Genomic DNA, 115,056 nt, shown 5'->3' on the forward strand with positions numbered 1-115,056 from the left:
GCACCCGGCACCAGCGCCCGGCCGTCGATGGTCCGGTTGGCGAACACCGATCCCGCGGTCTGGCCGCCGGTGGGGGCCGGGGCGTCCTCCGGATCGGCGACGGCGAGTGCGCCGGTGACGCCGCCGACCGTCAGCGCGGCTGCCGCGGCGGTCACGACGAGGGTGCGGGCGAGCCGCTTCCGGGCGGTGATCATTATTCGGTCCTTTACGACGGGCCGCCGGGCTGCGGCGGAGTGAGAGAGTGCCGGTGCGGCCGGCACAGTAGGGATCGGCGTCAGTCCTGAACTGGTCAGTTCTGGACTGTGCCGAGCGCGGGCAGGAAGAAGCAGGTGCGGCCGGCGGTGGTCGTGGTGCCGAAGACCGCCGAGAGGATGTGGCCCTTACCGGTGTCGACGCGGGCCAGACGGACGCCGTGGAAGTTCTCGGTGTCGGTGAGCAACTGCTTGAGCGGTCCGGCGGACGCCGCCTCCGACAGCGGCTTCAGATCGGCCAGGCCGCCCTTCATCGTGGTGGTGTTGAACCACGCGACGCGGAACTGGTCCGAGTCGGGCTTGCCGGGCGGCACCAGTGCGAAGGCCGTCTGATCCTCACCGATCGCCGTCAGCAGTTCCTTGCTGTCGGCGGGCAACAGCGAGGTGAGCGCAGTGAGCACCCCGGTGCGGTCGGCGGCGACGGTGGGCCACGGGCCGGGTGCCGCCAGAACCGGGGCGGTGGTGAGTCCGAGCGGGTTGTCGGGGGTGGGCTCGGCGCACAGCGGAGCCACGGCGGGGGACAGCAGGGACGTTCCGGTGACCTTCTGCAGCACGGTCAGCACGTCGGCGGCGGGAGCCGGTGCGGGCGCCGCGGGGACGGTGGCGGTGGGGACGGTGGCTGCGACCGGGGCGGGCGTCTGCGGGTCGCTCTGTCCGAGCCTGCCCAGACCGAGCTTCTCGAGGCCGGCGCCGTCGAGACCGATGCCGTTGAGAACACTCGCGCTGTCCAGGTACTTCGACAGATCCAGCCGGCCGTCGGAGGAGAGGATGGCGGTGATCGCCTCGACGGCCTTCTCGTCGCCGCCGGTGGCCTTGAGCTTGCGCAAGAGATCGGCGAGCGCGGCGTCGCCCGGAATCGTCGGCAGGGTGCGCACCTGATCGGCCTGCGGTGCGGCCGTCTGCGGTGCGGTGGAGTCGGGTGCCGACGGTGCCGTGGAGTCGGGGACTGTGCTCTGCGGGGCGCTCGTCTCGGGGACGGCGGTGCCCGGAGTGCTCGCCTCGGGCGACGGTGCCGCCGGATCGGCCCCGGCGGCGGCCGGCACAGCGAGTGCTGCGGCGGCGACTGCGAGCCCGGCGATGCCGAACCGCATCGATCGGTACGTGCGTGGACTCACTGGCCTACCTCCACAACTGCGCAACGGCCACGGCGGCCGTGACCGCTGTGGCTGATGTGACTAAAGTTTCTTAAGTTAATAATGAGAATCAACCGCTGGATTTCTCAAGGAGCGAGTCCGAGTCGTTACCTGGATGCGACCCTTTGGAGATGTCGGAGCTGTTGCGCCACAAAGCTTTTCGTTGCCATAGCGATGTCCGTCACAAGGTGCGGCGGCGCCCCCGAAACCGATCAGAGCCCCGGACCTCCGATGGTCCAGGGCTCTGATCGAACTCGGGTCGAGGGGCTCAGATGATCGCGGTGCCGATCGTCGGAGCGATCATGCATGAGACGTTCTTGCCCTTGATCTTCGTCGTCACGGTTCCGTAGATCGTCGACACGATCCGGCCGCGGCCGGTGTTGGCGATGCCGGTGAACGTGCCGGGGCCCTTGGTGGCGTTGATCTTCGGATTGGGCAGCAGCGCCTGCTGTCCGGTGCGGCCGTTGTCGATGTTGAGCCAGGTGACGAAGAGCTTCTGTGCCGACTTCACCGCGGGCCCGGTGCCGAGGCTGGTGTAGACGTAGCCGGCCTGGCCGCGCTTCGGGCCGGGTGCCGGTGCGGCCTGCGGTCCGGCCGTCACCAGGGCCATGCCGACCGAATTGCCGCCGCCGGGCATGCAGCCGAAGCCCAGGGTCGGATACAGGAACTGCTGGATCCGCGGCTTGCCGGGGCCGGTGGGGATGTCGGGCGCGTCGCTCTTCTTCTTCTCGGCCGCGGGGGTCGCCTCGAGCGACAGGGTCTTCGCGGCCTCCTTGGCCCCGGGCTCGCCCAGGAAATCAATCAGCGAGCGCCAGACGTCCTGCGCCTCGGCGGGTACGGCCGGGTTGTCGGCCAGCTTGCGGACCTGGGCCAGGAGCTCGGTGTTGACCTTGCCGTCGGAGTCGCGGGTGGCGGCGGAGCCGATCAGGGCCGGAGTCAGTGCCCCGAGGGATTCGAGGACCTTGGGCTCCACGGTGGGCGCGTGAGCGGCGTCCGGGATCGGAAGCTCCTGCTGCGCGGCCGGAGCGTCCTTCGCGGGCTCGGCCGATGCGGTCGACGGGACGAGCAGAGCGGGGGCGATGACTGCTGCCGCAGCGACGGCTGCGGCGGTGCGGCGGGAGCGCGCGAGTCGCACGGCTGAATCCTCTTCGGTCGACGAACAGTTGTCTAGTGAGGCGAGTGTAGCCACAATCCCATGAAACTACTGAGACGTGTGTGAAAATTGTTACACAAGAGGTTGGAGGGGTTTTGGCTGCGGATGCCCTCCGAATGCGGATACGGACCGTCAACTGGTTAGATTCGCCTCAGGTGACCAACAACTGGCCCGCAGGCGAAATCTGTGGGCTTCTCTATCGAGGGGACGTGGGTTAGCAGATGGCCTTCTTCGGCAACGCGCGCTTCGGCAGCGCGCGGCGCAACCGCGCCGTCGTGGCGGCGGCACTGGCAGCCGTGCTGGTGGCGACGTCGGCGTGTACCTCCGGATCGGGTGGTGCCGACGAGGTGACGTTGTTGACGCACGACTCGTTCGAACTGCCGCAGAACCTGATCGACCGGTTCGAGAAGCAGACCGGTACCGAACTCAAGATCGTGCGTTCGGGCGATGCCGGGCAGCTCTCCTCAGTGGTGTCGCTGACCCCGGGATCGCCCAAGGGCGACGCCGTGTTCGGTATCGACAACACCTTCGCGGCCCGGCCGATCGAAGCCAAGGCGCTCGACCCCTACACCTCGCCCGCCGCGGTCGACGGCTCGGCGAAGTACGACATTCAGGGCGCGCCGGGGCAACTCACCGCCGTCGACCGGGGAGACGTGTGCCTGAACGTCGACGATGCCTGGTTCGACAAGCACGGCATCGAGGCGCCCACGTCTCTCGAGCAGCTCACGCAGCCCCGGTACCGGGACATGGCGGCTCTCCTCGACCCGTCGACGTCGTCGCCAGGGATGGGCTTCCTGCTCACCACGATCGGGCGGTTCAAGGGCGGAGTGGACGACTACTGGCGCGGCTTGGTCGACAACGGTGCCCAGATCGTCTCCGGGTGGGAAGTGGCCTACAACCAGTTGTTCAGCGCCGGCGCCGGGCACGGCGACAAGCCGATCGTGGTGTCGTACGCGTCGAGTCCGGCCGCCACGCCGGGCACCAGCGCACTGCTGAACGCGTGCTTCGCGCAGGTGGAGTACATCGGCGTCCTGCGCGGTGCGGCGAACACCGCGGGTGCGCGCAAGCTCGTGGACTTCATGCTGACCCCGGAGGTGCAGGCCGCGCTGCCCACGGCCATGTACGTCTATCCGGTGCAGAAAGACATCCCGCTGCCCGCCGACTGGCGGCAGCGTGCGCCGATGCCCGCGTGGACCGTCACGATGTCGCCGGAGTACATCGACGCACACCGTGAACAGTGGCTGAACGAGTGGCGCGCCACGGTCAAGCGCTGACCGTGTCCGCGCCGGCGCGCCGGACCCCGGCGCCGATTCGCCGCACGTCGACGGCCGCTCGGGTCGCGACGGTCGTGCCCGCGGCGTTCATCGTGGTCATGTTCGTATGGCCGCTGGTCACCCTGGCCCGGCGGGCGGTGGCCGATGACGACGGTGCGGGCTTCTGGCAGTTGATCGACCGTACGGCTGGCTGGCATCTGCTGGCGGTCACCCTCGCCCAGGCGGCGGCGTCGGCGGTCCTGACAGTGCTGATCGCGGCGCCGATCGTGTGGCTCGTGGCCACCGTGGACCTGCCGGGCACGGCGATCCTCCGGGTGATCGTGACGGTCCCGTTCGTCCTGCCGACCGTGGTGGTGGGGGTGGCCTTCCGGGCGCTGCTGACCGGGCCGCTCGGCTTCCTCGGCGTCACCGACGGGTGGGCGGCGATCCTGCCCGCCCACATCTTCCTCAACGTGGCGGTCGTCGTCCGTGTCGTCAGCGCCGCCTGGCAGCAGATCGACCCGAGGACCGTCGAGGCCGCGCGAACCCTGGGCGCGACCGCGCCGCGGGCCTTCTGGGACGTGGTGGTTCCGTGGATCGCGCCCGCGCTGGCCTCGGCCGCGGCGCTGGTCTTCCTGTTCTGCTCCACCAGCTTCGGCGTCGTGGTGGTCCTCGGCGGCGGCACCGCCCGGACACTGGAGACGGAGATCTACCAGCAGGCGATCGGGTACTTCCGCATCCCGGAGGCGGTGGCGCTCTCCCTCCTGCAGATCGTGGTGGTCGCCTGCGCGCTGCTGCTGACCCGAGCGGTCGGCGGATCGTCCACCGTCGGCGCCGGTACGGCTCCGGCCGCAGGCCACCGGCGACGGCCCCGCGGGATCCGCCTGCCGGCGGCCCTCCTCGCACTCGCGTGGACCGCCCTGTGGCTTCTGCTGCCCCTGGCGGCGCTGGTGCTCTCGTCGCTGCGCCCCGCGGGTGCCTGGACCCTCGACGGCTACCGCGGCCTAACCGATGGGTCCTACGGCGACTCGGCGTTGTCGGCGATGCGCTACTCCGTCACGAGCGCCGGGGGAGCGACCCTGTTGGCGGTGGTGGGCGGGCTGCTGATCGCGGTCCCGGTGACCCGCGGAGGGGGCCTGCCCGCCCGCTTCACGGCGCTGCTGGCCGTACTGCCGCTCGGTGTGAGCGCGGTGACCCTCGGATTCGGCTATCTGCTGGTGATCGGCACCCTGCCCGTTCAGGTGGTGCAGTCGCCGCTGGTGATCCCGGCCGTGCAGGCGCTGCTGGCGGTGCCGGTGGTGGCGGGGATCATGATTCCCGCGCTCTCCCAGGTGCCCGAACGGCTCCGCGACGCCGCGCGCACGCTCGGAGCACGGCCGTGGCGGGTGCTCCTGTCGGTGGATCTGCGTCTCACGGCGCGGTCGCTGTGCGCCGCGGCCGGTTTCGCCTTCGTGATGGCGATCGGCGAGTTCGGTGCCACCACCTTCCTCGCCCGCGCCGACACCACCACCCTGCCGGTGCTCATCGGATCGCTCATGAGCCGCCCCGGAACCGCGAACCTCGCCACGGCGATGGCCGCATCGGTGCTGCTGGTGGCGGTCAGTGCCGCGGTGATCGCGGCGATAGAGGCCATCGTCGGGACGCGCTCACGCACGGACGGAGAGGGATAGATGCTGACCGTGGAGGGAGCGACCGTCCGGTACGGGCGATTCGAGGCGCTGGCCGGTGTGCAGTGGTCCGTGGGCACCGGAGAGTCCACGGTGACCGCTCTCCTCGGTCCCTCGGGCTGCGGCAAGTCGACGTTGTTGCGCGCGGTGGCCGGCCTCGAACCGCTGGCAGCCGGATCGATCTGCTGGGACGGTGTCGATCTGGCGACGACGGCACCGCATCGCCGCGACTTCGGCGTCGTCTTTCAGGACGGTCAACTGTTCCCCGGCCGTACGGTGGCGCAGAACATCGCCTACGGTCTCGCTCGGCGCCGTGTCCGCGGCCGCGCCGCGGCCGATCGGGTCGCGGAGATGCTGAGGCTGGTGCAACTCGACGGATTCGGCGATCGGCCGGTGTCGGCGCTCTCCGGCGGTCAGGCGCAGCGGGTGGCGCTGGCGCGGGCGCTGGCCCCGCGACCGCGGCTGCTGCTGCTCGACGAGCCGCTGGCCGCGCTCGACTCGCAACTCCGCGAATCCCTCGCCGAAGCGATCGGCGACATCGTGCGCCGCGCGGGCACACCGACGGTCCTCGTGACACACGACCACCGCGAGGCGGCGCTGGTGGCCGACAGCGTGTCGGTGATGCGCGACGGCGACATCGTCCAGACCGACACGGCGTCGCGGCTGTGGCGCCGGCCGGTGGACGAAGAGACCGCACGGTTCCTCGGCGCCCGGGCCAGTGTCCCGGGCACCGTCCGGGACGGTGTTCTGACGACCGCGCTCGGCGACGCGAGGCTGACCGGCAGCGCGGACTTCGGCGAACTGCGAGACGGCCCCTGCACGGTGGCTCTGCGTCCGGAGGCCGTCAGCGTCCGACCGGATCCGGAGGGCGATGCGGTGGTGGAGCACGCGGCGGCGCTGGTCGCCGGATGGCGCGTCCGCATCCGGATGGGCGACGAGGTCTTCGAATGCGTCTGCGATCGGCCGGTGCGCCCGGGAGCGCGGGTACGGCCGACCCTGGAGCCCGGCGCGGTGGCGGTGATCGGACGATGACCGGCGATGTCCTGGTGGTCGCGGGCGCGGTCCTCCACCGATCGCGGGTGCTCCTGGCGCAGCGCGACTATCCGGCCGAGGTGGCCGGTCTCTGGGAGCTGCCGGGCGGCAAGGTGGAATCGGGCGAGACGCCCACGCAGGCGCTCATTCGTGAACTGTGTGAGGAACTCGACGTTCGGGTTTCTGTCGGGGCGCCGCTGGTCGACGTCGTGACACCGCGCGAGGGGCTGAAGTTGGTCGCGCACCGTGCCCGGATCGTCTCCGGGACACCGCGCGCGGTGGAGCATCGCGCCATCGCGTGGGTCGACGCGCACCGGCTGGCGGAGCTGGACCGCAGTGGTCAGATCGTGCCCAATGACATCGGCTGGATCCGGGAACTCACCGCAGAACTGCAGGTCAGGCCGCTCTAGCCTTCTTGAGTGCCTTGTTGGCCTGCTTCTTCGACAGGTGATCGCAGTCGATCTTCTTCATCCGATGGATGACGACCGGGCAACGGAGGCAGCGCGTCGATTTCTTGCAGCACTTCTTCTTCGGCTTGAGCTGCGCCACCTTCGCCGGCGAGGTCTTTCCCATAGCAAGACTTTAGCGCAGCCTAACCATATTCACGCAAGCTCTCGTCGCGACCTCGGCTGAGGTTGCCGTACCCTTAACGGGTTGATCTGGCGCGGCCGAACAGGAGTCGCTCCGCAGATCGAGTGACCGGCTCCGCCATCGGCCGCCGGATACCGCACCTGAACAGATACGAAAGAGACCTTAGTGAGCGCAGTCACCAACTTCCGCAACGTCGCGATCGTGGCGCACGTCGACCACGGCAAGACCACACTGGTCGACGCGATGCTGCGTCAGTCCGGAGTGTTCGGCGAACGTGCCGAACTGGTGGACCGCGTCATGGACTCCGGCGACCTGGAGCGCGAGAAGGGCATCACCATTCTCGCCAAGAACACCGCCGTGCACCGTCGTCAGCCCGACGGCAGCGAGTACGTCATCAACGTCATCGACACCCCCGGTCACGCCGACTTCGGCGGCGAGGTGGAACGCGCGCTCTCGATGGTCGACGGCGTGGTGCTGCTGGTGGACGCCTCCGAGGGGCCGCTGCCGCAGACGCGTTTCGTCCTGCGCAAGGCGCTCGCGGCGTCGCTGCCGGTGATCCTGGTGGTCAACAAGACCGACCGACCCGACGCCCGGATCGGTGAGATCGTCAGCGAATCGCAGGACCTGCTCCTCGACCTCGCCTCCGACCTCGACGACGAGGCCGCTGAGGCCGCGGAGCTGGCGCTGGACCTGCCGGTGCTGTTCGCATCGGGCCGCGCGGGTGTGGCGAGCACCGACATGCCGGAGAACGGCACCGTTCCGGCGGGAGACAACCTCGACCCGCTGTTCGACGTCCTGATCAACAACGTCCCGGCGCCGAAGGGCGACCAGGACGCTCCGCTGCAGGCGCATGTCACCAACCTCGACGCATCGCCGTTCCTCGGTCGTCTCGGCCTGGTCCGCATCCACAACGGCACCCTCCGCAAGGGTCAGCAGGTGGCCTGGATGCGTGAGGTCGACGGCGAGCAGGTCGTCGAGCGCGCCAAGATCACCGAGCTGCTGGTGACTCTCGGCGTCGACCGCGCACCGGCCGAGGAAGCCGTGGCCGGCGACATCGTCGCCGTCGCGGGCATGTCGGAGATCATGATCGGCGACACTCTCGCCGACCCCGAGAACCCGGTCGCACTGCCGCGCATCACCGTCGACGAGCCCGCCATCTCGGCGATCGTCGGCACCAACACCTCGCCGCTCGCCGGCCGCGTCAAGGGGCACAAGCTGACCGCCCGCATGGTCAAGGACCGCCTCGACTCGGAGCTGATCGGCAACGTCTCGCTGCGCGTGCAGGACATCGGCCGCCCCGACGCCTGGGAGGTCCAGGGCCGTGGTGAGCTGGCGCTCGCGATCCTCGTCGAGCAGATGCGCCGTGAGGGTTTCGAGCTGACCGTCGGCAAGCCGCAGGTGGTCACCCGCAAGGTCGACGGCAAGACATACGAGCCCTTCGAGCACCTCACGATCGACGTCCCCGAGGAGTACCTCGGCGCGGTTACGCAGCTGCTCGCCGCACGCAAGGGCCGGATGGACCAGATGAACAACCACGGCAGCGGCTGGGTCCGCATGGAGTTCGTGGTCCCGTCTCGCGGTCTGATCGGGTTCCGCACCGACTTCCTGACCGAGACCCGCGGTACCGGCATCGCCAATGCCGTCTTCCACGAGTACGCACCGTGGGCCGGCGAGATCCGCGCCCGCCACACGGGTTCGCTGGTCTCCGACCGTGCGGGCACCGTGACCCCGTTCGCGATGATTCAGCTCGCCGACCGCGGCACCTTCTTCGTCGATCCCGGCGACGACACCTACGAAGGCCACGTCGTGGGAATCAACCCGCGACTGGAGGATCTCGACATCAACGTCACCCGCGAGAAGAAGCTCACCAACATGCGGCAGTCGTCGGCCGATGTCATGGAGACCCTGGCCAAGCCGATGCAGCTCGACCTCGAAGGCGCCATGGAGTTCTGTGCGGCCGACGAGTGCGTCGAGGTGACGCCCGAGGTGTGCCGGGTGCGTAAGGTCAACCTCGATGCGTCGACCCGCGCGCGTGAGCGTTCGCGTGCCAAGGCGCGCGACGCGAACGCCTGAGGGGCCTGACGCCGGACCGTCGACTGGAGGAGCGAGAGGGAGTGCGGATGAGGACCGTGCGGACGCGCATCACCGCGATCGCAGTGACGGGGCTGATCGGCCTCTCAGCGACCGCGTGCATGGCGGATCCGCCGCCGCCGGTGCGGGAGACGCTGCCGACGCACACTCCGAACGAGTACCCCGACGAACGCACCGTCACGGTCGCGACCGACAGCATCGGTTCGGGTTTCAATCCGCATCTCGGAGCCGACCAGGGAACGGTCACCACGGCGATCGCCGCGATGACCCTCCCGAGTCCGTTCGTTCCGGTGAACACCCAGGACGGCGTCCAGTGGCGGATGAACGACGCACTGCTGACCTCCGCCGAGGTCACCTCGTACGACCCGTTCACCGTCGAGTACAAGATCGTCAACGACGCCCAGTGGTCCGACGGGCTGCCGGTGACGGGCGACGACTTCCACTATCTGTGGGAGCAGATGTCCCGGCAGCCCAACGTGATCGGCCCGGCGGGCTACCGCGCTATCTCGGATGTGCAGACCTCCGGCGGCGGCAAAGTCGTCACCGTGACCTTCAACAACGCCTACCCCGCGTGGCGCGAGCTCTTCGACAACCTGCTGCCGAGCCACACGCTGCGGTCGGACCCGACCGGCTTCCAGGTCGGCATGGACAAGGGAAAGCCGGTCACGGCGGGCCCGTTCCAGATCTATTCGATCGACCGGGCCCGCGACGAGGTCCGGCTGATCCGCAACGACCGCTACTGGCGCAAGCCGCCGGAGGTGGACCAGGTGGTCCTCCGCAAGGCGGGCACGCCGCAGCAGATGGCGCAGACCATCCGCAACGGCGACTCCACTCTCGCGGCGCTGCCGAGCGGAGCGGCGTCGGCGGCCGAGCTGGGCGCCATCCCCGGGGTGGTCAGCAGCCGGCTGCCGACCACGAGGGCGCTCGCGGTGAATGCGAATTCGCGGTCGGAGACCATGCGCTCGCAGCAGGTGCGCAAGGCGGTCCTCGGGATGCTCGACGGACGGCTGATCACCGCCGCGGCGGCGGGGGAGACGGTGGTGACACCGTTCGCGAACACCGTGTACGCGCCGTCCGATCCCGGGTACACCCCGGTGGAGAGGCCACGGCCGACGCAGGATGAGGTCCTCGCCCTGCTCGCATCGGCCGGCTACCGACCGGGCGTGCCCACGCCGCGTCCGGCACCCGCCGATCCGTCGGCGTCGAGCACCGCGTCGCCGACCACCCCGGCTGCTCCCGCACCCGCCGACGTCCCGGGACTGCCCTACGGTGTCTCGCCGATTCAATCGAACGGAACCGACCTCGTGGTGCGGATCGGCGCCACCAACACCGACCAGCGCACGATGTCGGCGGCGGAGACGATGGCCGATCAGCTTCGGTCCCGGGGAGTGCGGGCCAGCGTGATCGGGATGTCGAACACCGAGCTGTACGGGCAGGCGCTCACGTCCGGCCGCGTCGATCTCGTCGTCGGATGGACCGGTGTCGGCGGCAGTCCGGCCACCGAGCTCGCCTCGCAGGTGGCCTGCCAGGCTCCGCCCAAGGGCACCGAGGCCGGTGCGCACACGGTGGAGCCCGAGCACGATCAAGCGGCCGACGAGACGGTGCTGCCGACGGTGCCCTCCGGTGCGCCGAGCAGCACTGCGAAGCCGGAGGCCAACGTCTCCGCCGACGAGAGCTACACCGGGAACATCTCCGGGCTGTGCGATCCGACGTTGATCGCGCTGGCCGACGCCGCGATGAGCTCCGAGGACCCGGCACCTCAGCTTCAGGAGGCCGAGGGGCTGCTCGCCGATCAGGCGGTGTACCTGCCGATCTTCCAGGACACGATGTTCTCCGCCGTCACCGACCGCATCTCGGGCGTCTCGCTGGACGGCCCGATGCAACTCGGTGTCTTCGGCGGAGCCGACGGATGGGTGATTCAGTGACCGAACGGGCTCGTCTGCTGCTGCTGCACGCACATCCGGACGACGAGACCATCATGACCGGGGGAGTGATCGCGACGTATCTGGCGCGCGGCGTCGACGTCCGGGTGCTCACCTTCACCCTCGGCGAGGAGGGCGAGGTGATCGGTTCGCAGTGGGCCCAACTGGTCGCTGACGGCGGCGCCGATCAGCTCGGCGGCTACCGGATCGGCGAGTTGCGAGCAGCACTGGCCGAACTCACCCCGCCCGGCGTCGTGGCGCCCGCACCGCGGTTCCTCGGCGGCGCGGGGCGCTGGCGCGACTCCGGCATGGCCGGGACGCCCTCCGCGGAGCATCCGCGGGCGCTGTTCCAGGCCTCCCTCGACGAACTCGCCGGCCAGCTGGCCGACGAACTAGTCGCGTTCGCACCGCAGGTGATCGTCACGTACGACGCCGCGGGGACGTACGGGCACCCCGACCACAAGCGGGTGCACGAGGTGGCCGCGGCCGCGATCCCCGTCGCGGAGTCGAGGCCGGGACGGCCGTTCAAGGTCTACGAGTCAGTGACGCAGCGGTCGGAGCTGGAACGCGGTCTGGCCGCCGTCAGCGAGGTCCCGGCCGGCTGGCGGATGCCCGAGCCCGGCGAATTGCCGAGCTACCCGGACGATCAGGTGACCGCCGCCGTCGACGTCCGCGAGGTGCTCCCGCGCAAGGTGCGTGCCCTCGCGGCTCATGCGACGCAGGTGAGTGTGGCGCGCTCGCGCACCGAGTACGCGCTCAGCAACAACATCGTGTCGCCGGTGCTGCCGACGGAGCACTTCATCCGCGTCGACGCGGGCCGAGTGGCTGGACGGATCGAGACCGACCTCTTCGAGGGAGTGGCGCTGTGACCATCGGAGATCGCCTGGAACTGGCCGTGCTCACGGTCAGCGGCTTCCTGCTCGGCATCCTCACCGCGGCCTTTCTGCTGATCCGGATCGGCGCCTGGCCCTTCCCGGTCACCGCGCTGATCGCCGGCGTCGCGAATGTGCTGATCCTTCGCCTCGCCGAGTCGTACACCAAGTCGGCGTGGCAGTACGCACCGCTGATCGTGTGGACCTTCGTCACCGCGATGGCGATGCTCCCGGTGTTCGGCAACGGCTCGTTGATCGGCGACTGGCGCCTGCTGCTGCTCCTGGCGTGCGGGCTGGCGGTGCCTGCCTTCTACGCCTCGACGTCGCGGGTCCGGAATCTATCCCAGTCCTGATCCGCTCCGGAGCCGAGCCGGTGCCCCGTTGGACGGCGGCCGCCGGGGCCGTCGAATGCGACGTGGTTAACATCGGAGAAGTGACCACATCTTCCAGCGGATCCACGGGCGCCGGACAGACGCCCCCGGCGTCGGCCATGCGTCGTGCCCTGCGCCGCGCACGTGACGGCTCGGTGCTCAACGTCGATGAGGCCGCGGTCCTGCTGGCGGCCAGGGGCGCCGACCTCGACGCACTCTGCGAGGCGGCCGGCCGCGTGCGGGACGCGGGTCTGGACGCCGACGGCCGCAGCGGCCAGATCAGCTACTCGCGCAAGGTCTTCATCCCGGTGACGCACCTGTGCCGCGATCGCTGCCATTACTGCACCTTCGTCACCGTGCCGGGAAAGCTGGCCCGCGAGGGCCGCGGCGCCTACATGGAGATCGACGAGATCGTCGAGGTGGCGCGCCGCGGCGCCGAGCTCGGCTGCAAAGAGGCGCTGTTCACCCTCGGCGACCGGCCGGAGGATCGATGGCCGGAGGCCGCCGCCTGGCTGGACGAACGCGGTTACGACTCCACTCTCGACTACGTCCGCGCGGCGGCGATCCGGGTGCTCGAGGAGACCGGGCTGCTGCCTCATCTGAATCCCGGCGTGATGAGCTGGGAGGAGATCAACCGGCTCAAGCCGGTGGCGCCGTCGATGGGCATGATGCTCGAGACCACTGCGCGCCGACTGTTCACCGACAAGGGCGAATGCCACTACGGCAGCCCGGACAAGGATCCCGAGGTCCGGCTGCGGGTCCTGACCGACGCGGGCCGCCTCTCGGTCCCGTTCACCACCGGCATCCTGGTCGGGATCGGTGAGAACCTCACCGAGCGCGCCGAGTCGATCTTCGCGATCCGGAAATCGCACAAGGCATTCGGACACATCCAGGAAGTGATCGTCCAGAACTTCCGCGCCAAGGCCGATACGGCGATGCGCGGGGTACCGGACGCGGAGATGTCGGAGTTCCTGGCCGCCGTGGCCGTCGCCCGTCTCGTTCTCGGGCCGGGAATGCGGATTCAGGCGCCGCCCAACCTGGTGTCGGCCGACGAGTGCCGGGCACTCGTGGCCGCCGGTGTGGACGATTGGGGCGGCGTCTCGCCGCTCACCCCCGATCACGTGAATCCGGAGCGACCGTGGCCGAACTTGGACACCCTCGCCGAGATCACGGCGTCCACCGGATACCGGTTGGTGGAGCGGATCGCCGCGCAACCGAAGTACGTCAAGGCCTCGAACCCCTGGATCGATCCCCGGATCGGACGGCATGTCGCCGCCCTCGCGGATCCGGTCACCGGTCTCGCGGCCGATGTGAAACCGGTCGGGCTGCCGTGGCAGGAGCCGGACGACGACTGGGACTCGTCGGGTCGCATCGACCTCAACTCGGCGATCGACGTCGACGGCCGCAACACCGACACCCGCAGCGACATCGACAACGCGTTCGGCGACTGGGACACCATTCGCGAGCAGGTGCTGGCGCTGGGCGGAGGGACCGGGGCGCCCGAGCACTTGGCGTCCGACGTGGCGGCGGCGCTGCGCCGGGCCGAGAACGATCCTGCCGGACTGTCGGACGACGACTACCTCGCGCTCGCCGAAGCCGACGGTCCGGGACTCGACGCGCTGACCGCTCTGGCCGACGCCATCCGCGCGGACGTGGTCGGAGACGATGTCACCTACGTCGTGAACCGGAACATCAACTTCACCAACATCTGCTACACCGGCTGCCGGTTCTGCGCTTTCGCCCAGCGTAAGGGCGACGCGGACGCCTTCACCCTCTCGACCGCAGAGGTGGCCGACCGCGCCTGGGAGGCGCACGTGGAGGGGGCCACCGAGATCTGCATGCAGGGCGGCATCGATCCGGAGCTGCCGGTCAGCGGGTATGCCGACCTGGTGCGCGCGATCAAGGACCGCGTGCCCGGGATGCACGTACACGCGTTCAGTCCCATGGAGATCGTCAACGGCGCCTCGCGCGGCGGCGAGTCGATCCGCGACTGGCTCTCGGCGCTCAAAGAGGCCGGTCTCGGCTCGATCCCCGGCACCGCGGCCGAGATCCTCGACGACGAGGTCCGCTGGGTGCTGACCAAGGGCAAGCTCCCGACCGCATCCTGGATCGAAGTGATCACCACCGCGCACGAGCTCGGCATCCCGTCGAGTTCGACGATGATGTACGGCCACGTCGACTCTCCGCGCCACTGGGTCGGCCACCTCAACACCTTGCGCGGTATCCAGGACCGCACCGGCGGATTCACCGAGTTCGTCCCGCTGCCGTTCGTGCACCAGTCGTCGCCGCTGTATCTCGCGGGCGCGTCGCGTCCGGGGCCGACGCGGCGGGAGAACCGTGCGGTCCATGCCCTCGCGCGGCTGATGCTGCACGGCCGGATCGACCACGTGCAGACCAGTTGGGTCAAACTCGGTATCGAGGGGACCCGCGTGATGCTCCGCGGCGGTGCCGACGATCTCGGCGGCACGTTGATGGAGGAGACCATCTCGCGTATGGCGGGCAGCCAGCACGGTTCGGCGAAGACGGTCGCCGAACTCCACGAGATCGTCACCGGGATCGGTCGCCGCCCGCGGCAGCGGACGACGGAGTACGGACAGGTGTCCGCGCCGCTGCTGGGAGTCGGACTGGCCTGAGCCGTCCCCGGATCGTCAGCGACGCCCGAACAGTCGTGCCAGCAGTCCCGGCTCGTCCGGGTGGCCCGGACAGCGCTGAGATGCGGGCACACCGCGCATGACGTGGTCGACATGGCGGCCGCAGCCCTTCCACGTCGTCTTTCCGCAGGTCTTGCAGGTCGCGCGCTGGCACATGGTGATACTCCTGGGTTCGGTTCGGTTCGGTTCGGTTCGGTGTGGATGTGGTGGGTGTCTCGTGAGGCCGGTCAGGCGCTCTGGCTCGCCCGCAGGGTGAGCAGGCCGCCCGACAGGTTCGCGGCCGGCAGGCCCGCGGCGCGCAGCACGCGGTACGCGAGATACGACCGCATGCCGCTGGCACAGAGCACCCTGATCGGCCGTCCGGCAGCGGTCGCACGGATCTCGTCGAGACGCTCTCGGACTTGCGTGTGCGGGATGCACAGTGCGCCCGGAACGGGATCCTCGGACTGCTCGTCGGCTCCGCGGACATCGAGCAGCAGGTGGCCCGGTTCGTCGATCTGGTCGGCGTACCACAGCTCCAGGGAGCCGTTCACGACGTTCTCGGCGATCATTCCCGCGAGGTTCACCGGATCCTTCGCCGAGCCGAAGGGCGGCGCGTACGCGAGGTCGAGGTCGATCAGGTCGGGACCGGTGAGCCGGGTGCGGATGGCGGTCGCGAGCACGTCGATGCGCTTGTCGACGCCGTCGGCACCCACCGCCTGAGCGCCCAGGATGAGGCCGTCGTCGGACCGGATGTGCATCAGCAGGTGAATCTGTTCGGCGCCGGGGAAGTAGCCGGCGTGGCTTCCCGGATGGAGGTGGACCGTGCGGTAGTCGATGCCCGACCGGTCGAGTGCCGCGCGATTGGCCCCTGTCATCGCGGCGGTGAGCCGGCCGACGCGGACGATCGCGGTGCCCACCGGCTGGGGAATCGCACGTGCTCGATCGGGGTCGAGGATGTGGTCGGCGACCAGGCGACCCGCACGGTTGGCGGGGCCGGCGAGGGCGACCGGCCGGCGCAGTCCGGTGACGGCGTCGGTGCTCACCGTCGCGTCGCCCACGGCCCAGATGCGGTCCAGATTGGTCCGGCCGTGCTCGTCGACGATGATCGCGCCGCGGTCGCAGGCCACTCCCGCGGTCTCGAAGACCTCGGTGTCGGGGCGGACGCCGACGGACAGCACCACGATGTCGGCGTCGAGCCGGGATCCGTCCGCGAGGACCACGGTGTCGGCCTCGTCGCCGTGTTCGATCGCGGTGGCGCCGATCCCCGCGTGCACGGTGACGCCCATCGCACGGAGTTCGTCGTGCACCCCAGCGGCCAGTTCGCTCTCGAGCGGAGGAAGAACGTGCGATGCCAGTTCCACGACGTCCACGCGCAGCCCGCGCATCCGCAGGCCTTCGGCGGCTTCGAGTCCGATGAACCCGGCGCCGAGGACCACGGCGCGGGCGGCCCCGGACTCCACCTCGTCGCGCATCCGCGCGGCGTCGCCGACGGTACGCAGCGTTTGAACGCGGGGCGAGTCGAGACCCGGCAGCGGAGGCCGCAGGGCTTTCGCGCCGGGGGAGAGGATCAGCGCGTCGTAGTTCCAGACGGTGGTCGTGCCGTTGTGGCGAACCTGCACCGTCCGTTCCCGAGGGTCGAGGCCGATCACCTCGTGCCGGACGCGCACGTCGATGTCCAGGGCACTCTTGAGAGACTCGGGCGTCTGGACCAGGAGGGAGTCCTCGTCCTCGATCTCCCCGCTGACGTAGTACGGGAGGCCGCAGTTGGCGAACGACGGATGATCGCCGCGCTCGAAGACGACGATCTCGGCGTCCTCGTCGCGGCGCCGGGCCCGTGCCGCTGCGCTCATCCCTCCGGCGACGCCGCCGACGATCAGAATTCTCACCGTGCACTCCTTCGTGTCCTGGTACCCCCTGGGGTATGCGGACGATCATACCCCAGGGGGTATGTAATCGGCGGTGGCGACGGTCACGATGGGGCGGTCCTGCGGCGCAAGGGCGGTGGGGTCGCGCTGCAGGTCGCCGGTTTTCATCAGCGTGCGCAAAATTCTGTGCAGGTGACGCGGATGCGGGTGCCGAGTGCCGGGGTCGACGATCGGAGGTGAAGTGCGACAGTGGATACTCTTAGAGTCGACACGATTCCTCTGCGCTCATCAGCCCTGAGTGCGGGGTGGGAAACGTGCAGTGAAGGAGAAGCGTAGTGACGTACATCATCGCTGAGCCCTGCGTCGATGTCCTCGACCGGGCCTGTGTTGAAGAGTGCCCGGTGGATTGCATCTACGAGGGCGGGCGCATGCTCTACATCCAGCCCGACGAGTGCGTCGACTGCGGTGCGTGTGAGCCCGTCTGCCCGGTGGAGGCCATCTTCTACGAAGACGACGTGCCCGACGAATGGGAGCCGTACGTGAGCGCCAACGTCGACTTCTTCGAAGAGCTCGGATCGCCCGGCGGTGCCAGCAAGGTCGGTAAGACCGCGTTCGACCCGGCATTCGTCAAGGCACTGCCGCCGATGGGCGAAGAGGGCTGATCGACCGGTGAGTGCCGCGCCCGGTTCCAGCAGCCTGCCGACCAGTCGTCTGCGGCCGGTGAGTTCCGGTCTGCCCGACTTCCCGTGGGACACCATCGCCGACGCCAAGGCGCTGGCCGGCGCGCACCCCGGGGGCGTCGTCGACCTGTCGGTCGGCACCCCCGTCGATCCCGTCGACCCGGTGATCCGGGAGGCTCTCGCGGCGTCGTCGGAGTTCCCGGGCTATCCGGCGACGGTCGGCACTCGCCGACTCCGCGATGCGGCAGTCGGGGCGCTGAGCCGCCGGTTCGGGATCGCCGGACTCGACGAGTCGTCGATCCTGCCGGTCGTCGGCACCAAAGAGGTGATCGCCGGGCTGCCGTCCCAGATCGGTGTCCCCGCCGGTGAACTGGTGGTGATCCCCGAGGTCGCGTACCCGACTTACGAAGTGGGTGCGCTGCTGGCCGGCGCCGAGGTGCTGCGGGCCGACACGGTGGAGGCGATCGGCGATCGCGAACCCGCGCTGATCTACCTGAACAGTCCGTCGAACCCGACCGGGCGCGTGCAGAGCGCACCGGAGCTGCGAGCCGTGGTCGACTGGGCGCGCGAGCACGGCGCGGTGGTGGTGTCCGACGAGTGCTACCTCGGTCTCACGTGGGAGGGCTCGGCGTATTCGGTGCTGCATCCCGAGGTGTGCGGCGGCGACCACCGCGGGCTCCTCGCGGTGCACTCACTGTCGAAGGTCTCCAACCTGGCGTCGTACCGGGCGGGCTTCCTCGCCGGTGATCGCGACCTGATCGCCGAACTCCTCGCGGTGCGCAAGCATGCCGGCATGATCGTGCCGTTCCCGATCCAGGGAGCCACGGTCGCGGCGCTGAACGACGATACGCACGTCGAGGCCCAGCGTGAGCGCTACCGGCTGCGCCGCGACAAGCTGCGTACGGCGCTGCTCGGCGCGGGATTCACGATCGATCACTCGGAGGCGGGCCTGTACCTGTGGGCGACCCGCGGTGAGGACTCCCGCGCCTCTCAACTCTGGCTCGCCGAACGCGGCATCCTGGTCGCCCCCGGCGACTTCTACGGTCCCGCCGGCGCTCGACACATCCGCATGGCTCTGACCGGCACCGACGAGCGCATCGACGCCGCCGTGGAGCGCCTCTCGTAGGATTCGCCGCGGCCGGCATGGATCAGCCGCCTTGCCAGGCCAGTCGGGCATGGGTCGGCAACTTCTCCCACGCTAGTCGAGTAGCCGCGGCGCCCAGCGCCGCGGCGTATCGAGACAACCACCCACGATCACCGCAGACCCTTCGAGAACGCGCTCTCGAATTCCCCGACCCGACATGAACAGCATTGCCGCAGGCGAGCCGACAGTCACTTCTCTCCCCGTCGGCCGCAGTCTCCAGGGACTGAGCTCGCATGCGAATCCCCGATACGCGCAGACTGCTTGCACAACTGTCTGGGCTGTATCGGGGATTCGCACGCGGTGGCCGGGTTCGGATCAGTTGTGCGCGTGCAGCGCCTCGTTGAGTGCGATGCCGTCGCCCTGCTTCGCGGTCACCTCGACCGCACCGGTGGTGCTGTTGCGGCGGAACAGCAGGTTCGACTGTCCGGCCAGATCGCGGGCCTTGACGACGGAACCGTCCGGGCCGGTGACCTTGGTGCCCGCGGTGATGTAGAGGCCCGCCTCGATGACGCAGTCGTCGCCGAGCGGGATCCCGCAGCCGGCATTGGCGCCGAGGAGACAGCGCTTGCCGATGGTGATGATCTCCTTGCCGCCGCCGGACAGCGTGCCCATCGTGGAGGCCCCGCCGCCGATGTCCGAGCCGTCGCCGATGACGACGCCTGCGGAGATGCGGCCCTCGACCATCGAGGTGCCGAGGGTTCCGGCATTGAAGTTGACGAAGCCTTCGTGCATCACGGTGGTGCCGGGCGAGAGGTGGGCGCCGAGACGGACGCGGTCGGCGTCACCGATGCGCACACCCTTGGGCGTCACGTAGTCGACCATGCGGGGGAACTTGTCGATCGAGTACACGGTCACCTGGCCGCGGGCGCGCAGCCGGGCGCGGGTGGCCTCGAAACCGTCGACGGCACACGGGCCGAAGTTGGTCCACACCACGTTGCTCAGCAGACCGAACTGGCCGTCGAGGCTGGCCCCGTGCGGTTGGATCAGGCAGTGGGAGAGCAGATGCAGTCGCAGGTATACGTCGTGGGCGTCGACGGGAGCGACCGACAGGTCGGCGATGACCGTCCGGACCGCGACGGTGCGGACGCCGCGCGCCTCATCCGTTCCGACCAGCGGGCGCAGGTCGGCGGGCACGTCGTCGCCGGTCAACTCGGTGGATCCGGTGGTTCCGGGGTCCTGGGTCAGTTCGGGGGACGGGTACCACGTGTCGAGGACGACGGCCGATCCGTCGTTGTCCCACACGGTGGCGATTCCGATGGCAGCAGCACCTTGAGTAGTCACGGCCATGAGTCTATCGAGCGTGGCGTCGCCGCCATGCACGCGCAGTAGACGCGACGCCCGGCGACGCAACCCCCGTCCCGGACCGGGGTTCTGTCGCCGAAGGTCGCGTCTGCGGTGCTCGGGCGGCGCCCGGCCTACGATGGACAACCGTGAGCACTTCGAGGCTGGACCTGACCGCCGATCCCATCGAACTGACCGCCGCGTTGGTCGACGTCCCCAGTGTGAGCCGCGACGAGTCGGAGATCGCCGACGCGGTGGAGGCCGCCCTCCGCGCACAGACCGACGGCTTCGAGGTGATCCGCCACGGCAACTGCGTCCTCGCGCGGACCGATCGCGGCAAGCCCACGCGGGTGATCCTCGCCGGTCATCTCGACACCGTGCCGATCGTCGACAACGTCCCCTCGCGCCGGACCGTCACCGACGAGGAGGGCGACGTGCTGCACGGCTGCGGCACGGTGGACATGAAGTCGGGCGACGCGGTCTTCCTCCACCTGGCCGCGACCCTCGACGACCCCGCACACGATCTGACGCTCATCTTCTACGACTGCGAGGAGATCGCGGCGGAGTTCAACGGGCTCGGCGCCATCGAGCGCGAGCTGCCGGAGTGGCTGACGGGCGACGTCGCGATTCTCGGGGAGCCGACCGCCGGGCAGATCGAAGCCGGTTGTCAGGGCACCCTGCGGGTGCGGTTCACCGCCACCGGAATCCGCGCACACTCCGCGCGGGCGTGGATGGGCGACAACGCGATTCACAAACTCGGTGCGATGCTGACCACGCTCGGCGGGTATGAGCCGCGGCGCGTCGACATCGACGGCTGCGAGTATCGGGAAGGACTGTCCGCGGTCGGGATCCACGGGGGTGTCGCGGGCAATGTGATCCCCGACGAGGTGTACGTCGACGTGAACTTCCGCTTCGCGCCCGACCGCACACCGGAGCAGGCCTTCGACCACGTCCGAGAGGTCTTCGCCGCCGACCTCGCAGACGGGACGCTGACCGCGGAGGTCACCGATTCCGCGGCGGGAGCGCTTCCGGGGCTGGCTCATCCGGCAGCCGCCAAGCTGGTTGACGCCGCGTGCGGGCGGTTCCGGGCCAAGTACGGCTGGACCGACGTGTCACGGTTCGCGGCGCTGGGCATCCCCGCCGTGAATCTCGGTCCCGGCGATCCGAGCCTGGCGCACCGGGTGGACGAGCGCGTCCCGGTGGAGCAGATCACCGAGGTCACCGACATTCTGCGCACGTATCTGACGTCCGGCGCGGACTCACCCGAACAGTAGGGCCGCGCCCAGATCGACCACTCCCGCGAACCGCGCCTCGGGGTCGTCGGTGACCGGCCCGAGTTGCTCGAACAGCTCGCTCGAGATGGACCCGAGCAGCAGATTCCACACGGTCAGCGTCCGCGCGAGGACCGCCGGATCGGTGTTCGGCGGAACCGCGGGGTCGTCGGCGAGCCTGCGGAGAGCCCGCACCGACGCCGACTGGACGCGGTCGTCGGTGCCCGCCACCGCAGGGATCGAGCCGAGACCGGCGACGATGCCGGCGAGCGCCCGCAGAGGTCGTTCGCCGGCGGGATTGGTCCGGTGCGCCGGCGCCCGATAGCCCGGCACCGGGGAGCCGTAGAGGAGCGCGTACTCACTCCGATTGCGCAGGGCCCATCCGCGCAGCGCTGTGGCGAATGCTCCGAACCGACTTCGGGGGCTTCGCTTGTCGACGAGGGCGGCGTCGATCTCGTCGGCGAGGTCGGTGTAGGCGTCGACGATGAGCAGGGTCAGCAGGTCGTCGCGGTCCCTGACATACCGATAGAGCGCCGAAGGGGTGATCTCCAGGTCCCGCGCGACGGCGCGCAACGACAGGCCCGCCGCGCCGTGTTCGGCGAGATGGCGGCGGCCCACGATGCGGAGGCCGCTCTCGATCGCCGCGCGGCGACGTGCGCGCCGTCCGTTCTGCTCTTCGTCGTCACTCATGACGTGACATCGTCGCATGCCCACCTCGCCCGGATTAGAGAACAGTGTTCTTGATTCTAGGGCCGGACAGGGTTATCGTGACTGAACGGCCGAGAACAGTGTTCTCGAATGAACTCGATGACGGAGGTTCCGATGTCCCAGCGAGAAACTACTGACCCGGCGGCGTCGGGAGGCCGCCTGCGCTCGGCCTTCAACGCGGCCATCGGTGGTCTGGTGCGGCTCGGGGCGGCCCCGCGGGACTGCTGCGAACTGCTCGTGCCCGGGCGAGTATCGGGGCGGGTGACGGCCCGGCCGGTCAACGTGCTCGACGTCGGGGGTGAGCGCTACCTGGTCGCACCACGCGGTGTCACGCAGTGGGTTCGGAACGTGCGCGCAGGCGGCGCGGCGACACTCCGGCGCGGGCGTCGGCGGGAGGCGGTGCTCCTGTCCGAGGTCGACGACGCACTCAAGCCGCCCTTGCTTCGCGAATACCTGCGGCGGTGGGGATGGCAGGTGAAGGGATTCGTCGACGGGCTCTCGGCCGAGTCTTCCGACGCGGAACTCGCCGCCGCCGCTCCGCGGTTTCCGGTCTTCGAATGCCGACCGGCGCACACTCCGTGAGCGCCGCGTCCTGACCGGGTGGCCGTCGGAGGTGGTTGCTAGGGTCGCGACATGACCGACCGACCCGCACCCGATGCGCAGGGCGCCGACGCGCCCGTTCCGACGTGGAGGTCCGACACTCCGGACCCGGCCGACGGGAGCCTCCGAAACGTCGGCGCCGCGCAGGTGCGCGTCGAAGAGGGCGTCGAGGTGGTCCCCTCCGACCGATTGCTGCTGGAGTGGATCGATCCGCGCGACCCCCGCCGTGCCGAACAGCGGATGATCCGCGACTCCTGGCGGGTGCAGCGCATCCAATCGGAGTTCGTCGCAGGCTTCGACGCGCTCGAGAACGTGGCCGAGGCGGTCACCGTCTTCGGTTCGGCACGCGTCAAGGAGCGGACACCCGAATACGAGTTGGCGCGCGAGCTCGGCCGCCGGCTGGGGCACGAGGGCTTCGCGGTGATCACCGGAGGCGGTCCCGGCGCGATGGAGGCCACCAACCGCGGGGCGTACGAGGCGGGTGCGCAGTCGATCGGTCTCAACATCGAACTGCCCTTCGAGCAGCACACGAATCCGTGGCTGACGTTGACGATGAACTTCCGCTACTTCTTCGTCCGCAAGACGATGTTCGTCAAGTACGCCCAGGCCTTCGTCTGTCTGCCCGGCGGATTCGGCACGCTCGACGAGCTCTTCGAAGCCCTCACGCTGGTCCAGACCAAGAAGGTGCTGCGGTTCCCGATCGTCCTGATAGGCCGGGAGTTCTGGGGCCCACTGGTGGACTGGCTCCGCGGAACGCTCGAGGCGGGCGGCAAGATCTCGCCGGGTGACGTGGATCTGCTGCATGTGGTCGATACCGCGGCCGAGGCGGTCGAGATCGTCGTGCGGGCGGCGCGGTCATGAGCGCGATCTGCGTGTACTGCGCCTCCGGCCCGGTCGATTCCGCGTATCTGGCTCTCGCCGCCCGTACCGGTGAGGCCATCGCCGCCGCCGGGCACACCCTCGTCTCCGGCGGCGGCAACGTCTCGATGATGGGTGCGCTGGCACGCGGCGCGCGCGAGGCCGGCGGTCGTACCATCGGCATCATTCCGGAGCATCTGATGGCCAAGGAGGTGGCCGACCTCGACGCCGACGAGTTGATCGTCACCGACACCATGCGCGAGCGCAAACGCCTGATGGATGAGCTCTCGGACGGATTCATCACCCTGCCGGGCGGAATCGGCACGTTCGAGGAACTCTTCGAGACATGGACGGGAGCCTATCTGGGCGTGCACGACAAACCGATCGTGCTGCTGAACCACGAGGGCTTCTACGACCCGCTCATCGGCTGGCTCGACGATCTGGCGGCTCGCGGTTTCGTCGCCGACCAGGCACTCGGCAAACTGAAAGTATGTGCAACCGTGGGTGACAGTATCGCGTATCTGACCACCCGGTAGGGTTGCGGCGTTCACCTGAAGGGCGAGGAGTGAGGCAGTCGATGAGCACGAGCGTTCCGAACAAGGTCGGTATCACCGATATCGTGCGGGGAGTCGCGAGAATGGTGCCCGACCTGCCGTCGATGGCCACCCACGTGCCGGGCATGGTGGTCCGGCCGCCGACCGCCAAGCGGACCATCGGACAGATCTTCGCCAAGCGCGCCGCGGCTCACCCCGATCGGCCGTTCATCCGCTGGCAGGGCGAGTCGATGACCTACGGCGAAGTGAACCGCCAGGTCAATCGGTACGCCGCCGTGCTGAGCGAGCGAGGCGTCCGAACCGGCGACGTGGTCGGGATCCTAGCGAAGAACAGCCCGACCGACCTGATGGTGATCCTCGCGGCGCTCAAACTCGGCGCCGTCGCCGGAATGCTCAACTACAACCAGCACGGCGAGGTGATCGATCACAGCATGAAGCTGCTCGACGCCGCCGCTCTGATCTACGACCCCGAGTGCGCTGATGCCTTCGCCTCGATCAGCCCCGAGCGGCTGCCCGAGCACGTTCTGGACTTCGCGGCGCTCGACGCGGCGGCCGCCGACAAGCCGGACACCGACCCGGCCGTCACCCGAGACCTGCCGGCGTCCACCACCGCCTTCTACATCTTCACCTCGGGTACCACGGGGTTGCCCAAGGCCAGCGTGATGAGTCACAACCGCTGGCTGGCGAACTACGACGGCATCGGCGGTCTGGCCGTTCGCCTGCGCCCGTCGGACACCATGTACGTCTCGCTGCCGCTCTATCACAACAATGCGCTGTCGGTGTCGCTCGGCGCGGTGCTCGCCGCCGGCGCGTGCATCGCGATCAGCAAGCAGTTCTCGGCGTCGCGGTTCTGGGACGACGTGGTCACGAACCGGGCGACGGCGTTCTGCTACATCGGCGAACTGTGCCGCTACCTGCTCGCGCAGCCGAGCAAACCCACCGACCGCCGGCACTCGGTGCGGGTGATGGTGGGCAACGGCCTGCGGCCGGAGATCTGGGATGAGTTCACCGAGCGCTTCGGAATCGACCGCGTCGTCGAGTTCTACGGAGCCAGCGAGCTCAACCTCGCGTTCGTGAACGCCTTCGACGTCAAGCGGACCGCCGGATTCTGCCCGCTGCCGTTCCGGGTCGTCGAATACAACGACGACGGCACCGCCAAGCGTGACGCGGACGGGCGCCTGCGCAAGGTCCCGAAGGGGGAGCCGGGACTGTTGATCGCCGAGATCAGCGACCGGGTGCCCGTCGACGGCTACACCGATTCCGGCGACACCGAGAAGAAGATCATCCGCGACGCCTTCAAGAAGGGCGATGCCTACTTCAATTCCGGCGATCTGGTGCGTGAACTGGGGTTCGCGCACATCGCGTTCGTCGACCGCCTGGGCGACACCTTCCGGTGGAAGGGCGAGAACGTCGCGACCACCGAGGTGGAGGGTGCCGCCGACGGAGTCGACGCGGTGGCGCAGTCGGTCGCCTACGGCGTGGAGGTGCCTGGATGCGACGGCCGCGCCGGGATGGTGGCGGTCCAATTGCGCGACGGTGCCGAATTGGATCCGAAAGCCTTCGCCGACGAACTCTACGAGGCGCTGCCGGGGTACGCGGTGCCGTTGTTCGTCCGCTTCGTCCCCGAGATCGAGACCACCTCCACCTTCAAGAACCGCAAGGTGGAGTTGCGGAAAGAGGCGTACACCGACACCGGTGACGACGAGGTGTGGGTGCTCTGCGGCAAGGCCGACGGCTATGTTCCGTACTACGACAGTTACGCCGCCGACGTCGCGGCTGCGAAGGTCCCGCGCTGAGGCGCGAGCGTCGGGTCCGGCGCGCGAGGCGCGTGAGACGCACCGTAGGCTGACATCGTGAGCACTGCCCGTCCGGCCGCGACCCTCTGCGGCCGGCCCGTCGCCACCGACCGTGCGCTCGTGATGGCGATCGTCAACCGCACTCCCGACTCGTTCTACGACAGGGGCGCGACCTTCGCCGACGATGCCGCCAAAGCGCGGATCGACGAGGTCGTCGCGCAGGGCGCGGACGTGATCGACGTCGGGGGAGTGAAGGCCGGTCCCGGCGAAGAGGTCGACGCGGCCACCGAGGCCGAGCGCGTGGTGCCGATGATCGCGTGGATCCGCCGCACCCATCCCGACATCCTCATCAGCGTCGACACCTGGCGTGCCGAGGTGGCCGAACGGGCCTGTGAGGCCGGTGCCGACCTGATCAACGACACGTGGGCGGGCGTCGATCCGGCGCTGGCCGCGGTGGCCGCCCGGGCCGGTGCGGGACTGGTGTGTTCGCACACCGGCGGTGCGCGCGTGCGCACCCGACCGCACCGAGTGGCCTACCGGGACGTGGTGGCCGACGTCGTCGCCGAGGTCACCTCGGCGGCCGAGCGCGCCCGGCGGGCCGGGGTGCGAGAAGACGGCATCGTGATCGACCCCACGCACGATTTCGGCAAGAACACTCACCACGGTCTCGCGCTGCTGCGGAACCTGGACCGACTCATCGACACCGGATGGCCGGTGCTGATGGCGTTGAGCAACAAGGACTTCATCGGCGAGACGCTCGACGCCGAACTCGGCGATCGAGTGGCGGGAACCCTGGCCGCCACCGCACTCGCGGCGGCCCAGGGCGCGCGGATGTTCCGAGTCCACGAAGTGGCCGACACTCGCCGTGTGGTCGACATGGTGGCCTCGATCGTCGGTACTCGGCCACCGGCCCGGACGGTGCGAGGACTGGCGTGAACCCGGGACATGAGAGCGCGCCGTGGGTCGACCGCGGCGAGGGCGAGGCGCGCTGGTCGCACACGCACACCTGGGACCATCCGGAGTGGGACGTCGACGAGTTGGTGGCCGCGAAGAACGGCCGGACGGTCTCGGTGGTGCTGCCGGCGCTGAACGAGGAGGAGACGGTCGGCGGAGTCATCGCCTCCATCGCGCCCCTGCTGGACTCGCTGGTGGATGAACTGATAGTGCTCGACTCCGGCAGCACCGATCGGACGGCCGAACTCGCCGGTGCGGCGGGCGCGCGAGTGGTGAGCCGCGAGGAGGCGATCCCGGGCGTGCCCCCGGTAGCCGGCAAGGGCGAGGCGCTCTGGCGCTCGATCGCAGTCACCACCGGCGACATCATCGCCTTCGTCGACTCAGATCTGATCGATCCGGACCCGATGTTCGTGCCCAAGATGATCGGGCCGCTTCTGGCCGACCCGGAGATCCACCTCGTCAAGGGCTATTACCGGCGTCCGCTGCGCACCGGTGACACCCAGGAACCGGGGGGCGGCGGCCGGGTCACCGAACTGCTGGCCCGACCGCTGCTGACCGCGCTCAAACCCGAGCTCGGGGAGGTGTGCCAGCCGCTCGGCGGCGAGTACGCCGGCACCCGGGAGCTTCTGGCCTCGGTTCCGTTCGCCCCGGGCTACGGCGTGGAGATCGGGTTGCTGATCGACACATACGACCGGTACGGGCTGGCGGGCATCGGCCAGGTGAACCTCGGGGTACGCAGTCACCGCAACCGGCCGCTCCACGAGTTGTCGGTGATGAGTCGACAGATCGTGGCCACACTCCTCGACCGCTGCGGCGTCGCCGACTCCGGAGTCGGTCTCACCCAGTTCGTCCCGGAGCCGGACGGCGGGTTCACTCCGCACACGACGCAGCTTCAACGCGGGGAGCGGCCACCGATCCGAGACCTCGATCTCTCGCTACCCTGAACATCGTGGTGACTATCGGGCTCTATGTGATGGGCGTGGCCGTACTGGTCGCGCTGATCTTCGCCGTGGTGTGGTTCGTCTTCGGCCGAGGCGAGGATCTGCCGCCGGTGGAGAAGGGGACGACGCTCACCCGCCTGCCCCGAGCGGGCATCACCGGCGACGACGTGCGTGCCGTGCTGTTCCAGCAGACCTTCCGCGGTTACAAGGTCTCCGAGGTCGACTGGGCGCTGGAGAAGCTGGCCCGCGAGATCGACGAGCTGCGAGCCGTGGTCCACGACCTGCAGGCCCGCGATGCGGTGGATTCGGCGGCGACCGACACCGGGCCGATACCGGTCGCCGATCCGCCGGACGGTCCGGGCCGCGGACGGTGACCGCACTGCCTCGCCGGACTGCCCGGAGTGCACAGGTGTGCGCCAAGTATCATGAGCGTGACATCGTGAAATCCACGTGAAGGGAGCACGACACATGGCGGCGATGAAGCCACGTATGGGGGACGGTCCGCTTGAGGCGGTCAAGGAAGGGCGTGGGATCGTCGTCCGGATCCCGATCGACGGAGGCGGCCGTCTCGTCGTCGAACTGAACGACGAAGAGGCTTCGGCGCTGGGCGAGGCGCTGCGCGAGGTCACCGCCTGATCGAGGCCCGAGGTCCGCGGTGGGAGACCGCGGCCGAACTCCTGGCCTGTCCGATCTGTTCGGACGGCCTGTTCCCGGCGGGCGCATCGTTGCGATGCGCCGCCGGGCATTCCTTCGACATCGCCCGGCAGGGCTATGTGTCTCTTCTGACCGGCAAGGGTAGTGCCCACCGCTCCGACACCGCCGACATGGTCGCGGCGCGCAACCGGGTCTTCGAGGCGGGACTGTACGCGCCGATCGTCGCGGCCGTGGCCGAGCGCTGCGCGCACTCGCGAGTGATCGTCGACGCCGGCGGCGGACCGGGACAGTACCTCGAAGCGGGGCTGACCGCCGCCGGCGACCACGCCGTCGGCATCGGCGTCGATCTCTCGAAGTTCTGCGCGCGAAGCGCCGCGCGGCGTCATCCCGCCGCCCTCTCGGTGGTGGCCGACCTGTGGGCCGGGCTGCCGCTGCGCGACGGCGTCGCCGACACGGTGCTCTCGGTGTTCGCACCGCGCAACGCATCCGAGACCGCACGTGTCCTCGGCAGCGGTGGTCGTTGGGTGGTCGTGACACCCGGCACGGGCCACCTGGCCGAGATCGTGCGGCCCATGCAGATGCTCTCGGTGGGTCAGGACAAGACTCGCCGGCTGGCCGAGGAATTCGGCGACCGCTTCGGTGAGGTCGTCGAGCAGCGGGTCCAGTCGCAGGTGCGCCTGAGCGAATCGGCCCTCACCGACATCGCGGCGATGGGCCCGGCGGCGTTCCACCGGACACCCGAACAACTCGCGGCCGCGGCCGCGGAACTGGCCTCGGGCGGTCCGGTGACCGCCACCCTGGACGTGACCGTCACCGTGGCCCGTCGCCGGTGATCCGGCCCGTGCGCGTCTGTGCCGAACAGCCGATCTGCGAGGCCGGGTGGTCGGGTGAGCGGCGGCCGGATATGTTTGATCGGTGAGATCACAACCGCATGTTCTCGGAATCGTCCTCGCCGGCGGTGAGGGAAAGCGGCTCTATCCGCTGACCGTGGACCGGGCCAAACCCGCCGTCCCGTTCGGCGGCTCCTACCGGCTGATCGACTTCGTGCTGTCGAATCTGGTCAACGGCGGGTACGAACGGATCTGCGTGCTGACGCAGTACAAGTCGCATTCCCTCGACCGGCACATCTCGCAGACCTGGTGGTCGTCGGGATTCCACGGAGAGTTCATCACACCGGTTCCAGCTCAGCAGCGGCTCGGACCCCGCTGGTACACCGGCAGCGCGGACGCGATCTACCAGTCGATGAACCTCATCTACGACGAGGAACCCGACTACATCGTCGTCTTCGGCGCCGACCACGTCTACCGCATGGATCCGGCGCAGATGGTCCAGTCGCACATCGAGACCGGCGCCTCGGTGACGGTCGCGGGCATCCGCGTTCCGCGCAGTGAGGCCCACGCCCTCGGCTGCATCGACGCCGACGGTGACGGCAAGATCACCGCGTTCGTGGAGAAGCCCGCCGATCCGCCGGGCACGGCGGACGACCCGGACGTCACCTTCGCCTCGATGGGCAACTACGTATTCACCGCCGAAGCGCTGGTGGAGATGCTGAAAACCGATGCCGCCGACGGAGATTCCGATCACGACATGGGCGGCGACATCATCCCCGCCTTCGTGGCGCGGGGCGAGGCGTACGTCTACGACTTCGACGACAACGTCGTGCCCGGCCAGACCGAGCGCGACCGCGGTTATTGGCGCGACGTCGGCACCCTCGACTCGTTCTACGACGCGCACATGGACCTGGTCTCGGAGAACCCGGTGTTCAACCTCTACAACAAGAGGTGGCCGATCCGGGGGGAGACGAGCCACCTGCCGCCCGCCAAGTTCGTCCGCGGCGGCACCGCCAACGATTCGGTGGTCGGCGCCGGGACCGTGATCGCCGGCGCGACCGTCCACGGCTCGGTTCTGTCGACCAACGTCTACGTCGGCGAGGGCGCGGTGGTCCAGGGCAGCGTCCTGATGCCGGGAGTCCGTATCGGCAAGAACGCCGTGGTGCGCAACGCCATTCTCGACAAGAACGTCAGGATCGTCGACGACGGTCAGCTCGGCGTCGACCTCGACCACGACCGGGAACGATTCGTCGTCTCGCCCGGCGGCGTGGTCACAGTCGGCAAGAACACCGTCGTCGACTAGGCCGCGGCGGCCCGATCAGGCGGTGGTCGCCAGCGCTGCGGCGCCGAGTTCCACCAGCCCGGGCACCGACTCGGCGTCCACCTCGGAGGGCAGGTCGCCCACCGGCCACCACGCGAGGTCGACCGACTCGTCACTGCGCACGATCGGCGGAAGCGAACCGTCCGCCTCACGGTCCGCGACGGCGGCGAACCGGACGTCGAGATGTCTGGTGGGTACGCCCAGCGAGCACGTGATCGGATGGGCGTGCAACTGCACCGGCCGGTCGGACAACGTCAGCGAGAACAGTCCCGACTCCTCGAGCCCTTCGCGCAGAGCCGCCTCGGCGAGCGTCGCGTCCTGCGGCTCGCAGTGTCCGCCGAGCTGAATCCATTTGCCGACCCGCGGGTGCAGGGTCAGCAGGACGTGCGTCAGATCGGCGTCGAAGACGATCACCGAAGCGGTGAGATGTCCTGCGGCGCAAGCTCTTCGGCAGGCATCGTCGGTGGCGGCCAGAAACGCGAGGTACGCGTGCCGGATGGAGTCCTGATGGGGATCGGGCGCGGTCCACGCGGTCAGCGACTCGACCGCGGACGCGTGCAGCGCGCTCACAGCTCGACGACCATCGAGTCGACGTCGGCGGGCTCGCGCAGACCGGCCTCCTCGGCGGGGTGGCCGATGGCCACGGCACCGAGGGGCTGCCAGTGCGACGGCAGGTCGAGCTCGCGTCGCACCACCTCTGCGGCGAAGATCGTCGACCCCACCCAACAGCTGCCGATGTCGCGGACCGACAGGGCCACCAGCAGTCCCGCCACGGCGGCCCCGCCGGCGACGGTGAACATGGTCTTCTCGCACGCATTGCGCCGTGCGTCCGGGTACTCGTGCATACCGTCGCCGGTGACGACGGGAATCACGAGTTCGGGTGCGTCGTACAGGATCTGGCCGCGCCGAATGCGCTTGGCCGTCGATTCCGGCGTCTTTCGGTCCGCCGTCAGATCGGCGCGCCAGGCTTCGGCCATCGCATCGAGCAGGCGACGCCGGCGATCGTCGTCGCGGATCCACAGGAAGCGGATCGGATGCGTGTGATGAGGGGCGGGCGCCGTCAGCGCCTCGGCGAACGCGGCCCGCATCGACTCCTCGGCGACTTCCCGTTCGGCGAACCGCCGGATCGACCGGCGGGTCAGCAGAGCCTGCCGGCGCCCGAGGGCGACCGCCTCTTCGACACCGAGCCGGAACATGTCGTCGTCGAGATCCCGGACCAGGTCGCGCGCGCCGGTGCCGTCGTCGACCGGCGTCATGCCGCGCACCACCGCCACCGGCACTCCGTCGAGTTTGCCCTTGACCAGGTCGGCGGCCGCCGCGAGTTCGTCGGCGACGGCGATGTCGGTCACCTGAAGGATGTTGCCGTAGGGGTCGACGACCCCGTCGTAGCCGTGGCTGACGGCGATGCCCGAGGCGCCGATCGCGACGTCGGTCTGACCGGTCCGCCAGGCACGGCCCATCGTGTCGGTGACGATGACGGCGACCCGGAGTCCGAATTCGTCGGCCAGACGCGCCCGCAGCCGGGCGGCACTGGCGTCCGGATCCAGGGGCAGCAGCGCGATCTGATCGGTGCGGACATTGGACCCGTCGACGCCGGCGGCCGCCTGCACGAGGCCGTTGCGGTTCGCGGTGATGAGCGTGCGGTTGCGTCGAGCCACGACGCGCACCGTCTCGTCGTCGATCAGCCTGCGGCGGAAGGCATCGCGTTCCTCGGGGTCGGTGGGCGCGGCGACCATCCGCCCCTCGGTCTTGGAGAACACCTTGCTGGTGACGACCAGCACGTCGTCGTCGACGATCCACGGTGCGGCGGCGATGATCTCAGCTGCGAGATCGCTTCCGGGCCCGAACTCGCCCAGACCGGTGACGGGAAGGATCTGCAGCCCGGCGACCGCGCGGTGGTCGGGCGTGCGCGAAGGCTCCGCGCCGGTCACGGCGTCTGCACTCCGACGAGGGCGCACGCGGCGCGGATCATCTCGGCGGTGGCCGCCGGATCGGTCATCAGCAACGGCGCCGACCCGACCGCGATGCCGTCGACGTGCGCCTCGTCGCTCTCGGCGATGAGCCAGCCGTCCAGGATGCCGTTGCCCGCGCGGGCGCCGAAGTGCTCGGCGATGCCTTGGGCCGAGGTCTCCACGCCGATCACCGACAGACAGCGGTCGGCCATCCCGCGCAGCGGCTTGTCGTCGATCACCGGGCTGATGCCGACCACCGGGGCCGACGTGGTGCGCAATGCGCCGCGGATGCCGGTGACCGAGGTGATGGCGCCGATGCTGACCACCGGGTTGCTCGGCGCCAGCAGGATGACGTCGGCCTCGGCGATCGCCTCCAGCACACCCGGCCCGGGCTTCACCTCGTCGAGACCCACCTGGGCGAATCCGTGCGTGGGAACCTGGGCGCGGTGGCGCACCCACCACTCCTGGAAGTGGATCGCGACCCGCTCGCCGTCCTGTCCGCCGGGCTTGTCGATCACGACGTGCGTCTCGTGGCGTTGGTCGGTGGCGGGGAGCAGTTCCACGCCGGGCTGCCACCGACGGCACAGGGCGGCGGTGACGTCGGAGAGAGGGAATCCGGCTTCGAGCATCTGGGTCCGGATCAGGTGGGTCGCCAGATCACGGTCGCCCAGACCGAACCAGTCGGGGTCGGCGCCGTAGGCGGCCAGTTCCTCTTTGGCGTTCCACGTCTCGTTCCTGTGCCCCCAGCCGCGCTCGGGGTCGATGCCCCCGCCGAGGGTGTACATGCACGTGTCGAGGTCCGGGCAGATCCGGACGCCGTGCATCCAGGCGTCGTCGCCCACGTTCACCACGGCCGTCACCGTGTGCGGCGTCGCCGGATCATCGGGGAGCCGGGGGAACGGGGTGCGTCCGAACAGTTCGCGTGCGCCCTGGAGAAAACGGGCGCCGCCGACGCCGCCTACGAGTACCGTCACCTTCACAGACGTCCACTGTAATGACCGCACGCGCGGTTCCGCGCGGCGGCGACACCCTGACGGCGCGACACGCCGTAGGACTATGTCATTCACCTGGTAGGCGCGGTTTTGTCCGACCTCGGTGATAGAAATGAATCTTCGCCTTCCGCTTGACCGCGGCGGTACTCAGCGTGTCTAATCACAACAGTGTCATTTGAATCGTCGGGGGACATTCTTCAGGCACATCGACCGGATCGCCGATCCGGTCGCGGGGTGGAATCAAGTCTGCGAGCTGGGAGGTGCCGGATGACTTTGGATACGGGCGATGGTGCTGACCCGATCAGTGAGATCAGCGCGATTGAGATCAGTGAAGTCCACGCGAACCGCCATCTGTCGGTGGTAGCGAACGAATTCGAGGAACTGTTCGACGCCGTCGAGGAGCAGTGGCAGGACCGTGCGCTCTGCGCACAGACCGACCCTGAGGCGTTCTTCCCGGAGAAGGGCGGTTCGACGCGCGAGGCCAAGCGCATCTGCCAGGGCTGTGAGGTCAAGGCGGAGTGCCTGGAGTACGCGCTGCACAACGATGAGCGTTTCGGAATCTGGGGCGGTCTCTCCGAGCGCGAGCGACGCCGTCTGAAGCGTGGAATCATCTGACGTCGTGATCGTCTGACGTCGTACGCCCCTGGCCGACCCCTCTCGTATCGGATCCTCCCGCCGATCGCGACGAGGGGTCGGGGCGTCTCCGGCGGCGTGCTCGCTGGCGTCAGCCCTCGTCGGGGCCGTCCTCGACGGTCTCCTCGTCCACTCCCAGATAGGTCGCGACCTGCTCGATGAGCACCTCGCGCAGGATCTCGGGCAGTTCCTCGGCGTCATGCGCACGGAGTTCGAGCGGGCGCCGGAACAGGATGATCTGCGCCCGGGTGGGACGGCCGGCCACGTCGATGCCGGCCGGGATCAGCCGGGCCAGCGGCACCTGGCCGTCGGCGGTCACCTCGTCCGGCCATTCCACGGGGCCGTCTCCGCGCGGGAGCATCCGCGGGATGTCGTCCACAGCGACGTCCAGCCCGGTCAGGTGGGTATGCCACCGGCTGTCGATCTCGGCGAAGGCCTCCACCGCCGCGGCGTCGAACAGGTCGGCGCGCGTGCGGTGTCCCGGCATCGAACTCGGCATGAGCGGGCCGCGCAGACCGCGGCCGCGGCGGTCGCGCAAACGGCGGGGAGGAGGCGCGAGCAGGTCGCGTCCGGACCGCAGCGGAACGAGTCGATAGCCCATACCGCACACCTTAGTGTCCCGGCTCCGCACGGCCGGCGCGTCGCTCCTGGGCACGTGGACCGGGTCCGCATCGGATGTGCGTGTCGATTGTCCGCGTCCGGCGTCGAGGCGATAGGCTGAGCGGCGTGAGTGTCCCTCGTCAGTGCTGCAGGCCCGGCTGTTCGCGTATCGCCGTGGCGACCCTGACGTTCGTCTACGCCGAGTCGACCGCCGTCATCGGCCCGCTGTCGGCGTCCGACGAACCCCACTCGTGGGACCTGTGCTCCCAGCACGCCGATCGGATCACCGTGCCGGTCGGGTGGGAGATGATGCGGAGCGAGCGCGGGTTCGCGCAGCCCGCCGAGGACCAGGAGCTCACGGCACTGGCCGAGGCGGTACGTGAGGCCACCGCCACCTCGCCCCGCGTGGGTTTTCTCGCCCATGCCGAGTTCGACGACACACCCCGCGGCAGGCACCGCGCACAGCAGCGGTCGGCAGCCACCCCCGCGGCGACGCCGCGGCCGGGCCGTCGCGGTCATCTGCGGGTACTGCCCGACCCGGTCGACTGAGCTTCGCGCGACCACGATCACGCTCGCGACCGCTTTCCGGCCGGGCGAATACTAGGCTGTGATTCATGTCTGCGTTGACTACTGACCTCGACGACGTCGACGGTCTGCTCGCCGCCGACCGCGATGGTCTGCTGCGGGCCGCCGCCATGGCGGGTGCGCAGGTGCGAGCGGTGTCCCAGGCGCAGTCGGAGGGCGCGCTGGCACGGCTCGCCGACCTGCGACCGCGCGCTGTCGTCGTGGTCACGGGAGCGTCGGCCACCGCTCGGCGCGCCACCGATCTGGTGGTGGCGACCGTCGCGGCCCGTTTCGACGTGCCCCTGGTCAGCGTGCCGACTCTGCCCGGCTGGATCGGTCCGCTCGACGTGGTCGTGATCGCCGGGCACGACGCGGGCGATCCCGCACTCGCCGACGCCGCGGTGCGTGCGCTGCGCCGACGCGCCGAACTCGTCACCGTCGTACCGGTGGAAGGGCCGCTCCGCGAGGCGATCGGTGCCCAGCCGATCGTCGACCTGTCGCCTCGGCTCGTCGTCGATCCGCGCTTCGGCTTCTGCCATTTCGTCGCGGCGCTGACCGCGGTGTGCGTCGCCTTGTCCGCCGTCCGGTTCGCGCCTGCTCCCCCCGATCTCGCCGATCTCGCCGACCGGTTGGACGGGGAGGCCGCAGCTGACCATCCGGGCCAGGAGAGCTTTCACAATCAGGCCAAGCTCCTGGCCATGCGTGTCGCGGACCGGTCGGTGGTGTGGGCCGGTGACACGCCCGGGGCGAACGCCGTCGCCGCTCATGCGTCGGCGGTCGCCTTCAGCGTCGCGGGCACGGTGTCGAGCGCCGCGTCGGAGACCGTGCTGGCAACCGGGCTGCTCGACGGCTCGAACCGTCCGGCACCGGTCGACGACATCTTCTACGACCCGGAGATCGACCCGCCGCGGTCGGCCGCGATCCGCGGGATACTGTTCACCACTGCTTCGCGGCGCTGGTACGCGCAGCAGCGCAATGCCGGGCGCGCCGAGATCGACGTGCTGGCGGAGCATCCTGCGGGGTCCGACTCGGGCGCCGGGGAACCGGATCAGGGATCGGTGGCCGCGACGAGCGATCTGTTCGCCGACGCGCCCGCGGATCTGGGGGAGTACCTGGTGCTGGCGCTGCGCGTGGAACTCGCGGCGGTGTTCGTTCGATTGATGGGAGAAGCGGCCTGATGAAGCTGCTGGCTGGAGTGGTGCGGCCGTATGCGTGGGGATCGCGTACCGCACTCGCCGAGTTGCGCGGCACACCGAGTCCTTCGCCGCACCCCGAGGCCGAACTCTGGTTCGGTGCGCATCCGGCTTCGCCCGCGCGGATCTGCGGCGAGGTGGAGGGTCCGCAGGACCTGCTCGGCGTGATCGAGGCCGATCCGGTGCGCGAGCTCGGCGCCGAGGCCGCCGACCAGTTCGGTTCCCGCCTGCCGTACCTGCTGAAGATCCTCGCGGCCCAGGAGCCGCTGTCGCTGCAGGCGCACCCGAGTCTCGAGCAGGCAGTCGCCGGCTTCGAACGCGAGAACGCCGCGGGCCTGGCGCTGGACGCGCCCGACCGCAACTACCGCGATCCGTCGCACAAACCCGAACTGGTGGTGGCGCTGACGGAGTTCGACGCGCTCGCGGGGTTCCGCGATCCGCACGTCACGGTGGAGATCCTCAAGGCTCTCGCCGTACCCGCCCTGGATCCCTATCTGGGCATGCTGGTGGAGCAGCCGGACGAGACCGGTCTGCGAGCGGTCTTCACCACGTGGCTGACCCTGCCCGAGGCGGTCATCGGTGCGCTGGTCCCCGAGGTGCTCAACGGCGCGGTGCGCGTCCTGGGCGGGGACGACGACCGCTTCACCCTCGAACTGCGGTCCCTGCTCGAGCTCGGAGAGGCGTACCCCGGCGATCCGGGCGTGCTCGCGTCGCTGCTGTTGAACCGGATCCGGTTGCAGCCCGGTGAGGGAATCTATCTGTCCGCGGGCAATCTCCACGCCTACCTGCACGGGATGGCGGTGGAGCTGATGGCGAACTCCGACAACGTGCTGCGCGGCGGGCTCACTCCCAAGCACATCGACGTCCCGGAACTGCTGCGCGTCCTCGACTTCCATCCGGTGTCGATCGACGCCCTGATGCCTCAGGTGCGGAGCCTCGGGACCGAGCGCGTCTATCTGACCCCGGCGCCCGAGTTCCGGCTGTCGCGGGTGGAATTGGACGGCACCGGGCTACACGCCGCGCAGTCGATCAGCTTCGAGATGGCGGGTCCGCAGATCCTGGCGGTGATCTCCGGCCGGGTGGCCGTGGAGGGGAGCGGCGGCGAACTGCTGAAAGCCGGTCCGGGCGATGCGGTCTGGCTGTCGGCGGCCGATCCGGACGTGGTGGTGCGCGCGATCTCGTCCGGTGCCGTCTTCTTCCGTGCGATGGTTCCGGCCCTGCAGCACTGACCGTCCGCGGCTCGACCGCAACGGAGTCAGTCGAGTTCGGTGAGGCTTCGTTCGGCGGCGGTGGAGACCGGGCGCACCGGGACGGTGCAGCCGAGTCCGGATGCGAGGAGGAGTCCGCTGCCGGGATCGTGACGCAGGGTGGGCTCGCGTCCGCCGCGACCGTCGTCCATGCAGTCGTGCCTGCGCAGCAGGGTCGCGCCGGGCGGAACCTCGTGCCCGCCGGCGCGGGTGTCGTCGAACAGCACGTGCGGAGCGGTGGGTCCGCGATCGTTGACGGTGATCCACCGCTCGCCGACTGCATCCGCCAATCGCCGCCAGCGCTGGGGAGTGTCGGACAGGACGGCCACCGACATCCCGATCGCAGCCAGTCGCGCCGCCACTTGTCGTGCGAGCCGGTGGTCGCCGCAGATCGTGCTCGCGGCGACGCCGGGACCGGCCAGGCGAAGCGCCACGGGCGCGCCGGATGCCGCGGCGCCGACGAGCTGACCGTCACCGGCGCAGGGAACGGCCACCGAGCGGCAGATCTGTTCGGTGGCGGCCGGCGGCACCGACGCGGCCCCGCTGCCACGAGAACCGCTGCCACGAGAACGGTCGTCTCGACGATCCTCCGGTGGCGCAGCGATCGGCAGACCCGCGGCGAGCGCGCCGCGGTCGGAGGCGTCGACCGGGACCAGATCGTGACAGCCGTCGCGATCGGAGGCGTGTGCGCCGTTGTCGCGCACCGTCGCGGTCAGCCGCGGACCGGACCGGTCGGCCGTGAGGCTCAGCGTGACGGTCGTCGACACCGCCTCGCTCGAACCCGGAGCGGCCAGCAGCGCGGACAGCGATTCCGGAGAGGTCCCGGCCCATCGGTGGGCGGCGAACCGGAATCCGTCGACGTGTGCGCCGAGCACATCGGACGTCGCGCGCTCGACGGGAGCCCCCTCGGTGAGCCGCATCGTCAGGTCGGTGATCTCGGCAGCCGTCAGCGGACGGGTGGGGATGCCGGAGTCGGCGAGGCGAGCGCGCAGTCGGCGCAGGCACCACAGCGCCGTACGCAGCATCCCGGCGGGCCCGTCACCGCGCATCAGGACCGCCTGCGGACAGTCAGCGGGCCGGATTCGGACCACCAGGTGCACGCTGCGGTGGGTGGGAATCCGCAGTCCGCCGAGCAGCGTCCGATACGCGCCGGCCGCGATGCCGTCGTCCCAGCTGCGCATGGTGTGACTGACGACGTCGATCGCCCAGGGCGCGGCGTCGTGGGCCGACATCGCCGAGAGCACTGCGGGCAACAGACGCGGCGGTGTGGCCCGGGGTGTTCCGACCACCACCGGCGCCGGTTCGTCGGGGGCGATCGCAAGCACCCCGATCAGACTGTCGCCGCAGCGCCGCAGTCCGATGAAACCGTCGTCGGCGGGCACGTCGAACGGTGCCCGGACCTCCCATGGCGCGGTGCGACGCACCAGCATCCTCGCTTGCACTGAGTGCTCCCCCCGAACACGGACTTCGCGAAATCGCCGTGGGACGAGGCTAACCCGCGTCTAACCTCCTTGCGGGGGAATCGATCGGGGGGATTGATGTCACGTCACATCACGACGCGTGCGCAGATCAGCGGGTACCGCTTCGGGGTGGCTCGGGCCGAACACGCGCTCGTGCGCCGCGACGTACGGATGACGCACGATCCGATGCGCGCGCAGTCGCGGGCGCTCGTCGCCGGGACGGTGCTGGCGGTCCTGGTGCTCGCCGGCGCGGCGATCTACGGATTCGTCCGACCGCAACCCGACGTGCGCGATGCCCAGATCGTGGCCGTCGACGGCGGTGGGATGTACGTGCTGATCGACGGCGTGATGCATCCGGTGCCGAACGTCGCGTCGGCCCGTCTGATCCTCGGCAGGCCGCTGCCGGTGCGGCGGGTGAGCGAGCGGTCGTTGAGTCGCTTCCCGCGCGGTGCGGCCGTCGGCATTCCGGACGCACCGGGTGCGCTCGATCGACCGGCGGTGGCCGGACGGTCGACGTGGACCGTCTGCGAGGACGCCGAGGGCAGCGCAGTCGTGGTCGGCGACCTCGCGTCCGCCGCCGAGACGATCGACGCCGATCTCGTGCAGCACGCGGGAGTCGAATGGCTGCTGTACCGGGACCCGACCGGCAGCGGGACCTCCGTTCCGGTCCGGGCCCGCGTCGACCGGTCGCGGGTGGAGTTGGTCCGTGCGCTGGGACTGGAGGGGCGCGAGCCCAGGACGGTGGGGGCGGGACTGTTGAACACCTTCACCGCGCGGCCCGATCTGCGCGTGCCGGAGGTCCCGGATCGCGGGTCACCGGGCGTTCTCGGTCTGCCGGTCGGTTCGGTGGTCGCGACCGCCGGCGTCGACGGAACCCTGCGCTATCAGCTGGTTCTCGCCGACGGAGTGCAGCCGCTGTCCGAGCCTGCGGCCGAGATGATGCGACTGACCGACCCGTCGGCCGCGGACGGAGTACGGCGAGTGGCGCCGGCCGCGGTGGCGGCGCTCACTGTCCGCGAAGTGGTGCCCGTCGCGCATTTTCCGCACGCGGTGCCTCGGTTCGGCGACCCTCCGTCGGTGCTGTGCCATCGCTGGAGCCACGACACCGAGGGGGCCGCGACGGCGGCGCTTCTCGGAGCGCGCCGACTGCCGGTGCCCGACGGCGCCAGACCGGTGGTTCTGGCTTCGTCGGACGGTCGGGGACCGGCGCTCGACCGGGTCTATCTGCGGCCGGGGACGGGTGAGCACGTGGTGTTGACCGGCGTGGACCCGCGGTCGCCGCGCGCGTCGACGCCGTTCTATGTGAGCGATGCGGGCGTGCGTTACCGGTTGGCGGGCGCGGGGATCGGCGAGATCCTCGGGTTGCCGGAACCGGTGCGGGCGCCGTGGCCGATGATCGCGCTGCTGCCGTCGGGGCCGGAGCTGAGCCGGGAGGCCGCGGCGGTCACCTCCGACGGCGTCAGCTCCCGTTGACGAAGCGGCGCACCATCGCCTCCCAGTCGTCGGCGATCTCCTCGCATGTCATGCCGACGACGTCGAGAAGATGGCGCACGGTCAAGGCCATGAGCGGTGCCTGGACGGCGTGGGCGGTGACCTCCAGCCTGCCGTCGATGCCCAGTTCGGCCAGGAGCATCCGCACGTGGAGCGTCGACATCGCCCAGACCGGATGCGATAGATGGTCGGGCTGGTCGGCACCCGCCTCCAGCAGGATATCGAGGTGGTCGACGGTCATCTTGAGTCGCGCGCGGCCGTAGGCGATCAGCCGGTCGAGCGGGGGAGCGCCGGGCCCGAGAGGTTCCGGTCCGGAGAGGAAGGCCTGCTGGAGGTCCGACTCCGAGTGGTCGAGGAGGGCGAGCATCAGTCCCGTCCGGTTGCCGAAACGGCGGAATACCGTGCCCTTGCCGACGCCGGCGGCACGGGCCACCGCTTCCATCGTCACCGCGGACGCGCCCTGACTGTCGATCAGCGATTTGGCGGCCGCCAGCAGCAGCCGACGATTCCGTGCGGCGTCGGCCCGCTCCGGCGACGCAGCGGGCGCGTTCGCCACGTGCAGTTCAAGGGGGCCGGGGCCGTCGGGGAGCATGAGTCGACTGTAAAGCATGTCGGCGTTGTCGCGATTGCGGACACCGGAGGCCGATCCGCGCGCGACCAGCACTTCCATGCTGTGTCCGGTGTCACGGACGGCACCGGGAATCACGGCGGACCGTGGTCCGTTTCATTGGAGGTATCCGTACGTACGTCAGGAAGAGTGTCGCTCCATGTCTGAAGGCAACATCACCATCGCAGTTCTCGTCGGCAGCCTCCGCTCCGGCTCGCACAACCGTGCGCTCGCCGAACTGGCCGCGGCCAATGCTCCCGAGGGGATCTCGTTGAAGATCGTCGAAGGTCTGGGCGAGGTGCCGTTCTACAATGAGGACATCGACACCCCGGATGCGATCCCGGCCGCCGCGGCCTCGCTGCGCGATCAGGTGGCGTCGGCCGACGCCTTCCTCTTCGTCACCCCCGAGTACAACGGCACGATGTCGGCCGTCCTGAAGAACGCCATCGACTGGCTGTCGCGTCCCTACAGCGCCGGCGCGCTCGCCGGGCGTCCGGCCGGCGTCATCGGCGCCGCACTCGGCCGGTACGCGGGCACCTGGTCCCGTCAGGACACGCGCAAGTCGATCGGCGTCGCGGGAGCGAATGTGGTCGAGGCCGTCGAGATCGGCATCGGCACCGGCGCGCTGGGCGACGAGGGCGTGGCGACCGCTGAGACCGCCGAGCAATTGGGCGAGGTGGTCCGGGTACTGGCCGACGAGGTCGCCGTCGCCGCCTGATCGACGCTCCTCCGGCGGGGCCGGCCGCGGATGTCCGCGGCCGGCCCCGCCGTCTGTGTCGAGCCGTCTGCGGCCGGGCTGCCGACGGTGTCAGACCCCGGTGGTGAACTGTGTGTGCAAGGGGCCGCACGGTCCCGGCCGAAGGCGCCGAATCGGCGTCCGCCGGCCCGTCTCGGGCACGCGGATTCGAGACACGCCGGACGCGCCGAGACACGCCGGTCCGCCTGTGGACAACTGTCACGCGACCTGGGAGTTTCAAGAATGTTATTCACAAGTTCTTGTGGTCTAGGAAAACATCAGACACTAGGTGTAGTGTTTGGGGTGTCCGGGGGGCGGACGGCAATCGACCGAATTACGGCGGTGTCGTTCACTGCGAAAGCAGGAGATCCGGTCAGAGAAGTCAAGCAAGTCACTCGCAGCAGATCATTCATCTCAAGGGAGTTCATCGATGGCCATCACCGTCTACACCAAGCCCGCCTGCGTCCAGTGCAACGCGACCTACAAGGCTCTCGACAAGATGGGCCTGGAGTACGACGTCGTGGACATCAGCCAGGACGACGAGGCTCGCGATTACGTGATGGCGCTCGGCTACCTTCAGGCGCCGGTCGTCGTGGTCGGCGACGAGCACTGGTCGGGTTTCCGTCCCGACCGCATCAAGTCGCTCGCCACCAACGCGGCCTGACGGAGGCGAGCCACATGGCCGCCGACACTGAAACCCGAAATCCGCTCATCGTCTACTTCTCGTCGGTGTCGGAGTACACCCACCGCTTCGTTCAGAAGCTGGGGCTCCGCGCGGTCCGGATCCCCCTCATCGACCGCACGTCGTCGTTCCGGGTGGACGAGCCCTACATCTTGATCACGCCCACATACGGGGGCGGGAAGATCAGCGATGCGGGCAGCGTCACCGCTCATGCGGGCGGAGGCTACGTGCCCAAGCAGGTCATCAAGTTCCTGAACATCGAACAGAATCGGTCATTGATCCGCGGCGTCATCGCCGGGGGCAACACCAACTTCGGCGAGGAGTTCGCCCTGGCGGGCGACATCGTCTCGCACAAGTGCCAGGTGCCGTTCCTCTATCGCTTCGAGTTGATGGGAACCACCGACGACGTCGAACGGGTGCGCGCGGGCCTGGCTCAGTTCGCCGCGAGTTCCGCGTTCACCGGCCGGGCCGCCTGACGGCCCGCGCTCACCAGTTTCCGGACCACCAGTTTCCGTCAAGTACGCAAACTTCAGTTTCACCAGGGAGAAGCAGTGTCGCCCACCGCAGTTTCTGTCAGCGAATCCACCGTCTCGGCGAGCAAGTCGGGGGTGCACACGGGTCCGGCCGGCCACGAGCCGGGCGACCTCGACTACCACGCGCTCAACGCGATGCTCAACCTGTACGACGCGGACGGTCGGATCCAGTTCGACAAGGATCGTGAGGCCGCCCGCCAGTACTTCTTGCAGCACGTCAACCAGAACACGGTGTTCTTCCACGATCTCGACGAGAAGCTCGACTATCTCCTCAAGGAGAACTACTACGAGCCCGAGGTCCTCGCGAAGTACGACCGCGAGTTCGTGAAGTTGCTGTTCGGGCACGCCTTCGCCAAGAAGTTCCGGTTCCCGACCTTCCTGGGCGCGTTCAAGTACTACACCAGCTACACGCTCAAGACGTTCGACGGAAAGCGCTACCTGGAGCGTTTCGAGGACCGCGTCTGCATGGTGGCGCTGACGCTGGCCGACGGCGACACCGCGCTCGCGCGCAATCTGGTCGACGAGATCATGGACGGCCGGTTCCAGCCGGCCACGCCGACCTTCCTGAACTCGGGCAAGAAGCAGCGCGGCGAGCCGGTCTCGTGCTTCCTGCTGCGCATCGAGGACAACATGGAGTCGATCGGCCGATCGATCAACTCCGCGCTGCAGTTGAGCAAGCGCGGCGGGGGCGTGGCGCTGCTCCTCAGCAACGTCCGCGAGCACGGCGCGCCGATCAAGCGCATCGAGAACCAGAGCTCCGGTGTCATCCCGATCATGAAGCTGCTGGAGGACTCGTTCAGCTATGCCAACCAGCTCGGCGCGCGTCAGGGCGCCGGTGCCGTGTACCTGCACGCGCACCACCCCGACATCTACCGCTTCTTGGACACCAAGCGTGAGAACGCCGATGAGAAGATCCGGATCAAGACGCTGTCGCTGGGCGTGGTGATCCCGGACATCACCTTCGAGCTCGCCAAGAACAACGACGACATGTACCTGTTCAGCCCGTACGACGTGGAGCGCGTCTACGGCAAGCCGTTCGCGGACGTGAACGTCACCGACGAGTACCACGCCATGGTCGAGGACCGGCGGATCCGCAAGTCGAAGATCAGGGCGCGGGAGTTCTTCCAGACGCTCGCTGAGCTGCAGTTCGAGTCCGGCTACCCGTACATCATGTTCGAGGACACGGTGAACAGGTCGAACCCGATCGAGGGCAAGGTCACGCACTCCAACCTCTGCTCGGAGATCCTGCAGGTCTCGACCCCGTCGGAGTTCAACGAGGACCTCACGTACTCGCATGTCGGCAAGGACATCTCGTGCAATCTCGGGTCGATGAACATCGCCAAGACGATGGACTCGCCGGACTTCGGCCAGAGCATCGAGACCGCGATCCGCGGACTCACCGCCGTCGCCGATCAGACGTCGATCGAGTCGGTGCCGTCGATCAAGCGGGCGAACGACGAGGGTCACGCCATCGGCCTCGGCCAGATGAACCTGCACGGTTACCTGGCTCGTGAGCGGATCTTCTACGGCAGCGAAGAGGGCATCGACTTCACGAACATGTACTTCTACACGGTCCTGTTCCACGCCATCCGCGCGTCGAACAAGATCGCCAAGGAGCGCGGGACGGCTTTCGCCGGCTTCGAGAAGAGCACGTATGCGACCGGTGAGTTCTTCGACAAATACATCGACCAGGTGTGGGAACCGAAGACTCAGAAGGTGCGCGACCTGTTCGCACGCGCGGGCCGTGACGGCGAGAGCGCGCAGCTGTTCGAGTCGGGCATCCACATTCCGACCCAGGACGACTGGCGTGAGCTCAAGGCGTCGGTGCAGCAGTACGGCATCTACAACCAGAATCTGCAGGCGGTGCCGCCGACCGGTTCGATCAGCTACATCAATCATTCGACCAGCTCGATTCACCCGGTCGCGTCGAAGATCGAGATCCGCAAGGAAGGCAAGATCGGCCGCGTCTACTACCCGGCTCCGTACCTGACGAACGACAATCTGGAGTACTACCAGGACGCGTACGAGATCGGTTACGAGAAGATCATCGACACGTATGCGGCCGCGACCCAGCACGTCGATCAGGGTTTGAGCCTGACGCTGTTCTTCAAGGACACCGCGACCACGCGGGACGTCAACAAGGCGCAGATCTACGCGTGGCGCAAGGGCATCAAGACGCTGTACTACATCAGGCTCCGTCAGATGGCGCTCGAGGGGACCGAAGTGGATGGCTGCGTCAGCTGCATGTTGTGAGCTGTTGTCGCACAACGAGATCCAGTCGCCGACTACACCGAATGAGGAATGACGATGACATCGACTAGTCCTGCCGAGGGCGCACCGGTCAAGCTGGTGAACCGGGTCTCGGCCATCAACTGGAACCGAGTCCAGGACGACAAGGACGCCGAGGTCTGGGACCGACTGACCGGCAACTTCTGGCTGCCGGAGAAGGTGCCGGTGTCCAACGACATCCAGTCGTGGGGAACGCTGACCGACTACGAGAAGACGCTCACCATGCGCGTCTTCACCGGGCTCACCCTGCTCGACACCATCCAGGGAACCGTCGGCGCCATCGCGCTCATCCCCGATGCGCTGACCCCGCATGAGGAAGCGGTGATGACCAACATCGCCTTCATGGAGTCGGTGCACGCCAAGAGCTACAGCGCGATCTTCTCGACGCTGTGCTCCACCAAGGAGATCGACGAGGCCTTCCGCTGGTCGGAGGAGAACGAGTATCTCCAGCGCAAGGCGCAGATCGTCATGGATTACTACCGTGGCGACGATCCCCTCAAGCGCAAGGTGGCTTCGACTCTGCTCGAGTCGTTCCTGTTCTACTCCGGCTTCTACCTGCCGATGTACTGGTCTTCGCGCGCCAAGCTCACGAACACTGCCGACATGATCCGGCTGATCATCCGCGACGAGGCCGTCCACGGCTACTACATCGGCTACAAGTACCAGCGCTCTCTGGAAGTGGAGACGCCGGAGCGTCGTCAGGAGCTCAAGGACTACACCTTCGAGCTGCTGTTCGAGCTCTACGACAACGAGACCGACTACACCGAGGCGCTCTACGACGAGGTCGGGCTGAGCGAGGACGTCAAGAAGTTCCTTCGGTACAACGCCAACAAGGCCCTCATGAATCTCGGCTACGAGGCGATGTTCCCGAAGGACGAGACGGACGTGAACCCGGCGATTCTGTCGGCGCTGTCGCCGAACGCCGACGAGAACCACGACTTCTTCTCGGGATCGGGCAGCTCGTACGTGATCGGCAAGGCTGTCAACACCGAAGACGAGGACTGGGACTTCTGACCTCTTGCGGCCGGTCCGGCGCCCGTCAGCGCCGGCCGGTCAGCACGTCGTAGTACGTCGTGAGGTCGTCGAGGGCCTCGCCGACCTCGGTCAGCGGCACCCCGGTGGCGCGCAGCGCCTGCCGCAGGGCCGTCGGGTCGAGGTCGGAGAGCGGGTCGACGGCGGGAAACGACGGGGGAGCGGGCGGCAGACGGTGGTCCCCGTAGGGGTCGTCGGCGACGAGCGGATCGTCGTCGCCCACCGCCGCGTGTCGGTCGCCGTCCTGCACCACCGCCAGCAGTTCGGGCAGGTCGGTGCCCATCACTGTCAGCAGCGTGGTGGGACGCCGGTCGATCTCCGCCGCCACCTCGAACGACACCGCCAGGACATGGGTGCATCGGGGAGCGTCGTCGGGACAACTGCAGTCGGACGTCACGTCGGCCGGCTCGGTGGGTGCGATCAATTCGCCGAGTCCGGTCGGTTGCTCACCGCGGGCGAGGTCGAGCAGGTCGTCGGTGCTGCCCGTTCGGCGCAGCAGTTCCACGACGGTGTCCGGGTCGACGGTGCGCATCTCGAGCCGGACGTCGAAGGGGTCGAGTTGGCTGCCGCGCACCGAAGCCGTCACCACACCGTGCCCGATCCGAAGACCTTCGACGTGCCGCTCTCGGAAGTATCGACGGGCGCCGGTGATGCGGCGGTGATCGGCACCCGACTCCACCACGCCGACGAAGGCGCGCGACCAGCCGGTGATGCCGTAGCCGCGGACTGCGGCCTTCGTCCGCCGTCTGCCGGGACTCATGGACGCTCCGATCTCATTCGGCGACAGCCTCCTCGCGCAGAGCCAGCAGATCCATCAGGGTGTCGTCGTCGAGCTCGGTGAGCCACGACTCGCCGGTGCTGACCGTCAGGCGCGACAGTTCCCGCTTCGCCGCGACCATCTCATCGATCCGTTCCTCCAGCGTTCCGACGCACACGAACTTGCGGACCTGCACATTGCGCGTCTGCCCGATCCGGTAGGCACGGTCGGTGGCTTGATCCTCCACCGCCGGATTCCACCATCGATCGGCGTGGATGACATGATTCGCCGCCACCATGTTCAGGCCCGTTCCGCCGGCCTTCAGTGTGGCGAGAAGCACCGGCGGACCGTCCTCGGCGGCGAACCGCTCGACCATCTCGTCACGCCCGTTGCGGGTGACACCACCGTGCAGGACCGGCACTGCGGCGCCGAGGACCGGTTCGAGCCAGGTCGAGAGCAAGTCGGCGAACGCAGCGAACTGGGTGAAGACCAGCGCGCGGTCGCCCTCGGCGATCAGCGTGGTCAGGACGTCGACGAGGAGTTCGACCTTGCCGGATCGATGGCGGCCCCGCCGCAGCATGGCCGAGCCGTCGTCGAGGTAGTGCGCCGGGTGATTGCAGATCTGCTTGAGCCGGGTCAGGGCAGCGAGGACCGTCCGACGGCGCGGGCCGCTCTGCTGGGTATCGGCGAGTGCCTCATGCAATTCGTTCAGAACGGCTTGATACAGGCCTGCCTGCTCACTGGACAGGTTGGTGCGGACCATCAGTTCGGTCTTCTCCGGGAGATCGGGAGCGATGGTCGGATCGGTCTTCTCCCTGCGCAGAATGAACGGCTTGGTCACGGCCGACAGCCGGGCGACGGCTCGCGCGTCCCGGTCGCGCTCGATGGGTTCGGCGAACCGGGCCCGGAACTTCGAGGCGGTGCCGAGCATGCCGGGATTCACCAGATCGATCACGGCCCGCAGGTCCTCCAGCCGATTCTCGACCGGGGTCCCGGTCAACGCGACTCGCTGGGCGGCCGAGACGGCGCGCAGCGCCTTCGCTGCCGCGGTGTGCACGTTCTTGACGTGCTGAGCCTCGTCGACGACGAGTTCCTTCCATGTCAACGCCGCCAGTGAATCACGGTCGCGCGCGAGAGTCGCGAACGTGGTGAGCACCACGTCGGCGCGGTTCTCGGCGATCCGCTCCGTCGATCGGCCGGTGCCGTGATGGACCACCACCCGCAGATGCGGCGCGAACGACGACAACTCCCGTTGCCAATTGCCGATGACCGACATCGGGCACACCACCAGAGCCGGATCCGATTCCGGGTCGCGCTCGCGGCCGGCGGTGAGCAGCGCGATCACCTGCACGGTCTTGCCCAGACCCATGTCGTCAGCGAGGACGCCGCCTGCCCCGATGGCGCCCAACGCGGTCAGCCACTCCAGTCCGCGCTGCTGGTAGGGACGAAGCTCGGCGCGTAGGCGCGACGGCGGGGGCATCGACGGCGGCACGATGGTCCCGCCCGCGGCGATGTCGTCGAGCCAACCGAGGCCGGAGACCGTCCTGACCGGAACCGGAAGGGTGTCGTCGCGCTCGGTCACCAGAGCGAGGAGATCGGCCATCGTGGGCGCCTGGTCGCCGGGCGCCAGCGCACGTTGGGCCGCGACGAAGGCCGCGGCGCGGCCCAGTGCGGCGCCTTCGGCGCGGAGCCACGTGCCGCGGAGCCGGACGAGATCGCCGCTCTGCTGAGCGAGTTCCTCGATGTCGGACGATGACAGCTCTCGGGAGCCCGGGGCGTCGCCGAGAGCGAGCCGCCACTCGAAATCCGAGATCTCGTCGAGGCCGACGAATCCGGGCCGGGCTCCGCCGCCGGGAGTCTGTTGTGAACGGATCGACAGCGAGGGGGTGACGGCCGCGATCGACGACGGCAGAAGGACGTTCACGCCCGCCGCCTGGAGGTCCGCGGCACCGCGGGCGAGGAGTTCGTCGACCACCGCGGTCGTGAGCAGATAGTCGAGGCTGTGCGGATCGGCTTCGGCGCGGCTCAGCTCGCCGAACGCGCCGACCGCTGTCGCGAGCTCGGTGGTGACGGCATCGAGTTCGTGCGCATCGAGGCGGTGCGGGACCACCGGGACGAGTTCACCGCTCGGACTGCGGACGCAGACCTCGAGGCGCCAGCGCACCTGCTCCGGCGCCATCGGCGGTTCGTCGGGCTCGTCCGGAGGCACGTGAAGGCGCATCACCAGTGCGGGGCGTCCCGGACCGGCGGTGCCGACCCAGTCGTGCCAGGCCTGTGCGCTGCGCGGTCCGATCTCGGCACCGAGATCGGTGGGCGCTCGTTGCGCCAGACCGGCGATGAGCGGTATCGGCGACGTCACCTCCGCTGCCGCGAGGAGCCGGCGGCACTCGTGGTCGACGGCCTCGGCGACGAAGTCGGTGACAGCTCCCCGGGTGGCCAGCGCGGGCGGCGCCGAGTCCTGTGCGATCGACAGCCAGCTGTGCCACGCGGCCCCGGGTACCGGGATCCAGCGCACCTCGTACACCCCGCCGACCAGACAGGTGCTCGGCGCGACGGCGCCTGACGCGATGTAGCGGCGTACGCAGGCGAGGAGGTGACGGTAGTACGCGATGTCGCCGCCGACGCGGAGATGTGCGCAGCGATCGAGGAACTCGACAGCCGACGCCATGCCGAGTCCGCATGCCGGAAGGAACCGGCGCGTGCCGTCGGGGCCGGCGATCTCCACTGTGTGCCGCAGCCGCTTGCGTGACACGAGATCGGTGAGCGCCGCGGGGACCTCGACCGCGTCGCCGAAGACGGTGCCCGGCTCGGTCGGCGCATCGGGCCACACGGCCATCCCGAGCCCGGGAACCCAGCGGATGCGCAGCGGTGCCCGGCTGTGCTGCTCGGCCACGGCGATCGCTGTCATGGCACCAGTTGTAGCTCAGCGGTACGACATCGGCGATGTCGGGAGCGCCGCGAGGCCCGGACCGGCGGAATCAGCCCGCGGAACTGCTGTTGAGGGAGACCTTCACGTCGTTGAGCACCAGCCACGCCGCTGCCAGTCCGGACGTGCCGTACCAGACGGTGTCGTCGACGGAGAGGACTCGGTTCCAGGTGGGCGCGCCCATGTCGAGCCAACGATCGCTGAGGAGGACGCGCTTGCCGCGCTCCAGACCCTCGGGCCCCTCGTAGCTCACATAGATGAGGTCGGCGTCGGCGTCGGTGAAGTCGGCGTCGGTGGCGGGCACCGCCTCGGGCGTGCGCTGGGCGGCGGGCCGGGCGACCCCGATGGTCGCCATGATCTGCGCACCGAAGGAACCGGTGCCCTCGATCATCTCCGCGTCGGGAGTGAAACGGACCAGCGAGACCTCGCTGTGGGGTGCGTCCATCACGCGTCCCACGCGGTGCGCCTCGGTGGTGAATTCGTCGAGACGAGCATTCGCCGCCCCGGTCCGGTTGACGCCCGCCGCGACCGCGCGGAAGGCCGCCTGCCAGTCGGAGGCGGGATCAACGGTGACGATTCGGGCCGTGCCGAGCGCGCCGGTACCGCGCAACGCGTCGAGGCGCTGCCGCGTCTCCGGCGAGGTCAGGACCACCTGGGGGGCGGCGGTGCGCACGGCCGCGCTCGCCGGTGCGTCGCCGAGCGCCGGAACCGACGCCAGCTGCGGGCCCAGATAGGCCGGGACCGACCCGGCCGGCGCGGTCACACCCGTCACTTGAGCGCCCATGCCGAGCGCGCACAGCGCGTCGAGGAGAGCGGGATCGGTGACGACGATCCTGGCCACGTCTGCGCGGCCCGGGTCGGGTGCGGTGGGAGCCAGACAGGTCTTGGCGTAGTCGCGGCCCGGATTCACGATGTTCACCTCGGCGATCCGGGTCACCGTCGTGGAGATGACCGAGCCGTCGGGCGTGCGCAGGACGTCGTCGTCGGCGGCACAGGCGCCGAGGCCGACGGTCAGCGCGACCGCCGTCGCCAGGGCACCGGCGCAGCGCCGCGGGGAGCGGGCAAGCATGGAGAACACCCGCCTACGCTAGCATCGGCGGCTCGCCGTGAAATGGGGCTACCTGCGGCGACGAACGCGGTCTATCTTGGTAATACGACAGATCGTAGGACCCGGTCGGAACGGTGCGCCGGTCTGGTTTACGATCAGTACGTAGCGCTAGCGCCAGAGTTGGCACGACAGCAGAGTTTTGGGCCGTCAGGCCCGGTGCCCGCAATCGGCGCCGAGGAGGAGGAATCTGTGACCGCGGTAGACCAACCGACGACCCGGGTGGAGGCGGAGCGGCCGTATCCGGCCCGCGTCCAGCCCAAGGGCTCGTTCTTCTACAAGCTCATCACGACGACCGACCACAAGCTGATCGGTCAGATGTACATCGCCACCTGCATCGGGTTCTTCCTGGTCGGCGGTCTCATGGCGTTGTTGATGCGTGCCGAGTTGGCGCATCCGGGGCTGCAGTTCCTGTCGAACGAGCAGTTCAACCAGCTGTTCACCATGCACGGCACGGTGATGCTTCTGATGTACGCGACCCCGATCGTGATCGGTTTCGCGAACTTCGTCCTGCCTCTGCAGATCGGCTCGCCGGACGTCGCCTTCCCCCGCCTGAACGCGCTCGGCTACTGGCTGTTCCTGTTCGGCAACCTGGTCGCGCTGGGCGGCTTCCTCACTCCGGGCGGCGCCGCCGACTTCGGCTGGACCGCTTACACCCCGCTGACTGACGCCGTTCACGCTCCGGGCGTCGGTGCCGACCTGTGGATCATGGGCCTGGGTGTCGCCGGTCTGGGCACCATCCTGGGTGCGGTCAACATGATCACCACCGTCGTGTGTCTGCGCGCACCCGGCATGACCATGTTCCGCATGCCGATCTTCACCTGGAACATCCTGGTGACGAGCGTTCTGATCCTGCTGATCTTCCCGCTGCTCACCGCGGCGCTGATGGGTCTGGAGGTGGACCGGCAGTTCGGTGCGCATCTGTACGACCCGGCCAACGGCGGCGTGATCCTGTGGCAGCACCTGTTCTGGTTCTTCGGTCACCCCGAGGTCTACGTCATCGCCCTGCCGTTCTTCGGCATCGTGTCCGAGGTGTTCCCGGTGTTCTCCCGTAAGCCGCTGTTCGGCTACTCGGGCCTGGTGTACGCGACGCTGGCCATCGCGGCGCTGTCCGTCGCTGTCTGGGCGCACCACATGTACGTGACCGGATCGGTCCTGCTGCCGTTCTTCTCGTTCATGACGTTCCTGATCGCGGTTCCGACCGGTGTGAAGTTCTTCAACTGGATCGGCACCATGTGGAAGGGCCGAATCACCTTCGAGACACCGATGCTGTTCGCCATCGGCTTCATCGTCACCTTCCTCTTCGGTGGTCTGACCGGTGTTCTGCTCGCCAGCCCGCCGCTGGACTTCCACATCTCCGACACCTACTTCGTGGTGGCGCACTTCCACTACGTGCTCTTCGGCACGATCGTGTTCGCGACCTTCTCGGGAATCTACTTCTGGTTCCCGAAGATGACCGGTCGCATGCTCGACGAGACCCTGGGCAAGTGGCACTTCTGGCTGACCTTCATCGGCTTCCACGTCACCTTCCTGGTCCAGCACTGGCTGGGCAACGAGGGCATGCCGCGTCGTTACGCCGACTACCTGCCGTCGGACGGTTTCACCACGCTGAACATCGTCTCGACCGTCGGCGCGTTCATCCTCGGCCTGTCGACCCTGCCGTTCGTGTGGAACGTCTTCAAGAGCTACCGCTACGGCGAGGTCGTGACCGTCGACGACCCGTGGGGCTTCGGCAACAGCCTCGAGTGGGCCACCAGCTGCCCGCCGCCGCGGCACAACTTCACCGAGCTGCCGCGCATCCGTTCGGAGCGCCCGGCGTTCGAGCTGCACTACCCGCACATGGTCGAGCGCATGCGCGCCGAAGCCCATGTCGGCTGGGGCAGCAGCAACCAGCACTGACGTCGCGACAGCGACCAGATCAGGCCCGTCCGAGTTCGTTCGGACGGGCCTGATCGTCGTTGGTGGACCTGCCTGGGAGCGAGTCGTCGGTGGCGGCCATAATTGCGGTGTGGAAACGAGCGATGCGAAGCGCACCATTCTGATCACCGTCAGCGGACCCGACCATCCCGGCGTCACCTCCTCCCTGATGGGGGCGTTGTCGTCGGTGGGCGTCGATCTGCTCGACGTGGAGCAGGTCGTGATTCACAACCATCTGACCCTCGGTGTACTGGTGACCGCCGACGGCGATGTGGAGGACCTGCAGGACGCGGTGTCCGCGCAGATGGCCGACCGCGGCATGCACGTCGACATCGACCTCGATCCGCACGGCAGAGAACAGGCCGCCTCCACTCATGCCGTCGTGGTCCTCGGCCGCCCGATCTCCGCGGAGGCCTTCCAGGCCGTGGCCGCCGAACTGCATCGTCAGGGCGCGAACATCGACTCCATCCGCGGAGTGGCCGACTACCCGCTCACCGGCCTGGAGCTGATGATCAAGGCCGTCGACACCGAGGACTCCGACGCGGCCATCCGCGAGGGGCTCGGCGCGGTGTCGGCGAAGTACCCGATCGACGTCGCGGTCGAACGCGGCGGGCTGGCGCGGCGTGCCAAGCGCGTCATCGTCTTCGACGTCGACTCGACGCTCATCCAGGGCGAGGTCATCGAGATGCTCGCGGCCAAGGCCGGCCGCGAAGCCGAGGTCGCGGCGGTCACCGAGGCCGCCATGCGCGGGGAACTGGACTTCGCCGAGTCGCTGCACGAGCGGGTCAAGGCACTTGAGGGCCTCGACGCGGAGGTCATCGACCGGGTCGCGTCGTCCCTGGAACTGACTCCGGGCGCGCGCACCACCATTCGCACCCTGAACCGCCTCGGGTACCACTGCGGTGTGGTCTCCGGTGGCTTCCGCCAGGTGATCGAGCCGTTGGCCGGAGAGCTGGAACTCGACTTCGTGCGCGCGAACACTCTGGAGATCGTCGACGGCAAGCTGACCGGTCGGGTGATCGGAGAGGTGGTCGACCGAGAGGGCAAGGCTCGCGCGCTGGCCGCCTTCGCCGAACAGATGGGCGTCCCGATGGAGCAGACCGTCGCGGTCGGCGACGGTGCCAACGACATCGACATGCTGACCGCCGCCGGCCTGGGCATCGCATTCAACGCCAAACCCGCGCTCCGCGAGGTCGCCGACACCACCCTCGACCATCCGTACCTCGACGCCGTGCTGTTCATGCTCGGCGTCACCCGCGACGAGGTGGAGGCGGCTGACAGTCGCGACGGCGTGGTGCGACGCGTGCCGATCGACTGATCGGATGAGCGTCTCCGTCACCGATCAGTACCGGCGCCTGGTGTCGTACCAGGGTGCCTACGACGATCCCGAGGACCCGCAGAACGTACAGGCCATGCAGATGGTCCTGCACATCGAGAAGAAGGACCCACCCGAGCGCCATTCGCTGCTGGTGTCGGCGGCTCGAGCCGTCGTCCTGCTCTGTCTGGACCCTCGTGTCGCGGCGGACGGGGAGTGGGCCGCACCGATGGACGCCTGGTGCGATGCCCGGATCCGCAAGATCGCCCGACGCGCACGGGGTGCCCAATGGGAGGCGGCTCAAGGCGTACCGGGAGTCACCGCGACCGTGAGCGGCGTGCAGGCTCGGGCGTATGTGCCGAGCCGCATCGGCGACGTCGACAAGCGGATCGCGAAATTGCAGATCGGCGGCACCGAGGTCGACGGCCCGCTACCGGGCGACGATGCACCGGTGGACGGTTCCGCCGTCCTGATCCTCTGGGTCAATCCGGGCCTCGAGATGACGGTGGGGAAGACGGCGGCACAGGTCGGTCACGCGTCGATGCTGGGAGTCCGCTTGATGTCGGAGATGCAGACCGCGGACTGGTATGCGGAGGGCTGTCCCCTGGACGTCCGCCTGCCGGGACCGCAGCACTGGGCCCGTCTCGTCGACGCCGCCGCGGCCGGCGACGCTGTCCCCGTGCAGGATGCCGGTTTCACCGAGATCGCGCCCGGGTCGATGACTGTGATCGCTGAACTCGCCCGGCCGTGAGCTGTTCGGCTCCGCCGCACGGCGGTCGTAGCCGGACCGCTCAGACGCTCGGGGCCAACTTCTCCACGGTGCCGAACCACACCTCGCGATCGCCCGCCAGCGGGGCGAGGATCAATTCGTCGGCGCCGATACGCTCGGCGAACCGATCGAGTCGGCCCAGGACGTCGTCGGGTGTGCCGACCGCGGCGAGCCGAAGCATCTCGTCGACCTGAGCGCCCTGCGGTCCGTCGAGCAGAGCGGCGGCGTCCGCGTCACTCAGGTGACGTCCGCGGTTGAAGAGGAACTTGATCCGCTGCAGTTTCGCCGATCGGAGCTGCTCGTAGGCGCGGTCGGCGTCGTCGTCGGCGATGACGGTCGCGGCCGCAATCACGTACGGCTCGGTCTGTCCGCCGTCGGGTAGCGGTGCGGGCCGGAAGTCGCGCACGTAGAGTTCCACTGCCCGTTCCAGGGCCTGCGGCGCGAAATGCGAGGCGAAGGCGTAGGGGAGACCGAGGGCCGCGGCGAGCTGGGCGCCGAACAGTGATGATCCGAGGATGTAGAGCGGGACACCGGTGCCCGCGCCCGGGGTCGCGACCACACCGTGGACCGAGGAACCCGCGAAGTAGCGCTGGAGTTCCACGACGTCGCCCGGGAAGTTCTCTGCGGCCGCGGGAGTGCGTCGGAGCGCGGTGAACGTGGCCTGATCGCCGCCCGGCGCACGCCCGAGGCCGAGATCGATGCGGCCGGGATGGAGCTCGGCGAGGGTGCCGAACTGCTCGGCGATCGCCAGCGGCGAGTGGTTGGGCAGCATCACGCCGCCGGCGCCGAGACGGATATGGGAGGTGTGGGCCGCCATGTGCGCGACGAGGACCGCGGGCGCTGCGGACGCGATGGCCGGCATGTTGTGGTGCTCGGCGTACCAGATCCGCCGGTAACCGGTCCGGTCCGCGAACTGCGCCATCCGGAGCGAGTGCGCGAGGGACTGGGCGACGGTCTCGCCGGGGCCCACCTGAGCGAGGTCGAGGAGGGAGAACGGGACGCGGGACCGCGCGGCGCGGGAATCGGCCGGCGAGTCTGAGGGATCGGAGACAGCGTCTGAGGGATCGGAAACGACGGAATCGGTCACTGATGGTTCAGCGGTGCGGGGCGTCTTTGTATTCCGCCGCACCGGCGATGTGAGGCATCCGGCACCATGGAGACGTGACCGAACTGATTGCTGACCCCGACCTGCTCATCGATTTTCGCGACGTCTCCCTGGTGCGTGACGGCAAGACGCTCGTCGGCCCGGTGAACTGGCAGGTGGAGCTCGACGAGCGATGGGTGATCATCGGGCCCAACGGCGCTGGGAAGACGTCGCTGCTCCGGATGGCCGCGGCCATGGACTTCCCCACCCGCGGTGAGGCGTTCGTGGTGGGCGAGCGGCTGGGCCGCACCGACGTGCGTGAGCTGTCGACCCGGATCGGCATGGTGAGTTCGGCGATGGCGGCCCGGGTGCCGGGCGACGAACTCGTCTCCGACCTGGTGATCTCGGCAGGCTATTCGGTGCTGGGCCGCTGGCGCGAACAGTACGACGAGATGGACCGGGCGCAGGCGGCGGACATCCTGGAGTCGATGGGCGCCGAACACCTCGCCGATCGCACGTTCGGCACGTTGTCGGAGGGCGAACGCAAGCGAGTGCTGATCGCCCGAGGTCTGATGACCGACCCGGAACTGCTGCTTCTGGACGAGCCGGCCGCTGGACTCGATCTCGGCGGGCGCGAGGAACTCGTCGACCGGCTGAGTGTGCTCGCATCCGATCCGGATTCCCCGGCGCTGGTACTGATCACGCATCACGTCGAAGAGATTCCGCCGGGCTTCACGAACATCATGATGCTGTCCGAGGGCGCCGTGACCGCACAGGGTCCGCTCGACGAGGCGCTCACGGCCGAGAACCTCACGGCGACCTTCCGCCAGAACATCGCGCTCACCCGGGACGACGGCCGTTACTTCGCTCGTCGCGCACGCCGAGCGGGCGGTCACCGTCGCGGGGAATGACCCGACCGGCCCGCCGAATATCGATGCGGCGTTTCTTGGGTATGCGAGTATTGAATCCGGCCGACCGAGCGTAAGTTCGGTCGCAGATGATCGCTCAGTCGAAGGAACGTGCATGTTTGCTGAAGAAGGTTCGGCCCCGGTGCCGCTGCGGGACGCCTCCACGGTCGTCCTCGTCCGAGACTCCGCCGACGGCATCGAGATCTTCCTCCAGCGCAGGGTCAAGCAGATGGCGTTCGCCGGCGGGATGACGGTGTTCCCCGGCGGCGGTGTCGACGATCGCGACCGCGATGCGGAGATCGCGTGGGCGGGCCCGGACGTGGACTGGTGGGGCGAGAAGTTCGGCACCGACGTCGAGACCGTGCGGGCGCTGGTGTGCGCCGCGGTCCGCGAGACCTTCGAGGAATGCGGGGTGCTCCTTGCCGGGTCGTCCGACGCCGTCCATCCGGACCCGGCGAGCCTGGCGGGTGAACGCGCCCGCCTGGTGAACAAGGAGATCTCGTTCGCGCAGTTCTTGAACGAGCACGCACTGGTGCTGCGCACCGATCTGCTCGCGCCGCTGTCGCACTGGATCACCCCCAAGAACGAGGTTCGCCGCTACGACACCCGCTTCTTCCTCGCGGAACTCCCCGCCGGGCAGAACGCCGACGGCGAGACCTCGGAGGCGGCCGCCACCGAGTGGCAGACCGCGGAGCGAGCGCTGGCCGACTGGGAGGCGGGGCGGCACTTTCTGCTCCCGCCCACGTGGTCGCAGCTCCGAGAGGTCGCCCGGTACGCGACGGTCGCCGAACTGATGGCCGCCGAGCACGTCATCGCGCCGGTGGAACCGGCCATCGCCGACCCGGCGGGACTTCAGGGGCTCCGCTTCGCCGACTCCGACGAGTACCTCGCCTCGCTCGCCGACGGCCGGATGGAACGGCTCGGGGACTCCGCGTCGTAGCCGGAGAGGGGCGCGGCATCCGGCGCGGGTGCTACTCGCCGGCGAGTCCGTCTCGGTCGGCCCACTCCAGCAGGGGGTCGAGCCGGAATGCGCGGTCGTCGATCGCGCGGTGAAGGTCGCCGAGTTCGGCGTAGCGGGCGGGCATCGTCGCGACGGTGAAGTCGTCCGGCTCGGCGTCGTCGATCTCGTCCCAGCGCAGCGGCGCCGAGACTGTGGCGCGGGCGTTCGCGCGGATCGAGTACGCGGCGGCCATCGTGTGATCCCTGGCGTTCTGGTTGAAGTCGATGAAGACGGCGTCGGGATCGCGGTCCTTGCGCCACCACGTCACCGTGGCGTCGCCGGGCAGCCGTCGCACCACTTCGGCACCGAAAGCGTGTGCGGCGCGGCGCACGTCGCCGAATCCCCACTCGGGTTCGATGCGAACGTAGACGTGCAGCCCGTGCCCGCCGGACGTCTTCGGGAATCCGCGGATGCCGAGTTCGTCGAGTATCTCGTGGACCACGTGCGCCACCCGGCGGACGCGGGCGAAGTCCGCGCCGGGCATCGGATCGAGGTCGATCCGCCACTCGTCGGGCTGTTCGACGTGCGAGCGCCGCGAGTTCCAGGGGTGGAACTCGACAGTCGCCATCTGTACGGCCCAGAGCACCGCCGCGGGCTCGGTCACGCACAGTTCGTGGACGGTACGCGAGTACCGGGGGAAGAAGATGTCGACGGTCTGCACCCAGTCGGGCGCACCGGCTGGGAGCTTCTTCTGGTGGACCTTCTTCTCCGCCGTCCCGCGAGGGAAGCGGTGAAGCATGCACGGCCGTTCGTACAGAGCGCGGGTGATGCCGTCCGCGACGGCCAGGTAGTACCTCGCGAGGTCGAGCTTCGTGAGTCCGGCATCGGCGAAATAGACACGGTCGGGGCTGCTCACCCGCACGTCGCGAACCGACCCGTCGGGCCCGGGAACCTGCAGTACGACGGCTTCGTCACCCATGCGGCAACACTAATCCCTCTCGGGAGCGTTCAGGTGTCACATGCTTACCGCCCGGTTGGGTCGACGACCTGACTTACCGGTAGCCTGCCCTCATGGCTGAGTTTGTGACGCTGGAGACGTCCGAGGAACATCCGGGCGTCGGGACGATCCTGCTGAACCGTCCGCCGATGAACGCGCTGAACCGTCAGGTCCAGAATGAGCTCGCGGCGGCCGCCGACGAGGCGAGCGTGCGCGACGACGTCAAGGCCGTCGTCATCTACGGCGGGCCCAAGGTGCTGGCGGCGGGCGCCGACATCAAAGAGATGAACGATATGTCGTTCTCGGACATGCAGAAGGTCGCCGGACGTCTGCAGCGGGCGCTGGGGGCGATCGCCGACATCCCGAAGCCGACGGTCGCGGCGATCACCGGTTACGCGCTGGGCGGCGGACTCGAGGTGGCGCTGGGCGCCGATCGGCGCATCGTCGGCGACAACGCCAAGCTCGGCGTGCCCGAGGTGCTGCTCGGAGTGATCCCCGGAGGCGGCGGCACGCAGCGGCTCGCGCGGCTGATCGGCCCCTCGCGGGCCAAGGACATGATCTTCACCGGTCGGTTCGTCGGTGCCGAGGAAGCTCTGCGGATCGGTCTCGTCGACCAGGTGGTGGCACCCGACGACGTGTACGACGAAGCGCTGAAGTGGGCGGGCCAGTTCTCCGGAGCGGCGTCGGCCGCCCTCGCCGCCGCGAAGACCGCCGTCGACTCGGGTGTCGAAGTGGACCTGGCCACCGGACTCAAGATCGAAGAACAGGCTTTCGCGGCTCTGTTCGCGACGCAGGACCGCACCATCGGCATGGAGTCGTTCGTAGCCAACGGCCCGGGCAAAGCCGAATTCACCGGAAAGTAGGGAAACACCCGACAATGACCGCCATCGACGACCAGAACCCCGCCGATCCGTCCCCCACGGGCGTCGACGCCGCCGATCAAGTGGACCCGGCACCCAATCCGCATGCCACCGCCGAGCAGGTGGAGGCCGCGCTGAAGGACACCAAGCTCGCGCAGGTCCTCTACCACGACTGGGAAGCCGAGACGTACGACGAGAAGTGGTCGATCTCCTTCGACGAGCGCTGCATCGACTACGCCCGCGGTCGTCTCGACAAGATCCTTCCCGATGCGCCGCTGCCGTACGGCCGGGCCATGGAACTCGGTTGCGGCACCGGCTTCTTCCTGCTGAACCTGATGCAGTCGGGTGTGGCGGAGAAGGGCTCGGTCACCGATCTGTCGCCGGGCATGGTGAAGGTGGCGCTGCGCAACGCGGAGAACCTCGGCCTGGACGTCGACGGCCGGGTCGCCGACGCCGAGAGCATCCCGTACGAGGACGACACCTTCGATCTGGTCGTGGGCCACGCGGTGCTGCATCACATCCCCGACGTCGAGAAGTCGTTGCGGGAGGTGCTGCGCGTGCTCAAGCCCGGCGGCCGCTTCGTCTTCGCCGGCGAGCCCTCGACGTACGGTGACTTCTACGCCCGGTGGATGAGCCGCGCCACCTGGTGGGCCACCACCAATATCACGAAGTTCGGGCCGCTCAAGTCGTGGCGCCGGCCGCAGGAGGAACTCGACGAGAGCTCGCGCGCGGCGGCACTGGAGGCCGTCGTCGACATCCACACCTTCTCGCCCGAGGATCTGGAGCGACTGGCGACCAGCGCGGGTGCGGTCCAGGTCGAGTCGGCCGCGGAGGAACTCGCCGCTGCCATGCTCGGCTGGCCGGTCCGGACTTTCGAGGCCGCGGTGCCGCCCGAGAAGCTCGGCTGGGGCTGGGCGGGCTTCGCGTTCGGCGGCTGGAAGCGCATGACCTGGCTCGATGAGAACGTCCTCCGCAAGTTGGTTCCGCCGAAGTTCTTCTACAACGTTCTGATCACCGGAGTGAAGCCGGAGAAGTAGGGCACCCTCCGCAAACGATCGACGCACCGCTCGGCATCGGCGACCTCCTCCGCGAGGGGCCGGAGCCGGGCGGTGATCGCTATGGCGGCCCGGCGCCGTCGAACACCGCCACCCGGAAGTCGGTCATCAGCCGACGGCAGCGCGTGTAGAAATCCCGCCTCGTGGTGCCTATCGCGCGCAGCGCCGGCCCGTGGTCCAATGCCACCACCGCGATCACGACGGTCGCGAAGGTCTGCCACGCGCCGCCCGCCGGCCTGCGCGCCCATCGCGGTGCGGGCGCGAACGCCTCGCGCAACCGGCGTTCCTGGAAGCGGACGTGGTGGCGTTCGTCGTCCAGGATCCGCGACGAGACCTCGCGCAGCAGAGGGTCGGACGATGCGGCGAGCGCGCCGTAGTATTCCAGTGCGATGAGCTCGGCGGTCGCCAGTACCAGCAGTTCGCTCCGCAGTCCGAGGGCGCGCCGCGTCGCGACGAACACGCGGTCGGACCAGTGCCCGGCGATCGTCGGCGCCCCGGCTGCCCGAAGCAATTCGGCCAGCATGCGCGCGTGGTTCTGTTCCTCGGCGACGAACATCCGAACCGCCGCGGCGTAGTCGGGATCGCCGGTTGCTTCCGCAAGCCGGATCAGCGCAGCGCCGTCGCCGCTCTCGCCCACCTGGAACCGTTGCAGACTCCGGATCACCGGTGAGGGGAGTCGGCTGCCGGCTCGCCAGTCGGGGTCCGGATTCTGCTCCCGGATACGGGACCGTGTCACGAACTCCTCGCTCCATGTCATGGTGCCGGTTATACCGGTTATCGCACCGACTAGGGTTGCGCTGTGGGTTACGAGTTCAGCATCGACGACGTCGACTACCTGCGTTCCCGGTACGGCGACAAGGCCCTCCAGAACGCGTCCGCGATGGCCCTGACTCCTGATTCGCTGCTGCGTGAGATGCCCGATCTGCGCTCCCGGTACGGCGACCGCGCGCCGGCGCTCGTCGAGACCGTCCTCAATCGCCGCAAGGCCGCCGGACGGTTGGCACACGCCGATCAGCTGCTGGCGAGCGACACCGCGGTCCAGCAGGCCACGACGGCGGCCGTGGCCGAGCACCGGGCGGCCGACATCGCGGCGCGCTTTCCCGGAGCCGTCGTGCACGACGTGACCTGTTCCATCGGATCGGAGATGATGGCGCTGTCGGTGACGAGCGGCATCGCCGGTGTGATCGGCAGTGACGTCGATCCGGTCCGGTTGGCGATGGCCGACCACAACATGTCCCTGGGCGACGAGCGGCGCTCGCCGTGGCTGCTGGCGCGCGCCGACGCCCTCGCGCCGGTGTCGAACGCCGACGTGGTGATCGCCGACCCGGCGCGCAGGAATGCGCGTGGCCGAACCTTCAAGCTCGACGAACTCGATCCGCCGCTGTTGGAGTTGCTCGCGGTGTACGCCGGACGCGAGCTGGTCGTCAAATGCGCCCCGGGGCTCGACTACCGACTGCTGCGCGATCGGTTCGGTTTCGAGGGGCAGGTCCAGATCGTCTCGCTCGACGGCGGCGTCCGCGAGGCATGTCTGTGGAGCGAAGTGACGCAGCCACGCCGCCGAGCGACCGTCCTGCGCTCAGCCGGCCGAGACTACGAGATCACCAGTGCCGATCCCGACGACATCGATCCGCCGGGAGTCGACGAGTGGATCATCGATCCGGACGGCGCGGTGGTTCGCGCCGGTCTGGTGCGGAACTACGCCCACCGACACGGGCTGCGGCAGTTGGACCCGCAGATCGCTTATCTGACCGGTGGCCGCGTGCCCGCGGGGGAGCGCGGTTTCCGGGTGATCGACCAGCTGGGGGTCTCGGAGAAGAACCTTCGGGGCGCACTGGCGGCGCACGACTGCGGGAGTCTGGAGATCCTGGTCCGGGGGCTCGACGTGGACCCCGACCGTCTGCGAAAGCGGCTGAAGCTCAAGGGTTCCCGACCTCTTGCGCTGATCATGACGCGCATCGGTCGGTCGGGGACCGCGTTCCTGTGCGAGCCGGGTGTCCGGCGCTAAGACGGCGACTTCGGGCTGTAGTAGTACACTGCGCCGATATTGGTGGCGACCGCCAGGCGGCCGGTCGGCGAGACCGCGACGCCCGTCGCGAATCCCTTGGCGTCCGGCATCGGCAGCGTGCGTTCGGTAGCGCCCGAGCGGGTGTCGATCTCCATCAATTCGAGGTTCTGGTCGGCGCCGGTGCGGACCACCGTCCACGCGGTGCCCGCCGCGGTCATGCTCGACAGTCCCGTCGTCTGGAGGTCGTCGCGGCGAACGACTTCTTCGGCCCTGTCGCCGGCGTCGCGCAAGATCACCAGCGGGGCGCCGATGGTGCCCGCCGGGATGATCAGTCCGTCGGGAGAGACGGACATGGTGCCGAACCCGTATCCGCCGTTGTCGTGGGTCCACTTCACCGCGCCGTTGGACGCGTCGAGTGCGTTGATCCGGCCGTCCCTGCTGAAGGCGTAGACGGTCTTGCCGTCGGCCGACACGGTGGGAGGGCCGACGACACCGCCGGGAAGATCGGTGGCCCACTGGTCGGTGATCGCCTGGTGGTCGCCCTGGCGGGCGTACGAGAGCGCCTTCACCTGCGACGATTTCGCGCCCTGCGGGAAGAAGTTGAGGAAGAGGCGCTGGTGCGCCCAGTCGACGGCCGGGGGCGCGGAGATCGCGCATCCCGACCCGCCGCTCACGCAGTCGCCCAGCCCGGTCAACGGGTCGGCGGCGGGCGCCGACCAGAGCTCGGCCTGCGGCATCGCGAGATCGCCGTTCTGTGAATTGAGGATCATCACCTGGCCGAGCGACGTGGTCACCAGCACGTGGCCGGGGCCGACGAACTTGGCCGACGTCGGTACTCCGGCCACGTCCTTGCGCCAGCGGATCGCTCCGCCGCCGGTGAGCGCCAGGAACCGGCCCGGCTCTCCGATGTACGGCTGCGAGAACTGGTCCACGACGGCCGCGTTGCCCCAGAAGCCGTCGGCCATGCGCTTGCAGAAGTTCTTCCGTCCCGCCCGCGAGTCGAGCACCAGGAAGTTGCAACCGACCGGCGTCCGTGCGCTGACGACGACGTCTCCGCCGCCGTTGAGGGTCACCGGACTGGTCACCGGGCCTCCGGTGGGCCGGGTCCACGACAGTTCGAGGTCGGCCGGCGGTCGTGCGAAGCTGTAGTTCGAGTTCGCATTGTTGCCGCCGTACGACGACCAGCCCGCCGCGGGCACCGACCGCACGTCCAGGTGACCGTCGGAGCAGGAGGCGACGATCAGCGCGGTCAGCGCCCCGAGAACGGCGGTGCGGAGGATCGCGCGCATACGTCGGCGTGCGGCCTGGGTCATCGTGCTCCGATCTGGTCGAGATGCGCGACTGCCGCCGCGCCCGCGCACGACTCTATCGTGTCGTGTCACCAGGCCAATCGTCCGCTGGCGGAGGTCTGTCGGAGACCGTCGTTTACTGTGTGTCTTCATGACCACGATGTGGAACGCCTCCTATCGTTCACGCTGGCGTGCCGGACGCCGCCGCGACCCGCAGCAGGTTCGTTTCCTGACGATGGACTCGCTGCGCTGGGTGAAGCGCAATCGCGCGTGGACACCGTGGTATCTCGTGCGCTACTACCGTCTGGCCAGGTTCCGGATGGCGAACCCGCACATCGTGCTGCGCGGCATGGTCTTCCTCGGCAAGAACGTGGAGATCCACGCGACGCCGGAACTGTCGCGGATGGAGATCGGGCGCTGGGTGCACATCGGCGACGGCAACTCCATCCGCTGCCACGAGGGCAGCATGCGCATCGGGGACAAGACCGTCTTCGGTTGCAACAACGTCGTCAACTCGTATCTCGATCTCGAGATCGGCGGATCGACGCTGATCGCGGACTGGTGCTACATCTGCGACTTCGACCATGTCACCGACAATCTCGACCTGCCGATCAAAGACCAGGGCATCGTCAAGGGACCGGTGCGAATCGGCCCGGACACCTGGATCGCCGCCAAGGTGACGGTGCTGCGCAACACCACCGTGGGGCGTGGCTGTGTGCTCGGTGCCCATGCGGTGGTGCGCGGAGTGATCGACGACTACGCGATAGCCGTCGGGGCGCCCGCCCGCATGGTGAAGAACCGCAAGGAGGCGTGGGAGGCCGGCGCAGAGCAGCGCGCCGAACTCGAACGCGCTTTGGCCGACATCGAGCGCAAGAAGGCCGCCGCCAGGGGCGAGGACACCAGCGCAGGGTAGCGCCTCGGCCGATCCGGGTCGGCTCACCGCGGCTGCCGATCAGCCGCCGGAGGTCAGCCGGCCGGAGCCGCCGGAACCGGTTCGACGGAGGTCTCCGGCTGGGCGGCCGGGGCCTCCGCGGACGGAGCGTCGGGCGCCGCGGTGGTCGGCGGCGGCGTGCGCGCCTCACTCCAGACCCCGCCCGAGCGGCTCACCACGACGACGGTGCCGTCGGGTTCGGTGATCTCCAGCCGCTCACTCTGCGGCAACCAGCGCACCGAACTCGACGACGGGAAGCTGCCCCGGTAGACCACCTCGGTCGAGGTCGCGTCCCGGATCGTCACCGCGCCGCCGTCGTCGTAGAACGCGAACTGTCCGGACGAGGTGAGCGTTCCGCCCGGCGGAAGTTCGGGGGTGGCGCTCGGACTGTCGGTGGTGGACGGCTGCGCCGGCTTCGACTCCGACGACCCTGGAGCGGTCGACGGGGACTCAGACGTGGAGGGGGCCGCGGAGCTCGACGGGGCTGCGGAGGTCGAAGCGGTCGCGGAACCGCTCGGGCTCGCCGTGGGTGCGGCCCGCGAGACGGATGACGGCGAGAGACACTCGAAGTAGGGCAGTGCCGGTGGGAGAAGTCGCGCGGCGTGGAACTGGACTTGGACGGTCAGTGTCCGCTGCGACGGGAAAAGGTAATCGTAGGCCCGCAGGGAAATGGTTAGAACGGTGTCGCCGCCGCCGAAGAGCAGGTCCCAGAGCCAAGTCCAGAAGCTGCCCCCTGTGATGTCCTTGGTGATGGTCGAGTTCGCGGGGTAAGCACTGGTCAGGAAAGTGTCAGCCTCGGTGGACGAGCCTTTCGTCACCGACAGGACGAATTTCCGGTTCGGGTCCGGCTGTGCCACGTTGGGCCAGCTGAATTGCACCGATTTCGAGAGTCCGAATCCAGGATTCGAGGCGGTACAGGCCAGAGAGATGGGGTCGGCCTCCCACCCGGTGGCCAGCGCGCCGGTTGCGGTCGCCTGGTCTGACTGCGCGGCTCGAGCCGGCCCGGAACCGTGTATGCCGGAGGCTGCGACGGCGATGACGGTCACCGCCGCGGTGCCGGCGAGCAGCCGATGAGCGATCTTCGTGTTCCGCCACCCCCGCGCGGGTGCGAATGCGATAGCCAGCAGGGCGGCTACCGCGAGGGCCTGGAGGGTGAGGGTGAGCGGGTTGGCGAGCCACGATGCGACGTACCCGAGGATCGGCACAGTGAAGAGAACGCGCCGTGCGTCGGCGACGATGTACCGGTTCGGGTCGGGCGCAGAGTTCGCATCGCCCTGCATCGTCAGTTCAGCGGACGCCGAGGACTTCGCGTCGACGGATACTACGCGATGGGTGACGCGTGTGCCGTCGTCGCGCACGACCGTGGCGACGTCTCCGGGCTCGAGGCGGTTCGCGTCGATGGTCTTCGAGATGCCGAGGGATCCCACGGGAATGGTCGGCGCCATCGATCCGGTCTCGAAGATCAGCGGCCGGATACCGAAGATCAGGGCCACGACCGTGGCGAGGAGGCAGAGTGCACCGAGAACCGCGCCCACGGTGAGCGCGCGATCGGCGAGGCGCCGAGGCCCGGCCGGCCTGGTCGGCGTGGCGGTTATCGGTTGAGTGGGGGCGTCGTCGTTCACGTGGCTATCCCGTCGCATCGAAGAAGAAGACGACGCTGCCTGCAGACCCGAGGTTGAGGCCCGCGTACTGCGCCGGCGTGTCGGTCCGGAGTGTGAGCTGCATGCACAGCCGCTCGCTGCTGCCGACCGCCAACGGCCGCGGGGGTACGCCAGTGAATTCAGTCTTCGCCGTGGAGACGTTCTGTGCCGAGACGAGGGTGGCCGATCCCGACGGACACACCGTGCCGGTCGACGTGCTGCCGACGGTGGCGTTCGCGGCGACGACTGTTGATTTCAGTGTCGTCCACCGGCCGACGTCGGTGGGCGGTGTGCCGGAAGTGCCGGTCGCCTGCACCGAGGGGACGTACGTGAGCGCGACCGAGCCGACATTCTGGACGTCCACCATTGCAGCAGTCGTGTAGGCCGGGAGCAGTGTTCCCGGGAAGGTGAGGGTCGCGGTGTGTGACCCGTTCGCCTCGATCTTGAGGACCCCGGTCGTGAACGTTCCCGACAGTGTCTGGGAGGTGGTGGACCACAGCGCCGAGGTACCTATCGCGCCGGTACCCAGGAGCACGCCGCACGCGAGCAGCGCGCGGACCCTCTTCGAGGTGACCGCCGTCTTCCATCCGGGTCTCACGATTCTGGCTCCTTCGAGGAAGGTCGCTCGGGAAGGGGATCGTCGGCACTGGCGTCGGCGATCGGCTGGGTCTGCGCGTCGCTGTGCACGGCGGCGAACGTCTCGGTCGGAGTGTCGTCCGCCGGCCCCGCGGCCGCTTCGGCGGCGGCTTTGTCACGGCGCTCCTGTCTCCAGTCGGTGTAGAACTGCCACGCGCCGTAAGCGAAGAGCAGTCCGGCGAGGACGAACACCGTCAGGGTGCGTTTGGCGCCGCTGAACCAGGTGTTGACACAGCCCAGAAGCGGAACCGAGTACCAGAGCACTCCGCGGACCTGCACCGGCCGGACCGGTGGGTCGACGGCGCTGTTGGCGTCGCCCTTGGTGATCAGCCGCGGCTGACCGGACGGCGACTTGTCGAATCCGACCACTCGGTGGGTCACCACACCGGGCTGTCCCGACTTCACCTGATAGGTGACCACATCGCCGACCTCGATCGACGAGAACGGACGCGGCTTCACCACGATCAGCGTTCCCGGCGGATAATCCGGCCGCATGGACCCGGTGAGTACGGAGTACGGCCGCGCCCCGGCGACCTTCGGTATCACGATGGTCGTGAACAGCACGGCGAATGCCGCGATGAGGAGAATCCAGCTGACCGTCTGCCACAGAATGTGCAGTGCTCGCTGACGCGGTGTGCGCTCCACCTCCGCCGAGCCGCCGGTCTCGGTCCGAGCCGATTCGTCGCCGGTCACGGGTTCTGCCCCGGCCGCAGCTGTCCGACGGAGAAGTCGAAGTTGATCTGATACTGGGCGGGCTGGGTGCCGGTGACGGACTTCAGCTGGGCCTGCACGCACCAGGTGGTCTCGGCGCCGACGTCGAGCACCTTCCAATCCGATGACGACGGGGACGTCGGCGCGATCGCCGTGTGCGGACCCGTGGTGTCGGTGGCGGGAAAGGCCCCGCTCAGATCCCCCGTGCCGCCGGGGCAGCCGCCGACCGAACCCGACAGCCGTACCGTGACCGCCGAACCGGAGGACGTGATCGACGGCCCGGCGCTCGCGAGCAGGAACTTGATCCGCGTGGAACCGGTGTTCTTGATCTTCAGCGGCGCCTGCGTGACGTTGCCGACCGCGATGTTCGTTCCCTGCAGTGCGGGGAAGGTGTGGGACGACGCTCCGTCGCCATGTGCATCGAGGCCGATGGTGCCCGTCTCGATGGTGCCTGGATTCCGAGTCTCCTCATCGGCCCACAGAGCCCCGGTGGTGTACACCGATCCGAAGATCAGTGACACCACCAGGACTCCGAGGGCTCCGAGCAGCAGTCTGCGCTGGGTCACGGTCCGGGGTTTCGCTCAGCGATTCTCCGTCAGGACGGCCGGACCTGGTTGAGTGTGATCTTCATATTGCTGACCTGCACCGAGGCGTTGGTGTCCTCGGTACCCGGTGTCGATTCCTTGAACTCGACCTGGACGGTCACGGGGAGCTCCTGCCCGTTCGTGACGTCGATCGGCGTGGTGGTGGTGTCGGTGCCGTTGACCGAGGTGGTCACGACGAAGTTGTCAGACGGCACGTTGGTGGTGCCGAGGTTCACGCCGAGCGTGGCCTTCATGTTCTTACCGGTCGCCGTGACAGTGCAGTCACCGGAGTACTTCCAGACGTCGCCGGGAACCATCAGGTCTTCGAGGGGATTGATCGCGCTGCCGCCGATCATGGTCGGCGAGACGTCGGTCCAGGTGCCGCCGGTGCCGCAGTCGAGCCCGAAGTCGCCGGTCGTGATGTTGCCGCCGACGATGTCCTCGGTGTCGTTCCACAGTGCGTACGATCCGACTCCGCCGAGCAGGAGGATCGCCCCCGCGCCGACGGCCAGTGCACCTTTGGTCTTACGGTTCATATCTCTTACCTCTGGTCGCGGTGGTCATCGTCGACGCCACCGAACTCGAAATTCGTGACGTTGTGCCACTGACCAAGTAATCGCAGACGTCCGAATAGGCCGTTACCTTCTGTAATCGAACCGTTATGCGCATCGGGCATGTCGTCCACAGGCGCATGGGCCGAAAGGCCTCGATCAGGGCTGCGACGGGTCTCGATCGGGCATCGGGCGCATCGGAATGTCCGGACGGCCGAGGTCACGCGGCGGGCGTCGGCGCGCAGCCGCGTACACCGATGCGGTGCGCTTGGCGATCGACTGCCAGGTGAATTCCTCGCCCAGCCGGGTACGGGCGCGACGGGCGCGCTGCTGCGTCGCCGCCGGGTCGTCCAGGGCCTCGCAGACGGCGACGGCGAGTCCCTCCGGATCGAAGGGGTCGAAGGTCCAGCCCGTCTCGCCGTCGGTCACCGCTTCGCCGAGCCCGCCCGCCGTGGACGTGATCAACGGGATGCCGGTGGCGGCTGCCTCGAGGGCGACGATGCCGAACGGTTCGTAACGGCTCGGCAGGACGATCGCGTCGCAGCGGTGCATCAGTTTCAGCAGGCCGTCGTGGTCCTGCCGTCCGACGAAGTCGACCGCGGCCGTCACCTGATGTTCGAGGGCCAGCTGACGCAGCCAGCCGATCTGGGTGCCGTCGCCCGCAACCGTGAGGTGCGTGCCGGGGTGCGCCCGCCGGATCACCGGGAGTGCCTCGAGCAGATCCTGCACGCCCTTCTCGAACTCGAGCCGACCGGCGAAGAGCAACTCGGGCGGACCGCTGCGCGGGCGTCGATCCACGAACCGCCAGGTGCCGACGTCGATTCCGTTGTGGATCACGGTGATCGGCGCCAGGTCGGGGCCGAAGAGAGTCGCCACCTCCTCGCGCATGGACGCCGAACAGGTGATCAGCGCGTCGGAGGCATTGGCCAGCCACCATTCGACCGAGTGAACCTGCCGGTTGATGTGGCCGGCCACCCATCCGCTGTGCCGCCCGGCTTCGGTGGCGTGAAGAGTCGAGACCAGCGGAACGTCGAAGTACTCGGCCAGCGCAACCGCGGGGTGGGCCACCAGCCAGTCGTGCGCATGCACCACGTCCGGCGGCGGGCCGTCACGCAGGAGGCGCAGGCCGGCGCGGACGAACCCGTGGCCCATCGCCAGCGTCCACGCCATCATGTCGGCGCCGAAATCGAACGCCGGCGGGTCTTCGGCCACCGCGATCACACGGACGCCGTTCACGACGGTGTCGGTGGTGGGATGGGTCCGGGCGTCGGTGCCCGACGGCCGGCGGGTCAGCACCGTCACCTCGTGGCCCAGGCCGGCGACGGCCTCGGTGAGATGGTGGACGTGGCGGCCGAGGCCCCCGACCACCACTGGCGGGTACTCCCAGGAGACGATCAGCACACGCATCAGAACCCGCCTTCGCGGCTCGGCAGACGGCGGGCGTCGAGTGCGCCGAACAGATTGTCGGCGCGGCGCCACCCGGCGGCCAGCCCGGCGGCCCGCTGCTCCTTGCCCGCATCGGAGGCCTCGCAGATCTCTCGCGTGGCGTGCGCATGCTTGTACGCGCGGTCCTGGGCGTAGCCGGCGGCGGTGTCCTTCGAGATCATGAACGGCCAGTCGGACTGCACCGTCAGCAGCGTCTCGCGCAGAATCTGGTCGGCTACCTCGTCCCGCACGTCCGGAATCCCGTGACCGCCGTCGAGCCGCTTGTCGAGGGAATCGAGCGCGGTCGCGGTGACCTCCTCGTTGAGCCGCACCAGGTGCTGCACCTGCGGACCCTCCCAGACGCGCCAGTCCTTGCCCGAGCCCCACGACGAGTCGTCGATCCGGACCGGGTCGCCGACGAATCCGTTCCGCCGGGCGGTGGCGAGCGATCCGACCGTGATGCCCGACTCGGGCAGCCTGCGCATGAGCCGCTCGAGCCACACCGGTCCCTCGTACCACCAGTGGCCGAACAACTCGGTGTCGAAGGCGGCGACCACGTGTGCGGGGCGGCCGATCCGGTCCGACTCGGCGATGAGCCGTGAGCGCACGCAGTCGATGAAGTCGTCGACGTGCTTGTCGATCACGGGGTTCACGAGCGCCGGATAGTAGGGCTTCTTGGCGTCACCCGGCACGTTCTTGCCGGTGACCCGAACGGGTTTGAAACCGGTCAGGTGATCGTAGGTGTGGAAGTCGCGGTAGTTCGCGTGCCCGGGGTAGCCGGACTTCGGCGACCACACGCGGTAGCTGACGGTCAGATCGCGTCCGAACGCGACGACGTCGGAGTCGCCCACCGGGCGGCCGAGCGCCGTCTCGCCGTGCAATGTGGGGCCGTCGACCATGAAGTGGCCTACGCCGGCAGCGGCGTACTCCTGCTCCATGCCCGGCGTGTACGCGCACTCCGGCGCCCAGATGCCCGACGGCTGCGTGCCCCAGCGCAACCGCGCGTCGGCGAGACCCTCCCGGAGGGAGAACTGCCGGAGTCGTCGGTCGAGCAGCGGCTGGAAGGGATGGGCGAGCGGTCCGCCGAGCAGTTCGATCACCCCGGCGGAGACGAGCGGACGGATCTGCGGGCTGCCGCCGTGCCGCCACTGCGACTCGAAATCGGCCAGTGCTCCGGCGGCCGCACGGAACTCGCGGTGGCCCATCGCACGACGGTCGGCGTCCGGTGAGGTCGCGGCCTCCATCGCGCGCAACTGCCAGTCGGCCAGCCACTCGTACATCGACGTGGCGCAGTGCGGGTCGTCGAGCTGCGCGGCCAGCACCGGGGTGATGCCCAAGGAGATCAGGTCGGTGTATCCGTCGTCGGCGAGGCGTCGCAGGGCGGCGAAGACGGGCTGGTAGCAGTGTGCCCACGACTGGTACAGCCATTCCTCGCCGACCGGCCAGCGGCCGTGATTGGCCAGCCACGGCAGATGCGAATGCAGCACCAGGGTGAACTGGCCGGGTACCTTCTCGGCGCGCGGTGCAGCGGCGGTCGTGCTCATCACGGCTCCAGATCGAGGGTCGTCAGCGGCGCACGGCCACGGCGAGCAGGTCGAGACTCGCGTCGATGTCGGCGTCGTCGGCGGAGAGGATGTCGAAATCGGAGGTCGCCACCGCGGCGACGTCCGCGGCCAGGTCGGCGGGCCACTCGTCTCCGGCGAGTGCGCGGTCGATCTGGGCGTCGATGATCGATCCACCCCATTTCGCGTCGAGGTCGCGCAGCGCCGGGCCGTGGTGGACGCCGAGCATCTGCCGGACGTCGAAGGCCGCCGCGCCGGCGTCGGCGGGCCCGTTCGGCGCGGCCGCTCCGGTCAGCAGTTCGGTCAGTTCGGCCGCGCTGAGCTCCCGGGTGTGGAACGGGTTCAGCGGAGTGTCGCGGCCGGGGGAGAAGGTGATGCGGTTCGGGGTGCTCATCAGGAGCACCCCGCCCGGGCGGAGAACGCGGTGGCACTCGGCGACGAAGGCGCTCTGGTCCCACAGATGTTCGATCACCTGGAAGTTGACGACCACATCCACCGATCCGTCGGTCAGCGGGAGGTCGATCAGATTGCCCCGGTGGACGACCAGTTCGGGGTACCGGCGGCGTGTGTGCTCGACGGCCTGCTCGTCGTAGTCGACGCATGTCACCGACTTCGCGCGCGCGGCGATCATCGACGCGCCGTAGCCCTCACCCGATCCGGCTTCGAGGACGTCGCGGCCCGCGCAGTGGTCGAGGATGTACTCGTAGGCCACCTCGTGCCTGCGGAACCAGTAGTTCTCCGCGGCGATTCCGGGTACGGTGCGTTCACCGGTGAGCGCGAGCTGATCGGACTGCGGTGTCGCCTGGTAATCGGTCACCGCCACGACCTTAGTACCCGTGCGGGTGGGCGCCTGCATGCGGGAAGTGATCGGTGCCATGTTCTCGTCGCCGAGTACCAGCCGCTAAAGTGATGAGTGAACCATGGCCTTACCGGCCGGTAAGTTGCCGAACCCGATGCAGGAGGTCGACGTAGACCCATGACGAATATTGTCGTTCTGATCAAGCAGGTTCCCGACACGTGGTCCGAGCGCAAGCTCGCCGATGGCGATTTCACGCTCGACCGGGAAGCCGCCGACGCAGTGCTCGACGAGATCAACGAGCGCGCTGTGGAAGAGGCGCTGCAGATCAAGGAAGCCAACGGCGGCGAGGTGACGCTGCTGTGCGCCGGTCCCGAGCGCGCCACCGACGCCATCCGCAAGGCTCTGTCGATGGGTGCGGACAAGGCCATCCACATCAAGGACGACCTGATGCACGGCAGCGACGCGGTCCAGACCGCCTACGTTCTGGCGTCGGCGCTGGGCACCATCGAGGGCGTCGAGATGGTCATCGCGGGCAACGAGGCCACCGACGGACGCAGCGGTGCTGTGCCGGCGATGATCGCCGAGTACCTCGAGCTGCCGCACCTGACCCACCTGCGCAAGCTGGAGATCGACGGCGAGACCCTGCGCGGTGAGCGGGAGACCGACGAAGGCATCTTCAACGTCGAGGCCACCCTGCCGGCGATCGTCTCGGTCAACGAGAAGATCAACGAGCCGCGCTTCCCGTCCTTCAAGGGCATCATGGCCGCCAAGAAGAAGGAAGTGAATGTCGTGACCCTCGCGGAGATCGGCGTCGAGGCCGACACCGTCGGTCTGGCCAACGCGGGCAGCACCGTCACCGGCGTCACCCCGAAGGCCGAGAAGACGGCCGGCGAGCGCGTCACGGACGAGGGCGACGGTGGCGTCAAGGTCGCCGAGTTCCTGGTCGCGTCGAAGATCATCTGATCGCGCCCACCACTTCATCTGGCGAACCCATAGACATTCAGGAGAACAATCATGGCTGAAGTACTCGTGCTCGTTGAGCAGGACGCCGAAGGTGGGCTGAAGAAGGTCACCAGCGAGCTCATCACCGCGGCGCGCGCCCTCGGCACCCCGTCCGCTGTCGTCGTCGGCAAGCCGGGCTCGGCTGCCGGCGTCACCGCGGGTCTCACCGAGGCCGGCGCCGAGAAGATCTACGTCGCCGAGTCGGACGACGTCGCGAACTACCTCATCACGCCCAAGGTCGACGTGCTGTCGCAGCTGGCCGAGGCGAACGGCGCCGCAGGCATCCTCGTCGCCGCCACCGCGGACGGCAAGGAGATCGCCGGCCGTCTGGCCGTGCGTCTGGGCTCGGGTCTGCTGACCGACGTCATCGAGGTCAAGGAGGGCGGCGCAGGCGTGCACTCGATCTTCGGTGGCGCGTTCACCGTCGACGCGCAGGCCGGCGGAGACACCCCGGTCATCTCGGTGCGCCCCGGCGCCGTCGAGGCCGCGCCGGCCGCCGGTGCGGGCGAGGTCGTCGAGGTCGAGGTTCCGGCTCAGGAAGGCGGTGTGAAGATCACCGGCTTCGCGCCGAACGTCGGCGGCGACCGCCCCGAGCTCACCGAGGCGTCGATCGTCGTCTCCGGTGGCCGCGGTGTCGGTTCGGCCGAGAGCTTCTCGGTGGTCGAGGCACTGGCCGACTCGCTCGGTGCCGCTGTCGGCGCATCGCGTGCCGCCGTCGACTCGGGCTACTACCCGGGCCAGTTCCAGGTGGGTCAGACCGGCAAGACCGTGTCGCCGCAGCTGTACATCGCCCTCGGCATCTCGGGCGCGATCCAGCACCGTGCCGGCATGCAGACCTCGAAGACCATCGTGGCCGTCAACAAGGACGAAGAGGCCCCGATCTTCGAGATCAGCGACTTCGGCATCGTCGGCGACCTGTTCAACGTCGCCCCGCAGCTGACCGAGGAGATCAACAAGCGCAAGTGATGCGCTGATCTTCGCGTAAGCGTCGAGATCGCCCCGCCGCACCCCGTGCGGCGGGGCGATCCGCATTTCCGCGTGAGCCGAGCACGACAGGAGTTCACCCGCAGTGTCCGGACACGTCACGTCGCATTGCCGGGGACGTTCAACGACGCGCCTTGACTGCGAGGCATGACAGTAACGGACGTCTCCACCGGATTCCCGTCTCCGATCCTCGCGCGACCGGTCCTCGCCGGGGGCGACTACCAGGTCCTGATCTCCGAGAACCCCTCCGACATCGACGACGCGCAACGACTCCGATACGAGGTGTTCAACGGCGAGCCCGGCTACTCCGACGCCATCGGCGACGCCGATTCGGGCCGCGACGCCGACGCTTTCGACGAGTTCTGCGACCACATGCTGGTCCGTCACATGCCGACCGGGGCACTCGTCGGGTGCGCCCGGGTGCTGCCGCCGCCCAGGGCGATCGCAGCCGGCGGCTGGTACTCGGCCGGTGAATTCGATCTCGGAGAGCTCTCGGAGATCCGCGGCGAGACGGTCGAGATGGGCCGCGCGGTGGTCGATCCGGGTCACCGCAGCGGTTCGGTGACGGCGATGCTGTGGGCCGCCGTCCTGAGCTACCTCGAGGAGGGCGGTTACCGGTATCTGATGGGTTGCGTATCGGTGCCCCTGGAATCGGCGATCGGCCGCGGTCGGGAACTGCGCGGGATCCGCGACCTCGCCCGCGACAGGCACCGGGCGCCCTGGCAGGTGTACCCGTACCGGCACGTGGAGGTCGACGGAGCCAGGCTCGACGATCTGGAGCCTCCCGCCGTCAACCGGCTGCCCGCACTGTTGCGCGGCTATGTCCGCCTCGGTGCCCGCGTGTGCGGGGAGCCGGCGTTCGACGAGGTGTTCGACGTCGGTGACTTCCTCACCGTCCTGGATCGCCACAACGGCGACCAGCGGTACACCGACCGTCTCCGGGGTGCGATGACCCGGCTCGGCGCCGACGGGAAGTAGGCGCCGTGGAGTCCAGTCCGTGGATGCCCGTCAGTCCGTGCGGTGTGCACTGCGTACACACGCACACGCCCCCGGTGTCCCGGCTGCGAGCGAGCGTGCGGCTCACGTCGTTCGCTGTCGTCGGCGTGACGATCCTGCTCTTCGGACTGCTGACCGTGGCGTGCCCGCGCGGGCTGCGGCACCGGTACTGGCGCGCCGGCGCCCGAGTGACGCTGCGCTCGATGGGGGTGCTGCTCGAGATCGACGATCGCCGTCCGTCACATGCGCCTCGGTTGCGCGGCGCGCTGATCGTCGCGAACCACATCTCTTATCTGGACATCGTCGCGATCGCATGTGTGGCGCCCGCGCGTTTCGTGGCGAAGAGTGAGGTGCTGGCGATGCCGGGCTTCGGTCCGATCGCCCGCCTGTTCGGAGTACTGGCGCATCGGCGCGGGGATCTGCGCCGGCTGCGGCCGATGATTGACAGGGTCGGCGGCATTCTCGACGCCGGGCGCCGTGTGGCCGTGTTCCCCGAGGGCACCACCTGGTGCGGAACCGCGTCCGGCCGATTCCGTCCGGCGTTCTTTCAGGCGGCCGTCGATACCGGCGTCCCGATTCTGCCGGTCCGACTCTCGTACACCGATCGCGGTTCACGGACCACCATGCCGGGATTCCTGGGCGAAGACACCGTCGCGAGCACGCTGTCACGTATCGTGCGATCGCGCCATCTCACCGTCACGATCACGATCTTCGACCTGCAGATGCCTGCAGGGGATCGACGCGGTCTGGCGGCCGCGGCCCAGCGACTGATTCTCCCGGCGGAGCCGGTCTCGGCGATGCGGGAACTGGATGTGGATCTGTCCGGTCAGCCGCCGGTGCCGACCGCGGCCTGACGCCGACGGGTCGGCAGCCGCATCGCCGGACGCACTGTGACCGCGGGGCCATGGGCGCGGCAAGGCGCTTCCAAGGACCGCCCCGGAACCTGTTCTCGTCAATCTCAACGAACGAGGTCAGGACTAATGGAACACATTGATCGAGTTTCCCGGCGCGGCCGGGACCTCTCCCAGACGATGACGACCGCGGTGGTCTGCGCCGCCACCGCGATGCTGATGCTCGACATCGCCGTGGTGAACACCGCCCTTCCCGCGATGGCGCGCGAGTTCGATGCCGGCATGGCCTCGCTCAAGTGGGTGGTCGACGGCTATACGCTCGCACTCGCGACTATCGTGCTCAGCGCCGGTGCATGGTCGGACCGCTACGGGCGACGACGGGTGTTCATCCTCGGCACCGTGGGATTCACCGGGGCGTCGATCCTCTGTGCGGCCGCTGTCGGCATGCCGATGCTGATCGTCGCCAGGGTGGTGCAGGGGCTGGCCGCCGCGCTGTTGTTCGCCTCGTCGCTCGCTCTGCTCGCCGGCGCGTTTCCCCGGCGGTCCGATCGGGCGCGGCCGCTCGCGGTGTACGGCGCGACCATCGGCGCGTCGTTCGCGGTCGGTCCGCTGCTCGGCGGTCTCCTCACCGAATTGCTCGCCTGGCGATCGATCTTTCTCATCAACGTGCCGGTCGGCCTCGTCATCCTGGCGGGGGTGCGCCACGTCGCGGAGTCGCGCAGCAGCGCGCCCCGACGCGGCGACCGCCGGGGACAACTCGCAGTGGTGATCGGACTGGCCGCGCTCACCTACGGCCTCGTCGAGGCGAACGAGCGGGGCTGGACCGATCGCGCGACGGTGGCCGCCTTCGCCGTCGCGGTAGCGGCTCTCGCAGGATTCATCAGTGTCGAAAGGAGAGTAGACCAGCCGATGCTGCCCCTGGCGATGTTCGCGAATCGCTCATTCGCCGGCGCACAGGTCGCGGTCTTCGCGATCTCGGCGTCGATGTTCGCGGTCTTCGTGTACGTCACTGTCTACTTGCAGGGTGTCCTCGGCATGTCGCCGATCGGCGCCGGGCTCGTGTATCTGCCGGGAACTGTGGTCATGCTGGCCGTCGCCGGTGTCACGGACCGTTTCCTGACCTCTGTTCCGCCCGGCCGGGCCCTCGCGCTCTCGCTGGTGGCGGTCGCGGTCGGGATGGCGATGATGACGATCGGCGGTGTGCACAGCAGCGGTCTGGTGATGGTTCCCGGATTCGTCGTCGCGTGCATCGGCGCCGGGGTGTTCAATCCGGTGATGAGCGGTGTCGTGCTCAGTGAGAGCCACGGTGACGATGCCGGACTGGCCGCGGGAATCAACGACGCCTTTCGGCAGTCCGGGATCGCACTGGGTGTCGCTGCGCTGGGAGCCCTGTTCCCCGCGCAGTCCGTCCTGGCGGGCGGATCCCCGGCGGAATTCGTCGACGGTCTGCGGCTGGCACTGTGGGTGAGCTGTGGGACGGCTCTCGTGGGAGCGGCAGCGGCCGCAGTGTGGATCAGGCAGGCGCGATCGGATGCGACGCCTGCCGAAGCCGACGACCGCCCGCGCGTCGCATTCTAGAATCGACGGGATGAGCTGGGGCTGTGATGCTTGAGTACCGGGTGCTGGGGCCACTCGTCGTTCGGCGTGACGGCATGCCCGTCGACCCCGGGTCGCCCAAGCAGCGCGCGGTCCTCGCGGCGCTGCTGCTGGCCCGTGGCGCCGTCGTTTCGACCGATCGGCTGGTGCACGCGGTCTGGGGAGACGATCCGCCCGCGGCGGTGGCGACCAGTCTGCAGGCTTACATCTCGAATCTCCGCAGACTGCTGCGTGACGCATCCGGTGCGTCTCCGATCGAGCGGGTCAGTCCCGGCTACCGGTTGGCGGTGGGCCAGGATCGGTTCGATCTGCTGGAGTTCGGGCGACTGGCCGGCGAGGCGCGCGATGCGGTCGACGCGTTTGACTGGGAGACCGCGCTGTCTGCCTCGACAGCCGCTCTGGCGCTCTGGAGGGGGCCGTTGCTGGAGGAGTTCGAGGACCGCGATTGGATCGAAGTGGAGTCGACGGCGCCGACCGAGCTGCGGCGTGCGGCCACCGAGGCTCAGATCGCGGCGCTCCTTGCGCACGGCGATGTGGCGACCGCACTCGTCGCCGCGACTGAGTTGTGCCGCCAGGACCCGCTCCGGGAGCGGAGCGTCTGGCTGCGGATGGTCGCACTGTATCGCGACGGTCGGGCCGGGAGCGCTCTCGAAGCGTACGCGGCGTATGTCCGCGATCTCGACGTGGAACTCGGCCTCGACCCGAGCGCTGAACTGCGTGAGCTGCAGGGTGCGGTGCTCAGGCACGACCCCGAGCTGGCAGCCTGGCCGCTGACTCCTCGCTGGACCGGCGCCCGGCCGGTGTCGTCCCCGGAACCGCGAGCCGTCCAGCCCGTCGAGACGCAAGAGCTCGCGGGCGAGGTGGCCCGCGATATCGGGGCGCCGCTCGTCGGGAGGGAGGATGCGGTGCGCGTGCTCCGCGAATTGCGTACGGCGGGCACCGGCACCCGCTGGCTGATCCTGTCCGGACCCGCCGGCATCGGCAAGACTCGTCTGGCCGAGGAGGCGGTCCACCTCGCCGAGGCGGCGGGGGATCGGGCTGTGTGGGTGCGCTGCCCGGACACCGAGGGCGTTCCGGCATGGTGGCCCCTGCGCCAGCTCTGCCGCGCGTTGAACGCGGACACGGATCTGCTGACGGTCTCCGACGGCGCCGACGCCGACGCGGCCCGTTTCGAGGTCTACGACCGCGTGCAAGCCCTCCTCGAACACGAGAGCGCGACGAAACCGCTGACGATCGTCGTGGACGATGTCCAGTGGGCCGATGCGATGTCGCTGGGACTGCTCCGCTACCTTGCGCCGGTACTTCGGGATGCGCCGGTCACCGTCGTCCTGACACTGCGGGAGGAGGAGGCGACCGACGCCGCGCAGTCGCTCCGCGAGGCCGTCGCACGATCCGGCGGCCGACTGCTCGACGTGCCGGAGCTGTCGCGCGAGGCGGTCGGTGAGCTGGTGCGGGCGGTGGCGGACACCGATTTGTCGGCCGCCGAACTCGACCAGCTGGTGGCCCGGACCGGTGGCAATCCGCTGTATGTGACCGAGTATGCCCGGCTGCCGGAGGAACAGCGCCGCGACGTGATCCCGGCGGCGGTCAGATCGGTGCTCGGTCGCCGGCTGGCGACACTCGATCCGACCGTCCGCGAGGTCATCGGCCACGCCGCGGTGATCGGCGAGGAGATCGACATAGCGATGTTGTCGGAACTGACCTCCCGCAGCGTCGACGCGGTCGCCGACTGTCTCGACGAAGCCGCGGACGAGCGGATCGTCGTCCCCTTGCCGAGCAGCGGTGGACTGACCTTCGCCCACGCACTTCTGCGCGACGAGGCCGAGACGATGTTCGCGCCGCTGCGCCGTTGCCGGATCCATCTGCGGGCCGCCGAACTGCTCGCGGCGCGGAGCGGCCCGGAGATGAGCGCCCGCCGCGCAGCGCACCTGCTCGACGCGTTGCCGGTGGCCGAGGTGCCCGACGTGGTCGCCGCCTGCCGGGAGGCGGCGCACGATGCGGCGGTCCGCTGGGACTCGGAGAGCGCAGCGCACTGGCTCAGCCGCGCGCTCCGGACACACGAGACACTGGCGGGTCCGGAAGCGTCGGTCGACGAGCGGGACGCGCTGCTTACGGGCATGCTGCACGCGCAGGTCCGCGCCGGACGGGCTCAGCTCGTCCTGGACACGGTCGAGGCCATGCTGGTGCGGGCGATGCGTGACGGGAGCACTGTCACGGTAGGGCGTCTCGCGGGTGTTCTACTGCGTGCGGGCGGTGGTTGGCCGTGGATCTCGCCGACCGCCGAGACCGGGTCGCTGCACGAGGTCCTCACCGCAGCGGTCGACATCGTCGACGGCGACTCCATAGCATTGGTTCGAGTGCTGGGAGCGCTCGCGATCGGACACTGCTATCACCGGGACGCCTCGGTGCCTGCCGGGCTTCTGGAGCGAGCCGCCGAGGTGGCCGCTGCGGTCGGCGATCCCGATGTGATGGCCGACGCGATTCTCGCGCGCCTCATCACCTACTCCGGGGTCTCCGGACGCGCGGCCGAGCTGATCTCGCTGGCCGATGACCTGACCGCGCTGCCTCACGCGGATGCCGAACTCGACGAGGTGATCGCGGGTTCGGTCGTGACGATGGCCGCGATGACGCTCGGCGACATCCCGCAGACGAAGGCTCGTCTGCGTGCGGCGATCGCAGGCAGTGAGCGCATGCGACTGCCGGTCCTGCGCGCGCAACTGCGCTGGATGGAGGCCGCGCTGGCGGTCTGGCACGGCGACTTCGCGCTTGCCGAAGAGCACTTCCGGACCGCCCTCGCGGTCCATCGGCAGACGGAACTGTATGTTGCGGGCTCCGGGGCGCTCGCGCTGATGGCGACGGCGAATCAGCGGGGCGTGTTCGACGACGTCGTCGATGAGGTGCTCGGCACCGGCGGCGGGGACCGCATGGAATGGGTGCGGACGGTGATGTCCGCGGCGCCCGACAATCGGGTATCGACGCTGCTGGCCGCGGGTGTGGCGACCGTGGCCGTCGAGCACGGCGACGCCGCGCTGGTCCAGTCGATGATCGATCTCTGGCGGGCGGACGACCGCCCGATGATCTGGACGTCGCTCGCGCAGGCCGTGGTGCTGGCGAATCTCGTGGTCGAGGAGCGCTTCGTCGACGACGCGCGGGCGTTCATCGATGTGCTCGCCCCCTACGCGGGGCATATCGCGACGGTCGGTCAGGTCGGTTGCGTCGGCCCCGTCGACCTGGCGCTCGCCGGCCTCTACGACCTGATCGGTGACGATGCGGCCGCGGACGCGGCGCTGGGTCGCGCACGAGCGCTCTCGATCGCCGGGGACAGCCGGCCCGGGCTGCTGCGCTGCCGCCTCTTCGAAGCTCTGCGGGCACCTGACTCGGCCGACCGTGCGAGGGAGATCGCGGCGATCGCCGCGCAGGCCCGTGCGCTGGGCCTCCAGGCAGTAGCCGACGTCGCGCACGCCGCCGAGCGTAGGACGAGTGTGCCAAGGGCAGTCCAAGAAGGATGCAAGCGCACTGAGTGACAGTCGGTTCGGGACAGGTGCGGATCCCCGCGCCGCCGTGAACCGGGAGACATGCCATGACCTCACACGCCATCGATCGCGCCGACATCGCCGACCTACGAACGCGGGTACGCGGAGCGGTGCACCGGCCGTCGGACGACGGGTACGAGACGATCGGATTCAACGTCGCCGTGTCACGCCGCCCCTGGGCGGTCGTCGACGCTGCCGACGCCGCGGACATCGCCGCGGTGATGACGTTCGCGGGAGACAACGGGATGACTGTCGCCGTCCACTCGACCGGGCATGGCGCGATTCCCATCGACGGGCGCTCGCTGCTTGTACGCACCGGCGGTCTCGACACCCTGGAGATCGATCCCGCAGGGCGTACCGCGCGCGTCGGCGCCGGGGTGCGGTGGCAGCGGGTCCTCGACGAGTCCGCACCGCACGGTCTGGCCCCGCTGTGCGGGTCGGCACCGTCTGTCGGCGTGATCGGATTCCTGACGGGCGGCGGCATCGGTCCGCTGGTGCGAACTGTCGGATCCTCCAGCGACCACGTCCGTTCGTTCGAGGTCGTGACCGGTGCCGGACGGGTGGTCCGGGCGTCGCACGATGAGAACGCCGAGTTGTTCTGGGGGCTGCGGGGCGGCAAAGCGACTCTCGGTCTGGTCACCGAGGCGGTGATCGATCTGCTGCCGATCCCGGAACTGTACGCCGGTGCGATGTACTTCGACGGCGCCGACGCACCCGCGGTTCTGCGTGAATGGCGGACATGGAGTGCCTCGCTGCCGGTCGAGGCGAACACCTCCGTGGCACTGCTGCGACTGCCAGAGCTGCCGACGGTGCCGCCGATGCTCGCCGGCCGCATGACGGTCGCCGTCCGCTACGCCGCGTTGACTTCGCGCGATGAGGCGCAGCGGCTGTTCGCGCCCATACGTGCGGTCGCGCCCCCGCTGCTCGATGCGGTCGGCACGATGCCCTACGCGGCGATCGGCGCGATCCACGCCGATCCCGCAGACCCGATGCCGGTCGCTGAGGACGGCTGCCTGCTGCGAGAACTCCCCGAAGAAGCGGTCGACGCGATCCTGGCCTCCGCCGGACCGGACGTCGAATCGCCTCTCCTCATGGTGGAACTGCGACTGCTCGGCGGCCGGTTCGCGCGGACGCCGCAGGTCGACAGCGCACTCTGTCACCGATCGGCGCCCCTGCATCTGTACACGGTCGGGATTCTGGCGCCGCCGATCGCGGAACAGGTTCCGGTCGCGGTCGCGGGACTGGTGGAGACCATGTCGGCGTACTCCGACGGATACCGGCTGCCGAACTTCACGGCGACCTCCGACGCCGGCGTGACGGCGCGTTGTTATGACGAGCAGACACGCGCCTGGCTGCGTGCGCTCGCCGGCCAACACGATCCGCGCGGCGTGCTCCGAGTCGGACAACTGGCCCGGTGATTTCCGGGCAGTGCGACGTGCGACTATCGTGGAGCGCGTCATGTCGCTGCCCTACCCTCCCGTCTACCTCGACAACGCCGCGTCCACCGCGCTAGTACCCGAAGCCGCCGCGGCGATGGCGGCGGCGTGGGCACACCCGGGGAACGCCTCCTCGCTGCACGGCTCCGGCCGGGCGGCCCGACGGATGCTGGAGGAATCGCGCGAGTCGATCGCCCGCGACCTGGGAGCCCGTCCGTCCGAGGTGATCTTCACCGGCGGCGGCACCGAATCCGACAATCTCGCGGTGAAGGGGATCTTCGAGGCGCGCCGCCGTGAGGACCCTCGGCGCCGCAAGATCGTCATCTCGGCGATCGAACACCACGCGGTTCTCGATCCGGCGCAGTGGCTCGCCGACGAGGCCGGCGCCGAACTCGTCGTGCTGCCGGTCGACGGTCACGGGTTCGTCAGTCCCGACTCGGTGCGCGCGGCGCTCGAGGAGCACGCCGGCGAGGTGGCGCTGATCTCGGTGATGTGGGCCAACAACGAGGTCGGGACGGTGCAGCCGATCGCCGAGATCGCCCGGCTCGGCGCCGAAGCCGGGATTCCGGTCCACTCGGACGCCGTAGCCGCCGTCGGCCACCTGCCGGTCGACTTCGCGGCGAGCGGGTTGTCGGCGATGACTGTCGCGGCACACAAGTTCGGCGGTCCGCAGGGGACCGGAGTGCTGGTGATCGGCCGTGACGTGGCCTGCGTGCCGCTGCTCCACGGCGGCGGTCACGAGCGTGACCTCCGGTCGGGGACCCCGGATGTCGCGTCGGCCGCGGGAATGGCGGCGGCCCTGCGGACGGCGGTCGCTGGATGCGACACCGATTCCCGGCGCGTCGCCGCCTTGCGCGACCGGCTCGCGGGAGTGCTGGGCGCCGTCGACGGTGTGCGGATCAACGGTGCGCTGCCCATCGAGCCCGACCTCGCGCTGCCGGGCGTGCTGCACGTGTCCATCGACGGGTGCGAGGGTGATTCGCTGCTCATGCTCCTCGACGCGAAGGGAGTGGAGTGCTCCACCGGATCGGCCTGCACCGCGGGTGTCGCGGCGGCCAGCCACGTGCTGCTGGCGATGGGTTTCGACACTGCGACCGCCCGCGGATCGCTCCGGTTCTCGCTGGGAACCGGCAATACGGAGGACGACGTCGACCTGGTCGGCGAGGTGATCGGCGAGGTGGTCGATCGTGCCCGGGCCGCCGGACTGCTGTCGGCGGTCGGAGCGCGGGCTGGAGGTGAGAGCTGATGCGGGTACTCGCAGCGATGAGCGGAGGGGTCGACTCGGCGGTCGCCGCTGCGCGTGCGGTGGACGCCGGTCATGAGGTGGTCGGAGTCCATCTGGCGTTGTCGACGGCGCCCGGTGCCCTGCGCACTGGTTCGCGCGGCTGCTGTTCGCGCGAGGACGCCGACGACGCCCGGCGCGCGGCCGACCTGCTCGGCATCCCGTTCTACGTGTGGGACTTCGCCAACCGTTTCAAAGAAGATGTGATCGACGAGTTCGTCGCCTCGTACGCGGCCGGTGAGACGCCGAACCCCTGCCTGTCGTGCAACGAGAAGATCAAGTTCGCGGCCTTGGCCGAACGCGCGGTCGCGCTGGGCTTCGACGCGCTCGCCACCGGGCACTACGCACGGTTGGCCGACGGCGAACTGCGCCGTGCCGTCGACGCCGACAAGGATCAGTCGTACGTGCTGGCCGTCCTGGACCACGAGCAGCTCTCGCGTGCCATGTTCCCGGTCGGTGACACCCCGAAGCCGCAGATCCGGGAGGAGGCCGAACGCCGCGGGCTCGCGGTCGCCGATAAGCCCGACTCCCACGACATCTGCTTCATTCCGAGTGGCGACACGCGAGCCTTCCTCGGCGCGCGGATCGGCGTGCGGCCCGGGGCCGTTGTCGACTCGGCGACGGGCGAGAGGCTGGCCGAGCACGACGGCGTCCACGGATTCACCATCGGTCAGCGCAAGGGCCTCGGGATCGAGGCGCCCGCCGCCGACGGCCGTCCGCGCTACGTGACGGGGATCGATCCGGAGAGCGGGACGGTGACGGTGGGCGCCGCGGCCGATCTCGAGGTCACCGCGATCACCGCGGGTAAGGCGGTGTGGACCTCCGGCCGCACCCCGGACGGCCCGGTGGAGTGCGTGGTGCAGGTGCGCGCGCACGGCGGACTCGCGCCCGCAGTCGCGACGCCGGTCGAGGGCCCCGACGGCCCCGGCATCCGGATCGATCTGCGCGAGCCGCTTCGCGGTGTGGCGCGTGGGCAGGCGGCCGTGCTCTACGCTCCGGACGAGGTCGAAGGCGACCTGGTGATCGGCTGCGGCCGGATCACCGGCTCGGAGTGACAGCGCAGGCGGCCGGGACGGGGCTGCCGGCCGGAGTCGGCACCGGCGTCGGCTCCATGCCCGGCACCGATCCGTCCGAGGCGGTGCGCATCGCGAGCGGCGAACTCGATCTGCCGTTCCTTCCCGAACTCCCCGCGCGGGGAGTGGGAGCCGACATGATCGGCCGGACCGGCGCGTTGCTCGTCGACCTGCCGCTCGACATGGTGCATCACGCCTACCGGCTCACCGATCACCCCAACACCACCACGCGGCGCGCGCGGGACTGGCTGCGCTGGGACCTCGATGCTCTCGAGGAGCATTGGGAAGCCTCCGGGCTCGTCGGCTCCGGACGAACCGTGAAGGTGCAGGCGTGCGGGCCGCTGACCTTCGCCGCGAACGCCGAGCTGCGCGGAGGCCACAAGATCGTCAAGGACCGCGGTGCGGTTCGTGACATCGCGGCGTCGCTGACCGAGGGACTGCGCGGGCACGTCGCCGAGGTGACGCGACGGCTCGGCGCGAAGGTGCTGGTGCAGCTCGACGAACCCGACGTGGGGCGGGTGATCGATGGCACCGTCACCCCGCTGACCCGCCTCGACCCGATTCGGCCGATCCCGGCGCCCGACGCCGCCGAGTTGATGCAGGGCGTCGTCGACGGCCTCGACGTGCCCGTTCTTCTGCATTCGTGTCGACGCCCGCGGTGGGACCTGACCGATCGACTCGAGCGGGTCGCGCTGTCGATCGATCTGACGAGACTGCGACCGGACGCCGACTACGACCGGCTCGGAGCCTTCGTCGACAGCGACGGAGTGCTCGCTGCGGGGCTGGTTCCGGCCACCGAGCCGGAGGCCCCGGTCGACGCCGAGACGCTCGCCGGTCGTCTCACCGAACTGATCGACCGGATCGGCCTGCCGCGTCGGGTCTTGCGCGACAACATCCTGGTCACACCCGTATGCGGCCTCGCGGGGGCCACGGGATCGTGGGCGACGCGGGCCCTGTCGCTGTCGTCGGAGATCGCCGCGGGACTGGCCGCGGATCCGGACTACCGCTCCTCGTAGCGTCGTCGCGGCCCCGGCCGATCGGCGCCCGTTCCGGACGTCTCAGACGTCGCTCTCCAACTGTGCGACCGCGCGCTTGGGCGCCACCTGCCGGAAGCTGGCGTCGAGCAGTTCGGCCACCTCGTCCCAGTCCGAGTCGGCGGTCAGGTCGATGCCGAGCCATCCGTAGGCGCCGACGTACGCGGGGACGAAGAAGCGGGCGTCCTGGATGAGCGCCTCTCGCTCGAGCGGGTCGGGGATGAACAGGAGCGCGGTGTCGCGGCGGATCTTGGAGCCCTTCTCACCGCCGCCGTACATGGCGAACATCTTGCCGCAGCGAAAGGTCGGACGGCCGTGCGCAACCTTCTCGGTGGCTTCCGGGAGTGCCAGTGCCACGGTTCGGAGTCGTTGCAGGATCGGATCGTCGTCGGAGAACATGATGGGGTGCGGCATGCCGGTAAGCGTAGTGTCGGCGTTCGTCGGACGCGGCCATGTCGCAGGGCTCGGTTAACCTGAACGCGTGAGTGAGGGCGAGGGGACAGACACGGCAGGATCGGCCGCAGCGGAGGCGGGCGCCGATTGGGCGCGGGAGTGGGCGCTGCTCGCCGAGGAGGTTCGCGGGCATCAGTTCCGCTACTACGTCCAGGACGCGCCTGTGATCAGCGACGGAGAGTTCGACTCGCTGTTGCGCCGGCTGCAGGCACTCGAGGACGAGCATCCCGAACTGGCGGTGCCCGATTCGCCGACGAAGCTGGTCGGCGGCGGCTTCTCGACCGACTTCACCTCGGTCGACCATCTCGAACGGATGATGTCGCTCGACAACGTCTTCGATTACGACGAGATGCGCACCTGGGTCTCGCGTACCGAAGCCGAGATCGGCGCCGGGACCGAGTTCCTGTGCGAACTCAAGATCGACGGGGTAGCGCTCTCGCTGGTGTACGAGAAGGGCACGCTGGTCCGGGGAGTGACCCGGGGCGACGGCCGCACCGGCGAGGACGTGACACTCAACGCGCGCACCATCACCGACGTTCCGCACGATCTCGACGATTCGGTGCGCCCGGTGCCTGAACTCCTGGAGGTCCGCGGTGAGGTGTTCTTCCGAGTCGAAGACTTCCAGAATCTGAACGCCTCCCTCGTCGAAGAGGGGAAGCCGCCGTTCGCGAATCCGCGCAACTCGGCCGCCGGCTCTCTGCGCCAGAAGAATCCGCAGGTCACCGCGCGGCGCCGACTCCGGATGATCTGTCACGGGATCGGGAAGGTGGAGGGCTGGAGGCCCGAGTCGCTGCACGAGGCCTACCTCGCGCTGGGCGAGTGGGGGCTGCCAGTCTCCGACCACACGAAGAAGGTGACCGGGGCCGACGAGATCATCGAGGCGATCGCGTACTGGGGCGAGAACCGGCACTCGGTGGAACACGAGATCGACGGCCTCGTCGTCAAGGTGGACGATGTGACGCGCCAGCGCCGGCTGGGTGCGACTTCACGCGCACCGCGCTGGGCGATCGCGTACAAGTACCCGCCGGAAGAGGTCACGACCAAACTGCTCGACATCATGGTCGGCGTCGGACGGACGGGCCGCGTCACGCCGTGGGCGCTGATGGAACCGGTGCTGGTCGCGGGATCGACCGTCTCCCGCGCGACACTCCACAACGCCTTCGAGGTGAAGCGTAAAGGCGTCCTGATCGGCGACACCATCACCATTCGCAAGGCCGGCGACGTGATTCCCGAGGTGCTCGGTCCGGTCGTCGAACTGCGCGACGGTACCGAACGCGAGTTCGTGATGCCGACTCGATGCCCCGAGTGCGGAACCGAACTGGCCCCCGCGAAGGAGGGCGACAAGGACATCCGCTGTCCCAACCAGCGCTACTGCCCGGGACAACTGCGCGAACGGCTGTTCTATCTCGCGGGCCGCGGCGCATTCGACATCGAAGCGCTCGGATACGAAGGGGCGCAAGCACTTCTGTCGAGCGGCGTGCTGACCGACGAAGGCGACCTGTTCTCGCTCACTGCCGACGATCTGGTCAAGACCGACCTGTACACCACGAAGTCGGGTGCGCTCTCGGCCAACGGTCGGAGATTCCTGGACAACCTCGACAAGGCCAAGCGGGTCCCGCTGTGGCGGGTGATCGTCGCGCTGTCGATCCGCCACGTCGGGCCCACCCCGGCGCGGGCTCTGGCCACCGCTTTCGGCGACCTCGAAAGCATCCAGAACGCCTCCGTCGACGAGTTGGCGCAGGTGGACGGTCTCGGCCCCACGCGGGCGGCGAGCGTGCACGACTGGTTCGCCGTCGACTGGCACCGCGAGATCGTCGCCAAATGGCGTGCCGCGGGGGTGGCCATGGCCGATGAGCGGGACGAGTCGATCGAGCGGACGCTCGACGGCAAGACGATCGTGGTCACCGGTTCGCTCGTCGACTTCTCCCGCGACGGAGCCAAAGAGGCGATCATCGTGCGCGGCGGCAAGGCGTCGGGCTCGGTGTCGAAGAAGACCGACTACGTCGTGGTCGGCGACTCGCCCGGCAGCAAAGCCGCCAAGGCCGAAGAATTAGGCGTTCCGATCCTCGACGAGGACGGCTTCAAACAATTGCTGGCGACCGGGTCTGCGGGAGAGTCGGAGTCGGAGGACGATTGATGCGTGCGCCGTTTCGACTCGCGGAAGACCCCAGGTCCGTCGAGTGAGCCGGTGAGCGTAGCGAGCAGGCGCATCGAGACTGCGCATGCTGTTTCGACTCGCTGCGCTCGCGGAAGTTTCTAGGTTCGTCGAGTGAGCGTGTGAGCGTAGCGAGCGCGCGTATCGAGACTGCGCGTACTGTTTCGACTCGCTGCGCTCGCTCAACCAGCCTGGGGATTAGCCGAGGTTCGTCGAGTGAGCGTGTGAGCGTAGCGAGCAGGCGTATCGAGACTGCGCGTGCTGTTTCGACTCGCTGCGCTCGCTCAACTGGCCTGGGAGGTGCTCGCTCAGCTGGCCGGGGAAGACCCAGGTTCGTCGAGTGAGCGTGTGAGCGTAGCGAGCGCGCGTATCGAGACTGCGCGTACTGTTTCGACTCGCTGCGCTCGCTCAACTGGCCTGGGAGGTGCTCGCTCAGCTGGCCGGGGAAGACCCAGGTTCGTCGAGTGAGCGTGTGAGCGTAGCGAGCGCGCGTATCGAGACTGCGCATGCTGTTTCGACTCGCTGCGCTCGCTCAACCAGCCTTGGAGCGCTCGCTCAACCAGCCTTGGAGCGCTCGCTCAACCGCCCTGGGTGTTCGGCTTTCTCTTCAGGACGGTGGCGATGATGCCGGTCAGGTAGCCCAGGCGCGCGACTTCCGCAGGGCGGAAGTCGGGACCGCCGATCCGGCCGAGGAGCAGGGCCTTGCCGTCGTCGCCCAAGGGGGCGGCGGCCAGCCTGGTCCCCATGTCACGCCATCCCTGAGGGATCCATTCGGCTTCGGAGTCGAACGCCACCGCCCGGTCGAGGGGCAGCCAGTCGGCCGTCTCCAGGGCCGTCTCGGGGGCTCCCGAACTGCCGTAGAGGCGCAGCACGTCCGGACCGGGGCGGGAGATCACCATCGCCCACGACACGCGGAGCACACGGGGCGCGTAGTCGGCCAGCACCTGCAGGCGGTCCTTGCCGCCCGCGGCGACGAGGTCGATCAACTCGAGTTCCTGATGCGTGTCGAGGACCCCGTCGTGCGGACGGAGAGAGTCGACGTGCACGCCCGCGACCTTCTCCGCGGCGGTGATGAGGGTGTCGGGCAGCGCACCCGAGGGCAGGTCGACCACCAGGTCGTCGACGGCGTAGCCCTCGCCTCGCTCGATCACCTCGAGCGAGCGGATGTCGGCACCGACGGCGCCGAGTTGAACGGCGAGCATGCCGAGACTGCCGGGACGGTCGTTCAGCAGAACGCGAAGCAGATACGACACCGGAGTCAGCGCGGCTGCTGCTCGAGCGGACGCACACCCACAGCCGTGCCGTACGCGCACACCTCGACGCCGCCGGATCCGGCGTACTCATTCGTCTCGAAGCGGAATGCGAGAACCGCGTTGGCCCCCTTGCTCTGAGCTTCGGCGGCCAAGCGACTCAACGCTTCATGACGCGCCTCGTGCAGCAACTGGGTGATGCCCTTGAGTTCGCCACCGGCGATCGACTTGAAGCTGGCGCCGATGTTGGAACCGATGTGTCGCGACCGCACCGTGAGGCCGAACACCTCGCCGAACACGTGCTCGATCCGGTAGCCCGGCAGTTCGTTGGTGGTGACGATGATCATGTGTCCAAGTTAACCGGTGCGGTGCACTCCGGCCACTCCGCGATCATTCACCCGGAGCACACCTCCCGCGCGGGCTCGGTCCGAAGCGGCCGCATATCCTGGTAGGCAAGTCCCACTGTCCTGAGCTCGTGCGGTGTTCCGTGACGAGTGCGTGTGTAGAGAGGTCGACGATGTCCACCGATTCCCAGCCGGCGATCAGCCGGGACGAGGTCGCGCATCTCGCGCGACTGTCCCGCTTGGCGCTCGACGACGACGAACTCGACCGATACGCGGCGCAGCTCGACTCGATCCTGAGCCACGTCGCGCAGATCTCCGAGGTGGCCGCCGACGACGTGCCGCCCACCGCACATCCCGCCGAGTTGCGCGACGTGCTGCGCGAGGACGTCGTCGTCCCGAGCCTGACCGCAGAACAGGCGTTGTCGGGGGCGCCCGCCGTCGAACAGGAGCGCTTCGCCGTTCCGCAGATTCTGGGAGAGGAATGAGCGTGAGCGACACCCGCAGCGCGAACGAGATCACAGGCCTGTCCGCAGCCGACCTCGCGGGCAAGATCGCCGCTCGCGAACTGTCGTCGGTCGAGGTAACCCGGGCACACCTCGACCGCATCGAGCAGATCGACGGACAGCTGGGCGCATTCCTGCACGTCGGCGGCGACGAAGCGCTCGCCGCGGCGGAGGCGGCCGACCAGGCGATCGCTTCGGGTGAGGCGCCGTCCGCTCTGGCCGGCGTCCCGATCGCGCTCAAGGACGTCTTCACCACCGTCGACGCCCCGACCACCTGTGGGTCCAAGATCCTCGAAGGATGGGTCTCGCCGTACGACGCGACCGTCACGGCCAAGCTCCGTGCCGCGGGCATCCCGATCCTCGGCAAGACGAACATGGACGAGTTCGCGATGGGCTCGTCGACCGAGAACTCGGCCTACCAGGTGACCCGGAATCCGTGGGACACCACGCGTATTCCGGGCGGTTCGGGCGGCGGCAGCGCCGCGGCACTCGCCTCGTACCAGGCGCCGCTGGCCATCGGCACCGACACCGGCGGCTCGATCCGACAGCCGGCCTCGGTCACCGCGACCGTCGGCGTCAAGCCGACCTACGGAACCGTGTCGCGCTACGGACTCGTGGCGTGCGCGTCGTCGCTCGATCAGGGCGGCCCCTGCGGACGCACCGTGCTCGACACGGCGCTGCTGCACGAGGTGATCGCCGGGCACGATCCGCGCGACTCCACCTCCATCGACGCGGCGATTCCCGATGTCGTCGGCGCCGCGCGCGCCGGCGCGTCCGGCGACCTGTCGGGTGTGCGCATAGGCGTGGTGAAGCAGTTGCAGGGCGAGGGCTACCAAGCCGGTGTGCTGGAGTCGTTCCAGGCGGCGTGCAAGCAGCTGACCGATCTCGGCGCGACGATCGTCGAGGTCGACTGCCCGCACTTCTCGTACGCGCTCGGCGCCTACTACCTGATCCTGCCGTCGGAGGTGTCGAGCAACCTGGCCCGCTTCGATGCGATGCGGTACGGGCTCCGGGTCGGCGACGACGGTTCGCACAGCGCCGACGAGGTCATGGCACTGACCCGCGAGGCCGGCTTCGGCCCGGAGGTCAAGCGCCGCATCATGATCGGGACGTACGCGCTGAGCTCCGGTTACTACGACGCGTTCTACGGTCAGGCGCAGAAGGTGCGCACGCTCATCGCTCGCGACTTCGCCGCGGCATACGAGGACGTCGACGTGCTGATCTCCCCGACCACCCCCACCACGCCGTTCAAGCTCGGAGAGAAGGTCGACGATCCGCTGTCGATGTATCTGTTCGACCTGTGCACGCTGCCGGTGAACCTGGCGGGCACCGCGGCGATGTCGGTTCCGTCGGGGGTCTCCTCCGACGACGGACTCCCGGTCGGCCTGCAGATCATGGCACCGGCACTGGCCGACGACCGGCTGTACCGGGTCGGTGCGGCCTACGAGGCGGCCCGCGGGCCGGTCGGCTGACAGCCTGCCGGCATGTTCCCGGCGGCGAGCCCCTGCTCGACGCCGTAACGGTGCCCGTGTCCCGCGGGAACCTTCAGTGAGCCCGCGAGGTCGAGGACGGTACCGACCATCGACACGACCGGCAGCCACGGCGGAGACTCGCTGTGGTGCCGGTCGTCGCCGTCTCCGGGAATGCGGTCGATCGGATGCCACAGCAGCGACGGAGCGAACCCGGGGACGGGATCGTCGGCGTTGGCCAGCACCACCCGCCGCTCGCACGGTGCGACCCGGTCGACCGACCCCGCCGGCGGCCCGGCGAGCACTGTCCCGGCGAGTTCGACCCCGGAGTCGTTCGCCCAGCGGCGCGCGGCGTCGGCTCCCACCGCTCCCAGGCTCTGCCCGGCGAGGTACACGCGGGGCCGCCGCGCTTCGGGCAGGCCCGAGATACGGGACCAGACGGCGTCGAGGACCGCGGACGCGGAGGTCCCCGCACGATCCGGGGAGGAGATGAACGCCCGCCACGACGCGACGTCGTCGTACTGCAGGGCGACGACCCGGACCGATCCGCCGAAGTACCCGGTGAAGCCGTCCACCGTTCCGGCGTCGATCCATCCCGAGCCGGTTGGCACGGCCACCACGACCGCGCGTGCCTCGCGACCGCCGTCGGCCACCCAGCGATCGGCCAGGCGCTCGGCGCGGTCCCGGACCGAGCCGGGTTCGCTCAGCGGGCTGTAGAGCATCACGGGGCGCTCGGGAACATCCGGTCCCGACGCCTGTGCGGGCGCGGGCAGCCCGATCGACGCCGCCGCGACCACCGCGACCATTCCGAAGCCGGCCCACACCCGTCCTGGGATCGCGACGACCGCGGCCGCGGCGGCGACCGGGATCGCGCACACGGCCAGGACCCACCCGGGGCCGATCGGCGGGGCACCCACCGCGGCCCGGACCGCCGACTCGTGACGCGCCGCGAGCCCGACGGCCGCACCGGCGACCACGAGCCCGGCGGCGAGGACGCCCCCAGAGACCGGGGCAGGTGGACGGTCACCGATCCGGTCTCGAAGCGCGCCGACGCCGGCACCGACGGCCATCCCGAGAAGAGTCAACGCGAGGCCGGCGACGGCGGCGACCAGCGCGGAGCGGGGGAGCATGCCGGGGGCGAGAGCCAGCAGGCGACCGGCGAGAGCGCCGGCGGCCACCGCGGGACGCACCCGCAGGCGGTTCATCGCAACCCCACTGTCTCTGCGGTTCGGGAGAGATAGCCGAGGACGATCGTGCCGCCCGACTCGCGCACCGGCGGGCCCGAATGCTGCCGCCAGGTGTTCACCGCCAGGCCGGTCCGCGCGGTCTCGGCGGCGGCGTGGCACAGCGGATCGTCGCAGACGGCGTGCATGTCGTCGATCAGTCGGCCGTCGAGGGCGGTGCGAGCCCAGGCTCCCGCGGGCCGGCCGGTGGAATCGGAGTACCGGAGCAGGTCGTATCCGAGATCGTGCGCACGGCAGGCGTCGGTGAATCGGTCCGGCAACGGGACCGGCGAGGAACAGTCTCCGGCCGGGTTGAGGGGGCGGCCGTCGATCACCACCGGTCGATACCCGAGTCGTCGGGAGAAGTCGGCGGGCAGATCGCGCATGGCGTCGAGCGGACGGTCGCCGACCAGGTCCGCGATGGCGCGTTCGGCGGCTGTGGCCGGCCGGGCCGGGGGAGCGGCCCGATGCGAGTCCGCCAGCGCCGAGCTGATCGGCAGCAGCCCGAGGACTCCGACGGTCAACGCCGCGCCGGTCGAGAGCCGGACGACCCACCGGCGGATACCTTGTCGCCCAGGGGAATCGGCTGAGTCAGCGGAGGTGTTCGAGGTCATGTCCCGAACGCTATGGCCGGGTGGCACCACACCGGATCGCTCGCAACGGGGGTCTTGCACCCCGCGCGCGAGAGTGAGACCGCAGGGAACCCTGCGACTGGGGAACCGGTCGGATCTCACTCTCGCGGGGGAGGTGGCGACCCGGCTCGGGCTCCTATCGTCGAACTGTGAAGTCTCCCTCTGCCGTCCGTCGCCGGACCGCCGCCGCGGTCGGGCGGGTCCGTGACCGGATCGCGCTCGACCGCATCAGCGACCCGGCGCTGCACCGATACCTGTCGCACTGGCGCAACTGGCTCGCCGCCCTGGCCGCGGTCAGCATGATCTCGGTGTGCTGGCCGGTGCTCGGCGAGGTCACTCGCCTGCCCGCGTTCCTCCTGCCCGCCTTCGCGATCCTCGGCTGCGGCGGCATCGCGCTCGTGTTCGCCGGCGAGGAGGCGGTCAGGTACGGCTGGGCGTCAACGGTCATCACCTCGGCCGTCGCGTCGTTGGTTCCCAACGACGGACCGTGGCCGATGCCGATCCCGTTGTTCCTGGCGCTGCTGGCGATGACCGTCGCGGCGCTGTGGACCCAGCCGCTCAAGCGGCTGCCAGTGGTGCTGGCCGCCGTCGCGGGCGCCTTCGTCGTCGGCTTGCCCTTCGATGCGCTGGTGGGCTGGATCTTCGGGCTGGTCGTCGTCGGCATGGCCGTCGCGTTCCTGCGCTACCGTGCTCGCTCGCAGCGCGAGATCGCGGAGCAGACCGAGGAGACCGAGGTGCTGCGAGCCCGAGAGGCCGTACTCGCCGAACGCTCACGCATCGCGCGCGACCTGCACGATATCGTCGCGCACCGCATGTCGATGGTGGTGGTGATGGCGCAGACCGCACCCTACCGGCTGGCCGCGGCCGCCGATGCCGAGGAGGTGGGGCCCGGGGCCAAGGCGGAGTTCGACGCGATCGCCGACGCCGCCCGCGAATCGCTCGACGAGGTGCGCCAGCTGCTGGGCGTGCTTCGCCCGCACGGCGACGCCGCGGACACCGCGGCGCTCGCTCCGGTCCAGGGCCTCGGCGACGTCCCCGAACTCATCGAGGGCGTGCAGGCGGTGGGCGTGGATGTGGAACTGACCGACACCTCCGACCATTCGTCGGTGGCGCAGACGGTCGGCGCTGCCGTGTATCGGATCGTTCAGGAGGCGGTCACGAACGCCACCCGCCATGCGCCCGGGGCGGCGATCGCGGTCCGCATCGAGGAGGATCCCGTGCACGAGGGGAGACTCGACGTCGAGATCGTGAACGGGTTGGCGACGCAGCCGCTCGGCGCGACCGTCGGCGGCGGGCACGGCATCCTGGGAATGACCGAACGCGCCCACGCCGTCGGCGGGAGTCTCACCGCGGCGGCGCGGCCGGGCGGCGGTTTCGCCGTCCGCGCATCTCTGCCGATCGGTCCGTCGGTGAGGGCGGTCGCGTGAAGCGCCCGGGCGTGAGCGCCGCGCCGCGGCCCGGCGCACTAGGCTGACCCTCGTGCCGACCACTGTCCTCATCGCCGACGACCAAGCGATGGTCCGCGCCGGTTTCGCGGCACTGCTGGGCGCCGCCGACGACATCACCGTGCTCGGGGACGCCGAGGACGGGCAGGTCGCCGTCGACCAGGTGCGCCGCCTCAAACCCGATGTGGTCCTGATGGACGTCCGGATGCCGCGACGCGACGGCTTGTGGGCCGCGGAGCAGATCATCTCCAGCGGGTCGGCCACCAGAGTCCTGATGCTGACGACCTTCGACATCGACGATTACGTGTACGCCGCCCTGCGGATCGGTGCGTCGGGCTTCCTGCTCAAGGACGCGCCGGCAGACGAGCTCGTGCGCGCGGTCCGAGTGGTGGCCGCTGGCGACGCGCTGTTGGCGCCCTCGGTCACCAGACGCCTGATCGAGCAGGTCACCTCCCGGACCACGCGCAAGGCCACCGCGGCCGCCGACTCGCTCACCCCGCGGGAACTCGAGGTGCTCCTGACCGTCGCCGACGGCAAGTCGAACGGTGAGATCGCCGCCGAACTGTTCGTCTCCGAACAGACGGTGAAGACCCATGTGAGCAACATGCTGGCCAAGCTGGGTCTGCGCGACCGCGCGCAAGCGGTGGTCTTCGCCTACGAGAACGGCCTGAAGTAGGAGGTCGATGCCGCGCACCGGTCCGGAACTGGCCGACGTGCTGCCACCGGGCACGGATCGTGTTGTGATGGACGCGAACCCGGTTTCCTTTCAGAGAGGGGTCGCACCCGATGGCGCGCTTCGGCATTCTGACATCCGGCGGAGACTGCCCCGGTCTCAACGCGGTGATCCGCGGAACCGTCCTGCAGGGCAGCACGGTCCACGATCAGGAGTTCGTGGGATTCAGAGACGGGTTCTGGGGGCTGGTGTACGGCGAGGCGATCGACCTCGACCGATCCGTGGTGCGAGGCATCTCCCAGCAGGGCGGCACCATTCTGGGAACCAGCCGCTTCGGTCCGTACACCGAACCCGACGGCGGGCCGGAGAACATCAAGCGGGCACTCCAGCGGATCGGGGTGGACGGCGTCATCGCCGTCGGCGGCGACGGGACCATGGCGGCCGCCAACAGACTGCTCGGCGACGGCATTCCGATCGTCGGCGTGCCCAAGACGATCGACAACGACCTGCAGGCGACGGACTACACTTTCGGTTTCAACACCGCGGTCGAGATCGCGACCGAGGCCGTCGACCGGCTGCGCACCACCGGCAATTCGCACAAGCGGTGCATGGTTCTGGAGGTGATGGGCAGGCACGCCGGATGGATCGCGATGTACGCGGGTGTCGCGGCCGGCGCCCACGCGATCCTCATTCCGGAGCAGCAGGAGTCGCTCGAGCAGATCTGCGAGTGGGTGGTCAGCGTCCGCGACCGTGGTCGTTCGCCGATGGTCGTCGTCGCCGAGGGCTTCATGCTGCCGGAGATGGAGCAGGCGCACTCGTACAAGGGCATGGACGAGTTCAACCGGCCGCGGCTGGGCGGGATCGGCGAGATCCTCGCGCCGCTCATCGAGGAACGGACCGGGATCGCCACACGCGCCACGGTGCTCGGCTACATCCAGCGCGGCGGTGTGCCCAGCGCATGGGACCGGGTCCTCGGCACCCGCTTCGGCCAGGCGGTGAGCGACCTCGTCGCGGACGCGGGGTGGGGGTCCATGGTGGCACTGCGCGGCACCGACATCGTCCGGGTCCCCTTCGAGGAGGCCGTGGGCCACACCAAGACGGTGCCGCTCGAGTACTACCGCGGAGCGCGCGCGATCTTCGGCTGAGGGCTAGCGGTTCTTCGGGATGATCGCCCAGAGCAGCAGGTACAGAAGCACCTGCGGGCCCGGGAGGATGATCGACGCGACGAAGGCGACGCGGACCCAAGTGGAGTCGATTCCGAAGTACTCGGCGATGCCGCCCGCGACACCGCCGATCATCTTGTCGGTGGTCGAGCGGGTGAGTCGTTTGGCGGGGCGGACGGGCTCGGCGTCGTACGCGTCGCCGGCTCCCGGAAGGGCTGGATCGGTCATGGTGTTCTCCTCGGTTCGGATCGGTCTCGGTTCGGGCGTCCGCCCGATGACTCGAACGTAGGCCCCGGCGGCGCTATCGGGCATCGGGAAGCACCCTGACTTCGGCCCCCAGATACGATGGGACGCATGAGTGCCGCTATCGACGAACTGATGGACTTCGACGACGTCATCGAGACTTACGACCCGGTCATGGGCATGGAGGTCCACGTCGAGCTCGGCACGGCGACCAAGATGTTCTGCGGTTGCCCGACCACGTTCGGCGGCGAGCCGAACACCCAGGTGTGCCCCGCCTGCCTGGGTCTGCCGGGGGCGCTTCCGGTCGCCAACGCGAAGGCCGTCGAATCCGCCGCGCGCATCGGCTTGGCGCTGAACTGCTCGATCCGGGAGTCGAGCGTGTTCGCGCGGAAGAACTACTTCTACCCGGACCAGCCGAAGAACTATCAGATCAGTCAGTACGACGAGCCGATCGCCTACGACGGCTACCTCGACGTGCTGCTGAGCGACGGCACCACCTGGCGGGTGGAGATCGAGCGCGCCCACATGGAGGAGGACACCGGTAAGTCGCTGCACATCGGCGGCGCCACCGGGCGCATCCACGGTGCCAGTCACTCGTTGCTCGACTACAACCGCGCGGGCGTCCCGCTCGTCGAGATCGTGACCCGCCCCATCGAGGGTGCGGGCGAGCGCGCACCGGAGGTGGCCCGCGCGTACGTGACCGCCCTGCGCGATCTGCTCAAGTCGCTCGACGTGTCCGACGTCCGCATGGACCAGGGATCGATGCGCTGCGACGTGAACCTTTCGCTGATGCCCAAGGGCGCCGCCGAGTTCGGCACCCGCACCGAGACCAAGAACGTCAACTCGCTCAAGTCGGTCGAGGCCGCGGTCCGGTTCGAGATGAGCCGGCAGGCCGCGATCCTGTCGGCCGGCGGCGAGATCATCCAGGAGACCAGGCACTTCCACGAGTCGGACGGAACCACGTCGGCGGGCCGTCGCAAGGAGACCGCCGAGGACTACCGTTACTTCCCGGAGCCGGACCTGCCCCCGGTGCTCGCGAGCCCGGAGTGGGTGGATTCGCTGCGCGCCACTCTGCCGGAGTTGCCGTGGATCCGCCGCGCCCGCATCCAGGAGGAGTGGGGCGTGTCCGACGAGGTGATGCGCGATCTGGTGAACGTCGGCGCCGTCGACCTCATCATCGAGACGGCCGAAGCGGGTGCCTCACCCGACGCCGCCCGCAGCTGGTGGGTGTCGTTCCTGGCCCAGCAGGCCAACACCCGCGAGATGGAGCTGGCGGAACTCGCCATCACTCCCAAGCAGGTCGCCGAGGTGATCGGCATGGTCGACGAGGGCAAGCTGACCAACAAACTGGCCCAGCAGGTGGTCGTCGCCGTGCTCGACGGTGAGGGCGAGCCCGCGCAGATCGTCGCCGATCGCGGTCTCGAGGTGGTCCGGGACGATTCCGCGCTGCAGAAGGCGGTCGACGAGGCACTCGCCGCGAACCCCGATATCGCCGACAAGATTCGCAGCGGCAAGGTGCAGGCGGCAGGCAAGATCGTCGGCGATGTCATGAAGGCGACCCGCGGTCAGGCCGACCCGGCCCGCGTCAAGGAACTGGTCCTCGCCGCGTGCGAGTGATGATGCGCGCGCTCAGGTGAGGTCTTCGCCGGCCTTCGGGAGGTAGATCGCGACGCGATCGTCGTAGCTCTTCACGTCCGCACCTCGGGTGGCCTTGTTGACGGTGGCCATCTGCGCCGCCCCCGCGACACTGGTCATGCGGCCCACCGCTCCGTACGACTTGCGGAAGTCCTGCGGGCTCGGCTTGCCGACCGATGTGCTTCCGGCGGCCGGCCGCATGAACGTGTCGAGCCGCTGTGCCTTGGCGATCGACACCGCTATCCAGTCCTTGCCGACGGCGCAGCCGCTCACCCCCGGCCGATTGGGCCAGCTCCACAGCGTCTGCAGACCGCGAGGGCCGACCAGGGAGAGCCGATCGCCCGGCGCGCCGCTGTCGGCGACGTACAGCTGGCCGTCGGAGGCCGGTGACGGGCAGAGCGCGACGTTCGACCCGAGCCCCGACGCACGGATGTCGGGCTTCGGGTCCGCGACGTTCGGGTCGATCGAGAAGATCTTGCCCGCGAGCGAGGCCGGGTTCGACGCGGCGGCCGGATCGCCCGCATCGCCGGTCGCGACGATGAGCTCGGTCGGCGACGCGAACGAGATCGATCCCATGTTGCCGGTCGCGCCCTTCGGGATACCGGTGAGAATCGGCTTCACCGACCCGGTGGGGGCGATCCGGACCACGCGATTGTCGGACCCGGTGGTGATCAGCGCGTAGATCAGCTGATCCTCGGCGTACGTGGGCGACATCTCGAAGTCGACGAGCCCGCCGTCGCCGGAGGCGTCCACCTCCACGCCGGCGACCGCACGCTGCGGACCGTACCGCTTGGACAGAATGATCTTGCCGGTGGTCCGTTCGGCGACGTACGTACTGCGTCCCGACGAGTCCGCGGGCCGCACACCTCCGGTGGACGCCAGACACGTGGCGATCACCGCCGGATCCGGGTCGACGCAGGGCCCGGTCGGCGGGGGACCGCCGCCCTGATCGTCCGACGGAGGCGCCGGAGGCTGCTCGGGGGCCTGCTGCATGGTGGGCGGCGCAGTGAAGGAACCCTGGTCGGCGGCCTGGTCCTCTTCGCTGAAGTTCACACACGACGTCGACGCCAATACGACGGCCACCGCGGACGCCGCGGCGAGCAGCGCGCGGCCGGCAGTCCGGGAGTGTGATGGCATTCCACCACTCTAACGATCGTTACCAAATCGTCGGGTGCCGCTCGGCCCTCACGCGGGCGCACGGCCATAGAGTCGGTAGCCGTGAGTAGTTCCGATGACAAGCCAGGGACCGGAGGGGATCCGTCGGCTGCGGGCAGTCCGTACGATGAACCGACCGACGCCATCGAGCGACCTCGGGTGCGTCGGCCGAAGCCCGACAACGACAGCTTCTTCGACAGGCACGGCCGCAGGCCGGAGCCCGCGGTTCAGGATGCGATCGACGAGAAGGCCGCACGCGAGGAGGCCGTCGAACTCGACGAGTCGCCCACTGAGACGCTGCCGGTCACCGAGCCGACCGAACCCGTAGCCACGCTGCCCGACGGTTCACCGCCGGACGATGACGCGAAGACCGCGGTGATCATCAGTTCGGGGGGTGCCGCAGCCACGGAGAGCCCGATCAAGAAGAGCTCGTCGGACGAGCCGGTGCACACCGAGCCCTTCGTCAACGACGAGGACGACGGTGAGGACCCCGGCGAGCGCAGGGGATACGCGGAGCATCTCACCGAACCGCCGCTGCCTTACATCGAGCCGCAGCCCACCGCACCGCTGCTCGAGCCCGAAGACGACTACGTGGGGGCACCGCAGCCGCGCGACGAAGAGGAGTACGTCGCCCAGGCTCCGGAGCCGGTGATCCGGCGCGGAACGCTCGATCTCGGCTTGCTCATTCTGCGCGTGGTGGTGGGCGTGACGTTCACCCTGCACGGTCTCCAGAAGCTCACCGGCTGGTTGAACGGACCCGGGCCGGACGGCTTCGCGCAGTTCCTCGCCAACAAGCCGAATCCCGGCATCGGGTTCCACGACAACGCCACGACGGCGCTCTCACTCGTCGCCGGAGTCAGTGAGACCGCGGGCGGCATCCTGCTGATCCTGGGGCTGCTGACGCCGATCGCCGGGGCGGCGGTGCTGAGCAGCATCCTGGTGGCAGGCACCTACAAGGCGACGCTCGCCGGCGGCCTCTGGTTCTTCTCGGCCGACGGCGGAGGCAACGGGCTCGAACTGGAGATCGTGCTGGCCGCCGCGGCGGCGGCGCTGATCCTCACCGGGCCCGGCACCTACTCCTTCGACCGTCGCTGGGGATGGTCGCGCAGGCCGGCCTGGGGTTCGGCCGCCTGGTTCATCGTCGGCGTCGGCGTCGCCGTGGCCGTCTGGATCGTTTTCAACGGCACCAATCCGCTCGATTCGCCGGGGAACCCGACGTCCTGACGTACTCCTGAACTCATATGCCGTATTCCGTGACCCGAATCGGGTCACGGAATACGGCATGAGTGCTTTCAGCCGACAGTGTTCAGTCGACGACGCGGACGGCGCCCTTGTCGGCGGAGGCCGCGAGCTTCGCGTACGCGCGAAGCGCCTTGGTGACCGGACGCTGGCGGTCGCGCGGCGTCCACGGGTGCTCGGAGGCTTCCATCTTGGCGCGACGCTCCGCCAGGGTCTCGTCGTCGACGAGGACCTTGAGGGTGCGGGATTTCACGTCGATGAGGATTTCGTCGCCGTTCTCCACCAGACCGATGTCGCCGCCGGCCGCGGCCTCCGGGGAGGCGTGGCCGATCACCAGGCCCGACGATCCGCCCGAGAAGCGGCCGTCGGTGACCAGACCGCACTTCTTCCCCATGCCGGTGCCCTTCATGAAGGCCGTCGGATGCAGCATCTCCTGCATGCCGGGCCCGCCGGCGGGCCCCTCGTAACGGATCACCAGCACCTCGCCCGCCTGCAGTTCCTTCGACAGGATGGCGTGCACCGCGTCCTCCTGGCTCTCGACGACGCGCGCCGGGCCCTGGAAGTGCCACAGCGACTCGTCGACGCCGGCGGTCTTCAGGATGGCGCCGTCGCGGGCCAGGTTGCCGTGCAGCACGCACAGTCCGCCTTCGACGGTGTAGGCGTGCTCCTTGTCGCGGATGCAGCCGTCGGCGGCATCGGTGTCGAGCGACTCCCAGCGGTTGGAGGTGGAGAAGGGTTCGGTGGTGCGGACGCCGCCCGGGGCCGCGTGGAACAGTTCGATCGCCTGATCGGTGGCCGTGCCGCCACGGATGTCCCAGTCGGCGAGGTAGCTCTCGAGCGACGGCGCGTGAACGGGATGGACGTCGGTGTTGAGCAGACCGGCGCGGTTCAGCTCACCGAGGATCGCGGGGATGCCGCCGGCGCGATGCACGTGCTCCATGTAGTACTTCGGTGAATTGGGCGCCACCTTGGCCAGGCACGGAACGTTACGTGAGATGCGGTCGATGTCCTTCAGATCGAAGTCCACCTCGCCCTCCTGGGCCGCGGCCAGGATGTGCAGAACGGTGTTGGTGGATCCGCCCATCGCCACGTCGAGCGCCATGGCGTTCTCGAAGGCCTGGCGGGTGGCGACGTTGCGCGGCAGCACCGACTCATCGTCGTCCTGGTAGTAGCGCTTCGCGATGTCGACGATCAGCTCGCCGGCGCGCGTGAACAGGTCGCGGCGTGCGACCTGGGTGGCCAGCGTCGATCCGTTGCCGGGCAGCGACAGCCCGAGCGCTTCGGTGAGGCAGTTCATCGAGTTGGCGGTGAACATGCCGGAGCACGACCCGCACGTCGGACAGGCGGACCGCTCCACCTCCAGCAGTTCCTTGTCGTCGACGTTGCTGTCGGCGGACGCCGAGATCGCGTCGATCAGGTCGGTGCCCGGGCGCACGACGCCGTTGATGACGACCGATGTGCCCGCCTCCATCGGTCCGCCGGAGACGAACACGGTGGGGATGTTGAGACGCATCGCGGCGTTGAGCATGCCCGGCGTGATCTTGTCGCAGTTCGAGATGCAGACCAGGGCGTCGGCGGTGTGCGCGTTCACCATGTACTCGACGGAGTCGGCGATGATCTCGCGGCTCGGCAGCGAGTACAGCATGCCGCCGTGACCCATCGCGATGCCGTCGTCGACGGCGATGGTGTGGAACTCCTTGGCCACGCCGCCGGCCTCGCGCACGGCGTCGGCGACGATCTCGCCGACGTTCTTCAGATGCACGTGACCCGGGACGAACTGGGTGTACGAGTTGGCGATCGCGATGATCGGCTTCCCGAAATCGTCGTCGGTCATACCGGTGGCGCGCCAGAGGGCGCGGGCGCCGGCGGCTTCACGGCCGACGGTTGTGGTGCGAGACCGCAGGGCTGGCATGGAATTCCTCGCTAGAAATCGCTGAACTGGACCCGGACGGGCTGACGATCCGGGATGTCCTTCAACTTTACGCTCAGCTGTCCAGAGTTATTCCCGGCGTCAGATCTGCAGGACCGCCTTGGCGATCGAGAAGTAGATGATCAGACCCGTCGCATCGCAGAAGGTGGAGATGAACGGGGTGGAGAACACTGCGGGATCGACGTGGATGGAGCGCGCCACCAGCGGCATGATGCCGCCGACGGTCGCCGCGACCGTGCAGACCGAGAGGATGGTCAGCCCGATGACGGTACCGATGCCGATGTCGTAGACCAGTCCTGCGACGAGGAATCCGACGACGCCGAGGGCGGCGCCCATGGTGACGCCGACGCTCATCTCCTTGCCCGCGACTCGGACCACGTCGGAGGTGGTCACCTCGTCGGTGGCGAGCGCACGGGTCACCGTGGTCGCCGCCTGCGAGCCGGTGTTGCCGCCGATGCCGGTCAGGAGCGGAATGAACAGTGCGAGGGCCACCTTCTGCTCCAGAGTGCCCTCGAAGATCTCCAGGACGTTCACCGTGAGGATCGCCGAGATCGCCAGCACGAACAGCCACACCACTCGCGCGCGGGTGATCGCGAACGTCGAGGCCTGCAGGTACGGCGTCTTCAGCATCTCGCGGGCGCCGGCGCGCGCCTCGTCCTCGTCGCGGGCCGCTTCTACCACCTCGGCGGCGTCGTCGAGGGTCAGGACGCCGAGCAGTCGGTCCTCGTTGTCGACCACGGGCATCGCCATGATCGACCGGTCGATACAGCGCTGGGCGGCCGACTCGGCCGGTTCGGCGGCGTAGGCGAAGATCGGCGCCTTCGTGTGCTCGGCGACATCGGTGTCCGGATCCGAGAGCAGCAGATCGCGCAGGCTCGCCACGCCGATCAGGCGGCGCTGGTGGTCCACCACGGGCACCGTGTAGATGGTCTCGGCGTGCCGCCCGCGCGCCTTGATCCGCTCGATCGCCGTGCGGCAGTCGTCGTCGGGGAAGACGTGCACGAACTCCGGACTCATCCGGCGTCCCACCGACCCGCGCCGGAACCCCAGGACCACCGCCGTCGTCTCGCGCTCGGCGGGGGAGAGGGAGCGGATCAGCGCCTTGGCGACTTTCGCGGGGAGCTCGTCGAGCAGCTCCGCGCGGTCGTCGGGGTCCAGATGGTCGAAGGCGTCGGCCACCTCCGCGGTCCCGAGCGAACTGATCAACGCGGCCTGCGCGGTGGAGCTGAGGTCGTCGAAGACCTGCACGGCGTCGTCCTTGGCGAGCAGCCGGAAGGCGATGGTCCGGTCGCCCTCGTCCATCGCGTCGAGGATCGCGGCGGCGTCCTGCGGGGCCAGTTGCGAGAGTTCGCGGCCCACGAACGCCAGCCGGCCGTCGTCGATGGCGCTCTGCAGGGCCTTGGCGGTGAGTGTCGTCATGGGCTCCGTGTCGGCGTCGTTGGCGGATGCGGGCGCGGCGAGCGCCCCGGTCAGCGAGCGGACAGTCGGGCGTCCCGCTCGGCGGCGAACGGATCGGGGATGCGGCCGCCGCTGGCGTTCGACAGCGCGGGCAGATCGGAGAAGCCGACCGCGGGCAGACGCACGCTCGATCCGTCTCGGGCCACCAGGCGCACCGCGCCCCAGCGCGGGAACCGGATGCCGTCGACGTCGTGCCACGGGAGGCGGCTGGTGCCGAAGGTGCCGACGGCGGTGACGCCCTGCTCGTCGACGATGGTGCGGAGCCGGTGAATCCACCACGCCAGCGCGATCGGCACGATGACAGTCCAGGCGAAGCCGGCGACCGAGATCCCCATCAGCATGATGACGAGCAGAAACGCGACCGGCACCGCGAAGTAAGCGATGCGCGAGATGGAGAAGACCTTGGACGACTCACTCATATTCCCCATTGTCTCACGCACCGCGCCGGGCGCAGGTCACAGCTTCGGGCGAGAGGGAATGATTTGACGCGAGACCCGGAACTGGCCTACTTTGTCCACGTGATGAATCAGAAGCTTCTCGTAGTAATCGGTCGGCGCGTCGACGCCTGATCGGTCACTTCGTAGACCTTCAGATACCAATTACGACGCGCCCCTCGCACAGCCTCGCTGGCGGGGGTTTTTTCTTGTCGGGAGCCGGACGAGAAGTCCCTCCGGCCTGATCGGGAATCGCGTGGAAGAGCAGAACACAAGAGGATGAGGATCGTGCAGTGAGTACTCCAACAGCACGCGGGTCGTCGACCCGACCGCAGTCGCCGTCCACCGAGGGCATGCGCTCACCGGGCGCCGTCGTCGCACCCGAACGGGTCACGGGCGCGCAGTCCGTGGTCCGGTCGCTCGAAGAGCTCGGCGTGGAGGTCGTGTTCGGCATTCCCGGCGGCGCCGTGCTCCCGGTCTACGACCCCCTGCTCGACTCGCAGCGGGTCCGGCACGTGCTCGTCCGTCACGAGCAGGGCGCCGGACACGCGGCCACCGGCTACGCACAGGTCGCCGGCCGTGCCGGCGTCATGATGGCGACGTCCGGCCCGGGCGCCACCAACCTGGTGACGCCGTTGGCCGACGCCCAGATGGACTCGGTCCCGGTGGTCGCGATCACCGGCCAGGTCGGGCGCTCGCTCATCGGCACCGACGGCTTCCAGGAAGCCGACATCTCCGGAATCACGATGCCGATCACCAAGCACAACTTCCTGGTCAGCAGCGCGGCGGAGATCCCCCGGATCATCGCCGAGGCCTTCTACATCGCGGAGTCGGGCCGGCCCGGCGCGGTGCTCGTCGACATCCCGAAGGACATCCTGCAGGCGCAGACCACGTTCTCGTGGCCGCCGCAGTTCGAACTGCCCGGCTACCGTCCGGTCACCAAGCCGCACGGCAAGCAGATCCGTGAGGCCGCGCGGATGATCGCGCAGTCGAAGCGTCCCGTGCTGTACGTCGGCGGCGGCGTCATCAAGGCCGAGGCCTCCGAGGAGCTGCGTGAAATCGCCGAACTGACCGGCATCCCCGTCGTCACGACGCTGATGGCGCGCGGCGCGTTCCCCGACAGCCACGATCTGCACATGGGCATGCCCGGCATGCACGGCGCGGTCGGCGCCGTCGCCGCCCTGCAGCGCAGCGATCTGCTGATCACCCTCGGCGCCCGCTTCGACGACCGGGTCACCGGACAGCTCTCGTCCTTCGCTCCGGAGGCCAAGGTGATCCACGCCGACGTCGATCCGGCGGAGATCGGCAAGAACCGCGAGGTCGACGTCCCGATCGTCGGTGACGCCAAGGCCGTCATCGCCGACTTGATCGAGGCCATCCGCGCCGACCTCGCCGCGGGCGGGGCCAAGCCGGACATGGTCGACTGGTGGGAGTACCTGCGGGACATCCGCAACACCTACCCGCTGAGCTACGACAAGCAGTCCGACGGCTCGTTGTCGCCGGAGTACGTCATCGAGCAGCTCGGCAAGGCCGCCGGCCCCGACGCCGTGTACGTCGCGGGCGTCGGCCAGCACCAGATGTGGGCCGCGCAGTTCGTCAAGTACGAGAAGCCGCGCACCTGGCTCAACTCGGGCGGCCTGGGAACGATGGGCTACTCGGTTCCGGCGGCGATGGGCGCCAAGGCCGCGGCTCCGGACAAGGAGGTCTGGGCGGTCGACGGCGACGGATGTTTTCAGATGACCAATCAGGAGCTGGCCACCTGCGCCATCGAGGGCTTCCCGATCAAGGTCGCACTGATCAACAACGGCAATCTCGGCATGGTCCGTCAGTGGCAGACGCTGTTCTACGACGAACGGTACTCGAACACCGATCTGGCGACGCACTCGCGGATGATCCCGGACTTCCTCAAGCTCGCCGAGGCGCTGGGCTGTGTCGCTTTCCGCGTGGAGCGCGAAGAGGACGTCGCACCGACGATCGCGAAGGCCCAGGAGATCAACGACCGCCCGGTGGTCATCGACTTCATCGTCGGCAAGGACGCCCAGGTGTGGCCGATGGTCGCCGCGGGCACCGGCAACGACGAGATCATGGCCGCGCGCGACATCCGGCCGCTGTTCGACGACGAGGAGTCGGCCGCCGACCCGGCGGAGATCCACGACGCCATGATTCGTGAGCAGGCCACGAGCGAAGGGAACCAGCAGTGAGCACCCATACTCTGAGCGTTCTGGTCGAAGACCGTCCGGGCGTGCTCGCCCGCGTCTCGGGCCTGTTCTCCCGGCGCGGATTCAACATCGAGTCCCTCGCCGTCGGTCCCACCGAGCTGAAGGGCATCTCGCGGATGACCATCATGGTCTCGGTGGAGGACTTCCCGCTGGAGCAGGTCACCAAGCAGCTCAACAAGCTCGTCAACGTGATCAAGATCGTGGAGCAGGAGCCGGCGAACTCGGTCTCCCGCGAACTGATGCTGATCAAGGTCCGCGCCGACGCGTCCAACCGGAGCGAAGTGATCGACGTGGTGAATCTGTTCCGCGCCAAGGTCGTCGACGTCTCACCGGAGTCGGTGACCGTCGAGGCCACCGGAACCTCGGACAAGCTCGAGGCACTCCTGCGGATGCTGGACCCGTACGGCATCCGGGAGATCGCGCAGTCGGGCGGTGTCACGCTCGGCCGCGGCCCCAAGAGCATGTCCGCCAACCGCTGACATCTCGAGCTCGGTTCGCCGAGTGAAGCGTCAGACCCCGGTCGCGGCCACCGTCACACCGACGGGTTGAATGGTCACGACACACAACACAAATATTTCGTATTGAAGGGATTCCACTGTGGCAGTCGAGATGTTCTACGACGATGACGCCGACCTGTCGATCATCCAGGGCCGCAAGGTGGCCGTGATCGGTTACGGCAGCCAGGGCCACGCACACTCGCTGTCGCTGCGCGACTCGGGTGTCGAGGTCGCCATCGGTCTGCGCGAGGGCTCCAAGTCCCGCGAGAAGGCGGCCGAGCAGGGGCTGAAGGTCATGACCGCGGCGGAGGCCGCCGCCTGGGCCGACGTCATCATGCTGCTGGCTCCGGACACCAGCCAGGCGCAGATCTTCACCGATGACATCGCACCGAACCTGAACGACGGCGACGCGCTGTTCTTCGGGCACGGCCTCAACATCCACTTCGACCTGATCAAGCCGCCGGCCAACGTGACCGTCGCGATGGTCGCGCCGAAGGGACCGGGCCACCTGGTCCGCCGTCAGTTCGTCGACGGCAAGGGCGTCCCGGCGCTCATCGCCGTCGATCAGGACCCGAAGGGCGAGGCCCAGGCGCTGGCGCTGAGCTACGCCAAGGGCATCGGCGGTACCCGCGCCGGCGTCATCAAGACCACCTTCAAGGAAGAGACCGAGACCGACCTCTTCGGTGAGCAGGCCGTGCTCTGCGGCGGCACCGAGGAACTGGTCAAGACCGGTTTCGAGGTCATGGTGGAGGCCGGCTACGCACCGGAGATGGCCTACTTCGAGGTCCTGCACGAGCTCAAGCTGATCGTCGACCTCATGTACGAGGGCGGCATCGCCCGCATGAACTACTCGGTCTCGGACACCGCTGAGTTCGGCGGCTACCTGTCGGGCCCGCGCGTCATCGACGCCGACACCAAGGAGCGCATGCGCGCCATCCTGAAGGACATTCAGGACGGCACCTTCGTCAAGCGTCTCGTCGCCAACGTCGAGGGCGGCAACAAGGAACTCGAGGCGCTGCGCAAGCAGAACGCCGAGCACCCGATCGAGGTCACCGGCCAGAAGCTGCGCGACCTGATGAGCTGGGTCGACCGCCCCATCACCGAGACCGCCTGAGTCTCAGCGGCCACCGCCGGCGCACCTCTTCGACGACCCCGCACCCGATCCCGGGTGCGGGGTCGTCCGCGTTCGCCGGCGGGACGCGCTCGCTACCATGCTGCGCAGTGCTGCGGCGACCGCGCGCGGCGACGAGAAGGGGAGAACAGATGGGCGAAGTCCGGCATGAGGCAGTCATCGGGGCCCCACGCGAGGCGGTGTTCGCGTACGTGGACGACTACCGGAACGTGCCCGAGTACATGTTCGGGGTCGGTCGGTTCACGCCGACCACCGAGTTGACACACGGCCAGGACTCCGAGTTCGAGACGGCCATCCGGATCGGCCCGAAGGAACTGACGTCGACGGTGCGCTGTACCGAATGGATCGACGGACAACTGATCAGGCTCGAGTCGGTGAAGGGCTTCGGCGCCGACACCGCGTGGACGTTCGCCGACGGTGACGAGCCGGGTACCACCGTCCTCCGGGTCGTGTTCGGGTACACGCTGCCCGGCGGGCTCGCGGGCAAGGTGCTCGGCGGACTGATCGGCCCCTTCGCCGAACAGGGCGTGAAGCATACGGAGGCGAAGATCAGGGCGGCCGTCGAGGACTGACCGGCCGGCGATCCCGGGGGTCGGATCAACCTTGCCATCGGCGCATGGCATTGTGGTGTGCACAACATCGGGCACACCACAATGCCCGATCGACCGCAACCGATCGATCCCCAGGAGTCACCAATGCCGGGAGTTCGCCAGACCGTGACCACCGAGGCGTCGCGCGACCGCGTGTTCGCGTACGTCGACGATTACCGAAACGTTCCGAGCTGGATGTTCGGCGTCACCAGGTTCACACCCGTCACCGACCACACGTCCGGGCTCGGCGCCACGTACGAGGCCTGCATGAAGATCGGCCCGAAGAACCTCACATCCACCCTTCGGGTCACCGAGTGGGTGGAGAACGAGTGCGTCGTCCTCACCTCCATCGCCGGCTTCGACGTGCGGACCGGCTGGCGGTTCGCCGACGGCGCCGACGGGCAGACCGTGGTTGATGTGAACTTCGACTACGACCTGCCGGGCGGCCTGGCGGGCAGGGCGCTCGGTGCGATCATCGAGCCCGTCGTCGGCCAGGCGGTGAGGCAGACCGAGGCGGCGCTCCGGGCCGCGGTGGAGAGCAGCGACGCCGCCTGAGCGCGCGCACCGGCACAGACAGACGCCGGGCCCCGAGATGTAAGGTCTCGGGGCCCGGCGTCGTTTCGTCGGCCGCTTCGGGCTACACCGGCTTGAAGTTGTTGTAGCCGATCTTGTTGAGCCGGTTCAGGATCGTCTTGGCGTTGGTCCCGGTCTCCGGTCCCAGGCACGACAGGAAGTAGTAGGCGTTGACCATGCCGACCAGCTGATCTCCGACCACCACGGGGCTGCCCGAATCGCCCTCGATGACGCACATCTGGCTGAAGTGCGAGGTGCCGTCGGAGAACCAGGTGACGCCGCAGGTGTTGCCGGTGGTGCGACCTTCCTTGCACAGGATGGTCGGGAACTGGACCGGGGTGGTGTTGACCTTGCGGATCGTGACACCGCGCACGGTGCGCGTCGGAGCGACGTTCGAGTTGAGCGCGATCACCGCGACGTCGATGTCCGACGCCGAGTAGACGACCGTGCCGATCTGGCCGCGGCTCTGGAAGCTCTCCGAGATCACTCGCTGACCGGGCTTGCCGCAGTGGCCGGCGGTGACGGCGATGAGCTGTCCCTTTCGCGGCCCGGTGGTCGGACGGCCCACGGTGGTCACCGTGCACGCCGCCGCGCTGTTCCCTCCCTTGAGGACGAGGATCCCGGACCCGCCGCCGAGCGGAACCTTGGGTGCGGCATCGGCGGTACCGACTCCGACCAGTGACAACAGGCCGGCGGCGAGAACCGCGAGCAGCACCGTCAACTTCTTCATTGCATCTCCGCTCAGTACTTGTCGAGGCCGCGTATGTCTTCACGGGCGACGTGCCTACCTTAAGTGCCCTCCGGGGCAACGCCCAATGCCCGCCTCAGATACCGCTGCAGTTGTGACGGAAATGAGACGACGTCAGCAATGTACACGCGCCCAGGTGTCGGGCACCACATTCGCATCGGGGCGGATGTGCCCGCGCGGCGCCGGGGAATTACGATGGCGGGGCAAGTCTTGGGTGCCGGACCTGGCACTCTTCACCGGAAGAAACCTGGAGAATGCAGTGACCGAAAGCGGCCGTCCAGTTGTCCTCATCGCTGACAAGCTCGCCCCCTCGACGGTGGAAGCCCTCGGCTCCGACGTCGAGGTGCGCTGGGTAGACGGCCCCGATCGCCCGAAGCTGCTCGAAGCAGTGGTCGACGCCGACGCCATTCTGGTGCGTTCGGCGACCACCGTGGACGCCGAAGTCCTCGATGCGGGTAAGAATCTGAAGATCATCGCTCGCGCAGGCGTCGGCCTGGACAACGTCGACGTGCCGTCGGCCACTGAGCGCGGCGTCATGGTCGTCAACGCTCCCACGTCCAACATCCATTCGGCGGCCGAGCATGCGATCGCCCTGCTGATGTCGACTGCTCGTCAGGTCCCGGCCGCCGACGCCACGCTCAAGGAACACACCTGGAAGCGCTCGTCGTTCTCCGGCGTGGAGGTCTTCGACAAGACCGTCGGCGTCATCGGGCTCGGCCGCATCGGTCAGCTGGTGGCCCAGCGACTGGCCGCCTTCGAGGCCAAGATCATCGCGTACGACCCCTACGCCTCGGCGGCCCGTGCGGCACAGCTGGGCATCGAGCTGGTCGGCCTCGACGAACTCCTCGAACGCGCCGACTTCATCACCATCCACCTGCCCAAGACAAAGGAGACCGCCGGCCTCATCGGCGCCGAGCAGCTCGCCAAGGTCAAGGACGGCGTCATCATCGTCAATGCCGCTCGCGGCGGGCTGATCGACGAGCAGGCCCTGGCCGACGCCATCAAGGCAGGCAGGGTCCGCGGCGCGGGCCTGGACGTCTTCGACTCCGAGCCCTGCACCGACTCCCCGCTGTTCGACCTCGACCAGGTCGTCGTGACGCCGCATCTCGGCGCCTCCACCGCCGAGGCCCAGGACCGCGCGGGCACCGACGTCGCCGCCAGTGTGAAGCTGGCGCTGGCCGGACACTTCGTGCCGGACGCGGTGAACATCACGGGCGGTCCGGTCGACGACGAGGTGGCGCCGTGGCTGGAGCTGTCGCGCAAGCTCGGCGTCCTGGCCGGCGTCGTCGCGGGCGGCATGCCGACCAACCTGACCGTCGAGGTGCGCGGCGAACTCGCCGCCAGCCCGGTCGACGTGCTCGGCCTCTCGGCCCTGCGCGGACTGTTCTCGGCCGTCGTCGACGAGCCGGTCACCTTCGTGAACGCCCCGGCAGTCGCCGGTGAGCGCGGCGTGAGCCACGACGTCGTCACCGAGACCGAGAGCCCCAACCACCGCAGCCAGGTGGACGTGCGCGCGGTCTTCGCCGACGGCAGCATCGTCAACGTCGCCGGAACGCTGACCGGACCGCAGCAGGTTCAGAAGATCGTGAACATCAACGGCCGTAACTTCGACCTCCGTGCCGAGGGCCGCAACCTGCTCGTGAGCTACGCCGACCAGCCCGGTTCGCTCGGCAAGATCGGCACCGTGCTCGGTGACGCCGGTGTCGACATCATCGCCGCCGCCCTGGCCCAGGACGTGGAGGGCAACGGCGCGACCATGATCCTGCGGCTCGACCGCGAACTCGACGACGCGCTGGTCGCGGCGGTCGGCGACGCCGTCTCGGCCACCCTCATCAAGCAGGTGGACCTGTCGTGAGCCAGGGCAAGCCGATGAAACTCGCTGTCATCCCCGGTGACGGGATCGGACCCGAGGTGGTCGACCAGGCGCTTCGCGTGCTGCGCAAGCTGCACCCCGACGTCGAGACCACCGAATACGACTTCGGTGCGCGCCGCTACCACGCGACCGGTGAACTGCTCACCGACGAGGACATCGCCTCGCTGCGTGAGCACGATGCGATCCTGCTGGGCGCCATCGGTGACCCGTCGGTCCCGTCGGGCACGCTGGAACGCGGCTTCCTACTGAAGATGCGGTTCATTCTCGATCATCACGTCAACCTGCGGCCGTCGGTGCTCTACGAGGGCGTCGCCTCGCCGCTCGCAGGCGATCCGAAGATCGATTTCGTCGTGGTCCGCGAAGGCACCGAGGGGCCGTACACGGGCAACGGCGGCGCGATCCGGGTGGGCACACCGCAGGAGGTGGCGACCGAGGTGAGTGTCAACACCCGGTTCGGCATCGAGCGCGTGATCCGCGACGCCTTCGCTCGCGCGCAGTCCCGGCGCAAGAGGCTGACGCTGGTGCACAAGAACAACGTGCTCACCTTCGCCGGCGGCATGTGGACCCGTGCGGTCGAGGAGATCGGCAAGGAGTTCCCCGAGGTCGCGACGGACTACATTCACGTCGACGCGGCGACCATCTACATGGTCACCGACCCGGGTCGCTTCGACGTGATCGTCACCGACAACCTCTTCGGCGACATCATCACCGACCTGGCGGCGGCGGTGTCCGGCGGCATCGGCCTGGCGGCGTCGGGCAACATCGACGCCACTCGCGCCAACCCGTCGATGTTCGAGCCGGTGCACGGCAGCGCGCCCGACATCGCCGGACAGAACATCGCGGACCCCACCGCGGCCATTCTGTCCGTGGCACTGCTGCTCCGCCACCTGGGCGACGATGAGGGCGCGGCACGCGTGGAGAAGGCCGTCGCGGCCGATGTGGCGACCCGCGGATCCTCCCGCGGTTCCACCTCGGAGGTCGGCGACCGCATCCTCGCCGGCGTCTGACGACGATCCGTCTGCGAACGGCC

106 protein-coding genes (1 of these 106 only partly in view) are annotated in these 115,056 nt (G+C 69.0%); 66 read left to right on the forward strand and 40 right to left on the reverse strand.

Translation table 11 applies throughout. From position 1 onward, the window contains the following. The 3 genes from ACE11G_RS04990 to ACE11G_RS05000 form a co-directional block, all read right to left on the reverse strand. Positions 1-194 carry the beginning of a S9 family peptidase gene (locus ACE11G_RS04990; protein ID WP_062367012.1) on the reverse strand. The gene continues 964 nt to the left of window position 1, outside the view, so the window shows 194 of its 1,158 coding nt (coding positions 1-194); its start codon is at positions 192-194; the stop codon falls past the left edge of the window. A 95-nt stretch (positions 195-289) separates the two neighbouring features. Further along, complete coding sequence (locus ACE11G_RS04995) at positions 290-1,366, reverse strand: hypothetical protein (protein ID WP_375003875.1); 1,077 nt, start codon at positions 1,364-1,366, stop codon at positions 290-292. 286 nt (positions 1,367-1,652) lie between these two features. Further along, positions 1,653-2,519 (reverse strand): hypothetical protein, encoded by an 867-nt coding sequence (locus ACE11G_RS05000; RefSeq protein WP_346076198.1) that lies wholly within the window; start codon positions 2,517-2,519, stop codon positions 1,653-1,655. A gap of 239 nt (positions 2,520-2,758) precedes the next feature. Between ACE11G_RS05000 and ACE11G_RS05005 the strand changes: the two genes are divergently transcribed. Genes ACE11G_RS05005 through ACE11G_RS05020 form a run of 4 tightly spaced genes read left to right on the forward strand, consistent with a single transcriptional unit; the run spans position 2,759 to position 6,899 of the window. Then, a complete protein-coding gene (locus ACE11G_RS05005; RefSeq protein ID WP_006895828.1) occupies positions 2,759-3,811 on the forward strand; it encodes a thiamine ABC transporter substrate binding subunit in 1,053 nt (350 codons plus the stop codon). A gap of 2 nt (positions 3,812-3,813) precedes the next feature. Continuing rightward, positions 3,814-5,460, forward strand: a complete 1,647-nt coding sequence (locus tag ACE11G_RS05010; protein ID WP_375004094.1) for an ABC transporter permease — start codon at positions 3,814-3,816, stop codon at positions 5,458-5,460. Further along, positions 5,461-6,489 (forward strand): ABC transporter ATP-binding protein, encoded by a 1,029-nt coding sequence (locus ACE11G_RS05015; protein ID WP_375003878.1) that lies wholly within the window; start codon positions 5,461-5,463, stop codon positions 6,487-6,489. Continuing rightward, positions 6,486-6,899, forward strand: a complete 414-nt coding sequence (locus tag ACE11G_RS05020) for a (deoxy)nucleoside triphosphate pyrophosphohydrolase (protein WP_375003880.1) — start codon at positions 6,486-6,488, stop codon at positions 6,897-6,899. The genes ACE11G_RS05015 and ACE11G_RS05020 overlap by 4 nt, the downstream gene beginning before the upstream one ends. Here ACE11G_RS05020 and ACE11G_RS05025 read toward each other — a convergent pair. Beyond that, the gene (locus tag ACE11G_RS05025; protein ID WP_006895834.1) at positions 6,886-7,062 is read right to left on the reverse strand and encodes a hypothetical protein; all 177 of its coding nucleotides are present in this window, start codon (positions 7,060-7,062) and stop codon (positions 6,886-6,888) included. The two genes, ACE11G_RS05020 and ACE11G_RS05025, sit on opposite strands and share 14 nt — an antisense overlap. A gap of 183 nt (positions 7,063-7,245) precedes the next feature. On the opposite strand from ACE11G_RS05025, the gene typA reads away from it, so the two are divergent. The 5 genes from typA (at position 7,246) to ACE11G_RS05050 (ending at position 14,969) form a co-directional block, all read left to right on the forward strand. Further along, positions 7,246-9,153 carry a translational GTPase TypA gene (typA, locus tag ACE11G_RS05030; protein WP_006895835.1) on the forward strand — a complete coding sequence of 636 codons (1,908 nt, stop codon included), beginning with the start codon at positions 7,246-7,248 and terminating at the stop codon, positions 9,151-9,153. Positions 9,154-9,200: 47 nt separating this feature from the next. Then, positions 9,201-11,096 (forward strand): ABC transporter family substrate-binding protein, encoded by a 1,896-nt coding sequence (locus ACE11G_RS05035; protein ID WP_052692402.1) that lies wholly within the window; start codon positions 9,201-9,203, stop codon positions 11,094-11,096. Further along, complete coding sequence (mshB, locus tag ACE11G_RS05040) at positions 11,081-11,962, forward strand: N-acetyl-1-D-myo-inositol-2-amino-2-deoxy-alpha-D-glucopyranoside deacetylase (RefSeq protein ID WP_375003883.1); 882 nt, start codon at positions 11,081-11,083, stop codon at positions 11,960-11,962. Before ACE11G_RS05035 ends, mshB begins: the two co-directional genes overlap by 16 nt. Beyond that, entirely contained in the window at positions 11,959-12,318 is a 360-nt protein-coding gene (locus ACE11G_RS05045) for a hypothetical protein (protein WP_222111500.1), read from the forward strand. Before mshB ends, ACE11G_RS05045 begins: the two co-directional genes overlap by 4 nt. An 80-nt stretch (positions 12,319-12,398) precedes the next feature. Beyond that, complete coding sequence (locus tag ACE11G_RS05050; RefSeq protein ID WP_222111501.1) at positions 12,399-14,969, forward strand: bifunctional FO biosynthesis protein CofGH; 2,571 nt, start codon at positions 12,399-12,401, stop codon at positions 14,967-14,969. A gap of 15 nt (positions 14,970-14,984) precedes the next feature. On the opposite strand, the gene ACE11G_RS05055 is transcribed toward ACE11G_RS05050, so the two are convergent. Together ACE11G_RS05055 and ACE11G_RS05060 are read right to left on the reverse strand one after the other, a co-directional pair. Continuing rightward, positions 14,985-15,143, reverse strand: coding sequence for a hypothetical protein (locus ACE11G_RS05055; protein WP_197462920.1), 159 nt, complete (start codon positions 15,141-15,143; stop codon positions 14,985-14,987). A 71-nt stretch (positions 15,144-15,214) separates the two neighbouring features. After that, the gene (locus ACE11G_RS05060) at positions 15,215-16,855 is read right to left on the reverse strand and encodes an FAD-dependent oxidoreductase (protein ID WP_375003884.1); all 1,641 of its coding nucleotides are present in this window, start codon (positions 16,853-16,855) and stop codon (positions 15,215-15,217) included. 314 nt (positions 16,856-17,169) lie between these two features. On the opposite strand from ACE11G_RS05060, the gene fdxA reads away from it, so the two are divergent. Beyond that, positions 17,170-17,496, forward strand: coding sequence for a ferredoxin (gene fdxA / locus ACE11G_RS05065; protein ID WP_006895842.1), 327 nt, complete (start codon positions 17,170-17,172; stop codon positions 17,494-17,496). Positions 17,497-17,503: 7 nt separating this feature from the next. Next, positions 17,504-18,640, forward strand: coding sequence for a succinyldiaminopimelate transaminase (gene dapC, locus ACE11G_RS05070; RefSeq protein WP_375003885.1), 1,137 nt, complete (start codon positions 17,504-17,506; stop codon positions 18,638-18,640). A 333-nt stretch (positions 18,641-18,973) separates the two neighbouring features. Here dapC and dapD read toward each other — a convergent pair whose 3' ends face one another. Next, a complete protein-coding gene (gene dapD, locus ACE11G_RS05075; protein WP_197462919.1) occupies positions 18,974-19,939 on the reverse strand; it encodes a 2,3,4,5-tetrahydropyridine-2,6-dicarboxylate N-succinyltransferase in 966 nt (321 codons plus the stop codon). A 149-nt stretch (positions 19,940-20,088) separates the two neighbouring features. Between dapD and dapE the strand changes: the two genes are divergently transcribed. Beyond that, a complete protein-coding gene (dapE, locus tag ACE11G_RS05080; RefSeq protein WP_375003886.1) occupies positions 20,089-21,213 on the forward strand; it encodes a succinyl-diaminopimelate desuccinylase in 1,125 nt (374 codons plus the stop codon). On the opposite strand, the gene ACE11G_RS05085 is transcribed toward dapE, so the two are convergent. After that, a complete protein-coding gene (locus ACE11G_RS05085; protein WP_375003887.1) occupies positions 21,199-21,900 on the reverse strand; it encodes a TetR/AcrR family transcriptional regulator in 702 nt (233 codons plus the stop codon). The two genes, dapE and ACE11G_RS05085, sit on opposite strands and share 15 nt — an antisense overlap. A gap of 108 nt (positions 21,901-22,008) precedes the next feature. Here ACE11G_RS05085 and ACE11G_RS05090 point away from each other — a divergent pair, with 108 nt between their 5' ends. The 10 genes from ACE11G_RS05090 to glgC all read left to right on the forward strand — a co-directional run bounded on the left by ACE11G_RS05090 (position 22,009) and on the right by glgC (position 30,408). Next, positions 22,009-22,500, forward strand: coding sequence for a nitroreductase (locus ACE11G_RS05090; protein ID WP_375003888.1), 492 nt, complete (start codon positions 22,009-22,011; stop codon positions 22,498-22,500). 51 nt (positions 22,501-22,551) lie between these two features. Next, positions 22,552-23,379, forward strand: coding sequence for a TIGR00730 family Rossman fold protein (locus ACE11G_RS05095; protein WP_006895847.1), 828 nt, complete (start codon positions 22,552-22,554; stop codon positions 23,377-23,379). Next, the gene (locus tag ACE11G_RS05100; RefSeq protein WP_006895848.1) at positions 23,376-23,912 is read left to right on the forward strand and encodes a TIGR00730 family Rossman fold protein; all 537 of its coding nucleotides are present in this window, start codon (positions 23,376-23,378) and stop codon (positions 23,910-23,912) included. The genes ACE11G_RS05095 and ACE11G_RS05100 overlap by 4 nt, the downstream gene beginning before the upstream one ends. A 41-nt stretch (positions 23,913-23,953) precedes the next feature. Beyond that, positions 23,954-25,726: a long-chain-acyl-CoA synthetase gene (locus tag ACE11G_RS05105; protein ID WP_375003889.1), complete on the forward strand. Its 1,773-nt coding sequence runs from the start codon at positions 23,954-23,956 to the stop codon at positions 25,724-25,726. Positions 25,727-25,849: 123 nt separating this feature from the next. Then, positions 25,850-26,662, forward strand: a complete 813-nt coding sequence (gene folP / locus ACE11G_RS05110) for a dihydropteroate synthase (protein WP_260868831.1) — start codon at positions 25,850-25,852, stop codon at positions 26,660-26,662. After that, entirely contained in the window at positions 26,659-27,624 is a 966-nt protein-coding gene (locus ACE11G_RS05115) for a glucosyl-3-phosphoglycerate synthase (protein ID WP_045538227.1), read from the forward strand. Before folP ends, ACE11G_RS05115 begins: the two co-directional genes overlap by 4 nt. An 8-nt stretch (positions 27,625-27,632) precedes the next feature. Beyond that, positions 27,633-27,995 (forward strand): DivIVA domain-containing protein, encoded by a 363-nt coding sequence (locus tag ACE11G_RS05120; protein WP_375003890.1) that lies wholly within the window; start codon positions 27,633-27,635, stop codon positions 27,993-27,995. 94 nt (positions 27,996-28,089) lie between these two features. Continuing rightward, positions 28,090-28,257: a DUF3117 domain-containing protein gene (locus tag ACE11G_RS05125; protein ID WP_006895853.1), complete on the forward strand. Its 168-nt coding sequence runs from the start codon at positions 28,090-28,092 to the stop codon at positions 28,255-28,257. Between the two features lie 53 nt (positions 28,258-28,310). Next, a complete protein-coding gene (locus ACE11G_RS05130) occupies positions 28,311-29,108 on the forward strand; it encodes a putative RNA methyltransferase (protein ID WP_372452517.1) in 798 nt (265 codons plus the stop codon). An 82-nt stretch (positions 29,109-29,190) separates the two neighbouring features. Further along, a complete protein-coding gene (glgC, locus tag ACE11G_RS05135) occupies positions 29,191-30,408 on the forward strand; it encodes a glucose-1-phosphate adenylyltransferase (RefSeq protein WP_006895855.1) in 1,218 nt (405 codons plus the stop codon). A gap of 15 nt (positions 30,409-30,423) precedes the next feature. On the opposite strand, the gene ACE11G_RS05140 is transcribed toward glgC, so the two are convergent. From ACE11G_RS05140 to cofD, 3 genes are read right to left on the reverse strand one after another with little or no spacing between them, the layout of a single operon-like run. Continuing rightward, a complete protein-coding gene (locus ACE11G_RS05140; RefSeq protein WP_375003891.1) occupies positions 30,424-30,996 on the reverse strand; it encodes an NUDIX hydrolase in 573 nt (190 codons plus the stop codon). Then, positions 30,993-32,357, reverse strand: coding sequence for a coenzyme F420-0:L-glutamate ligase (locus ACE11G_RS05145; protein ID WP_375003892.1), 1,365 nt, complete (start codon positions 32,355-32,357; stop codon positions 30,993-30,995). The genes ACE11G_RS05140 and ACE11G_RS05145 overlap by 4 nt, the downstream gene beginning before the upstream one ends. Continuing rightward, entirely contained in the window at positions 32,354-33,358 is a 1,005-nt protein-coding gene (gene cofD / locus ACE11G_RS05150) for a 2-phospho-L-lactate transferase (RefSeq protein ID WP_375003893.1), read from the reverse strand. Before cofD ends, ACE11G_RS05145 begins: the two co-directional genes overlap by 4 nt. Before the next feature lie 363 nt (positions 33,359-33,721). On the opposite strand from cofD, the gene ACE11G_RS05155 reads away from it, so the two are divergent. Then, positions 33,722-33,985, forward strand: coding sequence for a WhiB family transcriptional regulator (locus ACE11G_RS05155; RefSeq protein WP_045538235.1), 264 nt, complete (start codon positions 33,722-33,724; stop codon positions 33,983-33,985). A gap of 109 nt (positions 33,986-34,094) precedes the next feature. Here the strand turns inward: ACE11G_RS05155 and ACE11G_RS05160 are convergent, their stop codons facing one another. Then, positions 34,095-34,604, reverse strand: coding sequence for a metallopeptidase family protein (locus ACE11G_RS05160; protein WP_375003894.1), 510 nt, complete (start codon positions 34,602-34,604; stop codon positions 34,095-34,097). A 125-nt stretch (positions 34,605-34,729) separates the two neighbouring features. On the opposite strand from ACE11G_RS05160, the gene ACE11G_RS05165 reads away from it, so the two are divergent. The 3 genes from ACE11G_RS05165 to manA all read left to right on the forward strand — a co-directional run bounded on the left by ACE11G_RS05165 (position 34,730) and on the right by manA (position 37,589). Beyond that, complete coding sequence (locus ACE11G_RS05165) at positions 34,730-35,152, forward strand: DUF3499 domain-containing protein (RefSeq protein ID WP_085950745.1); 423 nt, start codon at positions 34,730-34,732, stop codon at positions 35,150-35,152. Between the two features lie 65 nt (positions 35,153-35,217). Further along, positions 35,218-36,345, forward strand: a complete 1,128-nt coding sequence (locus ACE11G_RS05170) for a hypothetical protein (protein WP_006895862.1) — start codon at positions 35,218-35,220, stop codon at positions 36,343-36,345. Then, the gene (gene manA / locus ACE11G_RS05175; protein WP_375003895.1) at positions 36,345-37,589 is read left to right on the forward strand and encodes a mannose-6-phosphate isomerase, class I; all 1,245 of its coding nucleotides are present in this window, start codon (positions 36,345-36,347) and stop codon (positions 37,587-37,589) included. The genes ACE11G_RS05170 and manA overlap by 1 nt, the downstream gene beginning before the upstream one ends. Before the next feature lie 26 nt (positions 37,590-37,615). Here manA and ACE11G_RS05180 read toward each other — a convergent pair whose 3' ends face one another. Next, positions 37,616-39,031, reverse strand: a complete 1,416-nt coding sequence (locus tag ACE11G_RS05180) for a type VII secretion protein EccE (RefSeq protein WP_375003896.1) — start codon at positions 39,029-39,031, stop codon at positions 37,616-37,618. Positions 39,032-39,145: 114 nt separating this feature from the next. On the opposite strand from ACE11G_RS05180, the gene eccB reads away from it, so the two are divergent. Further along, positions 39,146-40,540 carry a type VII secretion protein EccB gene (gene eccB / locus ACE11G_RS05185; RefSeq protein ID WP_006895865.1) on the forward strand — a complete coding sequence of 465 codons (1,395 nt, stop codon included), beginning with the start codon at positions 39,146-39,148 and terminating at the stop codon, positions 40,538-40,540. On the opposite strand, the gene ACE11G_RS05190 is transcribed toward eccB, so the two are convergent. Continuing rightward, positions 40,527-41,150 carry a TetR/AcrR family transcriptional regulator gene (locus ACE11G_RS05190; protein ID WP_051999628.1) on the reverse strand — a complete coding sequence of 208 codons (624 nt, stop codon included), beginning with the start codon at positions 41,148-41,150 and terminating at the stop codon, positions 40,527-40,529. The two genes, eccB and ACE11G_RS05190, sit on opposite strands and share 14 nt — an antisense overlap. 175 nt (positions 41,151-41,325) lie before the next feature. Here ACE11G_RS05190 and ACE11G_RS05195 point away from each other — a divergent pair, with 175 nt between their 5' ends. The 5 genes from ACE11G_RS05195 (at position 41,326) to nrdF (ending at position 46,419) form a co-directional block, all read left to right on the forward strand. Next, positions 41,326-41,883 (forward strand): NAD(P)H-dependent oxidoreductase, encoded by a 558-nt coding sequence (locus ACE11G_RS05195; protein WP_006895867.1) that lies wholly within the window; start codon positions 41,326-41,328, stop codon positions 41,881-41,883. A gap of 448 nt (positions 41,884-42,331) precedes the next feature. After that, complete coding sequence (gene nrdH / locus ACE11G_RS05200; RefSeq protein WP_006895868.1) at positions 42,332-42,565, forward strand: glutaredoxin-like protein NrdH; 234 nt, start codon at positions 42,332-42,334, stop codon at positions 42,563-42,565. 14 nt (positions 42,566-42,579) lie between these two features. Beyond that, the gene (gene nrdI, locus ACE11G_RS05205; RefSeq protein ID WP_045537024.1) at positions 42,580-43,059 is read left to right on the forward strand and encodes a class Ib ribonucleoside-diphosphate reductase assembly flavoprotein NrdI; all 480 of its coding nucleotides are present in this window, start codon (positions 42,580-42,582) and stop codon (positions 43,057-43,059) included. 75 nt (positions 43,060-43,134) lie between these two features. Next, positions 43,135-45,369: a class 1b ribonucleoside-diphosphate reductase subunit alpha gene (nrdE, locus tag ACE11G_RS05210; protein ID WP_006895870.1), complete on the forward strand. Its 2,235-nt coding sequence runs from the start codon at positions 43,135-43,137 to the stop codon at positions 45,367-45,369. Positions 45,370-45,423: 54 nt separating this feature from the next. Next, complete coding sequence (nrdF, locus tag ACE11G_RS05215) at positions 45,424-46,419, forward strand: class 1b ribonucleoside-diphosphate reductase subunit beta (RefSeq protein WP_039867217.1); 996 nt, start codon at positions 45,424-45,426, stop codon at positions 46,417-46,419. 25 nt (positions 46,420-46,444) lie between these two features. Here nrdF and ACE11G_RS05220 read toward each other — a convergent pair whose 3' ends face one another. The 3 genes from ACE11G_RS05220 to ACE11G_RS05230 all read right to left on the reverse strand — a co-directional run bounded on the left by ACE11G_RS05220 (position 46,445) and on the right by ACE11G_RS05230 (position 51,189). Next, on the reverse strand, positions 46,445-47,197 hold the full coding sequence (locus ACE11G_RS05220; protein ID WP_375003897.1) for an SWIM zinc finger family protein: 753 nt from the start codon (positions 47,195-47,197) through the stop codon (positions 46,445-46,447). A gap of 13 nt (positions 47,198-47,210) precedes the next feature. Then, positions 47,211-50,102, reverse strand: coding sequence for a DEAD/DEAH box helicase (locus ACE11G_RS05225; RefSeq protein WP_006895873.1), 2,892 nt, complete (start codon positions 50,100-50,102; stop codon positions 47,211-47,213). A 70-nt stretch (positions 50,103-50,172) separates the two neighbouring features. Further along, a complete protein-coding gene (locus ACE11G_RS05230; RefSeq protein ID WP_375004097.1) occupies positions 50,173-51,189 on the reverse strand; it encodes an ABC transporter substrate-binding protein in 1,017 nt (338 codons plus the stop codon). Between the two features lie 228 nt (positions 51,190-51,417). Here ACE11G_RS05230 and ctaD point away from each other — a divergent pair, with 228 nt between their 5' ends. The 3 genes from ctaD (at position 51,418) to ACE11G_RS05245 (ending at position 55,208) form a co-directional block, all read left to right on the forward strand. Next, the gene (gene ctaD / locus ACE11G_RS05235) at positions 51,418-53,124 is read left to right on the forward strand and encodes a cytochrome c oxidase subunit I (protein WP_006895875.1); all 1,707 of its coding nucleotides are present in this window, start codon (positions 51,418-51,420) and stop codon (positions 53,122-53,124) included. A gap of 109 nt (positions 53,125-53,233) precedes the next feature. Then, positions 53,234-54,460, forward strand: coding sequence for a phosphoserine phosphatase SerB (gene serB / locus ACE11G_RS05240; RefSeq protein ID WP_006895876.1), 1,227 nt, complete (start codon positions 53,234-53,236; stop codon positions 54,458-54,460). A 4-nt stretch (positions 54,461-54,464) separates the two neighbouring features. Then, positions 54,465-55,208, forward strand: coding sequence for a peptidyl-tRNA hydrolase (locus ACE11G_RS05245; RefSeq protein WP_278124446.1), 744 nt, complete (start codon positions 54,465-54,467; stop codon positions 55,206-55,208). A gap of 40 nt (positions 55,209-55,248) precedes the next feature. Here the strand turns inward: ACE11G_RS05245 and ACE11G_RS05250 are convergent, their stop codons facing one another. Then, on the reverse strand, positions 55,249-56,313 hold the full coding sequence (locus tag ACE11G_RS05250) for an LLM class flavin-dependent oxidoreductase (RefSeq protein ID WP_278124444.1): 1,065 nt from the start codon (positions 56,311-56,313) through the stop codon (positions 55,249-55,251). Positions 56,314-56,387: 74 nt separating this feature from the next. Here ACE11G_RS05250 and ACE11G_RS05255 point away from each other — a divergent pair, with 74 nt between their 5' ends. Together ACE11G_RS05255 and ACE11G_RS05260 are read left to right on the forward strand one after the other, a co-directional pair. After that, positions 56,388-57,221 (forward strand): ABC transporter ATP-binding protein, encoded by an 834-nt coding sequence (locus ACE11G_RS05255; protein ID WP_006895879.1) that lies wholly within the window; start codon positions 56,388-56,390, stop codon positions 57,219-57,221. Positions 57,222-57,333: 112 nt separating this feature from the next. Beyond that, a complete protein-coding gene (locus ACE11G_RS05260; protein ID WP_278124442.1) occupies positions 57,334-58,158 on the forward strand; it encodes an NUDIX hydrolase in 825 nt (274 codons plus the stop codon). 31 nt (positions 58,159-58,189) lie between these two features. On the opposite strand, the gene ligD is transcribed toward ACE11G_RS05260, so the two are convergent. Beyond that, on the reverse strand, positions 58,190-59,137 hold the full coding sequence (gene ligD, locus ACE11G_RS05265) for a non-homologous end-joining DNA ligase (RefSeq protein WP_006895881.1): 948 nt from the start codon (positions 59,135-59,137) through the stop codon (positions 58,190-58,192). Between the two features lie 92 nt (positions 59,138-59,229). Between ligD and ACE11G_RS05270 the strand changes: the two genes are divergently transcribed. Together ACE11G_RS05270 and ACE11G_RS05275 are read left to right on the forward strand one after the other, a co-directional pair. Further along, positions 59,230-60,018 (forward strand): enoyl-CoA hydratase/isomerase family protein, encoded by a 789-nt coding sequence (locus ACE11G_RS05270; RefSeq protein WP_375003898.1) that lies wholly within the window; start codon positions 59,230-59,232, stop codon positions 60,016-60,018. Between the two features lie 14 nt (positions 60,019-60,032). Next, the gene (locus ACE11G_RS05275; RefSeq protein ID WP_006895883.1) at positions 60,033-61,052 is read left to right on the forward strand and encodes a class I SAM-dependent methyltransferase; all 1,020 of its coding nucleotides are present in this window, start codon (positions 60,033-60,035) and stop codon (positions 61,050-61,052) included. Between the two features lie 79 nt (positions 61,053-61,131). Here the strand turns inward: ACE11G_RS05275 and ACE11G_RS05280 are convergent, their stop codons facing one another. After that, positions 61,132-61,806 carry a ferritin-like domain-containing protein gene (locus tag ACE11G_RS05280; RefSeq protein WP_052692370.1) on the reverse strand — a complete coding sequence of 225 codons (675 nt, stop codon included), beginning with the start codon at positions 61,804-61,806 and terminating at the stop codon, positions 61,132-61,134. A 63-nt stretch (positions 61,807-61,869) separates the two neighbouring features. Between ACE11G_RS05280 and ACE11G_RS05285 the strand changes: the two genes are divergently transcribed. Next, positions 61,870-63,075, forward strand: a complete 1,206-nt coding sequence (locus ACE11G_RS05285; protein ID WP_375003899.1) for a class I SAM-dependent methyltransferase — start codon at positions 61,870-61,872, stop codon at positions 63,073-63,075. Here the strand turns inward: ACE11G_RS05285 and ACE11G_RS05290 are convergent. Further along, the gene (locus ACE11G_RS05290) at positions 63,072-64,388 is read right to left on the reverse strand and encodes a PQQ-binding-like beta-propeller repeat protein (RefSeq protein WP_375003900.1); all 1,317 of its coding nucleotides are present in this window, start codon (positions 64,386-64,388) and stop codon (positions 63,072-63,074) included. The genes ACE11G_RS05285 and ACE11G_RS05290 overlap by 4 nt on opposite strands. 127 nt (positions 64,389-64,515) lie before the next feature. Between ACE11G_RS05290 and ACE11G_RS05295 the strand changes: the two genes are divergently transcribed. Next, a complete protein-coding gene (locus tag ACE11G_RS05295; protein ID WP_375003901.1) occupies positions 64,516-65,277 on the forward strand; it encodes an acyltransferase in 762 nt (253 codons plus the stop codon). A 53-nt stretch (positions 65,278-65,330) separates the two neighbouring features. Here ACE11G_RS05295 and ACE11G_RS05300 read toward each other — a convergent pair whose 3' ends face one another. From ACE11G_RS05300 to ACE11G_RS05335, 8 genes are all read right to left on the reverse strand, one after another. Continuing rightward, positions 65,331-66,917, reverse strand: coding sequence for a peptidase S26 (locus ACE11G_RS05300; protein ID WP_375003902.1), 1,587 nt, complete (start codon positions 66,915-66,917; stop codon positions 65,331-65,333). 4 nt (positions 66,918-66,921) lie between these two features. Continuing rightward, a complete protein-coding gene (locus ACE11G_RS05305; RefSeq protein ID WP_006895889.1) occupies positions 66,922-67,533 on the reverse strand; it encodes a hypothetical protein in 612 nt (203 codons plus the stop codon). Then, the gene (locus ACE11G_RS05310) at positions 67,530-68,264 is read right to left on the reverse strand and encodes a signal peptidase I (RefSeq protein WP_052692368.1); all 735 of its coding nucleotides are present in this window, start codon (positions 68,262-68,264) and stop codon (positions 67,530-67,532) included. The genes ACE11G_RS05305 and ACE11G_RS05310 overlap by 4 nt, the downstream gene beginning before the upstream one ends. After that, positions 68,261-68,848, reverse strand: coding sequence for a hypothetical protein (locus ACE11G_RS05315; RefSeq protein ID WP_045537044.1), 588 nt, complete (start codon positions 68,846-68,848; stop codon positions 68,261-68,263). Before ACE11G_RS05315 ends, ACE11G_RS05310 begins: the two co-directional genes overlap by 4 nt. Positions 68,849-68,877: 29 nt before the next feature. Then, positions 68,878-69,402, reverse strand: coding sequence for an alternate-type signal peptide domain-containing protein (locus tag ACE11G_RS05320; protein WP_006895892.1), 525 nt, complete (start codon positions 69,400-69,402; stop codon positions 68,878-68,880). Between the two features lie 174 nt (positions 69,403-69,576). After that, positions 69,577-70,824: a glycosyltransferase family 4 protein gene (locus ACE11G_RS05325; protein WP_006895893.1), complete on the reverse strand. Its 1,248-nt coding sequence runs from the start codon at positions 70,822-70,824 to the stop codon at positions 69,577-69,579. Further along, positions 70,824-72,386, reverse strand: a complete 1,563-nt coding sequence (locus ACE11G_RS05330) for a glycoside hydrolase family 57 protein (protein WP_346076237.1) — start codon at positions 72,384-72,386, stop codon at positions 70,824-70,826. Before ACE11G_RS05330 ends, ACE11G_RS05325 begins: the two co-directional genes overlap by 1 nt. A gap of 22 nt (positions 72,387-72,408) precedes the next feature. Further along, the gene (locus tag ACE11G_RS05335) at positions 72,409-73,281 is read right to left on the reverse strand and encodes a class I SAM-dependent methyltransferase (protein ID WP_375003903.1); all 873 of its coding nucleotides are present in this window, start codon (positions 73,279-73,281) and stop codon (positions 72,409-72,411) included. A gap of 99 nt (positions 73,282-73,380) precedes the next feature. Here ACE11G_RS05335 and ACE11G_RS05340 point away from each other — a divergent pair, with 99 nt between their 5' ends. The 10 genes from ACE11G_RS05340 to ACE11G_RS05385 all read left to right on the forward strand — a co-directional run bounded on the left by ACE11G_RS05340 (position 73,381) and on the right by ACE11G_RS05385 (position 86,972). Further along, positions 73,381-74,166: an electron transfer flavoprotein subunit beta/FixA family protein gene (locus ACE11G_RS05340; protein ID WP_222111521.1), complete on the forward strand. Its 786-nt coding sequence runs from the start codon at positions 73,381-73,383 to the stop codon at positions 74,164-74,166. A 51-nt stretch (positions 74,167-74,217) separates the two neighbouring features. Further along, entirely contained in the window at positions 74,218-75,171 is a 954-nt protein-coding gene (locus ACE11G_RS05345; protein WP_375003904.1) for an electron transfer flavoprotein subunit alpha/FixB family protein, read from the forward strand. Between the two features lie 165 nt (positions 75,172-75,336). Continuing rightward, positions 75,337-76,167: a GNAT family N-acyltransferase gene (locus ACE11G_RS05350; protein ID WP_346076240.1), complete on the forward strand. Its 831-nt coding sequence runs from the start codon at positions 75,337-75,339 to the stop codon at positions 76,165-76,167. A gap of 23 nt (positions 76,168-76,190) precedes the next feature. Further along, entirely contained in the window at positions 76,191-77,039 is an 849-nt protein-coding gene (locus ACE11G_RS05355; protein ID WP_346076242.1) for a lysophospholipid acyltransferase family protein, read from the forward strand. A 126-nt stretch (positions 77,040-77,165) separates the two neighbouring features. Beyond that, the gene (locus tag ACE11G_RS05360; protein WP_375003905.1) at positions 77,166-78,614 is read left to right on the forward strand and encodes an MFS transporter; all 1,449 of its coding nucleotides are present in this window, start codon (positions 77,166-77,168) and stop codon (positions 78,612-78,614) included. Between the two features lie 26 nt (positions 78,615-78,640). Then, positions 78,641-82,156, forward strand: coding sequence for a BTAD domain-containing putative transcriptional regulator (locus ACE11G_RS05365; RefSeq protein ID WP_062366976.1), 3,516 nt, complete (start codon positions 78,641-78,643; stop codon positions 82,154-82,156). A gap of 56 nt (positions 82,157-82,212) precedes the next feature. Beyond that, positions 82,213-83,583 carry an FAD-binding oxidoreductase gene (locus ACE11G_RS05370; protein WP_346077061.1) on the forward strand — a complete coding sequence of 457 codons (1,371 nt, stop codon included), beginning with the start codon at positions 82,213-82,215 and terminating at the stop codon, positions 83,581-83,583. Between the two features lie 40 nt (positions 83,584-83,623). Beyond that, positions 83,624-84,847, forward strand: a complete 1,224-nt coding sequence (locus tag ACE11G_RS05375; protein ID WP_222111523.1) for a cysteine desulfurase family protein — start codon at positions 83,624-83,626, stop codon at positions 84,845-84,847. Beyond that, entirely contained in the window at positions 84,847-85,938 is a 1,092-nt protein-coding gene (mnmA, locus tag ACE11G_RS05380; RefSeq protein WP_346077064.1) for a tRNA 2-thiouridine(34) synthase MnmA, read from the forward strand. The genes ACE11G_RS05375 and mnmA overlap by 1 nt, the downstream gene beginning before the upstream one ends. Continuing rightward, the gene (locus ACE11G_RS05385) at positions 85,935-86,972 is read left to right on the forward strand and encodes a hypothetical protein (protein ID WP_006895914.1); all 1,038 of its coding nucleotides are present in this window, start codon (positions 85,935-85,937) and stop codon (positions 86,970-86,972) included. Before mnmA ends, ACE11G_RS05385 begins: the two co-directional genes overlap by 4 nt. Before the next feature lie 42 nt (positions 86,973-87,014). On the opposite strand, the gene ACE11G_RS05390 is transcribed toward ACE11G_RS05385, so the two are convergent. Next, positions 87,015-87,404, reverse strand: a complete 390-nt coding sequence (locus tag ACE11G_RS05390; protein WP_006895915.1) for an MmcQ/YjbR family DNA-binding protein — start codon at positions 87,402-87,404, stop codon at positions 87,015-87,017. Positions 87,405-87,471: 67 nt separating this feature from the next. Here ACE11G_RS05390 and ligA point away from each other — a divergent pair, with 67 nt between their 5' ends. After that, the gene (gene ligA, locus ACE11G_RS05395) at positions 87,472-89,580 is read left to right on the forward strand and encodes an NAD-dependent DNA ligase LigA (protein WP_006895916.1); all 2,109 of its coding nucleotides are present in this window, start codon (positions 87,472-87,474) and stop codon (positions 89,578-89,580) included. 596 nt (positions 89,581-90,176) lie between these two features. Here ligA and ACE11G_RS05400 read toward each other — a convergent pair. Together ACE11G_RS05400 and ACE11G_RS05405 are read right to left on the reverse strand one after the other, a co-directional pair. Beyond that, the gene (locus ACE11G_RS05400; protein ID WP_006895917.1) at positions 90,177-90,851 is read right to left on the reverse strand and encodes a hypothetical protein; all 675 of its coding nucleotides are present in this window, start codon (positions 90,849-90,851) and stop codon (positions 90,177-90,179) included. 5 nt (positions 90,852-90,856) lie between these two features. Beyond that, a complete protein-coding gene (locus ACE11G_RS05405; RefSeq protein ID WP_006895918.1) occupies positions 90,857-91,195 on the reverse strand; it encodes a YbjQ family protein in 339 nt (112 codons plus the stop codon). Positions 91,196-91,365: 170 nt separating this feature from the next. On the opposite strand from ACE11G_RS05405, the gene gatC reads away from it, so the two are divergent. Then, positions 91,366-91,677: an Asp-tRNA(Asn)/Glu-tRNA(Gln) amidotransferase subunit GatC gene (gene gatC / locus ACE11G_RS05410; protein WP_006895919.1), complete on the forward strand. Its 312-nt coding sequence runs from the start codon at positions 91,366-91,368 to the stop codon at positions 91,675-91,677. Further along, positions 91,674-93,167 (forward strand): Asp-tRNA(Asn)/Glu-tRNA(Gln) amidotransferase subunit GatA, encoded by a 1,494-nt coding sequence (gatA, locus tag ACE11G_RS05415; RefSeq protein WP_006895920.1) that lies wholly within the window; start codon positions 91,674-91,676, stop codon positions 93,165-93,167. Before gatC ends, gatA begins: the two co-directional genes overlap by 4 nt. Here gatA and ACE11G_RS05420 read toward each other — a convergent pair. Further along, a complete protein-coding gene (locus tag ACE11G_RS05420) occupies positions 93,137-94,369 on the reverse strand; it encodes an alpha/beta-hydrolase family protein (RefSeq protein ID WP_006895921.1) in 1,233 nt (410 codons plus the stop codon). The genes gatA and ACE11G_RS05420 overlap by 31 nt on opposite strands. Further along, the gene (locus tag ACE11G_RS05425) at positions 94,366-95,001 is read right to left on the reverse strand and encodes a hypothetical protein (RefSeq protein ID WP_081598084.1); all 636 of its coding nucleotides are present in this window, start codon (positions 94,999-95,001) and stop codon (positions 94,366-94,368) included. Before ACE11G_RS05425 ends, ACE11G_RS05420 begins: the two co-directional genes overlap by 4 nt. 167 nt (positions 95,002-95,168) lie before the next feature. Here ACE11G_RS05425 and ACE11G_RS05430 point away from each other — a divergent pair, with 167 nt between their 5' ends. The 3 genes from ACE11G_RS05430 to ACE11G_RS05440 all read left to right on the forward strand — a co-directional run bounded on the left by ACE11G_RS05430 (position 95,169) and on the right by ACE11G_RS05440 (position 98,282). After that, on the forward strand, positions 95,169-96,446 hold the full coding sequence (locus ACE11G_RS05430) for a sensor histidine kinase (protein ID WP_006895923.1): 1,278 nt from the start codon (positions 95,169-95,171) through the stop codon (positions 96,444-96,446). Between the two features lie 52 nt (positions 96,447-96,498). Then, positions 96,499-97,140 (forward strand): response regulator transcription factor, encoded by a 642-nt coding sequence (locus ACE11G_RS05435; protein WP_006895924.1) that lies wholly within the window; start codon positions 96,499-96,501, stop codon positions 97,138-97,140. Positions 97,141-97,250: 110 nt separating this feature from the next. Continuing rightward, the gene (locus tag ACE11G_RS05440; protein ID WP_006895925.1) at positions 97,251-98,282 is read left to right on the forward strand and encodes an ATP-dependent 6-phosphofructokinase; all 1,032 of its coding nucleotides are present in this window, start codon (positions 97,251-97,253) and stop codon (positions 98,280-98,282) included. A 3-nt stretch (positions 98,283-98,285) separates the two neighbouring features. Here ACE11G_RS05440 and ACE11G_RS05445 read toward each other — a convergent pair whose 3' ends face one another. Beyond that, positions 98,286-98,528: a PspC domain-containing protein gene (locus ACE11G_RS05445; protein ID WP_006895926.1), complete on the reverse strand. Its 243-nt coding sequence runs from the start codon at positions 98,526-98,528 to the stop codon at positions 98,286-98,288. 126 nt (positions 98,529-98,654) lie between these two features. Here ACE11G_RS05445 and gatB point away from each other — a divergent pair, with 126 nt between their 5' ends. Then, positions 98,655-100,160 (forward strand): Asp-tRNA(Asn)/Glu-tRNA(Gln) amidotransferase subunit GatB, encoded by a 1,506-nt coding sequence (gatB, locus tag ACE11G_RS05450; protein WP_006895927.1) that lies wholly within the window; start codon positions 98,655-98,657, stop codon positions 100,158-100,160. Positions 100,161-100,172: 12 nt separating this feature from the next. On the opposite strand, the gene ACE11G_RS05455 is transcribed toward gatB, so the two are convergent. Continuing rightward, positions 100,173-101,315 carry a sorbosone dehydrogenase family protein gene (locus ACE11G_RS05455; RefSeq protein ID WP_062366969.1) on the reverse strand — a complete coding sequence of 381 codons (1,143 nt, stop codon included), beginning with the start codon at positions 101,313-101,315 and terminating at the stop codon, positions 100,173-100,175. Positions 101,316-101,396: 81 nt separating this feature from the next. On the opposite strand from ACE11G_RS05455, the gene ACE11G_RS05460 reads away from it, so the two are divergent. Beyond that, a complete protein-coding gene (locus tag ACE11G_RS05460; RefSeq protein WP_231650254.1) occupies positions 101,397-102,557 on the forward strand; it encodes a DoxX family membrane protein in 1,161 nt (386 codons plus the stop codon). Between the two features lie 82 nt (positions 102,558-102,639). Here ACE11G_RS05460 and ilvD read toward each other — a convergent pair whose 3' ends face one another. The 3 genes from ilvD to ACE11G_RS05475 all read right to left on the reverse strand — a co-directional run bounded on the left by ilvD (position 102,640) and on the right by ACE11G_RS05475 (position 106,379). After that, positions 102,640-104,484 carry a dihydroxy-acid dehydratase gene (gene ilvD, locus ACE11G_RS05465; RefSeq protein ID WP_045538712.1) on the reverse strand — a complete coding sequence of 615 codons (1,845 nt, stop codon included), beginning with the start codon at positions 104,482-104,484 and terminating at the stop codon, positions 102,640-102,642. Positions 104,485-104,583: 99 nt separating this feature from the next. Then, positions 104,584-105,921, reverse strand: coding sequence for a magnesium transporter (mgtE, locus tag ACE11G_RS05470; protein WP_375003906.1), 1,338 nt, complete (start codon positions 105,919-105,921; stop codon positions 104,584-104,586). Between the two features lie 50 nt (positions 105,922-105,971). Continuing rightward, positions 105,972-106,379 carry a PH domain-containing protein gene (locus ACE11G_RS05475; RefSeq protein ID WP_006895932.1) on the reverse strand — a complete coding sequence of 136 codons (408 nt, stop codon included), beginning with the start codon at positions 106,377-106,379 and terminating at the stop codon, positions 105,972-105,974. A gap of 308 nt (positions 106,380-106,687) precedes the next feature. Between ACE11G_RS05475 and ACE11G_RS05480 the strand changes: the two genes are divergently transcribed. The 5 genes from ACE11G_RS05480 to ACE11G_RS05500 all read left to right on the forward strand — a co-directional run bounded on the left by ACE11G_RS05480 (position 106,688) and on the right by ACE11G_RS05500 (position 111,387). Then, positions 106,688-108,595 (forward strand): acetolactate synthase large subunit, encoded by a 1,908-nt coding sequence (locus ACE11G_RS05480; RefSeq protein ID WP_375003907.1) that lies wholly within the window; start codon positions 106,688-106,690, stop codon positions 108,593-108,595. After that, positions 108,592-109,092, forward strand: a complete 501-nt coding sequence (ilvN, locus tag ACE11G_RS05485) for an acetolactate synthase small subunit (RefSeq protein ID WP_006895934.1) — start codon at positions 108,592-108,594, stop codon at positions 109,090-109,092. Before ACE11G_RS05480 ends, ilvN begins: the two co-directional genes overlap by 4 nt. A gap of 130 nt (positions 109,093-109,222) precedes the next feature. After that, positions 109,223-110,224, forward strand: a complete 1,002-nt coding sequence (gene ilvC / locus ACE11G_RS05490; protein WP_174302284.1) for a ketol-acid reductoisomerase — start codon at positions 109,223-109,225, stop codon at positions 110,222-110,224. Between the two features lie 149 nt (positions 110,225-110,373). Then, on the forward strand, positions 110,374-110,814 hold the full coding sequence (locus ACE11G_RS05495) for an SRPBCC family protein (protein ID WP_045538708.1): 441 nt from the start codon (positions 110,374-110,376) through the stop codon (positions 110,812-110,814). A 123-nt stretch (positions 110,815-110,937) separates the two neighbouring features. Continuing rightward, the gene (locus ACE11G_RS05500; protein ID WP_006895937.1) at positions 110,938-111,387 is read left to right on the forward strand and encodes an SRPBCC family protein; all 450 of its coding nucleotides are present in this window, start codon (positions 110,938-110,940) and stop codon (positions 111,385-111,387) included. Between the two features lie 82 nt (positions 111,388-111,469). On the opposite strand, the gene ACE11G_RS05505 is transcribed toward ACE11G_RS05500, so the two are convergent. Continuing rightward, positions 111,470-112,135 (reverse strand): trypsin-like serine protease, encoded by a 666-nt coding sequence (locus ACE11G_RS05505; protein WP_006895938.1) that lies wholly within the window; start codon positions 112,133-112,135, stop codon positions 111,470-111,472. Positions 112,136-112,412: 277 nt separating this feature from the next. Between ACE11G_RS05505 and serA the strand changes: the two genes are divergently transcribed. Beyond that, positions 112,413-114,008 carry a phosphoglycerate dehydrogenase gene (serA, locus tag ACE11G_RS05510; RefSeq protein ID WP_006895939.1) on the forward strand — a complete coding sequence of 532 codons (1,596 nt, stop codon included), beginning with the start codon at positions 112,413-112,415 and terminating at the stop codon, positions 114,006-114,008. A 14-nt stretch (positions 114,009-114,022) separates the two neighbouring features. Next, positions 114,023-115,033, forward strand: a complete 1,011-nt coding sequence (locus ACE11G_RS05515) for a 3-isopropylmalate dehydrogenase (protein WP_375004100.1) — start codon at positions 114,023-114,025, stop codon at positions 115,031-115,033. Positions 115,034-115,056: the final 23 nt, after the last annotated feature.

Origin of the sequence: Gordonia sp. PS3 (assembly GCF_041950545.1) — a bacterium.
Taxonomy (GTDB): Bacteria; Actinomycetota; Actinomycetes; order Mycobacteriales; family Mycobacteriaceae; genus Gordonia; species Gordonia sihwensis.

Bases quoted from the DNA above. Each gene is read 5' to 3' on its own strand.
- ilvC (WP_174302284.1), top strand. From the start codon at position 109,223: ATGTTCTACGACGATGACGCCGACCTGTCGATCATCCAGGGCCGCAAG.
- eccB (WP_006895865.1), top strand. From the start codon at position 39,146: ATGTCACGTCACATCACGACGCGTGCGCAGATCAGCGGGTACCGCTTC.
- ACE11G_RS05170 (WP_006895862.1), top strand. From the start codon at position 35,218: ATGTCTGCGTTGACTACTGACCTCGACGACGTCGACGGTCTGCTCGCC.
- gatB (WP_006895927.1), top strand. From the start codon at position 98,655: ATGAGTGCCGCTATCGACGAACTGATGGACTTCGACGACGTCATCGAG.
- ACE11G_RS05195 (WP_006895867.1), top strand. From the start codon at position 41,326: ATGTCTGAAGGCAACATCACCATCGCAGTTCTCGTCGGCAGCCTCCGC.
- ACE11G_RS05230 (WP_375004097.1), bottom strand. From the start codon at position 51,189: ATGCTTGCCCGCTCCCCGCGGCGCTGCGCCGGTGCCCTGGCGACGGCG.
- ligD (WP_006895881.1), bottom strand. From the start codon at position 59,137: ATGGGTGACGAAGCCGTCGTACTGCAGGTTCCCGGGCCCGACGGGTCG.
- ACE11G_RS05355 (WP_346076242.1), top strand. From the start codon at position 76,191: ATGCCCGTCAGTCCGTGCGGTGTGCACTGCGTACACACGCACACGCCC.
- nrdH (WP_006895868.1), top strand. From the start codon at position 42,332: ATGGCCATCACCGTCTACACCAAGCCCGCCTGCGTCCAGTGCAACGCG.
- nrdI (WP_045537024.1), top strand. From the start codon at position 42,580: ATGGCCGCCGACACTGAAACCCGAAATCCGCTCATCGTCTACTTCTCG.
- ACE11G_RS05515 (WP_375004100.1), top strand. From the start codon at position 114,023: ATGAAACTCGCTGTCATCCCCGGTGACGGGATCGGACCCGAGGTGGTC.
- ACE11G_RS05440 (WP_006895925.1), top strand. From the start codon at position 97,251: ATGGCGCGCTTCGGCATTCTGACATCCGGCGGAGACTGCCCCGGTCTC.
- ACE11G_RS05350 (WP_346076240.1), top strand. From the start codon at position 75,337: ATGACAGTAACGGACGTCTCCACCGGATTCCCGTCTCCGATCCTCGCG.
- ACE11G_RS05035 (WP_052692402.1), top strand. From the start codon at position 9,201: ATGAGGACCGTGCGGACGCGCATCACCGCGATCGCAGTGACGGGGCTG.
- ACE11G_RS05505 (WP_006895938.1), bottom strand. From the start codon at position 112,135: ATGAAGAAGTTGACGGTGCTGCTCGCGGTTCTCGCCGCCGGCCTGTTG.
- ACE11G_RS05365 (WP_062366976.1), top strand. From the start codon at position 78,641: ATGCTTGAGTACCGGGTGCTGGGGCCACTCGTCGTTCGGCGTGACGGC.
- folP (WP_260868831.1), top strand. From the start codon at position 25,850: ATGGCGATCGTCAACCGCACTCCCGACTCGTTCTACGACAGGGGCGCG.
- ACE11G_RS05055 (WP_197462920.1), bottom strand. From the start codon at position 15,143: ATGTGCCAGCGCGCGACCTGCAAGACCTGCGGAAAGACGACGTGGAAG.
- ACE11G_RS05100 (WP_006895848.1), top strand. From the start codon at position 23,376: ATGAGCGCGATCTGCGTGTACTGCGCCTCCGGCCCGGTCGATTCCGCG.
- ACE11G_RS05295 (WP_375003901.1), top strand. From the start codon at position 64,516: ATGACCACGATGTGGAACGCCTCCTATCGTTCACGCTGGCGTGCCGGA.
- ACE11G_RS05345 (WP_375003904.1), top strand. From the start codon at position 74,218: ATGGCTGAAGTACTCGTGCTCGTTGAGCAGGACGCCGAAGGTGGGCTG.
- ACE11G_RS05245 (WP_278124446.1), top strand. From the start codon at position 54,465: ATGAGCGTCTCCGTCACCGATCAGTACCGGCGCCTGGTGTCGTACCAG.
- mnmA (WP_346077064.1), top strand. From the start codon at position 84,847: ATGCGGGTACTCGCAGCGATGAGCGGAGGGGTCGACTCGGCGGTCGCC.
- ACE11G_RS05375 (WP_222111523.1), top strand. From the start codon at position 83,624: ATGTCGCTGCCCTACCCTCCCGTCTACCTCGACAACGCCGCGTCCACC.
- mshB (WP_375003883.1), top strand. From the start codon at position 11,081: ATGGGTGATTCAGTGACCGAACGGGCTCGTCTGCTGCTGCTGCACGCA.
- ACE11G_RS05020 (WP_375003880.1), top strand. From the start codon at position 6,486: ATGACCGGCGATGTCCTGGTGGTCGCGGGCGCGGTCCTCCACCGATCG.
- ACE11G_RS05270 (WP_375003898.1), top strand. From the start codon at position 59,230: ATGGCTGAGTTTGTGACGCTGGAGACGTCCGAGGAACATCCGGGCGTC.
- ACE11G_RS05225 (WP_006895873.1), bottom strand. From the start codon at position 50,102: ATGACAGCGATCGCCGTGGCCGAGCAGCACAGCCGGGCACCGCTGCGC.
- ACE11G_RS05445 (WP_006895926.1), bottom strand. From the start codon at position 98,528: ATGACCGATCCAGCCCTTCCGGGAGCCGGCGACGCGTACGACGCCGAG.
- ACE11G_RS05090 (WP_375003888.1), top strand. From the start codon at position 22,009: ATGAACTCGATGACGGAGGTTCCGATGTCCCAGCGAGAAACTACTGAC.
- ACE11G_RS05105 (WP_375003889.1), top strand. From the start codon at position 23,954: ATGAGCACGAGCGTTCCGAACAAGGTCGGTATCACCGATATCGTGCGG.
- ACE11G_RS05220 (WP_375003897.1), bottom strand. From the start codon at position 47,197: ATGAGTCCCGGCAGACGGCGGACGAAGGCCGCAGTCCGCGGCTACGGC.
- ACE11G_RS05005 (WP_006895828.1), top strand. From the start codon at position 2,759: ATGGCCTTCTTCGGCAACGCGCGCTTCGGCAGCGCGCGGCGCAACCGC.
- ACE11G_RS05495 (WP_045538708.1), top strand. From the start codon at position 110,374: ATGGGCGAAGTCCGGCATGAGGCAGTCATCGGGGCCCCACGCGAGGCG.
- nrdF (WP_039867217.1), top strand. From the start codon at position 45,424: ATGACATCGACTAGTCCTGCCGAGGGCGCACCGGTCAAGCTGGTGAAC.
- ACE11G_RS05290 (WP_375003900.1), bottom strand. From the start codon at position 64,388: ATGACCCAGGCCGCACGCCGACGTATGCGCGCGATCCTCCGCACCGCC.
- ACE11G_RS05360 (WP_375003905.1), top strand. From the start codon at position 77,166: ATGGAACACATTGATCGAGTTTCCCGGCGCGGCCGGGACCTCTCCCAG.
- ACE11G_RS05500 (WP_006895937.1), top strand. From the start codon at position 110,938: ATGCCGGGAGTTCGCCAGACCGTGACCACCGAGGCGTCGCGCGACCGC.
- ACE11G_RS05330 (WP_346076237.1), bottom strand. From the start codon at position 72,386: ATGAGCACGACCGCCGCTGCACCGCGCGCCGAGAAGGTACCCGGCCAG.
- ACE11G_RS05420 (WP_006895921.1), bottom strand. From the start codon at position 94,369: ATGAACCGCCTGCGGGTGCGTCCCGCGGTGGCCGCCGGCGCTCTCGCC.
- ACE11G_RS05095 (WP_006895847.1), top strand. From the start codon at position 22,552: ATGACCGACCGACCCGCACCCGATGCGCAGGGCGCCGACGCGCCCGTT.
- ACE11G_RS05160 (WP_375003894.1), bottom strand. From the start codon at position 34,604: ATGGGCTATCGACTCGTTCCGCTGCGGTCCGGACGCGACCTGCTCGCG.
- ACE11G_RS05425 (WP_081598084.1), bottom strand. From the start codon at position 95,001: ATGACCTCGAACACCTCCGCTGACTCAGCCGATTCCCCTGGGCGACAA.
- ACE11G_RS05390 (WP_006895915.1), bottom strand. From the start codon at position 87,404: ATGCCGCACCCCATCATGTTCTCCGACGACGATCCGATCCTGCAACGA.
- mgtE (WP_375003906.1), bottom strand. From the start codon at position 105,921: ATGACGACACTCACCGCCAAGGCCCTGCAGAGCGCCATCGACGACGGC.
- ACE11G_RS05320 (WP_006895892.1), bottom strand. From the start codon at position 69,402: ATGAACCGTAAGACCAAAGGTGCACTGGCCGTCGGCGCGGGGGCGATC.
- ACE11G_RS05455 (WP_062366969.1), bottom strand. From the start codon at position 101,315: ATGCCATCACACTCCCGGACTGCCGGCCGCGCGCTGCTCGCCGCGGCG.
- ACE11G_RS05405 (WP_006895918.1), bottom strand. From the start codon at position 91,195: ATGATCATCGTCACCACCAACGAACTGCCGGGCTACCGGATCGAGCAC.
- gatA (WP_006895920.1), top strand. From the start codon at position 91,674: ATGAGCGTGAGCGACACCCGCAGCGCGAACGAGATCACAGGCCTGTCC.
- ACE11G_RS05340 (WP_222111521.1), top strand. From the start codon at position 73,381: ATGACGAATATTGTCGTTCTGATCAAGCAGGTTCCCGACACGTGGTCC.
- ACE11G_RS05190 (WP_051999628.1), bottom strand. From the start codon at position 41,150: ATGCTCCCCGACGGCCCCGGCCCCCTTGAACTGCACGTGGCGAACGCG.
- ACE11G_RS05015 (WP_375003878.1), top strand. From the start codon at position 5,461: ATGCTGACCGTGGAGGGAGCGACCGTCCGGTACGGGCGATTCGAGGCG.
- ACE11G_RS05475 (WP_006895932.1), bottom strand. From the start codon at position 106,379: ATGAGTGAGTCGTCCAAGGTCTTCTCCATCTCGCGCATCGCTTACTTC.
- ACE11G_RS05085 (WP_375003887.1), bottom strand. From the start codon at position 21,900: ATGAGTGACGACGAAGAGCAGAACGGACGGCGCGCACGTCGCCGCGCG.
- ACE11G_RS05335 (WP_375003903.1), bottom strand. From the start codon at position 73,281: ATGGCACCGATCACTTCCCGCATGCAGGCGCCCACCCGCACGGGTACT.
- ACE11G_RS05025 (WP_006895834.1), bottom strand. From the start codon at position 7,062: ATGGGAAAGACCTCGCCGGCGAAGGTGGCGCAGCTCAAGCCGAAGAAG.
- gatC (WP_006895919.1), top strand. From the start codon at position 91,366: ATGTCCACCGATTCCCAGCCGGCGATCAGCCGGGACGAGGTCGCGCAT.
- ACE11G_RS05275 (WP_006895883.1), top strand. From the start codon at position 60,033: ATGACCGCCATCGACGACCAGAACCCCGCCGATCCGTCCCCCACGGGC.
- ACE11G_RS05125 (WP_006895853.1), top strand. From the start codon at position 28,090: ATGGCGGCGATGAAGCCACGTATGGGGGACGGTCCGCTTGAGGCGGTC.
- ACE11G_RS05325 (WP_006895893.1), bottom strand. From the start codon at position 70,824: ATGCGTGTGCTGATCGTCTCCTGGGAGTACCCGCCAGTGGTGGTCGGG.
- ACE11G_RS05260 (WP_278124442.1), top strand. From the start codon at position 57,334: ATGTTTGCTGAAGAAGGTTCGGCCCCGGTGCCGCTGCGGGACGCCTCC.
- ACE11G_RS05370 (WP_346077061.1), top strand. From the start codon at position 82,213: ATGACCTCACACGCCATCGATCGCGCCGACATCGCCGACCTACGAACG.
- manA (WP_375003895.1), top strand. From the start codon at position 36,345: ATGAAGCTGCTGGCTGGAGTGGTGCGGCCGTATGCGTGGGGATCGCGT.
- ilvD (WP_045538712.1), bottom strand. From the start codon at position 104,484: ATGCCAGCCCTGCGGTCTCGCACCACAACCGTCGGCCGTGAAGCCGCC.